The organism is Streptomyces sp. 11-1-2 (assembly GCF_003595545.1).
In the GTDB taxonomy this organism is placed as follows: Bacteria; Actinomycetota; Actinomycetes; order Streptomycetales; family Streptomycetaceae; genus Streptomyces; species Streptomyces hygroscopicus_B.
In genome coordinates this window covers 10,638,018-10,753,360 of the sequence record NZ_CP022545.1, presented here as the reverse complement: position 1 = coordinate 10,753,360, position 115,343 = coordinate 10,638,018, and the positions used below count along the sequence as shown (strand labels likewise).

The 115,343-nt window shown below is 71.5% G+C and carries 68 protein-coding genes (2 of these 68 cut by a window edge); 23 read left to right on the top strand and 45 right to left on the bottom strand.

Features of this window, described 5'->3' with window-relative positions:
• The 6 genes from CGL27_RS45905 to CGL27_RS45880 form a co-directional block, all read right to left on the bottom strand.
• Positions 1-4,684, bottom strand: the 5' end (the start) of a protein-coding gene (locus tag CGL27_RS45905) for a type I polyketide synthase (RefSeq protein WP_119993598.1). It extends 9,572 nt beyond the left edge of the window; only the first 4,684 of its 14,256 coding nucleotides appear in the window; the start codon lies at positions 4,682-4,684; the stop codon falls past the left edge of the window.
• A gap of 25 nt (positions 4,685-4,709) precedes the next feature.
• The gene (locus CGL27_RS45900) at positions 4,710-14,846 is read right to left on the bottom strand and encodes a type I polyketide synthase (protein WP_119993596.1); all 10,137 of its coding nucleotides are present in this window, start codon (positions 14,844-14,846) and stop codon (positions 4,710-4,712) included.
• Positions 14,847-14,931: 85 nt separating this feature from the next.
• Entirely contained in the window at positions 14,932-26,250 is an 11,319-nt protein-coding gene (locus CGL27_RS45895) for a type I polyketide synthase (protein ID WP_119993594.1), read from the bottom strand.
• Positions 26,251-26,341: 91 nt separating this feature from the next.
• Complete coding sequence (locus CGL27_RS45890; protein WP_119993592.1) at positions 26,342-38,206, bottom strand: type I polyketide synthase; 11,865 nt, start codon at positions 38,204-38,206, stop codon at positions 26,342-26,344.
• Between the two features lie 260 nt (positions 38,207-38,466).
• Positions 38,467-38,673, bottom strand: coding sequence for a ferredoxin (locus CGL27_RS45885; RefSeq protein WP_014057308.1), 207 nt, complete (start codon positions 38,671-38,673; stop codon positions 38,467-38,469).
• Between the two features lie 112 nt (positions 38,674-38,785).
• Positions 38,786-39,880: a cytochrome P450 gene (locus CGL27_RS45880; RefSeq protein WP_119993590.1), complete on the bottom strand. Its 1,095-nt coding sequence runs from the start codon at positions 39,878-39,880 to the stop codon at positions 38,786-38,788.
• A gap of 470 nt (positions 39,881-40,350) precedes the next feature.
• Between CGL27_RS45880 and CGL27_RS45875 the strand changes: the two genes are divergently transcribed.
• The 4 genes from CGL27_RS45875 to CGL27_RS45860 all read left to right on the top strand — a co-directional run bounded on the left by CGL27_RS45875 (position 40,351) and on the right by CGL27_RS45860 (position 47,757).
• Complete coding sequence (locus CGL27_RS45875; protein ID WP_119993589.1) at positions 40,351-41,565, top strand: cytochrome P450; 1,215 nt, start codon at positions 40,351-40,353, stop codon at positions 41,563-41,565.
• Between the two features lie 77 nt (positions 41,566-41,642).
• Positions 41,643-42,314 (top strand): TetR/AcrR family transcriptional regulator, encoded by a 672-nt coding sequence (locus CGL27_RS45870; RefSeq protein ID WP_119993587.1) that lies wholly within the window; start codon positions 41,643-41,645, stop codon positions 42,312-42,314.
• A gap of 269 nt (positions 42,315-42,583) precedes the next feature.
• A complete protein-coding gene (locus CGL27_RS45865; RefSeq protein WP_240450866.1) occupies positions 42,584-47,095 on the top strand; it encodes a hypothetical protein in 4,512 nt (1,503 codons plus the stop codon).
• Positions 47,092-47,757, top strand: a complete 666-nt coding sequence (locus CGL27_RS45860) for a hypothetical protein (protein ID WP_119993583.1) — start codon at positions 47,092-47,094, stop codon at positions 47,755-47,757. Before CGL27_RS45865 ends, CGL27_RS45860 begins: the two co-directional genes overlap by 4 nt.
• Here the strand turns inward: CGL27_RS45860 and CGL27_RS45855 are convergent.
• From CGL27_RS45855 to CGL27_RS45755, 21 genes are all read right to left on the bottom strand, one after another.
• On the bottom strand, positions 47,736-48,023 hold the full coding sequence (locus CGL27_RS45855; RefSeq protein WP_119994876.1) for a hypothetical protein: 288 nt from the start codon (positions 48,021-48,023) through the stop codon (positions 47,736-47,738). The two genes, CGL27_RS45860 and CGL27_RS45855, sit on opposite strands and share 22 nt — an antisense overlap.
• A gap of 5 nt (positions 48,024-48,028) precedes the next feature.
• Positions 48,029-50,131, bottom strand: coding sequence for an ATP-binding protein (locus tag CGL27_RS45850; protein ID WP_119993581.1), 2,103 nt, complete (start codon positions 50,129-50,131; stop codon positions 48,029-48,031).
• Positions 50,132-50,136: 5 nt separating this feature from the next.
• Positions 50,137-52,008, bottom strand: coding sequence for a hypothetical protein (locus CGL27_RS45845; RefSeq protein WP_119993580.1), 1,872 nt, complete (start codon positions 52,006-52,008; stop codon positions 50,137-50,139).
• A complete protein-coding gene (locus CGL27_RS45840) occupies positions 52,005-52,535 on the bottom strand; it encodes a hypothetical protein (RefSeq protein ID WP_119993578.1) in 531 nt (176 codons plus the stop codon). Before CGL27_RS45840 ends, CGL27_RS45845 begins: the two co-directional genes overlap by 4 nt.
• Positions 52,536-52,537: 2 nt before the next feature.
• Entirely contained in the window at positions 52,538-53,674 is a 1,137-nt protein-coding gene (locus tag CGL27_RS45835) for a hypothetical protein (RefSeq protein WP_119993577.1), read from the bottom strand.
• Positions 53,671-55,728, bottom strand: coding sequence for a hypothetical protein (locus CGL27_RS45830; protein ID WP_119993575.1), 2,058 nt, complete (start codon positions 55,726-55,728; stop codon positions 53,671-53,673). The genes CGL27_RS45835 and CGL27_RS45830 overlap by 4 nt, the downstream gene beginning before the upstream one ends.
• A gap of 2 nt (positions 55,729-55,730) precedes the next feature.
• A complete protein-coding gene (locus CGL27_RS45825; protein ID WP_119993573.1) occupies positions 55,731-56,987 on the bottom strand; it encodes a hypothetical protein in 1,257 nt (418 codons plus the stop codon).
• Positions 56,988-56,999: 12 nt separating this feature from the next.
• On the bottom strand, positions 57,000-58,964 hold the full coding sequence (locus CGL27_RS45820) for a phage tail protein I (protein WP_119993571.1): 1,965 nt from the start codon (positions 58,962-58,964) through the stop codon (positions 57,000-57,002).
• Positions 58,961-61,012: a putative baseplate assembly protein gene (locus tag CGL27_RS45815; RefSeq protein ID WP_119993569.1), complete on the bottom strand. Its 2,052-nt coding sequence runs from the start codon at positions 61,010-61,012 to the stop codon at positions 58,961-58,963. The genes CGL27_RS45820 and CGL27_RS45815 overlap by 4 nt, the downstream gene beginning before the upstream one ends.
• Complete coding sequence (locus tag CGL27_RS45810) at positions 61,009-62,958, bottom strand: baseplate J/gp47 family protein (protein WP_119993567.1); 1,950 nt, start codon at positions 62,956-62,958, stop codon at positions 61,009-61,011. The genes CGL27_RS45815 and CGL27_RS45810 overlap by 4 nt, the downstream gene beginning before the upstream one ends.
• The gene (locus tag CGL27_RS45805) at positions 62,955-63,368 is read right to left on the bottom strand and encodes a GPW/gp25 family protein (protein ID WP_119993565.1); all 414 of its coding nucleotides are present in this window, start codon (positions 63,366-63,368) and stop codon (positions 62,955-62,957) included. The genes CGL27_RS45810 and CGL27_RS45805 overlap by 4 nt, the downstream gene beginning before the upstream one ends.
• The gene (locus CGL27_RS45800; RefSeq protein WP_237299472.1) at positions 63,365-64,060 is read right to left on the bottom strand and encodes a phage baseplate assembly protein V; all 696 of its coding nucleotides are present in this window, start codon (positions 64,058-64,060) and stop codon (positions 63,365-63,367) included. The genes CGL27_RS45805 and CGL27_RS45800 overlap by 4 nt, the downstream gene beginning before the upstream one ends.
• A 2-nt stretch (positions 64,061-64,062) precedes the next feature.
• Positions 64,063-65,244, bottom strand: a complete 1,182-nt coding sequence (locus tag CGL27_RS45795; protein ID WP_119993563.1) for a phage late control D family protein — start codon at positions 65,242-65,244, stop codon at positions 64,063-64,065.
• 10 nt (positions 65,245-65,254) lie between these two features.
• Positions 65,255-65,926, bottom strand: a complete 672-nt coding sequence (locus CGL27_RS45790; RefSeq protein ID WP_078646081.1) for a LysM peptidoglycan-binding domain-containing protein — start codon at positions 65,924-65,926, stop codon at positions 65,255-65,257.
• Positions 65,927-66,014: 88 nt separating this feature from the next.
• Entirely contained in the window at positions 66,015-66,209 is a 195-nt protein-coding gene (locus tag CGL27_RS45785) for a putative phage tail protein (RefSeq protein WP_078646080.1), read from the bottom strand.
• Entirely contained in the window at positions 66,206-66,724 is a 519-nt protein-coding gene (locus CGL27_RS45780; protein WP_078646079.1) for a phage tail protein, read from the bottom strand. The genes CGL27_RS45785 and CGL27_RS45780 overlap by 4 nt, the downstream gene beginning before the upstream one ends.
• Positions 66,721-68,214, bottom strand: a complete 1,494-nt coding sequence (locus CGL27_RS45775; protein ID WP_119993561.1) for a phage tail sheath subtilisin-like domain-containing protein — start codon at positions 68,212-68,214, stop codon at positions 66,721-66,723. Before CGL27_RS45775 ends, CGL27_RS45780 begins: the two co-directional genes overlap by 4 nt.
• A 1-nt stretch (position 68,215) precedes the next feature.
• Positions 68,216-68,671: a phage tail protein gene (locus CGL27_RS45770; RefSeq protein WP_014057285.1), complete on the bottom strand. Its 456-nt coding sequence runs from the start codon at positions 68,669-68,671 to the stop codon at positions 68,216-68,218.
• A gap of 20 nt (positions 68,672-68,691) precedes the next feature.
• Entirely contained in the window at positions 68,692-70,956 is a 2,265-nt protein-coding gene (locus CGL27_RS45765) for a phage tail sheath C-terminal domain-containing protein (RefSeq protein ID WP_119993560.1), read from the bottom strand.
• A gap of 10 nt (positions 70,957-70,966) precedes the next feature.
• Positions 70,967-71,692 carry a carboxypeptidase-like regulatory domain-containing protein gene (locus CGL27_RS45760; RefSeq protein WP_078646076.1) on the bottom strand — a complete coding sequence of 242 codons (726 nt, stop codon included), beginning with the start codon at positions 71,690-71,692 and terminating at the stop codon, positions 70,967-70,969.
• Positions 71,689-72,267, bottom strand: a complete 579-nt coding sequence (locus CGL27_RS45755; RefSeq protein ID WP_078646075.1) for a DUF4255 domain-containing protein — start codon at positions 72,265-72,267, stop codon at positions 71,689-71,691. Before CGL27_RS45755 ends, CGL27_RS45760 begins: the two co-directional genes overlap by 4 nt.
• Before the next feature lie 178 nt (positions 72,268-72,445).
• Here CGL27_RS45755 and CGL27_RS45750 point away from each other — a divergent pair, with 178 nt between their 5' ends.
• Positions 72,446-72,643 (top strand): hypothetical protein, encoded by a 198-nt coding sequence (locus tag CGL27_RS45750; RefSeq protein ID WP_014057281.1) that lies wholly within the window; start codon positions 72,446-72,448, stop codon positions 72,641-72,643.
• A 175-nt stretch (positions 72,644-72,818) separates the two neighbouring features.
• Positions 72,819-73,616 (top strand): BTAD domain-containing putative transcriptional regulator, encoded by a 798-nt coding sequence (locus CGL27_RS45745; protein WP_119993558.1) that lies wholly within the window; start codon positions 72,819-72,821, stop codon positions 73,614-73,616.
• Positions 73,617-73,650: 34 nt separating this feature from the next.
• On the opposite strand, the gene CGL27_RS45740 is transcribed toward CGL27_RS45745, so the two are convergent.
• Positions 73,651-75,513 (bottom strand): ABC transporter ATP-binding protein, encoded by a 1,863-nt coding sequence (locus CGL27_RS45740; protein WP_119993556.1) that lies wholly within the window; start codon positions 75,511-75,513, stop codon positions 73,651-73,653.
• Between the two features lie 135 nt (positions 75,514-75,648).
• On the opposite strand from CGL27_RS45740, the gene CGL27_RS45735 reads away from it, so the two are divergent.
• The gene (locus tag CGL27_RS45735; RefSeq protein WP_078646072.1) at positions 75,649-76,089 is read left to right on the top strand and encodes a MarR family transcriptional regulator; all 441 of its coding nucleotides are present in this window, start codon (positions 75,649-75,651) and stop codon (positions 76,087-76,089) included.
• Between the two features lie 15 nt (positions 76,090-76,104).
• On the opposite strand, the gene CGL27_RS45730 is transcribed toward CGL27_RS45735, so the two are convergent.
• Positions 76,105-77,544 carry a cation:dicarboxylase symporter family transporter gene (locus CGL27_RS45730; protein WP_119993554.1) on the bottom strand — a complete coding sequence of 480 codons (1,440 nt, stop codon included), beginning with the start codon at positions 77,542-77,544 and terminating at the stop codon, positions 76,105-76,107.
• A 125-nt stretch (positions 77,545-77,669) separates the two neighbouring features.
• The gene (locus CGL27_RS45725; RefSeq protein WP_203348603.1) at positions 77,670-78,410 is read right to left on the bottom strand and encodes a L,D-transpeptidase family protein; all 741 of its coding nucleotides are present in this window, start codon (positions 78,408-78,410) and stop codon (positions 77,670-77,672) included.
• Positions 78,411-78,564: 154 nt separating this feature from the next.
• Here CGL27_RS45725 and CGL27_RS45720 point away from each other — a divergent pair, with 154 nt between their 5' ends.
• Together CGL27_RS45720 and CGL27_RS45715 are read left to right on the top strand one after the other, a co-directional pair.
• Positions 78,565-80,457 (top strand): ABC transporter ATP-binding protein, encoded by a 1,893-nt coding sequence (locus CGL27_RS45720; RefSeq protein WP_119993553.1) that lies wholly within the window; start codon positions 78,565-78,567, stop codon positions 80,455-80,457.
• Positions 80,454-82,235 carry an ABC transporter ATP-binding protein gene (locus CGL27_RS45715; protein WP_119993551.1) on the top strand — a complete coding sequence of 594 codons (1,782 nt, stop codon included), beginning with the start codon at positions 80,454-80,456 and terminating at the stop codon, positions 82,233-82,235. The genes CGL27_RS45720 and CGL27_RS45715 overlap by 4 nt, the downstream gene beginning before the upstream one ends.
• 44 nt (positions 82,236-82,279) lie before the next feature.
• On the opposite strand, the gene CGL27_RS45710 is transcribed toward CGL27_RS45715, so the two are convergent.
• Positions 82,280-83,071, bottom strand: a complete 792-nt coding sequence (locus tag CGL27_RS45710) for a metal-dependent hydrolase (RefSeq protein WP_078646068.1) — start codon at positions 83,069-83,071, stop codon at positions 82,280-82,282.
• Between the two features lie 136 nt (positions 83,072-83,207).
• On the opposite strand from CGL27_RS45710, the gene CGL27_RS45705 reads away from it, so the two are divergent.
• Positions 83,208-85,736 (top strand): DEAD/DEAH box helicase, encoded by a 2,529-nt coding sequence (locus CGL27_RS45705; protein WP_078646067.1) that lies wholly within the window; start codon positions 83,208-83,210, stop codon positions 85,734-85,736.
• A gap of 61 nt (positions 85,737-85,797) precedes the next feature.
• Positions 85,798-86,700, top strand: coding sequence for an acyl-CoA thioesterase II (locus CGL27_RS45700; protein WP_119993550.1), 903 nt, complete (start codon positions 85,798-85,800; stop codon positions 86,698-86,700).
• A gap of 30 nt (positions 86,701-86,730) precedes the next feature.
• Here the strand turns inward: CGL27_RS45700 and CGL27_RS45695 are convergent, their stop codons facing one another.
• On the bottom strand, positions 86,731-87,693 hold the full coding sequence (locus tag CGL27_RS45695) for a DUF6397 family protein (RefSeq protein ID WP_119993548.1): 963 nt from the start codon (positions 87,691-87,693) through the stop codon (positions 86,731-86,733).
• Positions 87,694-87,792: 99 nt separating this feature from the next.
• Positions 87,793-88,197, bottom strand: coding sequence for a roadblock/LC7 domain-containing protein (locus tag CGL27_RS45690; RefSeq protein WP_014057270.1), 405 nt, complete (start codon positions 88,195-88,197; stop codon positions 87,793-87,795).
• A gap of 119 nt (positions 88,198-88,316) precedes the next feature.
• On the opposite strand from CGL27_RS45690, the gene CGL27_RS45685 reads away from it, so the two are divergent.
• Positions 88,317-88,745, top strand: coding sequence for a PPOX class F420-dependent oxidoreductase (locus tag CGL27_RS45685; RefSeq protein WP_119993547.1), 429 nt, complete (start codon positions 88,317-88,319; stop codon positions 88,743-88,745).
• 52 nt (positions 88,746-88,797) lie between these two features.
• Here the strand turns inward: CGL27_RS45685 and CGL27_RS45680 are convergent, their stop codons facing one another.
• Both CGL27_RS45680 and CGL27_RS45675 read right to left on the bottom strand, forming a co-directional pair.
• On the bottom strand, positions 88,798-89,991 hold the full coding sequence (locus tag CGL27_RS45680) for a zinc-dependent alcohol dehydrogenase (protein WP_119994875.1): 1,194 nt from the start codon (positions 89,989-89,991) through the stop codon (positions 88,798-88,800).
• On the bottom strand, positions 89,960-90,478 hold the full coding sequence (locus CGL27_RS45675) for a roadblock/LC7 domain-containing protein (RefSeq protein ID WP_119993545.1): 519 nt from the start codon (positions 90,476-90,478) through the stop codon (positions 89,960-89,962). The genes CGL27_RS45680 and CGL27_RS45675 overlap by 32 nt, the downstream gene beginning before the upstream one ends.
• Before the next feature lie 240 nt (positions 90,479-90,718).
• Between CGL27_RS45675 and CGL27_RS45670 the strand changes: the two genes are divergently transcribed.
• The gene (locus tag CGL27_RS45670; protein ID WP_240450865.1) at positions 90,719-91,399 is read left to right on the top strand and encodes a methyltransferase domain-containing protein; all 681 of its coding nucleotides are present in this window, start codon (positions 90,719-90,721) and stop codon (positions 91,397-91,399) included.
• Here CGL27_RS45670 and CGL27_RS45665 read toward each other — a convergent pair.
• Positions 91,390-92,157 carry an alpha/beta hydrolase gene (locus CGL27_RS45665; RefSeq protein WP_119993543.1) on the bottom strand — a complete coding sequence of 256 codons (768 nt, stop codon included), beginning with the start codon at positions 92,155-92,157 and terminating at the stop codon, positions 91,390-91,392. The genes CGL27_RS45670 and CGL27_RS45665 overlap by 10 nt on opposite strands.
• A 104-nt stretch (positions 92,158-92,261) precedes the next feature.
• On the opposite strand from CGL27_RS45665, the gene CGL27_RS45660 reads away from it, so the two are divergent.
• Positions 92,262-92,798 (top strand): PadR family transcriptional regulator, encoded by a 537-nt coding sequence (locus CGL27_RS45660; protein WP_119994874.1) that lies wholly within the window; start codon positions 92,262-92,264, stop codon positions 92,796-92,798.
• Between the two features lie 102 nt (positions 92,799-92,900).
• Positions 92,901-93,698: a hypothetical protein gene (locus CGL27_RS45655; RefSeq protein WP_119993542.1), complete on the top strand. Its 798-nt coding sequence runs from the start codon at positions 92,901-92,903 to the stop codon at positions 93,696-93,698.
• 324 nt (positions 93,699-94,022) lie between these two features.
• Here the strand turns inward: CGL27_RS45655 and CGL27_RS45645 are convergent, their stop codons facing one another.
• Complete coding sequence (locus CGL27_RS45645) at positions 94,023-94,205, bottom strand: hypothetical protein (RefSeq protein ID WP_014057263.1); 183 nt, start codon at positions 94,203-94,205, stop codon at positions 94,023-94,025.
• Between the two features lie 142 nt (positions 94,206-94,347).
• On the opposite strand from CGL27_RS45645, the gene CGL27_RS45640 reads away from it, so the two are divergent.
• The 3 genes from CGL27_RS45640 to CGL27_RS45630 all read left to right on the top strand — a co-directional run bounded on the left by CGL27_RS45640 (position 94,348) and on the right by CGL27_RS45630 (position 99,963).
• Positions 94,348-97,281 carry a DEAD/DEAH box helicase gene (locus CGL27_RS45640; RefSeq protein ID WP_119993540.1) on the top strand — a complete coding sequence of 978 codons (2,934 nt, stop codon included), beginning with the start codon at positions 94,348-94,350 and terminating at the stop codon, positions 97,279-97,281.
• Positions 97,278-98,555, top strand: a complete 1,278-nt coding sequence (locus CGL27_RS45635) for an SWF or SNF family helicase (RefSeq protein WP_119993538.1) — start codon at positions 97,278-97,280, stop codon at positions 98,553-98,555. The genes CGL27_RS45640 and CGL27_RS45635 overlap by 4 nt, the downstream gene beginning before the upstream one ends.
• 304 nt (positions 98,556-98,859) lie before the next feature.
• Positions 98,860-99,963 carry a pectinesterase family protein gene (locus CGL27_RS45630; protein ID WP_119993537.1) on the top strand — a complete coding sequence of 368 codons (1,104 nt, stop codon included), beginning with the start codon at positions 98,860-98,862 and terminating at the stop codon, positions 99,961-99,963.
• A gap of 55 nt (positions 99,964-100,018) precedes the next feature.
• Here the strand turns inward: CGL27_RS45630 and xylA are convergent, their stop codons facing one another.
• On the bottom strand, positions 100,019-101,191 hold the full coding sequence (gene xylA, locus CGL27_RS45625) for a xylose isomerase (RefSeq protein ID WP_014057259.1): 1,173 nt from the start codon (positions 101,189-101,191) through the stop codon (positions 100,019-100,021).
• Between the two features lie 118 nt (positions 101,192-101,309).
• On the opposite strand from xylA, the gene xylB reads away from it, so the two are divergent.
• Together xylB and CGL27_RS45615 are read left to right on the top strand one after the other, a co-directional pair.
• On the top strand, positions 101,310-102,767 hold the full coding sequence (gene xylB, locus CGL27_RS45620; RefSeq protein WP_119993535.1) for a xylulokinase: 1,458 nt from the start codon (positions 101,310-101,312) through the stop codon (positions 102,765-102,767).
• Positions 102,768-102,922: 155 nt separating this feature from the next.
• Entirely contained in the window at positions 102,923-104,155 is a 1,233-nt protein-coding gene (locus CGL27_RS45615) for an ROK family transcriptional regulator (RefSeq protein WP_240451064.1), read from the top strand.
• On the opposite strand, the gene CGL27_RS45610 is transcribed toward CGL27_RS45615, so the two are convergent.
• A complete protein-coding gene (locus CGL27_RS45610; RefSeq protein ID WP_237299467.1) occupies positions 104,136-104,624 on the bottom strand; it encodes a GNAT family N-acetyltransferase in 489 nt (162 codons plus the stop codon). The two genes, CGL27_RS45615 and CGL27_RS45610, sit on opposite strands and share 20 nt — an antisense overlap.
• A 66-nt stretch (positions 104,625-104,690) precedes the next feature.
• Entirely contained in the window at positions 104,691-105,584 is an 894-nt protein-coding gene (locus CGL27_RS45605; RefSeq protein ID WP_078646053.1) for a phosphatidylinositol-specific phospholipase C/glycerophosphodiester phosphodiesterase family protein, read from the bottom strand.
• 405 nt (positions 105,585-105,989) lie between these two features.
• Between CGL27_RS45605 and CGL27_RS45600 the strand changes: the two genes are divergently transcribed.
• The gene (locus tag CGL27_RS45600; RefSeq protein WP_078646052.1) at positions 105,990-107,402 is read left to right on the top strand and encodes a family 2B encapsulin nanocompartment shell protein; all 1,413 of its coding nucleotides are present in this window, start codon (positions 105,990-105,992) and stop codon (positions 107,400-107,402) included.
• A gap of 71 nt (positions 107,403-107,473) precedes the next feature.
• Positions 107,474-108,862, top strand: coding sequence for a family 2B encapsulin nanocompartment shell protein (locus CGL27_RS45595; protein ID WP_119993532.1), 1,389 nt, complete (start codon positions 107,474-107,476; stop codon positions 108,860-108,862).
• A 36-nt stretch (positions 108,863-108,898) separates the two neighbouring features.
• Here the strand turns inward: CGL27_RS45595 and CGL27_RS45590 are convergent, their stop codons facing one another.
• From CGL27_RS45590 to CGL27_RS45570, 5 genes are all read right to left on the bottom strand, one after another.
• Positions 108,899-109,093: a hypothetical protein gene (locus CGL27_RS45590; RefSeq protein WP_069860708.1), complete on the bottom strand. Its 195-nt coding sequence runs from the start codon at positions 109,091-109,093 to the stop codon at positions 108,899-108,901.
• A 161-nt stretch (positions 109,094-109,254) separates the two neighbouring features.
• Positions 109,255-110,772: a GMC family oxidoreductase N-terminal domain-containing protein gene (locus CGL27_RS45585; protein WP_237299464.1), complete on the bottom strand. Its 1,518-nt coding sequence runs from the start codon at positions 110,770-110,772 to the stop codon at positions 109,255-109,257.
• A gap of 126 nt (positions 110,773-110,898) precedes the next feature.
• The gene (locus tag CGL27_RS45580; protein WP_119993530.1) at positions 110,899-112,038 is read right to left on the bottom strand and encodes an acyl-CoA dehydrogenase family protein; all 1,140 of its coding nucleotides are present in this window, start codon (positions 112,036-112,038) and stop codon (positions 110,899-110,901) included.
• A complete protein-coding gene (locus CGL27_RS45575; protein WP_078646048.1) occupies positions 112,035-113,240 on the bottom strand; it encodes an acyl-CoA dehydrogenase family protein in 1,206 nt (401 codons plus the stop codon). The genes CGL27_RS45580 and CGL27_RS45575 overlap by 4 nt, the downstream gene beginning before the upstream one ends.
• Positions 113,237-114,241 carry an NADPH:quinone oxidoreductase family protein gene (locus tag CGL27_RS45570; protein WP_119993529.1) on the bottom strand — a complete coding sequence of 335 codons (1,005 nt, stop codon included), beginning with the start codon at positions 114,239-114,241 and terminating at the stop codon, positions 113,237-113,239. Before CGL27_RS45570 ends, CGL27_RS45575 begins: the two co-directional genes overlap by 4 nt.
• Positions 114,242-114,489: 248 nt before the next feature.
• Here CGL27_RS45570 and egtA point away from each other — a divergent pair, with 248 nt between their 5' ends.
• A protein-coding gene (gene egtA, locus CGL27_RS45565; protein WP_203348602.1) for an ergothioneine biosynthesis glutamate--cysteine ligase EgtA crosses the window boundary here: on the top strand, positions 114,490-115,343 show its 5' portion. 403 nt of this gene lie beyond the right edge of the window; only the first 854 of its 1,257 coding nucleotides appear in the window; the start codon lies at positions 114,490-114,492; its stop codon lies off the right edge, out of view.

Below are 115,343 nucleotides of genomic sequence, written 5' to 3'. Positions count from 1 at the left end.
GAATCGACGCGTTCGGGTAGTCGAAGACGAGCGTCGCCGACAGGGCCAGCCCGGTCTCCGCGTTCAGCCGGTTACGGAGCTCCACCGCCGTCAGCGAGTCGAAGCCCAGCTCCTTGAACGCGCGCTCGGCGTCGACCGTCTCCCCACCGGTGAACCCGAGGACCGCGGCCACATGGCCACGCACCAGGTCGAGCAGGGCCCGGTCGGTCTCCGCCTCGGTCAGCCCCGCCAACCGCTCCCGCAGGCCCGACGAAGCATCCGCCCCGCCGGACGCGCCCGCGGCCTCGAGCACCTTCGCGACCTCGGGGAGGTCTCCGATCAACGGGCTCGGCCGCCCCAGGGTGAACGAGGGGGCGAACCGCTCCCAGTCCATATCGGCGACCGTCACCGCACCGTCGTCACCCGCGATCGCGCCCTGCAAGGCGGCGATGGCCAGCCCCGGAGCCATGACGCGCAGGCCACGACGGGCGAGTTCCCTCTCCGCCCCCTCCGCGGCCGCCATACCGCCCTCGGCCCAGGGGCCCCAGGCCACGGCGGTACCGGCGAGGCCCCGCGCACGGCGCTCCTCCACCAGCGCGTCCAGATAGGCGTTGGCGGCGCTGTACGCGGCCTGGCCACCACTGCCCCACACACCGGCGATGGACGAGAAGACCACGAACGCGTCGAGCTCTCGGTCGCCCAGCAGCTCATCCAGGTACGCGGCCCCCGCGGCCTTCCCGGACACCACCGCCGCCGCGTCCGCCAGGCTCATCCCCAAAAGCTCGGCCGCCTGCTCGACACCCGCCGCGTGGAACACCGCGCTGAGCGGGAACTCCTCCGGAATGTCATCGAGGACAGCGGCCAACGCGTCACGGTCCGTCACATCACACGCCACCACGGTCACCCGCGCGCCCAGCACCTCGAGCTCATCGCGCAGTTCGGCAGCGCCCGGCGCGTCGAGGCCGCGTCGGCTGGTCAGCACCAGATGCTCGGCACCGCTGCGCGCCAGCCAACCGGCCACCTGGCCGCCCAGCGCGCCGGTGCCACCGGTCACCAGCACCGTGCCACGCGCCCGCCACGGCCGCTCCGCTCCCACACCCGCGTCAGCCCGCACCAGACGCCTGGCGAACACCCCCGAGCCACGGATCGCGACCTGGTCCTCGCCATTCCCCGCGGACAGCACACCGGCCAGCCGCACCGCACCGCGCTCATCCAGCGACTCGGGCAGATCCACCAGACCACCCCACACCGCGGAGTGCTCCAGCGCCACCACCCGTCCCAGGCCCCAGACCTGCGACTGCACCGCGCCGGTCAGCCGGTCCCAGCGCCCCACGGACACCGCACCACGCGTACCGCACCACAACCGGGCCGGAACATCCGCCTCGACCATTGCCTGCGCCAGCACCAGGCTCCGCGCATAACCACCCGACAGTGCCGGATACTCCGAGTTCGGCTCCTCGTCCAGGGCGAGCAGCGACAGCACACCACTCAGCTCGGGCGTCTGCCCGACCACCTCACGCAGCCGCCCCGCCAGCACGCTTCCGTCCAGGTCCCGCTCGTCCAGCACGAGCGAGACCACGCCCGCACCATGCCGCTCGAGCCCGGCGACAACCCCCGGGACCAGTTCGTCCTCGGCGCGGGACGCCGGAACCACCACCAGCCACGTCCCCGACAACGACCCCTCGGCCACGTCCGGGACCGGCTTCCACGACACCCGGTAGCGCCAGCCGTCGATCGTCGACTGATCGCGGCTGCTGCGCCAGTATGCCGACAGAGCGGGCAGCACCGCGCCCAGCGACGCCTCATCCTCGAAGTCCAGCGTCCTCGCGAGCGATTCGAGGTCCTCCCGCTCCACGGCCTGCCAGAACCGCGCGTCCACCTCGTGGCGGATGCCGAGATCGGTACCGGCCGCATCGGCGGACTTCTCGGCCCAGTAGCGCCGACGCTGGAAGGCGTAGGTCGGCAGGTCGACCCTGCGGGCCCCGAGACCGTCGAAGGCCGAGGTCCAGTCGACGGCGGACCCGTGAACGTGCAGCCTGGCCAGCGCCGTGGTCAGGGCCACGACCTCCGAGCGGTCCTTGCGCAGCCCCGGCACGATCACGGGCGCCGAGGCGGGCTCGGACCGTTCCGACAGGCAGTCCTGCGCCATCGCCGAGAGCACACCGTCGGGACCCACCTCCAGGAGGGTGGTCACGCCCTGTCCCTCGAGTGCCCGCACTCCATCCAGGAAGCGCACGGCCTCCCGCACATGCCGCACCCAGTACTCCGGCGAACACACCTCGGCGTCCGAGGCCACCCCACCGGTCACATTGGAGACCAGATCGATGGAGGGCGCGGCGAACGAGAGCCCTTCGACGACCTTGCGGAAGTCGTCCAGCATCGCGTCCATGCGCGGCGAGTGGAAGGCGTGGCTGACCTTCAGCCGGCGGGTCTTGCGGCCCTGCTCCGCCCACTTCTCGGCGATCTCCAGCGCCGCTCCCTCGTCACCGGCTATGACCACGGCGGCCGGGCCGTTGACGGCCGCGATGCTCACCTCGGCCGCACGACCGGCCAGCGACGCCGCGACCTCCTCCTCCGACGCCTGCACCGCCACCATGGCGCCGCCCTCGGGCAGCGCCTGCATCAGCCGGCCACGGGCCGCGATCAGCGTGCACGCGTCCTCCAGCGAGAACACCCCGGCCACATGCGCGGCCGCGATCTCGCCCACCGAGTGGCCGATGAGGACATCCGGGGTGACGCCGAAGTGCTCCAGCAGCCGGAACAGCGCCACCTCGATGGCGAACAGCGCCGGCTGGGTGAACGCCGTCTGATCCAACAGCTCGGCATCCGCACTGCCCTCGGCCGCGAACATCACATCCCGCAGCGGACGGTCCAGCACCACATCCAGGTGCGCACACACCTCGTCCAGCGCCTGGGCGAACTCCGGGAAGGCGTCGTACAGCTCCCGCCCCATGCCCAGGCGCTGCGCGCCCTGGCCCGAGAACAGGAACGCGAGGGTGTCCTCGACACGTGTCGTGCCCTGAATGACCTGAGCCGCGTTCTCGCCGGTGGCCAGAGCCTTCAGGCCGCGGAGGAATTCGTCCCGGTCCCCGGCGACCAGGGCCGCACGGTACTCGAAAGCCGATCGCGTCGTGGCCAGGGAGAAGCCGACGTCCGTCAGCGCCGGCTCCGAGTGGGCGCTCAGATGGGCGTGGAGCCGGCCGGCCTGGGCGGCGAGCGCCTCCGCGCTCTTGCCGGACAGCAGCCATGGCAGGACAACGGACCGCTTGGCCTCGTCCCCCTCGGGGGCCGTCGTCTGGGGCTGTCCATCACGGTCGGCTTCCGGAGCCTGCTCGATGATGGTGTGCGCGTTGGTCCCGCTCACCCCGAACGAGGAGATACCCGCCCGGCGCGGTCGGTCCGTCTCCGGCCACGCGGTGGTCTCGGTCAGCAACCGCACGTCACCCGCGGACCAGTCCACCTGCCGCGACGGCTCATCCACATGCAACGTCTTCGGCAGCACACCGTGCCGCATCGCCATCACCATCTTGATGACACCCGCGACACCAGCAGCGGCCTGGGTATGGCCGATGTTCGACTTGATGGCACCCAGCCACAGCGGACTGTCCGCCGACCGCTCCTTGCCATACGTCGCCAGCAGCGCCTGCGCCTCGATCGGGTCACCCAATGTGGTACCCGTACCGTGCGCCTCCACCGCGTCCACATCCGACGCCGACAACCCCGCACTCGCCAGCGCCTGACGGATCACCCGCTGCTGCGACGGGCCGTTCGGTGCCGTCAGACCGTTCGAAGCGCCGTCCTGGTTGATGGCGCTGCCCCGCACCACCGCCAGCACCGGGTGACCATTCTTGCGCGCGTCCGACAGCCGCTCCACGAGAAGCATGCCGACGCCCTCGGACCAACCGGTGCCATCCGCCGCGTCCGCGAACGGCTTGCACCGGCCATCAGGGGCGAGCCCCCGTTGCCGGCTGAACTCCACGAAGGCACCCGGCGTCGACATCACCGACACACCACCGGCCAGCGCCAGGTCACACTCGCCCTGACGCAGCGCCTGCATGGCCATGTGCAGCGCCACCAGCGATGCCGAACACGCCGTGTCCACCGACACCGCGGGCCCCTCAAGACCCAAGGTGTAGGAAATACGCCCCGACACCACGCTGACCGCGCTACCCGTCAGATAGCCCTCGAGCCCACCTTCTGCCTCGAGAAGATGAGTCGAGTAGTCCTGACCGTTCGTGCCGACGAAAACCCCGACCGGCTTGCCACGCAGAGACAGTGGGTCAATACCGGTTCGCTCGAACGCCTCCCATGACGCTTCGAGCACCAACCGCTGCTGCGGGTCAGTCGCCACAGCCTCACGGGGAGATATTCCGAAGAACTGCGGGTCGAACTCGTCAGCCTCGTAGCAGAAACCGCCCTCTCGGGCGTAACTCGTCCCCGGATTGTCCGGGTCCGGGTGGTACAGCCCCTCGGTGTCCCAGCCGCGATTCGTCGGAAACCCGGAGATGGCGTCGACGCCATCGACGACGAGTTGCCACAGTTGCTCCGGGGTGTGCACGCCTCCAGGAAAACGACAGCTCATCCCGACAATGGCAATGGGCTCACGCGACGCCGCGACCAGGCGCTGATTCTGTAGCTTGAGGCGGTCGTTTTCCCGCAAAGAAGCGCGCAGCGCTTCGACAACTCTCTCGGAGGACGTAGCCATCAGTAGCTCCACACTTCCAAAAACATCAGAGGTCTGCGCCGCCCAGTGCCCTCTGGACGAGGTCGTCGACATCCATCGCGTCGACCGCGCTGTTCATTCCTTCTTGGGGCTCCAACTCAGGACCGCTCTCCGAGATCTGGGCAAGTTCCAGTAGGGCGTCCATCAGCCCAGCTTCACGGAACCGCGCGAGCGGAACGGAGGCCAACGCCTCACGAATCCGGTCCTCCTCCGGGTCCTTCAGCTCAGCCCCATCGGCCTGCGGAAACATATTCGTCTCCAGATGCTCGGCCAGTACGGTGAGGTTCGGGTAGTCGAATGCCAGCGTGGTCGGCAGTTCCAGGCCGGTGATCGCGCTCAATCGGTTCCGGAGCTGAACAGCCGTCAGCGAGTCGAAACCCAGCTCCCTGAACGACTGGTCGCTCTCGACGGCCTCGGGAGTCGCATGCACCAGGACCGCGGCGACGTGCTGCCGGACCAGCTTGCGCAGGGATCGCTGGCGCTTCGCCGAGGAGAGCCCCTCCAGCTCCGCACGCAGCCCCGCCGCGGCCGACTCGCCCGGTGCCGGATCCGAGGGCTCCGACGCCGCGTTCGACTGCCGCCTCTTCATCAGCCCGCTCAGCAGCGGAGTCGGCCGGGCGCCACCCAGCTCCCCCCCGAAGCGCTCCCATGCGGCATCGGCCACAAGGGCGTAGGTCTCGTCCAGGTCAAGAACACGCTGGAGCGCGGAGATCGCCAGTTCCGGGTCCATCGGAGCGACACCGCTCCGCTTCATGTACTCGTCGAGATCCCCATCGATGACCATGCCACTTCCGGCCCAGGCGCCCCAGGCGATGGAGGTTGCCCGAAGGCCGTCCGCGCGCCGCTGCGACGCCAGCGCGTCCAGGAACGCGTTACCCGCCGCGTAACTCCCCTGCCCTGGGCCGCCTATCGTGCCCGCCGCCGAGGAGAACAGCACGAACGCCGACAGATCCATCCCGGCGGTCAGCTCATGCAGATTCCGCGCCGCGTCCACCTTCGGACGCAACACCCCGGCCGCCCGCTGCACCGTCAGTGCATCGATCACACCGTCGTCCAGCACACCCGCCGTATGCACCACCGCGCTCAACGGCGACTGCGAGGGAATTCCCTCCAGCACCGCCGCCAGCGCCTCGCGGTCCGCCGCGTCACACGCCGCCACCGTCACCCGGGCGCCCATGCCCTCCAGCTCCGCCTTCAACTCGGCGGCACCCTCGGCCTCCATACCCCGCCGGCTGGTCAGCACCAGATGTTCGGCACCCGTACGCGCCAACCACCGCGCCACATGACCACCCAGCGCACCGGTGCCACCGGTCACCAGCACCGAACCGGTGGGCCGCCAGCCGTCCCCGGTCGAGCTCTCCGGCGCCGAGGCCCGCACCAGCCGCTTGGCGAACACCCCCGAACCACGTATCGCGACCTGGTTCTCGGCCTCCGCACCGGCCAGTACACCGGCCAGACGGTCCACCGCACGGCTGTCCATGGTCTCGGGCAGGTCGACCAGACCGCCCCACCGCTGGGGATACTCCATTTCCACGATCCGCCCCAACCCCCAGACCATCGCCTGGGTCGGGCTGACCAGCCGTTCGGAGCGTCCCACCGACACCGCGCCCCGCGTCCCGCACCACAGCGGGGCCACCACACCGGCGTCGCCCAGCCCCTGGACCAGTCCCACCGTCGCCGCCAGCCCGGCCGGGACCACCTCGAACGATCCGTGCGCCGACTCGTCCAGCCCCAGCAGCGAGAACACACCCGACACGCCTGCCGGGTCCGCTCCCGCCTCGTCGAGCGCCGCACGCAGCCGCTCCGTCATCGCCTCACGGCCATCGGCCGCGTCGACAACGACACGAACCACCTGCGCGCCACGCCCGGCCACACCGTCCACCACGGAGGCGAGCAACGCGTCGTCACCACAGACCTTGGGGACGACGACCAGCCAGGTACCGGTGAGCGTGGCGTCGGCGGCAGACACCACAGATGTCCAGGCGGCGCTGTAGCGCCAGCCGTCCACCGTGCTCCGCTCACGCCGCTGACGACGCCACGACGACAGAGCCGGAAGCAACGCGGTCAAGGACGACTGCTGCTCCTCGTCCGCCACCTCCAGCGTCCGGACCAGCGCCTCCAGGTCCTCGCGCTCGACGGCCTCCCAGAACCGCGCGTCCACACTGTCCGCGCCCGGCCCCGCACCGCCGGCGGGCACCTCATCAACCGACGCGTCCAGCCAGTACCGCTGGCGCTGGAAGGCGTAGGTCGGCAGGTCGACCCGACGGGCACCACGGCCCTCGAACACCTTCCGCCAGTCGACACCGACGCCACTGGTGTGCAGCTCGGCGGCCGAGGTCAGGAACTGCTCCAAGCCGCCTTCGTCACGCCGCAGCGTGCCGACGACCACCGCCCGTGCCCCGGCGGCCTCCACGGTCTGCTGCAACGGCAGCATCAGTACGGGGTGCGGGCTCGCCTCGATGAAGACACCATGCCCGCTGTCGAGCAGTGCGCGGGTGGTGGCCTCCAGCTCGACGGTCTGCCGCAGGTTCCGGTACCAGTACTCCGCGTCCAGACCAGCGGTGTCCACCAGCTCACCGGAGACCGTCGAATAGAACGGCACCTCCGACGAACGGGGCGCGATGTCCGCCAGAACCTTCAGCAGCTCCTCGCGGATCTCCTCCACATGTGCGGAGTGCGAGGCGTAGTCCACCGGAACCCGGCGAACCCGGATCTCCTCGCCCTCCAGCTGCGCGACCATCTCGTCCAGCGCGCCCGGGTCGCCGGAGACCACGACGGAACCGGGGCCGTTGACCGCAGCGACCGAGATTCCACCGTCCCACGCGGCGATACGGTCCCTGACCTGGTCGACCGGCAACCCGACCGACACCATGCCACCACGACCCGCCAGACCCACCGCGATCGCCTGCGACCGCAGCGCCACCACCTTCGCGGCGTCCTCCAGCGACAGCGCACCCGCCACACACGCCGCGGCGATCTCACCCTGGCTGTGACCCATCACGGCATCCGGTTCCACACCCACCGAACGCCACAACTTCGCCAGCGACACCATCACCGCGAACAACACCGGCTGAACGACATCCACCCGGTCGAAACCGGGAGCACCCTCGGCACCACGCAGCACATCCGTCAACGACCAATCGACATACGCCGACAGGGCCGTCTCACATTCGGCTATCGACTCCGCGAACACCGGCGAGGACTCCAGCAGCCCCACCGCCATGCCCACCCACTGCGCCCCCTGACCCGGGAACACGAACACCGAACGCCCCCGGACATCCGCCACACCACGTGTGACGCCCGGGACGGCCTCGTCCCCCGCCAACGCGCTCAGCCGAGCCAGCAGTTCCTCGCGGTCGGTTCCCGTCACCACACCACGATGCTCGAACGAGGACCTGGTCGTCGCCAGCGACAGCGCCACATCCGAAACACCCAGCTCCGGATGGGCCGTCACGAACTCCCGCAACCGCCCGGCCTGCGCCCGCAAGCCGGCCGGGCTACGGCCGGACACCACCCATGCCGCCGGACCCCCGGCCACCTCGGCCTCGGCGACCTCGGCCACCTCGGACTCCGGAGCCTGTTCCAGAATGGTGTGCGCGTTCGTCCCGCTCACGCCGAACGACGACACAGCGGCCCGACGCGGATGGCCCGTCTCCGGCCACTTCGTGGCTTCCGCCAGCAGTCGCACCTCACCCGCCGACCAATCCACCTCCTTCGACGGCTCATCAAGATGCAGCGTCTTCGGCAGTGTCCCGTGCCGCATCGCCATCACCATCTTGATCACACCCGTCACACCGGCTGCCGCCTGCGGATGGCCGATGTTCGACTTCACCGAGCCCAACAGCAGCGGCCGGCCCTCGGGACGCCCTTGCCCGTATGTCGCCAGCACTGCCTGTGCCTCGATCGGGTCACCCAGAGGCGTACCGGTCCCGTGCGCCTCCACGGCATCCACGTCGGCCGTCAACAGGCCGGCGCTCGCCAGCGCCTGGCGGATCACGCGTTGCTGCGACGGGCCATTGGGAGCCGTCAGGCCGTTGCTCGCGCCGTCCTGGTTGATCGCCGAGCCACGTACCACCGCCAGCACCGGGTGACCCTTGCGCCGGGCGTCCGACAGCCGCTCCAGGAGCAGCATCCCCACGCCCTCGGCCCAGCCCGTGCCGTCCGCCTCGTTCGAGAACGGCTTGCACCGGCCGTCGACAGAAAGTCCCCGCTGACGGCTGAACTCCACGAACACACTCGGCGACGACATCACCGTGACACCGCCGGCCAGCGCCAGGTCGCATTCGCCCTGACGCAGTGCCTGAGCCGCCATATGCAGCGCCACCAGCGACGACGAACACGCCGTGTCCACCGTCACCGCCGGCCCCTCGAGACCCAAGGTGTACGAGATACGACCGGACGCGACACTGCCCGCGCTGCCGGTACCGAGGGAGCCCTCGAAGCCTTCCGGAGCATTCCCCTGCAGACGAGTGGCGTAGTCGTTGTACATGACACCGACGAATACGCCAGATCGGCTGCCCCGGTTGGCCACCGGATCGATTCCCGCCCGCTCGAACGCCTCCCACGACGTCTCCAGCAGCAGCCGCTGCTGCGGGTCCATCGACAGCGCCTCACGCGGCGAAATCCCGAAGAACGCCGGGTCGAACTGGTCGGCGTCATGGAGGAATCCGCCGTGGCGTACGTAGTACGTGCCCTCCCGATCGGGGTCCGGGTCGTACATCCCGTCGAGGTCCCAACCGCGATTGGACGGGAACTCGGACACCGCATCGGTGCCGGCCATCATCAGGTGCCAGAGTTCCTCCGGCGTCCGCACCCCGCCCGGGAGCCGGCAGCTCATGCTCACGATCACGATGGGGTCGCTGTCCACCGGTGCGCCTGCCGCGGCCTGCACACCCGCGCCCGCCGATGTGGTGACAGCGTCGCCGCCCAGGATCTCGTCGCGCAGGTGACCGACGAGTGCCATCGGGGTCGGATAGTCGAAGATCAGCGTGGCAGACAGTCGCAGGCCGGTCTCCGCGGTGAGCCGATTCCTCAGGTCGACAGCCATCAGTGAGTCGAAGCCGAGTTCCTTGAAGGGCTGCCGCGTGTTCACCGTCGCGGGGGTGGCGTGCCCAAGGGCCGCCGCGGTCTGAACGCGGACCAGCTCCAACAGCGTCTCGTCCTGCGTTGTCCGCGGCAGACCCGCGAGGCGTCGACGCAGTTCGTCGGGAAGACCTTCGCTCTGCTCCGATCGCGCGGTGCGGCGCGTCATCACGTTGGGCACGACGTTGCGGAAAAGAGCGGGGAGTTCGGCACCCTGCGCACGCAGCGTGGGGACGTCCAACCGCAGCGGAACCGGCACGCTTTCATCCGACACCAGGCCGGCATCGAACAGTTCGAGCCCTTCCTCGGAGGAGAGCGGCACCAGACCCGAACGCGACACCCTGCGCAGATCTTCCTTGTCGAGGTGTCCGGTCATGCCGCTGGCCTCGGCCCACAGCCCCCACGCCATCGACACACCCGGCAGCCCCCGGGTCCGGCGCCAGGACGCCAGACCGTCCAGGAACACATTCGCCGCCGCGTAGTTGCTCTGCCCCGCACCACCCAGCACACCAGTAGCCGACGAGAACAACACAAACGCCGACAGGTCCATACCCGCGGTCAGCTCATGCAGATTCCACGCCGCGTCCACCTTCGCCCGCAGCACCGACTCAATCCGCTCACGGGTCAGCGACGTCAGCAGCCCGTCATCGAGCACACCCGCCGCATGCACCACACCACTCAACGCGAAGCCCGCCGGCAACCCCGACAACACCCCAGCCAAGGCCTCGCGATTCGCTGCGTCACACGCCGCGATCACCACCTCGGCGCCAGACGCTTCCAGCTCCGCCCGCAGCTCCGTCGCGCCCTCGGCCTCCGCACCACGGCGAGACAGCAGCACCAGCTTCTTGACCTCATGCCGGGTCACCAGATGCCGGGCCACCAAGCCGCCCAGCACACCCGTGCCACCGGTCACGAGCACCGCGCCAGAACCGAACACCCCCGACTCCGGAGCGTCGCCCGAAGGCAGCGACCGGCCCAGGCGCGGCACCCGCACCGCACCCGACCGCACCACCACCTGCTCCTCCCCCAGAGCCAGCACCCCGGGAAGAAGATCGGCCACCCCCGCAACATCATCGGTGTCCACCAGCACCAGACGCCCGGGATTCTCCGACTGAGCGGACCGCACCAGACCCCACACCGCGGCCCCCGCCATATCCACCACGCCATCGCCCGTATCGACAGCGCCCCGGGTCACCACCACCAGCCGCTCACCCGCACGGTCCTCATCCGCCAACCACCCCTGCGCCCGCTCCAAAACCTCAAGCACGCGCCCGTACGTCTCACCCACCACATCCACACCATCGGAGACCACCCGCATCACCTCCGTCCGCGGCGCGACCTCACCCCCCGCCACCACAGCCGCGGGCACGTCCACCCACTCCACCCGGAACAGCGCGTCCCGCGCCGCCCCAGCCACGGCATTCAGCTGATCGGCTGCAACCGGTCGCAGGACCAGCGACTCGACCGACGCCACCACACGCCCCGACTCGTCCCCCACCAGCACCGACACCGCATCCGACCCGGTGCCCGCCGATGCCAGCCGCACGCGCAGCGATGTCGCACCCACCGCCTCCAGGGCGAACCCACGCCAGGAGAACGGCAGCTGACTCCCCGAACCACCCGCCAGGTCCTCGCTCACACCCATCGCGTGCAACGCCGCGTCGAACAACGCCGGATGCAGACCGAACTGGGCCGCCCGCTCCCGCTCTCCCTCCGGCAGCTCGACCTCCGCGAACACCTCACCATCACGCCGCCACGCACTCTTCAACCCCTGGAAAACCGGCCCGTACTCCAACCCGTTCTCCGCGGCCCGCACATACTCACCCGACACATCAACCGACTCGGCCCCCACCGGCGGCCACACACCAAAGTCGAACCGGGCCTCGGAGCTGGGCGCGGCCGAACCCAGCACACCATGGGCATGCCGCACCCATGTGGCGCCCTCACCGTCCGCTTCCTCCCGCGAGAACACACTCACCACACGGAAGCCGGAAGCATCCGCCTCTCCCACCTCAACCTGGAGATGTACGCCACCCTTCGCAGGCACGATCAGCGGCGCTTCCAGGATCAGTTCCTCGACCCGGCCACAGCCGACCTGATCGCCCGCCTGGAGCGCCAACTCCATGAACGCCGTCCCCGGCAGCAACATCACTCCGTGTACGGCGTGATCCGCCAGCCACCCATGCGTGGCCAAGGACAGCCGCCCGCTCAGCAGCACCCCACCACCGCTGGCCAACGACACCACCGCACCCAGCAACGGATGCCCCAGCGAACCCATCCCCACCGAACCCACATCGCCCACCCCCGCAGGCGCATCAAGCCAGAAGCGCTCCCGCTGGAAGGCATACGTCGGCAATTCCACGCGGCGGGCACCGTGGCCGGCGAACACCTTCCGCCAATCGACGCCGACCCCGCTGACATAGAGCTCGGCGGCAGAGGTCAGGAACCGCTCAGGACTACCCTCGTCCCGCCGCAGCGTACCGACGACCACCGCCTGGGCCTCAGCGGCCTCCACGGTCTGCTGCACCGGCAGGGCCAACACCGGATGCGGGCTCACCTCGATGAACGCGGTGTGGCCGTCATCCAGCAGCGTGCGAGTCGTGGACTCCAGCTCGACCGTCTGCCGCAGGTTCCGGTACCAGTACTCCGCGTCCAGACCGGCGGTGTCCACCAGCTCACCGGACACCGTCGAGTAGAACGGCACCTCCGACGAACGCGGCGCGATACCCGCCAGAACCTTCAGCAGCTCCTCGCGGATCCCCTCCACATGTACCGAGTGCGACGCGTAGTCCACCGGAACCCGGCGAACCCGCACCTCCTCACCCTCAAGCTCCGCGACCATCTCATCCAGCGCACCCGGATCACCCGACACCACGACCGAACCCGGGCCGTTGACCGCGGCCACCGAGATCGCACCATCCCAGGCGGCGATACGGTCCTTGGCCTGGTCGACCGGCAGCCCGACCGACACCATGCCACCACGACCCGCAAGGCCCACCGCGATCGCCTGCGACCGCAGCGCCACCACCTTCGCGGCATCCTCCAGCGACAACGCACCCGCCACACACGCCGCGGCGATCTCACCCTGGCTGTGACCCATCACGGCATCCGGCTCCACACCCACCGAACGCCACAACTTCGCCAGCGACACCATCACCGCGAACAACACCGGCTGAACGACATCCACCCGGTCGAAACCGGGAGCGCCCTCGGCACCACGCAGCACATCCGTCAACGACCAGTCCACGTAAGCGGACAGGGCGGTCTCACACTCGCCGATCGCCTCGGCGAACACCGGCGAGGACTCCAGCAGCCCCACCGCCATGCCGACCCACTGCGCCCCCTGGCCAGGGAAGACGAACACCGAACGGCCCGGTGCCTCGACGGCGCTCGCGCGGACCACTCCCGGTGCCTTGGCACCCTCAGCCAACGCTCCCAGGCGCTCGAGGAGTTCCTCCCGGCCGTTCCCGGTCACCACGGCCCGGTACTGGAACGCGGACCTGGTCGTCGCAAGGGAGCGCGCCACATCGGCGGCGCCCAGCTCCGGACGCTCCGCCACGAACTCCCGCAGCCGCCCGGCCTGCGCCCGCAACGCGGCGTCACTCTTGGCCGACACCACCCACGCCACCGGACCCGCGACACCACCGTCAGCAGACTCCTCGGCAACCTCCGCCTCGACCTCCGGAGCCTGCTCCAGGATCACATGCGCGTTCGTCCCGCTCACACCGAACGACGACACACCGACCCTGCGCGGTTCCCCCGTCTCCGGCCACACCCGCGCCTCGGTCAACAGCTCGACCGCCCCCGCCGACCACTCCACATGCTCCGACGGAGCATCGACATGCAGCGTCTTCGGCAGCACGCCATGCCGCATCGCCTGCACCATCTTCATGACGCCACCCACGCCGGCGGCCGCCTGGGTGTGCCCCATGTTCGACTTCAACGACCCCAGCCACAGCGGCCGGTCCGCCCCACGGCGCTCCTTGCCGTAGGTGGCCAGCAGCGCCTGCGCCTCAATCGGGTCACCCAGCGTCGTACCCGTACCGTGTGCCTCCACCGCGTCCACATCGGCCGCCGACAGGCCCGCGTTCCGCAGTGCGTCGCGGATCACCCGCTGCTGCGAGGGACCGTTCGGCGCAGTCAACCGGCTGCTCGCCCCGTCCTGGTTCACGGCGACGCCCCGTACCACCGCAAGTACCTGGTGTCCGTTGCGCCGCGCGTCCGACAGCCGCTCCAGGAGCAGCATCCCCACCCCCTCGGCCCAGCCCGTGCCGTCCGCCTCGTTCGAGAACGGCTTGCACCGGCCGTCGGCAGAAAGTCCCCGCTGACGGCTGAACTCGATGAACGCCTGTGGCGTCGCCATCATGGACACGCCTCCGGCGAGCGCCAGCGAGCAGTCGCCCTTGCGGAGCGCCTGCACGGCCAGGTGCAGCGCCACGAGCGACGACGAGCACGCCGTGTCCACGGTCACCGCGGGGCCCTCGAAGCCGAAGGTGTAGGAGATGCGACCGGACGCGACGCTTCCGGCGCTGCCGTTGCCCAGGTGGCCTTCGAAACCTTCCGGTATCGACTGGATACGAGAACCGTAGTCGTTGTAAAGCACACCGACGAACACGCCGGTGCGGCTGGAGCGCACGGACGCCGGGTCGATGCCCGCCCGCTCCAGCGCCTCCCACGAGGTCTCCAGCAGCAGCCGCTGCTGCGGATCGGTCGCCAGCGCCTCGCGCGGGCTCATGCCGAAGAACGCGGCGTCGAAGCCGCTCGCGTCGTACAGGAACCCACCCTCACGGGTGTAGCTCTTGCCCGGCTTCTCCGGGTCCGGGTCGTACAGGTCCTCGTCCCATCCCCGGTCCACGGGGAAGGTGGAGATGGCGTCAGTGCCCGAGGCGACCAGGTCCCACAGGTCTTCCGGCGACTCCACCCCGCCGGGATACCGGCACCCCATGCCGACGATCGCGATGGGTTCCGTGTCCCTGTCCTTGAGTTCCCGCAGCTCCTGACGAGTCTCGTGCAGACTGGCCGTCGCGCGCTTGAGGTAATCGCGCAGCTTGGTGTCGCTCACAGCCTCTTGTCACTCCTTTGAGAACCCCAAGACCGGGGGTTGAAAGCCTTCAGCCGGTAACTTCCAGGGACGGGGTGCGTGTCGGTCACGACGTTCCGAGCTCCTCGTCGAGGAAGTCGAAGATCTCGTCGTCGGTCGCCGACTCGAACTTGTCGGCGGCAGCGACCCCACCGTTCGTCGTCTGTGTCTGCTGCGCTGCGGTCAGCTTCGCCAGCACCTGCTGCAGGCGTGTTGTGAGGCGTGTCCTCGCGGCTTCGTCCGCCACCACCTCGGCAAAGGAGTTCTCCAGCTTCTCCAGCTCCGACAGGACCGGCAGCACCACCAATGCTTCCGGCTCCTCCTCGACGAGTTCTTCCGCCAGATACCCGGCCAGTGCCTTGGACGTCGTGTAGTCGAACAGCAGGGTGGCGGGCAGCCGAAGACCGGTCACCGTGCCCAGCCGGTTGCGCAGTCCGACCGCGGTCAGCGAGTCGAAGCCGAGATCGAGGAATCCGCGGTCGGGGGCGATCATGCGAGCGTCGTCGCGGCCCAGCGCCATGGCCGCGTGCTCGGTCACCAGTTCCAGGAGCGCCTGCTGCCGCGCCGCGGGCTTCATCGAGCCGATACGGCGACGCAGGTCGGCGGGGTCGGCGCCGGAACCGCCCGTGGACGTCCTCGCGGGGCCGCGCCGAGCCGTGGCCCGGATGATGCCTCGCAGCAGGACCGGGATCGGCCCGTCCTGGGCTCGCCACGCCGAGGCGTCGAGCCGTGCCGGGACCAGGATGGCCGCGTCGATGCCGCAAGCGGCGTCGAACAGGGCCAGGGCCTCCTCGGAGGCCATCGGGGTCACTCCGTCCCGGGCGATGCGCCGTGTATCGGCCTCGTCCAGCTTGCCCGTCATGCCACTGCGCTGCTCCCACAGCCCCCAGGCCTGTGACTGGGCGGGAAGGCCCTCGGCCCGGCGCCGGTGCGCGAACGCGTCCAGGAAGGCGTTGGCGGCGGCGTAGTTGGCCTGGCCCGGGCCGCCGAGCATCCCGGATAGCGAGGAGAAGAGCACGAACGCGGACAGGTCGAGGCCGGCGGTCAGCTCGTGCAGGTTGAGCACCGCGTCGACCTTGGGCCGCAGCACACGGTCGACGCGCTCGGGAGTCAGTGCCTCGACGACGCCGTCGTCCAGCACACCGGCGGTGTGAATCACGGCGGTGAGCGGGTGCTCAGCCGGCAGGGAGGCCAGAAGCGCGGCGAGGGAGTCGCGGTCGGCGACATCACATGCCACGGCCTCCGCCTCGGCACCCAGCCCGGCCAGCTCCGCCACCAACTCCGCCGCACCCGGCGCCTCCACGCCACGACGACTCGTCAGCACCAGACGCTCAACCTTGTGCTCCACCACCAGATGACGGGCCAACAGCGCGCCCAGACCACCCGTACCACCCGTGATCAGCACCGTCCCCGGACCATCCAGCGTCCTCGGGATGGTCAGCGCCACCTTGCCGGTATGCCGGGCCTGGCTGATGAAGCGGAAGGCCTCGGGCGCCCTGCGCACATCCCAGGTGCGCACCGGCAGCGGCCGCAGCACCCCGCCCTCGAACAGCGAGATCAGCTCGCCCCACATCTCCTGGATGCGTTCGGGTCCCGCCTCCATGAGATCGAACGCCTGGTAGGAGACCCCGCCGTATTCGGCGGCCACCTCCTCCGGCACCCTGACGTCGGTCTTGCCCATCTCCAGGAACCGACCACCGCGCGGCAGCAGACGCAGGCCCGCGTCCACGAACTCCCGCGCCAGCGCGTCGAGCACCACGTCCACACCGCGCCCGCCGGTCACATCCAAGAACTGCCTCTCGAAGTCCAGCGTCCGCGACGACGCGATGTGCTCGTCGTCCAGACCCAGCGACCGCAGGGTGTCCCACTTGCCCTCACTCGCCGTGCCGAAGACCTCGGCGCCGAGGTGCCGTGCCAACTGGAGCGTGGCCATGCCCACACCACCGGCCGCCGAATGCACCAGCACCGACTGGCCGGCCTGGAGACCTCCCAGGTCCACCATGGCGTAATAGGCCGTCAGGAACACGATGGGCGTGGAGGCCGCCTGCTCGAACGTCCAGTCCTCCGGGATCCGGGCGACGACCCGCCGGTCGGTGATGGCGACCGGGCCGAACGACCCGCTGAAGATGCCCATCACCTTGTCGCCCGGCACCAGGTCCTTGACCGCGGAGCCGACCTCGGTCACCACACCGGCGCCCTCGCCACCGAGCGGCCCGGCCTCACCGGGGTACATCCCCAGGGCGTTGAGCACATCGCGGAAGTTCAGGCCCGCCGCGCGCATCTCGACCCTGATCTCGTGCTCGCCCAGGGCTTCGGTGGCATCGGGGCAGGGCAGCAGCGCCAGATTCTCCAAGATCCCCTTGGCATGCATGTCCAGCCGCCATTCGCGCACTCCCGCGGGCGGCAGCAGCGCGGTGCCCGAGGAGACCCGGGCCATCCGCTGGCCGAGCACCGCTCCCTCGCGGACCACGGCCTGCGGCTCGTCGGCGGCGAGCACCGCCGGGAGGATCCGGCGTGAGTCTTCCTGGCCGTCCAGGTCGACCAGGACGAACCGGTCGGGGTTCTCGGTCTGAGCCGAGCGCACCAGGCCCCAGACGGCCGCGCCGGCGGGGTCGGCCACATCGGCGTCGTCGCCCGCAGCGATGGCTCCCCGGGTGAGGAACACCAGGCGGGAGGCGCCGAAGCGGTCGTCGACCAGCCAGCTCTTGAGCAGGCCGAGGGCGTAGTGGCTGACTTCCCGTACCGCCTCCGCCAGGTGCTGCGTCCGGCGGCTAGGGGACACGGTGGAGGCCAGGACGACGTCGGGCGCGGTCGCGCCCCCGCCGATGGCCTCGGCCAGGGCCGCGAGGTCCGGGTAGGTGTCCACGGTGACACCGGCCGATCCGAGGACGCCGGTCACCTCAGCCTGGTCGGGCCCGACGAGCGCCCAGCGCCCGGCCGCCCCGCCGCTCGTCTCCGGGGCGCGGGGCATGTCCAGGGGCACCAATTCGAGCTGGTACAGCGACTCGTACGGCTGGACGGAGTTCACCTGCTCCGGGGCCACGGGCCGCAGCACGAGGGAGTCGACCGAGGCGACGAGTGCGCCGGAGGTGTCGGTGGCGTGCAGGGAGACCGCGTCCCCGCCTCCGCTCGTAAGCCGTACGCGCAGCGCGGACGCACCACCGGTGTGGAGAGTCACCCCGTTCCACGAGAACGGAAGGGCGCTGCCATCGGTGCCGGACGACTTGAACGCGACGGTGTGCAGCGAGGCGTCGAGCAGCGCCGGGTGCAGGCCGTACCGCGCGGCCTCGGTCTCCTGCGTCTCGGGCAGGTCGACCTCAGCGAAGATCTCGTCGCCACGGCGCCAGGCGGCTCGCAGCCCCTGGAAGGCCGGGCCGTAGGCGAAGCCGACATCGATGAACTGGTCGTAGAGGTCGGCCACGTCGATCGGCTTCGCCTCCGCGGGCGGCCACACGGCGAAGTCGGCGGCCACGGACTCCGGTGCCGTGGTGGACGGGTCCCTGGTGAGCAGGCCGGTCGCGTGGCGTGTCCAGGGGCCGTCCGGCTGGACGTCCTCGGGCCTGGAGTGCAGGTTGAGCGAACGGGCTCCGGACTCGTCCGGCTCGCCCACGGTGAGCTGGATCTGGACCGCGCCCCGTTCGGGCAGGATCAGCGGCATCTCGATGGTCAGCTCGTCCAGCCGCTCGTAGCCCACCTGCTCCGCCGCGCGCAGGGCCAGTTCCACGAAGGCCGTGCCGGGGAAGAGAACGGTGCCCGCGAAGGCGTGGTCGGCCAGCCACGGCTGAGTGGCGACGGACAGGCGGCCGGTGAACAGGTAGGAGTCGGTGTCGGCGAGGGCGACGGCGGCGCCGAGGAGCGGATGGTCGGGCGAGTCCAGCCCCGCCGAGGTCACATCCCCGCCGGCGGCCGGCGCCGTCTCCAGCCAGTAGCGCTGCCGCTGGAAGGCGTAGGTGGGCAGCTCCACCCGCTGGGCGCCACGCCCGGCGAACACCGCGTCCCACTGCACCGTGATGCCGTGGACGTGGAGTTCGGCCAGCGCCATGGTCAGCGACTGGATCTCGGGCCGGTCCTTGCGCAGCACGGACACGAGGGAGGGAGCGGGCCCGCCGTCGGACTCCTCAGCCGTCAAGCAGTCCTGCGCCATCGCGGTGAGCACCCCGTCCGGGCCCACCTCCACGAACGACGTCACGCCCAGCTTCTCCAGGGTCCGTACCCCGTCCGCGAACCGCACCGCCTCCCGCACATGGCGCACCCAGTACTCCGGCGAGCACACCTCATCCGTGTCCGCCGATGTGCCGGTGACGTTGGAGACCAGGGAGAGGGTCGGCGGAGCGAACGACAGGCCCTCGACGACCTTACGGAAGTCGCCGAGCACCCCATCCATGCGCGGGGAGTGGAAGGCGTGGCTGACGCGCAGGCGGCGCGTCTTACGGCCCTCTCGCTCCCAGTGCCCGGCGATCTCCAGCACCGCGGCCTCGTCGCCCGCGATGACCACGGAGGTCGGGCCGTTGATCGCGGCGATGCTCACCTCGGCCTCACGACCGGCGAGCGACGCGGCGATCTCCTCCTCGGGCGCCTGAACGGCCACCATGGCGCCGCCCTCGGGCATGGACTGCATCAGCCGGCCACGGGCCGCCACCAGCGCGCACGCGTCCTCCAGCGAGAACACCCCCGCCACATGCGCGGCGGCGATCTCACCGATGGAGTGGCCGATCAGCACATCCGGGGTGATGCCCCAGTGCTCCAGCAGCCGGAACAGCGCCACCTCGATGGCGAACAGCGCGGGCTGGGTGAACGCCGTCTGGTTCAGCAGCTCGGCATCCGCGCTGCCTTCGGCCGCGAACATCACCTCGGTGAGGGGACGGTCGAGCAGCACATCGAGATGCGCGCACACCTCGTCCAGCGCCTGGGCGAACACCGGGAAGGCGTCGTACAGCTCCCGTCCCATGCCGAGGCGCTGCGCGCCCTGACCCGAGAACAGGAACGCCGTCTTGTGCTCGGCCCGTGCCACGCCCTGGATCAGCGTGGCCGCGTTCCTGCCCTCCGCCAGCGCGTCGAGTCCGGACCGGAACTGCGCCGGTTCCTCGGCGACCACAACCGCGCGGTAGGGCAGGGCGAAACGGGTCGTCGCCAGCGAGTAGCCGATATCGGCGAGGTCGTCGGCGTGCGCGGTACGCACACCGTCGAACTCGCGCAGTCGCCCGGCCTGAGCGCTCAGCGCGTCAGGGCTGCCGCCGGAGAGCAGCCACGGAACCACCGCGAGGCCGACCGGTGAACCGGTGGCCTCGCCGCCCGTCTCCGGCGACGGCGACTCGACGGCGTCGGCCGCCTCGATGATCGTGTGCGCGTTGGTGCCACTGATCCCGAAGGACGACACGGCCGCCCGGCGCGGGCGGTCCGTCTCCGGCCATGAGGTCGGCTCGTTCAGGAGGGACACCGCGCCGTTGGTCCAGTCGATGTGTGGCGAGGGCTCGTCCACGTGGAGGGTCTTCGGCAGTACGCCCTCCCGCATGGCCATCACCATCTTGATGACCCCGGCCACGCCCGCGGCCGCCTGCGTGTGCCCGATGTTCGACTTGATGGAGCCCAGCCACAGCGGCTGGTCCTCCGGCCGCCCCTGGCCGTAGGTGGCCAGCAGCGCCTGCGCCTCGATCGGGTCACCGAGCGAGGTGCCCGTGCCGTGGGCTTCCACCGCGTCCACATCGGCGGTCGACAGACCGGCGTTCTCCAGAGCCCGGCCGATCACCCGCTGCTGCGCCGGGCCGTTCGGCGCCGTCAGACCGTTGGACGCGCCGTCCTGGTTGATCGCCGAACCCCGGACGACGGCCAGCACCTGGTGGCCCTTGCGCCGGGCGTCCGACAGCCGCTCCACCAGCAGCAGGCCCACGCCCTCGGACCAGCCCGTGCCATCGGCCTCGGCGGAGAACGCCTTGCACCGCCCATCCGACGACAGCACGCGCTGGGCGCTGAACTCGACGAACGTGCCCGGCGTGGCCATGATCGTCACACCGCCGGCCAGCGCCATGTCGCACTCGCCCTGGCGCAGCGACTGGCAGGCCAGGTGCAGGGCGACCAGCGACGACGAGCACGCGGTGTCCACCGTCATGGCCGGGCCCTCGAAGCCGAAGGTGTAAGAGAGGCGGCCGGAGGCGACGCTCGACGCGCTGCCGAGTCCGAGATAGGCCTGCACGCCGTCCGGCACGCTGATGGGCCGGCCGCTGTAGTCCTGGTAGTTCGAGCCGATGAAGACGCCCGCCTGGCTGCCACGCAACGCCGCCGGGTCGATGCCGGCGCGCTCGAACGCCTCCCAGGACGTCTCCAGCAGCAGCCGCTGCTGGGGGTCCATGGCCAGGGCCTCGCGCCGCGAGATACCGAAGAAGTCCGGGTCGAAGTCGGAGACGTTGTCGAGGAATCCGCCGGTGCTGGCGTAGGTCGTGCCCGGCTTGTCCGGGTCGGGGTCGTACAGCCCCTCGAGGTCCCAGCCACGGTCGTCGGGGAACCCGGAGATCGTGTCGACCCCGGCGTTCACCACGTCCCACAGCTGCTCCGGGGTCCGCACACCGCCCGGGAACCGGCAGCTCATCGCCACGATCGCGATGGGCTCGTCGAACGACTCCGAGCGGACCGGCGCCGTCTCGGCGGCGCCGCCTTCCTCGGTGCCGAACATCTCTCCGTTCAGGAACCGTGCCAGCACCGTGGGCGTGGGGTAGTCGAAGACCAGACTGACCGGCAGCCGCAGCCCGGTCGCCGCGCCGATCCGGTTGCGCAGTTCAACGGCGGTCAGCGAGTCGAAGCCGAGATCGCGGAAGGCTCGGTCCGACGCGACCGCGTCCGCGCTGTCGTGAGCGAGGACATCGGCGGCCTGGGCACGCACCAGATCCCGCAGCGCCCCTTCGCGCTTCTCCCGGGGCATGGCTTCCAGCCGGTCGTGAAGTTCCGCCCGCCCGGGGACGGCACTGCCCGCCGTGAGCTGCTTCCCCGGGGTCGCACTCTGCGCGCTGCGCAACTGGCGGAAGAGGGGAGCGTCGGGGGAGTCCGCCTCGAGGCGCGTCCAGTCGATGTCCGCGACCGCGAGGAACGTCTCGTCGTGGTCCAATGCCTGCTGCAGCGCCGAAATCGCCAGCTCGGGGGACATGGCCAGAAGCCCCGACCGGCTCATCTGCTCGCCGACCTCATCCGTGACGAGGCCGCCTCCGGCCCAGGCGCCCCAGGCGATGGACGTGGCCGGAAGGCCGTCCGCGCGCCGCTGCAACGCCAGCGCGTCGAGATAGGCGTTGCCCGCCGCGTAGCTCCCCTGACCCGGACCGCCCAACGTACCCGCCGCCGAGGAGAACAGCACGAACGCCGACAGATCCATCCCCGCGGTCAGCTCATGCAGATTCCGGGTCGCGTCCACCTTCGGACGCAACACCCCGGCCGCACGACGCACCGTCAGCGCGTCCACCACACCGTCGTCCAGCACACCAGCCGTATGCACCACGGCCGTCAGCGGGAACTCCCGCGGAATCGCGTCCAGCACCGCGGCCAGCGCCGCACGGTCCGCGGCGTCACACGCCGCCACCGTCACCCGGGCACCGAGCCCCTCCAGCTCCGCCTTCAACTCGGCGGCACCCTCGGCCTCCATACCACTACGGCTCGTCAGCACCAGATGCTCAGCACCGGTACGCGCCAGCCAGCGGGCCACATGGCCACCCAGCGCACCCGTACCACCGGTCACCAGCACCGAACCGCTCGGACGCCAGCCATCCGCGGCCGTGGCCTCAGGCGCGGAGGCCCGCACCAGCCGCTTGGCGAAGACGCCGGAGCCGCGCACCGCGACCTGGTCCTCGCCCTCCGTGCCCGCCAGCACTCCGGCCAGACGGGCCACCGCACGGCCGTCCATGGTCTCTGGCAGGTCCACGACGCCGCCCCAACGCTGGGGGTACTCCGCCTCCAGGATCCGGCCCAGGCCCCACACCATCGCCTGCACCGGGCTCACCAGCCGGTCGGAACGCCCCACCGACACCGCACCCCGAGTGCCGCACCACAGCGGAGCCACCACATCCACATCGCCCAGCGCCTGAACCAGGCCCACAGTCGCCGCCAGCCCGGCCGGGACCACGTCGAAGGACTCATGCGCCGACTCGTCCAACCCCAGCAGCGACAACACGCCCGCCACAGCCGACGGCTCCATCGCCGCGCCATCGAGGGCCACGCGCAGCCGCTCCGTAATCACCTCACGGTCATCCGCCGCCCCGACGGCTACGCGAACCACATGCGCACCGCGCCCGGCCATCCCGTCCAGCACGGTGGCGACCAATACATCGTCAGCACGGCCTTCCGGAAAGGCCACGAGCCAGGTACCCGAGAGCGTGGTCTCGGACGCGGATGCCAGGGGCTTCCAGACCGCCTGGTACCGCCAACTGTCCACCGTGTTCTGCTCACGCCGCTGACGGCGCCAGGACGACAGCGCCGGAAGCAACGCCGTCAACGACGACTGCTGCTCCTCGTCCGCCACCTCCAACGTCCGTGTCAGCGCCTCCAGGTCCTCGCGCTCCACCGCCTCCCAGAAGCGCCTGTCCACCGCATCCGTGCTCAAGCCGTTACCGGCAGCCGCCTCGACAACCGGGTTGGCGTCCAGCCAGTAGCGCTGGTGCTGGAAGGCGTAGGTGGGGAGGTCGACGGGGTGCGCACCGGTTCCGGCGAACACCGTCCGCCAGTCCACGGCGATACCGCCGACGTGGGCCTCGGCCAGGGAGGTCAGGAACCTTTCCGGGCCGCCTTCGTCGCGGCGCAGCGAGCCGACGGCCGCCACGGGGGTGCCGTGGTCCTCGGCCGTCTGCTCGATGCTCATGGTCAGCACCGGATGCGCGCTGGCCTCCACGAACGTCTGGAAACCCTCCTCGAGAAGCACCCGCACGGTCTCGTCGAAACGCACGGTCCCGCGCAGATTGCGGTACCAGTAGCCCGCGTCCAACCCGGCCGTGTCCAGCACCCCGCCGGTCACCGTCGAATAGAACGGCACCGCCGAGGAGCGCGGGGCGATTCCCGCGAGGATCTGCTGAAGCTCGCCCTCGATGGCCTCGACATGGGCGCAGTGCGAGGCGTAGTCCACGGGGATCCGGCGGGCCCGGATCTCCTCCGCCTCACAGGCCGCCAGCAGCTCCTCCAGCGCGTCGACGTCACCGGAGACCACGACCGCCGAGGGCCCGTTCACCGCCGCCACCGACAACCGCTCACCCCACGTCGCGAGCCGCTCCCGCAACGCCTCCACGGGCAGCGAGACCGACACCATGCCACCGCGCCCGGACAGCGCCCGGATCGCCTGGCTGCGCAGCGCCACCACCTTCGCGGAATCCTCCAGCGACAACGCACCCGCCACACACGCCGCCGCGATCTCACCCTGCGAATGACCAATGACAGCCGCCGGCTCCACACCGTACGAACGCCACAACTCAGCCAACGACACCATCACCGCCCACAACACGGGCTGCACCACATCCACCCGCTCCAACGCCTCCGCGGCACCCTCACCGCCGCGCAACACCTCCACCAGCGACCAGTCCACATGCGGCGCCAGGGCCGCCGCGCACTCCTCGATCCGCCGGGCGAACACCGGCGAGGAATCCAGCAGCCCCGCCGCCATCCCCACCCACTGCGACCCCTGACCGGGGAAGACGAACGCAACCCCGGCGCTGCGCTTGGCAACGCCTTCGACCAGCCCGGAGCCGCCCCGGCCCGCGAGGTGATCAGTCAGCGCCCGTACGGCCTCCGCACGATCGGAGGCCAGCACGACCGAACGGTGCTCGAAGGCGGTCCGCGTGGTGGCGAGGGAGAACCCGATGTCCTCGGCCGCGACCTCCGGGTGCCGCTCCACGTGCTCCAGCAGCCGCCTGGCCTGGGCGCGCAGCGCCGCCTCGGACTTGCTCGACAGCAGCCAGGGGACGAGCGGCAACGCCGTCCGGGGCGCCTCCGCCTCCTCCGCCACGCCCGCGTCAGAAGCGGTGTCGGCAGCGGCCGGCGACGGCGCCTGCTCGATGATGGCGTGGGCGTTGGTGCCGCTGATGCCGAACGAGGACACACCGGCCCGGCGCGGCTCCTCACCCTCGGGCCACGCGGTGGCCTCGGCGAGGAGTTCGACAGTGCCCGTCGCCCAGTCCACGTGCGGGGACGGCTCCTCGATGTGCAAGGTGGGCGGCAGCATGCCGTGCCGCATCGCCAGCACCATCTTCATCACACCCGCCACACCGGCTGCCGCCTGCGTATGACCGATGTTCGACTTCACCGACCCCAGCCGCAGCGGATCATCCGCCGTACGCTCACGGCCGTACGTGGCCAGCAGCGCCTGCGCCTCGATCGGATCACCCAGCGACGTCCCCGTCCCATGCGCCTCCACCGCATCGACCTGCCCGGCCGTGAGCCCGGCGTTGGCCAGCGCCTGACGGATCACCCGCTGCTGCGACGGCCCATTGGGAGCGGACAGCGCACTGCTCGCACCGTCCTGATTGATCGCCGTACCCCGCACCACCGCCAACACACGATGCCCATTGCGCTGCGCATCGGACAGCCGCTCCAGGAACAGCATGCCCACACCCTCAGCAGGCCCGAAACCGTCCGCCCCCGCCGCGAACGGCTTGCACCGCCCATCCGCCGCAAGCCCACGTTGACGGCTGAAACCAACAAACGTGCCAGGCGTGGCCATGACGGTGACACCACCGGCCAGAGCCAGGGAACACTCACCCTGACGCAGCGCCTGCACCGCCAGATGCAGAGCCACCAGCGACGAGGAACACGCGGTGTCCACCGTGACGGCCGGGCCCTCCAGGCCCAGGGTGTAGGCCACGCGCCCGGACACGACGCTGATGGCGCTGCCGGTCACCAGATGACCCTCGAAACCATCGGGGGCCTCGTGCACCCGCGGCCCGTAGTCGGGGGCCACCGCCCCGACAAAGACCCCGGACCGACTGCCCCTGAGTGAGGCCGGATCAATACCCGCCCCCTCAATCGCCTCCCACGAAGTCTCCAGCAACAACCGCTGCTGGGGATCCATCGCCAGCGCCTCACGCGGCGAGATCCCGAAGAAATCGGCGTCGAAGTCGCCGACGTCGTGCAGGAACCCACCCTCACGCGCATACGAGGTACCCGACCGATCAGGGTCCGCGTCATAGAGCGAGTCGAGGTCCCAGCCGCGGTCCTCGGGAAACGGTGTGATGGCGTCCTCGGCCCCGCTCAGCAGCCGCCAGAACTCCTCGGGGGTGCGCACCCCACCGGGGAAGCGGCAGCTCATCCCGACGATCGCGATGGGCTCCCGGGCCGCCGACTCCACATCCTGCAGACGCTGCCGCGCCTGGTGCAGATCAGCCGTCACCCGCCGGAGGTAGGCCAGCAGCTTTTCTTGTTCCGACATCAGAACCTCTCGGGGTCAGCGCTTCGGGAGCGGGTGATCGGCGGGCAGGCGTGGCTTCGTGGATGTGCCGTGGTGGCGGCCGCTGGTCGGATCACGACGTCCCGAACTCCTCGTCGATGAAGGCGAAGAGTTCGTCGGCCGCCGCCGTCTCCAGGTGGTCGGCGACACCGTCCGCGTCGCCGGAGCCGTTGGTCGCTCCGCCGGTCTGGCCGTCCGGCACCGGGCCGCCACGGCCGCCGTCCCACTGGGACAGCAGGCGCTTCAGTCGGTCGGCCACCATCGCGCGGGTGGTGTCGTCGGCCGAGGTGTCCGTGCCGAGCAACGCCGCTTCCAGCCGGTCGAGTTCGGCAGCCACATCGGGCGCGTCGTCCGCCGCCACGGGGGCGATCTCCGCACCCAGGTGTCCGGCCAACGCCGCGGGCGTCGGGTAATCGAAGATGAGCGTGGCGGGCAAGCGTAGCCCGCTGGCCGCGTTCAGCCGGTTGCGCAGCTCGACCGCGGTGAGCGAGTCAAAGCCCAACTCCAGGAAGCCACGATCGGTATCCACCGCGGACGCCGTCCCATGGCCGAGCACCGTGGCAGCGTGCTCCTGGACCAGACGCAGCAGCATCCGCCGCCGCTCCCCCTGACCAAGCCCGGCAAGACGCCGCGCCAACGACGCCTCCTGCGAGCCAGTCTCTTCCCGGGCCGAGGCACGCCGGGACAGAACAGGCCGTCGTACGAGTCCATTCAGCAACGGGGGCATGGGCGAGGTATCGGCGGTGGCCGCCAACTGGCCGAGGTCGAGCCGGGCGGGCACCACCACACCCTCGGCCAGCCGACCCGCCATGTCGAACAGCCGCAACCCCTCCTCGGAGGAGAACGGCACCAGTCCGCCCCGCGTCATCCGCGAGATGTCCGCCTGATCGAGATGTCCGGTCATCCCGGAGCGCTCGGCCCACAGACCCCAGGCAAGCGACACTCCCGGCAGGCCCATCGCCCGGCGCCGCTGAGCCAGCCCGTCCAGGAACGTATTGGCGGCAGCGTAGTTCGCCTGCCCCGCGGCCCCCAACACACCGGCGGCCGACGAGAACAGGGCGAACATGGCCACATCGAAACGGCGTGTCAACTCGTGCAGATGCCACGCCCCGTCGACCTTCGCCCGCAACACCGCGTCCAGCCGCTCCGGCGTCAGCGACGTCACCGTGCCGTCATCCAGAAGACCCGCGGCATGAACCACACCGGTCAGACCGTGTCCGTCGGGGAGGTCGGCCAGCAGATCGGCCAGCGCGTCGCGGTCGGCGACATCGCAGGCGGCGATCGTGACCGAGGCACCCAGGGCAGTCAGCTCCGCCTCGAGCTCTGTCAGGCTCTCGGCCGCGCGGCCCCGACGGCTGACCAGCAGCAGCCGGCGCATACCGTGCTCCGCCACCAGATGCCGGGCGACCAGACCACCCAGAACACCACCGGCACCGGTGATCAGTACCGTCCCCTCCGGATCCAGCGCGGCCGGAACACTCAGCACCAGCTTGCCCACATGACGCGCCTGGCTCATGAACCGGAACACCTCAGGAGCCCTGCGCACATCCCACACCCGTGCGGGCAACGGCTCCAGCCCACCGCCCTCGAACAGAGCCACGATCTCCGCGAGCATCTCCCCGATGCGCACCGGACCCGCCTCGGCCAGGTCGAACGCCCGGTACATCACCCCCGGATGCGCCGCGGCCACCTCATCGGCGGACCGCACATCCGTCTTGCCCATCTCGATGAACCGCCCGCCCTCACCCAGCAGCCGCAGCGAGGCGTCCACGAACTCACCGGCCAGGGAGTCCAGGACCACATCCACACCGCGACCGCCCGAGGCCTCCCTGAACCGCTCCTCGAACTCCAGCGTCCGCGACGACGCGATATGCGCATCGTCCAGCCCCAGCCCGCGCAGGACATCCCACTTGGCCTCACTCGCGGTCGCGAACACCTCCACGCCCCAGGCCCGCGCCAACTGCACCGCGGCCATCCCCACACCACCGGCGGCGGAATGCACCAGCAGCGACTCACCACGCCGCAGGCCCGCCAGCTCCCGCAGTCCGTACAAAGCCGTTCCGAAGACGACGGGGATGGGCGCGGCCTCGGTGTAGGACCAGCCGTCCGGGATCCGCACCAGGCTGCGGTGGTCCGCCACGGTCAACGGCCCGAATCCGCCGTTCCACAGCCCCATGACCCGGTCGCCGACGGCGAGGGAGGTCACACCGGGACCGGTGGCCACGACCACACCGGCCCCCTCGCTCCCCATCATGGCCCCCGGGTCCGGATACATGTTCAGGGAGATCAGGACATCGCGGAAGTTCATGCCCGCGGCGCGCACGGCGACCCGGACCTCGTGTTCGCCGAGCTCCCGGGTGGTGTCCGTAGCCGTGGCCAGGGTCAGCTCCAGCGTGCCCGCTCCGGATGCCTCCAGCCGCCACGCCTCCATGCCATCGGGTGGCGTCAGCACGCCCCTCGCGGCGCCGGGCGCCAGACGCGGCACCAGTACCTCGGCGCCGCGCACCGCGAGCTGCTGTTCCCCGGTGGACACCGCCTGGTGCACCACGGCGAGCGATGCCTCGGCGCCGTCCACATCCAGCAGGACGAACCGGTCCGGATGCTCCGCCTGCGCCGACCGCACCAGCCCCCACACCGGGGCCGCCGCCAAGTCACGCGGATCCACACCGTCCTCGGTCGCCATCGCACCCCGGGTGACGAACACCAGCCGCGCTCCGGCGAACCGGTCCTCCGCCAGCCATGCCCGCACCATGTCCAGGGCCCGGTGGGCCACGGCCCTGGTCGCCGGTACGACGTCCTCGCCAGGTTCGGAGGCCACCGTGACGAACACCAGGTCCGGCATGGGAGCGCCCGATCCCACATGTGCCGCCAGAACGGCAAGGTCGGCATGTTCCTCCACCGACCCATCGGCCGTCTTCAACGCCCTGCCCAGGCCGAAGACGTCCGGTCCGGCCACGGCGCACCGGTCGGCGGCGGAGGTCGGGTCGGTGGCGGGCGCCGCGACCCACTCCACCCGGTACAGCGACTCGCCGTCGTCGGCGGAGGACGCGAGCTGTGCTTCCGAGACCGGCCGGGTGACCAGCCCCTCCGCCGTGGCAACCGGCGTTCCGGCCGCGTCGGCCACCAGCACGGACATCCCTTCGGCGCCCGTGCGGGCCAGCCGCACCCGCAGGGAGGTCGCGCCGGTGGCATACAGCGACACACCGCTCCACACGAATGGCAGCTGGATCCCGCCCTTGCTCCCGTCCCCCTCCTCCCTCTCCGCGGCGATGCACACCAGCCAGGCGTGCAGCGCCGCATCGAGCAGCGCGGGGTGCAGCCCGAACCGGGCCGCCTCCGCCCGCGACTCCTCCGGCAGCGCCACCTCGGCGAAGACCTCATCGCCCTTGCGCCAGACGGCGCGCAGCCCCTGGAACACCGGACCGTACGCCAGCCCGGTGGCCGCCACATCCTCGTAGAAGCCCTCGGTCCCGACCGCCTCCGCCCCCACCGGCGGCCACGCCTCCAGGCCCACCGGGCCAGTCGTCCCGCCAACGGCGGCGGACGCCGCTGTCAGCATGCCCTTCGCATGGCATGTCCACGACGCGTCCGGGCCATCGTCACGGCGGGAATAGATGCTGAACTCACGCTGCCCGTCCTGCCCGGGCCCGCCCACGACCAACTGCACCTGGACCGCCCCCTCATCGGGCAGCACCAAAGGCGCCTGCAGCGTCAGCTCCTCCAACCGATCGCAACCGACCGCGTCACCGGCCCGCGACGCCAACTCGACAAACGCCGTACCGGGCAGGATGACCCGGCCCAGCACCGCATGGTCGGCCAGCCAGGCATGCGTACGAAGCGACAGCCGACCGGTCAGCAGGAAACCATCGGAGTCGGGCAGCGGCACGGCAGCCCCCAGCAACGGATGCCCGGCCGAGTCCAGCCCCACCGACGCCACATCACCAGCGGCGCCGATGGCGTCGGGCTCCAGCCAGAAGCGCGTGCGCTGGAAGGCATACGTCGGCAGATCCACCCGCTCCGCACCCGTCCCGGCGAACACCCCCGGCCAGTCGACGGACACACCGCCCACATACGCCTGGGCCACAGACGTCAGAAAACGCTCCAGGCCGCCTTCCTCACGGCGCAGCGAACCCACGGCGATGACGTGAGTGGCGTGGTCCTCTGCCGTCTGCTCCACACCCATGGTGAGCACCGGATGGGCACTGGCCTCGATGAACACCTGGAAACCGTCGGCCAGCAGAACACGGACGGTCTCGTCGAAACGGACCGTCTGACGCAGATTCCGGTACCAGTACGCGGCGTCCAGACCGACCGTATCCAGCACCCCGCCGGTCACCGTCGAGTAGAACGGCACCGACGAGGAGCGCGGGGCGATCCCCGCGAGGATCTGCTGAAGCTCGTCCTCGATGGCCTCGACGTGAGCGCAGTGGGAGGCGTAATCCACCGGCACACGCCGCGCCCGGATCTCCTCCGCCTCGCAGGCCGCCAGCAGCTCCTCCAACGCGTCGGCGTCACCGGAGACCACGACCGCCGAGGGCCCGTTCACCGCCGCCACCGACAACCGCTCACCCCACGTCGCGAGCCGCTCCCGCAACGCCTCCACGGGCAGCGACACCGACACCATGCCACCGCGCCCGGACAGCGCCCGGATCGCCTGGCTGCGCAGAGCCACCACCTTCGCGGCATCCTCCAGCGACAACGCACCCGCCACACACGCCGCCGCGATCTCACCCTGCGAATGACCAATGACCGCCGCCGGCTCCACACCATACGAACGCCACAACTCCGCCAACGACACCATCACCGCCCACAACACGGGCTGCACCACATCCACCCGCTCCAACGCCTCCGCGGCACCCTCACCACCCCGCAGCACATCCGCGAGCGGCCAGTCCACGAACGGCGCCAGCGCGGCCGCGCACTCACCGATCCGCTCCGCGAACACCGGCGAAGACTCCAGCAACTCCGCCGCCATCCCCACCCACTGCGACCCCTGACCAGGGAAGACAAGCACTGCCTGGTCCCGGGCCGCCGCCATCCCCCGTACCACACCAGGCGACACATTCCCCTCGGCCAACGCGCCCAGGCCGTTGATGAGGGCGTCCCCGTCGCCCGCCAGCACCACCGCGCGGTGCTCGAACACACTGCGCGTGGTCGCCAACGACAGCCCGATATCGGCGGGCGACAGCTCTCGGCGCTCGCGCACATGCGCCAGCAGCCGCTCCGCCTGCGCCTCCACCGCGGTCTCCGACCGTCCGGAGATCACCCACGGCGTGATCTCCGGCAGTTCCCCGACCGGGGCGTCGTCATCGGCGGCAAGGCTGGGAGCGTTGTCGAGCGGCGCCTGTTCCAGTACGGCGTGGGCATTGCTGCCACTCATCCCGAAGGAGGAGACCGCCGCGCGCCGCGGCCGTCCCGTCTCCGGCCAGGGCATATCGTCCGTCAGCAGGCGCACTCCACCCGCGGACCAGTCCACATGCGCCGACGGCTCATCGATGTGCAGCGTCTTCGGCAGCGCGCCATGCCGCATCGCCATCACCATCTTGATGACACCAGCCACACCGGCCGCCGCCTGCGCATGGCCGATGTTCGACTTCACCGAGCCGAGCCACACTGCCTGGTCTGCGGGCCGGTCCTGGCCATAGGTGGCCAGCAGAGCCTGCGCCTCAATGGGATCGCCCAGCTGGGTGCCGGTGCCATGTGCCTCGACCGCGTCCACCTCGGCCGCCGACAGCCCGGCGTTCGCCAGCGCCGCGCGGATCACCCGCTGTTGAGACGGGCCGTTCGGGGCGGTCAGGCCGTTGGACGCACCATCCTGGTTGGTCGCCGAACCCCGGACGAGGGCCAGCACTTCGTGCCCGTTGCGCCGCGCGTCCGACAGTCGCTCCACCAGCAGCAGCCCGACGCCCTCGGCGAATCCGAAGCCGTCGGCGCGATTGCTGAACGCCTTGCACTTGCCATCCTCTGACAGCGCGCGCTGACGGCTGAAATCCACCAGCGCGACCGGTGTGGACATCACCGTCGCACCACCGGTCAGCGCCATGTCGCACTCGCCCTGGCGCAGCGCCTGGACCGCCAGGTGCAGCGCGACCAGCGACGACGAGCACGCGGTGTCCACCGTCACCGCCGGCCCCTCAAGGCCGAAAGTGTAGGAGATCCGGCCCGAGGCCACGCTGGCCGCGCTGCCCATGCCGAGGTAGCCCTCAAAGCCTTCGGGGGCGTTCCCTTCCAGACGGCTGCCGTAGTCGTTGTACATCACGCCGACGAAGACGCCGGTCCGGCTTCCCTTCGCCGCCTCGGGAGCGATGCCGGCCCGCTCGAACGCCTCCCACGACGTCTCCAGCAGCAGCCGCTGCTGCGGGTCCATCGACAGCGCCTCACGCGGCGAGATCCCGAAGAACTCCGGGTCGAATTCATCCGCTTCGTAGAGGAAGCCACCGTTGCGGACGTAGTACGTGCCCTCACGCGAGGGGTCCGGGTCGTACGTGGACTCGAGGTCCCAGCCGCGGTTGGACGGGAGCGACGACGTGGCATCGGTGCCCGCCATCACCAGCTGCCACAACTCCTCGGGCGTCCGCACCGCACCGGGGAAGCGGCAACTCATGGCCACGATCGCGATCGGCTCGTCGTCCTTGCGCCACGCGGCCCCGAAGGACCCGCCCGCCGGTGCCGCGATGGCCCTGTCCTGGGAGCCGAGGATCTCCGAGCGCAGATGGCCCGCCAGTACCGTCGGGTTCGGGTAGTCGAAAACGAGTGTCGCCGGGAGGCGCAGACCCGTTTCCGCGCTCAGACGGGCCCGCAAGTCCACGGCGGTGAGCGAGTCGAAGCCCAGGTCCTTGAAGGGGCGTCCCACCTCGACAGTGTCCGATTTGGCGTGTCCCAGGACGGCGGCCACGTGGACACGGATCAGCTCTTCGAGCAGGAACTGTTCCTGATCCGCCTCGGACATGCTGACCAGTCGCCGCCGTAGGCGGGCGGCAACCTCATCCGCGTCCGCCTCTCCGGCGCCCGCGACACGCCGGACGGGCATCCCCGGCACGGCGTTGCGGAAGATGGCGGGAAGCTCGGCGCCCTGCGCGCGCAGCGCCGGGATGTCCAGCCGGAAGAGAACGGGCACCACCACGTCCGAGACCAGAGCGGCGTCGAACAGCTCAAGCCCCTCGTCCGTGGCCAGCGGCATCACACCCGAGCGGGATATCCGCCGGATGTCATCCTCGCTGAGGTGTCCGGTCATGCCGCTGGCCTCGGCCCACAGCCCCCACGCCATCGACACACCCGGCAGCCCCTGAGTCCGGCGCCAGGACGCCAGACCGTCCAGGAACACATTCGCCGCCGCGTAGTTGCTCTGCCCCGCACCACCCAGCACACCAGTAGCCGACGAGAACAACACAAACGCCGACAGATCCATACCCGCGGTCAGCTCATGCAGATTCCACGCCGCGTCCACCTTCGCCCGCAGCACCGACTCAACCCGCTCACGGGTCAGCGACGTCAGCAGCCCGTCATCGAGCACACCCGCCGCATGCACCACACCACTCAACGCGAAGCCCGCCGGCAACCCCGACAACACCCCAGCCAAGGCCTCGCGATTCGCTGCGTCACACGCCGCGATCACCACCTCGGCGCCAGACGCTTCCAGCTCCGCCCGCAGCTCCGTCGCGCCCTCGGCCTCCGCACCACGGCGAGACAGCAGCACCAGCTTCTTGACCTCATGCCGGGTCACCAGATGCCGGGCCACCAAGCCGCCCAGCACACCCGTGCCACCGGTCACGAGCACCGCGCCAGAACCGAACACCCCCGACTCCGGAGCGTCGCCCGAAGGCAACGACCGGCCCAGGCGCGGCACCCGCACCGCACCCGACCGCACCACCACCTGCTCCTCCCCCAGAGCCAGCACCCCGGGAAGAAGATCGGCCACCCCCGCAACATCATCGGTGTCCACCAGCACCAGACGCCCGGGATTCTCCGACTGAGCGGACCGCACCAGACCCCACACCGCGGCCCCCGCCATATCCACCACGCCATCGCCCGTATCGACAGCGCCCCGGGTCACCACCACCAGCCGCTCACCCGCACGGTCCTCATCCGCCAACCACCCCTGCGCCCGCTCCAAAACCTCAAGCACGCGCCCGTACGTCTCACCCACCACATCCACACCATCGGAGACCACCCGCATCACCTCCGTCCGCGGCGCGACCTCACCCCCCGCCACCACAGCCGCGGGCACGTCCACCCACTCCACCCGGAACAGCGCGTCCCGCGCCGCCCCAGCCACGGCATTCAGCTGATCGGCTGCAACCGGTCGCAGGACCAGCGACTCGACCGACGCCACCACACGCCCCGACTCGTCCCCCACCAGCACCGACACCGCATCCGACCCGGCACCCGCCGATGCCAGCCGCACGCGCAGCGATGTCGCACCCACCGCCTCCAGGGCGAACCCACGCCAGGAGAACGGCAGCTGACTCCCCGAACCAGCCGCGAGGCCCTCGCTCACACCCATCGCGTGCAACGCCGCGTCGAACAACGCCGGATGCAGACCGAACTGACCCGCCCGGTCGCGCTCCGCCTCGGGGAGCTCGACCTCCGCGAACACCTCACCATCACGCCGCCACGCACTCTTCAACCCCTGGAAAACCGGCCCGTACTCCAGCCCGTTCTCCGCGGCCCGCGCATACTCGCCCGACACATCAACCGACTCGGCCCCCACCGGAGGCCACACGCCAAAGTCAAACTGGGTCCCGGAGAGGGGCGTGGCCGAACCGAGCACACCATGGGCATGCCGCACCCATGCCGTGCCCTCGCCCTCCGCTTCCTCCCGCGAGAAGACACTCACCTCACGGACGCCGGAAGCATCCGCCTCTCCCACCTCAACCTGGAGATGTACGCCACCCTTCGCAGGCACGATCAGCGGCGCTTCCAGGATCAGTTCCTCGACCCGGCCACAGCCGACCTGATCGCCCGCCTGGAGCGCCAACTCCATGAACGCCGTCCCCGGCAGCAACGTCACACCGTGTACGGCGTGATCCGCCAGCCACCCATGCGTGGCCAAGGACAGCCGCCCGCTCAGCAGCACCCCACCACCGCTGGCCAACGACACCACCGCACCCAGCAACGGATGCCCCAGCGAACCCAACCCGACCGAACCCATATCGCCGGCACCCGCGGAAGCGTCCAGCCAGAAGCGCTCCCGCTGGAAGGCGTAGGTCGGCAATTCAACGTGGCGGGCACCGTGGCCGGCGAACACCTTCTGCCAGTCGACGTCGGCCCCGCTGACATAGAGCTCGGCGGCGGAGGTCAGGAACCGCTCAGGACCGCCCTCATCCCGTCGCAGCGTGCCGACGACCACCGCCTGCGCCTCGGCGGCCTCCACGGTCTGCTGCAACGGCAGCATCAGTACGGGATGCGGGCTCGCCTCGATGAACACGCTGTGACCCTCATCGAGCAACCTCCGAGTCGTGGACTCCAGCTCGACCGTCTGCCGCAGGTTCCGATACCAGTACTCCGCGTCCAGACCGGCGGTGTCCACCAGCTCACCGGACACCGTCGAGTAGAACGGCACCTCGGAGGAACGCGGCGCGATATCGGCCAGAACCTTCAGCAGCTCCTCGCGGATCTCCTCCACATGTGCGGAGTGCGAGGCGTAGTCCACCGGAACCCGGCGAACCCGCACCTCCTCACCCTCCAGCCGCGCGACCATCTCATCCAGCGCACCCGGATCACCCGAAACCACAACGGACCCCGGGCCGTTGACCGCGGCCACCGAGATCGCACCATCCCAGGCGGCGATACGGTCCTTGGCCTGGTCGACCGGCAGCGCGACCGACACCATGCCACCACGACCCGCCAGACCCACCGCGATCGCCTGCGACCGCAACGCCACCACCTTCGCGGCGTCCTCCAGCGACAACGCACCCGCCACACACGCCGCGGCGATCTCACCCTGACTGTGACCCATCACCGCATCCGGCTCCACACCCACCGAACGCCACAACTTCGCCAGCGACACCATCACCGCGAACAACACCGGCTGAACCACATCCACCCGGTCAAAACCAGGCGCACCCTCGGCACCACGCAGCACATCCGTCAACGACCAGTCCACATACGCCGACAGAGCCGACTCACACTCATCGATCGACTCCGCGAACACCGGCGAGGACTCCAGCAACCCCACCGCCATGCCCACCCACTGCGCACCCTGACCCGGGAACACAAACACCGAACGGCCAGGTGTTTCGGCGTCCTTTCCCCAGACCACACCGGGAAGCTTCGCCCCCTCGGCCATCGCCTCCAGGCGCTCGAGGAGCTCCTCACGGCTGGTCCCGGTCACCACGGCCCGCTGCTCGAACGCGAACCTGGTCGTCACCAGAGAGAGAGCCACATCGGCGGCGCCCAGCTCCGGACGGGCCGCCACGAACTCCCGCAGCCGCCCGGCCTGCGCCCGCAACGCGGTATCGCTCTGGCCCGACACCACCCACGCCACCGGACCCGCGACACCACCGTCAGCAGGCTCCTCGGCAACCTCCGCCTCGGCCTCGACCTCCGGAGCCTGCTCCAGGATCACATGCGCGTTCGTCCCGCTCACACCGAACGAGGACACACCAACCCTGCGCGGCTCGCCCGTCTCCGGCCACGCCCGCGCCTCGGTCAACAGCTCTATCTGGCCCTCGGACCAGTCCACGTGGCTCGACGGAGCATCGACATGCAGCGTCTTCGGCAGCACGCCATGCCGCATCGCCATCACCATCTTGATGACGCCGGCCACACCGGCGGCGGCCTGCGTATGACCGAGGTTCGACTTCAGCGAGCCCAACCACAACGGCCGCCCCTCCGGCCGGTCCTGCCCATACGTCGCCAGCAGCGCCTGCGCCTCGATCGGGTCGCCCAGCGTGGTACCCGTACCGTGCGCCTCGACCGCGTCGACCTGACCGGCGGTCAGCTCGCAGTTTTCGAGGGCCTGCCGGATCACACGGCGCTGTGACGGGCCGTTGGGAGCCGTCAGACCGTTGCTCGCGCCATCCTGGTTCACGGCGGAGCCGCGCACCACCGCCAGTATCTGGTGCCCGTTGCGCCGGGCGTCGGACAGCCGCTCCACCAACAGCACACCGATGCCCTCGGACCATGTAGTGCCGTCGGCCCCGTCGGCGAACGCCTTGCACCGGCCGTCGGTGGCCAGTCCGCGCTGGCGGCTGAAGGTGACGAAGCCCTCGGGGCTCACCATGACCGTCGCACCGCCGACCAGCGCCATGGAGCACTCGCCCTGACGCAGCGCCTGCGCGGCCAGGTGCAGGGCGACCAGCCCCGATGAGCAGGCGGTGTCCACGGTCAGCGCGGGGCCTTCGAAGCCGAAGGTGTAGGAGACACGGCCCGAGGCGATACTGGTGGTGGCGCTGTTGTGGAGGTACGGCTCGATCTCGTCCGGGATCTGCGCGGCGTCGGACGCGTAAGTGGTGTGCATGGCACCGGTGAAGACGCCTGTCTGGCTGCCACGCAGTGAGGCGGGGTCGATGCCCGCCCGCTCCATAACCTCCCACGACGTCTCCAGCAGCAGCCGCTGCTGGGGGTCCATGGCCAGGGCCTCGCGCGGCGAGATGCCGAAGAACGCGGAGTCGAATTGGTCCGCGTCGTGGAGGAAGCCGCCTTCGCGAACGTAACTGGTACCCGGCTGGTCCGGGTCGGGACTGTAGATCCCCTCGACGTCCCAGCCGCGGTTTGTCGGGAAGGGCGAGATCGCGTCCGTTCCGTCCGCGACCAGCCGCCACAGCGCTTCCGGGGAATTCACTCCACCCGGGAATCGGCAGGCCATACCGATGATGGCAATGGGTTCCGTGGCCGAGCTGATCAGCTGGCGGTTCTGACGCCGAAGCCTCTCGATCTCCTTGAACGACTTGCGCAGTGCTTCAACAGCTTTGTTCTGGTTGGATGCAGCGGGCATCAGAAACTCCACACTTAACGCGTCGTTCGCTGGGAGAGCGCAACGGCCCTGAAAGTAATGAAAACACGGACTGCCAGACGGACACCGGCCACACTAGCTCTGGACCCATAAGGGAAACCCTAGAAACCCACTCAGGCGTGGTTGACACCCCCGGGCGTGTTCCCGGGATTTTGTTTCAGCAGTGTTTCGCCGGTCGTGTGACACTTGCCACTATGCGTTCTCCGTCGCTATTCGCGTCCCCGGGATTGCATGCGCTGTTTTCACACGCCAGGGTCTTCTTCGACGCGGATCGCACCGGTCGGGCAGCGGGATACGACCTCGCGCAGAACGTCCAGCCGTCCGGTGTCGGGCTGCGCGTCGAGCAGAACGACGGAGCCGTCCTCGTCGCTCTGGTCGAACAGGTCAGGCGCGATCAGCGCGCACTGGCCCGCCGAACAGCACACCTCACGGTCGGCGGTGATCCTCATCGGGTCTCAGTCCTACCTTGTTGTTTGTGGTACGTCTTGTCGGCCCTCTTGCGTGACGGACGGTGCGAGAACTCCACACCGTCCGCCACGTACTCACCGCTTGACTTCTCGATCAGTCGTCCCAGGTGACGGGAAGCGACCTGGGGCCGTAGTGCACGAAGTCGTCGCGCATGGGGACCTCGCCGCTCGGCACGGCCAGTCGCAGCGTGGGGAACCTGTCGAACAGGGCCTCGTAGCCGACGCGCAGGATCGTGCGGGCGAGGTGCTGGCCGAGACACTGGTGGACGCCGTGGCCGAGTGCCAGGTGACCGTGGTCCGTACGGCCGATGTCCAGCTGATCGGGGTTGTCGTAGCGCTCGGGGTCGCGGTTGACGGCGGGGAGGGCGACGGTGACCACCTCGCCCTTCTTGATGCTCTGGCCGGCGAACTCGACGTCTTCCAGCGCCCACCGGCTGGCCCCGAGGTGGGAGATGGTGAGGAAGCGGAGGAGCTCCTCGACGGCGGCCCCCATCAGCTCCTGGTCCTCGCGGAGCTTGGCCAGTTGATCGGGGTGCTCGAGCAGGGTGAAGACGCCCATGGCGAGCATGTTGCCCGTGGTGTCGAAGGCCCCGTTGATCAACGTGGCGGCCATGCCCATGAGTTCTTGCTCATCGAGCTGCCCGCCCCGGATCAGGTCTCCGAGGAGGTCGTCCCGGGGGTCGTCCATCCTGATGGGGATGAAGCGGGCCAGGAATCCATTCATCCCGGAGACAGCGCCAAGCGCCTCGGGAACGCTACAGGAGAGCCGTCCGAGTGTTTCCACGTGCCGCTGGAGGGTCTTCCGCTCCGATTCGGGGATGCCGATCATCTCGCACATCACCCGGGAGGGAACGGATTCGGTAAAGACGTCCACCAGATCGGCGCCCGGCCCGGCCTTTTCCAGGTCGTCGAGTTGTTCGTGCACGATACGCTCGATCATGGGGGCGAGCTGACGCGTGCGCCGGACCGTGAAAAAGCCGGTGACCAGTTTGCGGTACTGACTGTGGCTCGGGTCGTCCGTCTTCGCGAAGGCGCCGGGGTCGGCCGGGCGGCCATCGTACTGCAGCTCGGTGGGGACGGGAGAAACCAACCCCTCCTGGCGCGCACTGAAGCTCTTATGAGTGAGCAGTTCCTTCGCTTCGGCATGGCGCAGGATGAGCCACCCGGGCGTGCCGTCCGGATAAGTCATGCGCGTTATCCGCTCCTGCTCGCGCAGGGGGGCGTAACCATCCGGAGGATTGAAGGGGCGGCTCCGCTTGGTAGGCATTGGCACAGGGGGGTGCGGGGCGTCGACCAAGACTCCTCCATCGATTTCATAACCCATGTAGCGAGGTCGTCGGCGGCTACACCGGCTGGCTCGATGTCGATGCTAGCTTCGCCATCGGCCCGGCAGCGCGCCGAAAGACCCCCGCAGGCAAGTTCTGCAAATTTCCTTAGACAAAGGCGAGAGCTGTTGACCCCGTACACGCGGGCGAACTCACCGCGTCGGCCGTGACGTCTGAGCGCGACGGTCTCTCCGCCTCCATACCCCTGATGTGCCGTGTCCAACCACCCCTGTTGGCTGTCGGTCGAATGTCAGCCACCCCTTCTAAGGCGATTGTCTTAGTAAGACGACCGCCTTACGGTGATCGCAGGTCCCCGACACCGGAGGAGTCCCCCGTGACGCAAGCCATCCCCGACTACCCCTTCGAGCAGCCGAACGCGCTGGAGCCCCCGCGGGAATGGGCCGAGACGCGGGCCACCTGCCCCGTCGCGCACGTACGGATGCCCAGTGGGGACGTGGTCGGCCTGCTGACCGGGTACGAGGATGTCCGTGGGCTGCTGACCGACCCGCGGTTCAGCCGCAATCTCGCCCGCGAGGGCGCCGCGCGCATGTCGACCACCGAGGACGGGGGGACGTTCAGCAGGCCCTCCCAAGGGGACGCGGACATCAAGGAGGGCCCGGGACACCGGAGGTGGCGACGGCTGCTCAGCCGAGCGTTCACGGTCAAGAAGATGGAGGCGTGGCGCCCACGTGTCCAGGAGATGGCCGACGAGTTGGTGGATGCCATGGTGGTCAAGGGGGCACCCGCGGATCTCCGCGCGGAGCTGGCCCTCCCCCTTCCCGTGCGGGTCATCTGCGCCCTGCTGGGCGCGCCGAGCGAGGACCAGGACAAGTTCGCCCGCTGGTCGGAAACGCTGCTGACGTTGACGCGCTACACCCAGGCCGAAGTGGACGACGCGCAGGCGGAGTTCCGAGCCTACGCATCGGATCTCGTCGAACGCAAGCGGGCGCGGCCGGGTGATGACCTGCTCAGTGAGCTGACCCAGATCACCGACAGCCAGGACGGCCGACTCAGCCACGACGAACTCATCGCCACCGTGGTCGGTCTCCTGCTCGCGGGGCACGAGACCACCTCGAACATGATCCTCAAGATGACGGCGATGCTGCTGTCGGAGCGGGAGCGCTACGAAACCCTGCTCGCCGATCCCGGGCTGGTACCGGGAGTGGTGGAGGAGGCCCTGCGGCTGGACCCTCTCGGTGGGGTGGGCATCCCCCGGTTCATCACCGAGGACACGGAGGTCGGCGGGGTGCCGGTCGGCGCCGGGAGCACCCTGTTCGTCAACCTGCACGCCGCCAACCGGGACGAGCGCAAGTTCCCCGACCCCGACCGGTTCGATCCGCGCCGGGAGAACAGCGCCCAGCACGTCGCCTTCGGTGCCGGACCGCATTTCTGTGTCGGTCAGACGCTGGCCCGGGTGGAACTCCAGGTGTGCCTGGCCACCCTCGTCAGGCACCTGCCCGAACTGCGGCTGCGGGACGCCCCGGAAGACCTCCGCATGCGCGAGGGGATCTCGGCGGGCGGCTTCGAGGACCTGTGGGTCACCTGGTGACGGTCCGCGGCGGCACGGTGAGAGCCGGTCGTACGTACGTCCGGGGCATGCCTGACCGGTGCCATTAGCCTGACGGGATGACTCCTCCGGGCCCGGCTGCCCCGCCCTCTCCACGCTCCGCGCTCGCGCGGGACAAACTGATGCGCACCGCCGAACGGCTCTACGCCGAGCGCGGGTTCGCGAACGTGTCGGTCAGGCAGATCAGCGAGGCGGCCGGCCAGCGCAACAACTCAGCGGTGCAGTACCACTTCGAGAGCCGGGACGGGCTCATCGAGACGATCCTGTCGAGCCACACCCGCCTCGTCGAGAAACACCGCATCGTGATGGTGGAGGCGCTGGGCGAGCGGAAGACCGTGTCCCTGGAGGAGCACTACAGCTGCCTGATCCTGCCGAACGTCGAGAACCACATCGAAGCGGGCACTCCCACGTGGTGTGCCCGCTTCCTCGCGCAGGCCCTCGTCGAGCCCGCGCTGCGCGACTACGTCCTTCAGGACCATCTGGACACACCGTCGCTCCGCCTGCTGGACGAGATAGGCGCCATCCGCCGGGACGGCATCCGCCCCGAACTCCGCGCCCGGCACGGCACCATGGTGCGCCAGCTCTCCGTGCACGCCTTCGCCGAGCTGGAGTACGACCTGGCGACCGGTCGCATCGACCCCGCCACGGCGAAGGAATCCTGGCGGGTGCTCGGCCAGGACCTGATCAAGGCACTGTGCGGACTCACCAACGGCCTGCTCGGCCCCCTGTGACCGCGGGGCTTCCCCACGCGCATGGAGACGCCGTGAAAACACGGGGGTGACGGCCTCGTCACGCCCGTGCTGCCACCCTTCGTGCGGGAGTGTCAGCGGGACGCCACGTTCCTGTCGGCACCGACATGCGTGGGAGGTTCCGTCCGATGCCACCGCCGAAGGCTCTCGCGCAGCGGCCCCGGGTGTCGAAGACGGTGCCTGTCCCCACCCAGGATCGGCCGGAAGTACACGGCCCCGCACGACCCCAGTTCCCTCCGTCCAACGCGGCGGTGACGGCCGCCTTGTCCGGCGGACGCGGCCCGGCGGCGCTGCCGCCATCCTCCGCCCGGTTGCCGCCCGCCGGGCAGGACACGGTCGGCAATGGCGCCGTCGCGGCGGCTCGGCGTACCGAGCCCGGCCCTCGGCAGCCGCCCACGGCCGAACCGGCACCGGCGGAGGCAGTCGAGGCGACCCTCGCGGCCTCCACCGCCGCGCCGGAGACGAAGGCACGTCCCGGCCCGGGCGCGGATCCGAAGTTCGCCATGCTGCAGACGGACGTACGGCGCAAGAAGCGCTCGGTCGCGAGCTCGCACCCACCCCCGAGGACGGAGGCAGGGGCCGCGCAGGACGCCGCCCGACCGCCCAAGGACGACGAAGAGGCACAGGGCAAGACCGCCAACGCCGAGAAGATGAACGAGGCCAAGCCGAAGGACTTCGACAAGGACGCGTTCATCAGGGCGGTCGAGAAGGCGATCGCCGAGAAGGCACCGAAGAACCTCGACGAGGCCGACAAGTTCGCCGACTCCGGCAAGGCAGATGAGGTACGCGCGGAGGTGCACGGCAAGGTCGGCCAGGGCAAGTCGGACTCGGCCGAGCAGATCGCCACGACGACCGCCGCCCCGCCGGACACCTCGGCGGCCGTCCCCAAGAGGGTCGTACCCCTGACCTCGGACCGGCCCCCGGGGGCCCCGGGCACGCCGAATCCCGCGAACGCCGTACCGGACAAGCTGCCGCCGTCGGCCACCGACATGTCCGCGGGCCCCGCCAAGCTCAAGCAGCGGATGGTGGGCGCGCAGGTCACCGAAGGACAGCTGCAGAAGTCCAACGAGCCCACGTTCAAGGAGGCGCTGGGCGCGAAGAAGGCCGCCGAGCGCCACTCCGAGGCGGCCCCCGGCCGGATGCGCGGGCACGAGAAGAAGGAGCTCAACGCGGCCACCGCGCAGGCGAAGCGGCTCGGCGCGGCCGCCATGGGCGTGATGGGCGCCCAGCGGGCGCGGACCGGGCAGCAGGTCGACCGGGGCAAGGGCGGCACGAAGGGCCGGGACGAGGAGAAGCGAACCCAGGTCACGACGCTTCTGCAAGGGGTCTTCGACACGATGAAGAAGGACGTCGAGGCGATCCTCGACGGCCTCGACAAGCTGGTCGACGACCAGTTCGGCAGGGGTGAGAAGGCGGCGCGGGACGCCTTCACCGCCGAGCACCAGCGGAAGATGGACGAGTACAAGGACCGCCGGTACTCGGGCGTGACGGGCAAACTGCGCTGGGTGCGGGACAAGTTGGCCGGACTGCCCGCCGAAGCCGACAAGATCTTCGAGCAGGCCCGCGACAACTACGTCCGCCGGATGCGGCAGGTGATATCGGACGTCGCCGACACCATCGGCGCCGAGCTGAACCGGGCCAAGCACCGCATCGCGCGGGGCCGGTCCGAGTTGCAGGCCGCGGTCCGCAAACTCCCGGCCGACCTGCGGTCCATCGGGCAGCAGGCGGCGGCCGAGTTCACCGACAAGTTCGACGAACTCACCCAGTCCGTGGACGACAAGGGCACTCAGCTCGTCGACACGCTGGCGACCAAGTACACCGACGCGCTCAAGTCCGTCGATGACGAGATCGCCGCGGAGAAGGAGAAGAACAAGGGCCTCGTGGCCAAGGCCGTGGACGCGGTCAAGTCCGTGATCAACACGATTCTGGAGCTGAAGCGGCTGCTGCTTTCGGTCCTCGCCAAGGCCGCGTCGGCGGTCATGCTGATCCTCAAGGACCCGATCGGCTTCCTGCGCAACCTGGTCTCGGCCGTCGGCGCCGGTCTCAAGCAGTTCCTGGCGAACATCGGCCGCCACCTGCAACAGGGCATCATGTCCTGGCTATTGGGCAAGACGGCCGAAGCCGGCCTCGAACTGCCGTCGAAGTTCGACACGCAGGGCGTCCTCAAGATGCTCGCCTCCCTGCTCGGGCTGACCTGGCAGAACATCCGCGCCCGCATCGTCCGCAAAGTCCCGAAGATGGAGCCGGCGGTCACCGCGGCCGAGACCGCGGTGCCGCTGGTCTCGGAGGTCCGCAAGCGGGGCGTCGCGGGGATGTGGGACGACCTCAAGACGCGCGTGGGCGATCTGAAGAAGGATCTGCTCGACAAGGTCATCGCGTATGTGACCCCCACGATCATCCAGGCCGGCATCATGTGGGTGCTCTCGCTGCTCAACCCCGCGTCCGCGTTCGTGCGGGCGGTGAAGCTGATCATCGACATCGTGCGGTTCATCGTCACCCAGGCGCGCCAGATCTTCGAGTTCGTGAACGCCGTGCTCGACGCGGTCATCGCGATCGCCAGAGGCGGCCAGGGCGGCGTACCGGGCCTGATCGAACGCGCCCTCGCCCGCTCCATCCCGGTCCTGCTGGGCGTCCTGGCCGCGATCCTGGGCGTCGGCGGCATCGCCTCCCGGGTCAAGCAGATCGTCCAGGCGATGTCCAAGCCGGTGAACCGGGCGGTGGACTGGGTGATCGACAAGATCGTGGGCCTGGTGAAGAAGCTCTGGTCCAAGATCAAGTCGAGGTTCGACAGGAAGAAGCCGAAACCGAAGCTCCGGCCGGACCGGAAGCGACCGGGCAGGCCGCGCCGTCGGCGTCCGGACCAGCGACGACGCCCCGACCGGCGGCGGCCCAAGCGCAGACGCGACCCGAAGAGGAAGCGGCCCGACAAGCGATCCAAGAAGGACATGCTGCGGGCCCTCGACGCCGCCGTACGCGAAGCTACGCGCCTGCTCAATGCGGAAGGCGCCACGGAGGAGTCGATCCGGGAAGGGCTCCCTGCCATCAAAAGGCGCCACCGCCTCACCCGGATCGAGCTGAAGAAGAAGGGTTCCGACACCTACACGGTGATGGTGGCCATCAATCCCTCGAAGAGCACCTCCTACAAAGAGCTCTTCCCGTACCGGATCGACCGGGCCCAGGGCAAGTTCCCCATCAAGCGCCACCCGCACGCGGTCGTGCAGCTCCAGCCGATCGACCAGCCCATCGAGGGGAACGACCGCTGGATCGGCTTCGTCGTCAACATGGCCGCCATCCCCGGCGAAATCACGAAGAACCCCACGGTCGCGACCCGCTACCTGGACAAGGCGTGGCAGGGCACGGGGGCCCTGCACGCCCAGGACATGGCGGCAGCGCGGACCGCCGTCGTCATCGGCGTCAACTCCTTCGAGCGGCTCAATCCGCAGGAGGGCGACGCCATCGGGGGCGCCATCAACAGCGTCGGCCGCAAGCCCGAGCTCCTGATGGCGGTGTTCGGCTTCGTCTGGACCCCCAGGTGGGTCAAGGGCAAGCGCAACCGCAAGGTCGGCATCGAGGAGGTACGCGCGGCCTACCAACAGCTCCAAGGCTCCAACAAGCGGCGGGCCGAGGCCAACGAGAAGGGTCTGCGCGACAAGGGCGCGCTCCCCTACGGCATCTTCCGCGACGAGGTGATCCGCTCGGAGTACACCAAGTCGGCGGTGAACATCCTCAAGGACGTGAACCAGCAGGTCCACATCGTGAGCCAGGACGCCGATACCGGCGTTGCCGCCATCAGCGGCGTGGGTGTCCTCAGAGCCTACGAAAAGGTGCTCACCGAGATGGGGGCTCATCCGCTGCTCACGATCGGCGGCTATCACTTCGACGACTTCGACTGGGGCAGGAAGGCCGACCGCCGCGCGAAGCAGCTGACGCGGCTGGCCAACGAGCTGGACCGGGCCATTCGGGTCGGCATCGCCAAGAAGTATCCGCAGATGCTCTACCCGACGGAGCCGAACCTGCTCATCAAGGCGTGGGACCATCAGGAGGGCCGCGTCAGCGGGGTCTTCCAGGACGCCCGGGGCCTCGCCCTGCTGGAGGTCCAGGGCCTGCTCTTCGGCGCACGCGGCGCCGAGGGCCGGGCGATGCGCAACGCGCTCATGAAGGCATTCGGCACCGACTTCTCCGTGGCGTACGCGCCCGACGCGAGCACCGGTACGAGCCCGCTCCCCGGCGACGAGGCCCGGGGCCTCACCGTCACTCCGCTGGCCGTCCGCCGGGCCGCCCAGGGCAAGATGCGCGTGCGCGGCGGGGAGGAGACGCTGCGCGCCGCGCACCGGATGTACGCGCTCATCATCCAGTCGCAGTCGAACGCCAGCGCCCGTACCCTGGCCAGGGAGTTCGCCCGCGCCACCCCGGGACTGGACGAGACGGCCCAGCGCCTCCTTCAGAACAAGATTTTCTCCTATGTCGAGGACACCGCCATGCTGATGGCCGACAACCCGAGCCTGACCGGCAGAAGCCCGGCCGTCAGAGCGCTCAAGAAGCGGCTCGACGCCGATGTCGAGGCGCTGAACAGGCTCCAGGCGGTGGGAGAGAACCCCGAGTTCAAGCGGGCCGTCGACAAGGCGCATGAGACGACCCAGGAGATCATTTCGGCGATGACCGCCTCCCAGCTCGCCAAGGTCTGGAAGAACATCGGCCTGGCCTTGGACGCCGTCACGAAGAAGCCGTCCGAAGGCAGAGGCCGCCGAGGAGAGCGGCGATGACCTCGGACCCCGTCGACCGGCTGCGCGCTGAAGCGGCACGCGACGACTATGCGTCGATGGCCCGGCTGGCGCGAGCGCTGTACGGGACGAGGCTCGGCCCGCGCGAGGTGCTGCGCGAGTGCTTTGGCGTCGCGTTCCCCGAAGAGGTCTTCGTCATCGCGGAAGGGGGGCTGTGGCGGCTGCGTCTGCTGGCGCTCTTCACCAACCAGCCCTGGCAACTGGCAGTACCGCCCGGCCGGGGCGGCCCGGCGGCCGAGCCCGACGGCCTGGTCGACACCGAACTGCGGCTCCTGGCCGGGGACCTCGACCTGATGCCGCTCGTCCGCATTCCCGCCGCCGATCCCGGCAGGGAGGACCGGATCGTCTGCTACCGGCTCAGCGAGCTGCGGGCGGGTCGCTCAACGGTTTTCCGACTCTTCGAGTCCTCCGCCGCCGAGTCCGCCCTGGCCTGCGGTATCTCCCTGCTGGAGGTCCTGCACGCCGAGCACACCGCGTCCGTCCGCCGGTTGGAGAAGGAACTCCGCTCCCCGTCGAACTGGGGCGCCGGTTCGGTGGACGACGACGAGGTGGACCGGGCGTACGCGTCCCTGGAACGCGTCGAGGAGTTGCAGCGGCAGGTCACCGAACGCCTCGCCGAGGGTCAGGGGGACGCGGGGGGCTGAGCGGCCTTCGGCTTCAGTACCACCACCGTGCCCACCACCGGGGGCTCGGCAGGACTCGTACGGGCCGCCGCGCCCGCCACCGCCGCGTTGCCCAGCCGGTCCTGCCCAGCGAGCAGACGTTCGACGGCGGTCGGCGGTTTCGCCGCAGGCGGGGCGGGGGCCGCGGCCGGGACCTGATGGGTGGCCACTGCCGCCTCCTGGGAGCGGGCCGGTGGGACCGGGGCCACCAGGCGGTGGAGGGAGAGCGGGGGTTCGGTGGGCAGCATCGGCTTCACCCCGGGGTTCCGTCGTCGAGCAGATGGGCGTGCGGGCCCAGTTCGGCCGGGCGGAGCAGGCGGGCCTCGCGTTGGAACTGGCGTGCCACACCACGTACGACATGGCGCATGGCAATCGTATCGCCGCTTCCGTCCGCCGCGGCCAGCGCCGCCGTGCGGGCCGCCGCGGCGATGGCGGCGCCCGTCATGTCCAGGCGGGCCAGGGCCTCCAGGTCCACGTCGGGCGCGAGCGGGGCCTCCTCGGGGAAGGCGAGGCGCCACAGTCTGCGGCGTTCGGCGGCGACCGGGCGGGGGAAGTGGACGACGAAGTGGAAGCGCCGGGTGAAGGCCGGGTCGATGTTGTCCTTGAGGTTGCTGGTCAGGATGACCAGGCCGTCGCTGGCCTCCAGGCGTTGCAGCAGATAGCCGACTTCCAGGTTGGCGTAGCGGTCGGTGCCGTGCTTCACCTCGCCGCGCTTGCCGAACAGGGCGTCGGCCTCGTCGAAGAGCAGCACGGCGTGGCTCTCCTCGGCCTGCCGGAACGCGATCTCCATGTTCTTCTCCGTCTCCCCCACCCATTTGGAGACGACCTGGGCGAGGTCCACCTTGAGCAGTTCCAGGCCGAGCATGCCGGTGACGATCTCGGCGGACATGGTCTTGCCGGTTCCGGGTTCCCCGGTGAAGAGCGCCTTGACCCCGCCGTGCCCCGAGCGGCGGGCGAACCCCCAGCTCTCGGCGATCCGGGGCCAGGCGCGGAAGGCCGACGCGATCTCCAGGATCTGGCGGAACTGGACATCGGGCAGGACCAGGTCCCCGACGGTGCGCCGGGGCGTGATCGCGTGGACGGCGCTGCCGCTGCGTCCTCGGGTGACGGTGGCGATGGCGGGCTCGACGTGATCGGCGACCGGCTCCGGGTGTCCGTTGCCGGCCAGGCGGGCCCCGGCGTCCGCGACCGAGGCGACGGCGCGCAGTTCGCCGCCGCTCATCCGGTAGCGGACGGCGAGGTCTTCGAGGAGGGTGCCGTTCAGGTCCGGGAGCGCGGCCGACCACATCGCCCGGCGCTCGGTGAACCCGGGGGCGGGCACGGTGAGTTCGGCGTAGGCGCGCGCGGCGAGCAGGCCCGCCGGGCGCCAGGGCTTCAGGCCGGTCAGGCACACCGGCACGCGCGAGCGCAGCAGCGCGGCGGACACCGCGTCGGCGGCGGGCCGCCGCGCCTCGCCGTGCAGGTCGTCGGTGGGGATCCACAGCACGGCGCCCAGCACGGCGGCCGTCCGCAGATCGGCCTCGGGGTCGGCGGTCAGGGTGCGCAGCGGCGCTCCGGCGGCCCGGGCCAGCGCCTGTACGGCGTCGAGCTGGCCGTCGGGCGGGCAGCCCCACAGCCCGGCCAGGTCGAGGTCGCCTGAGCCCAGCGCCCGGCCCAGCCGGATGAGCCGGTCCGAGGAGAGGTACGGGGACAGCACGCGCGGCTCCGGCGGCGCGACCTCGCCGGGGTCATGGCCGAGCAGTCCCACGTCGCCGCCCCAGCCCAGCAGGAAGTCCAGCACCCCGGGGCCGGGGACCAGTTCCTGGGCGAGTTCGACCGCGGCCTCGCCGTGCGCGCGCAGCAGCCCGTACCGGCGCAGTGGCCCGGCCGGGCCGAGGGCGCGGCGCAGGGCGAGGCGGGCCGCCGCGCCGTCCGCGCCCACGGCCACCAGCAACTCCACGCTCGGCAGCCGCCGGTTCAGGTTGTCCACGACGTAGGCGTAGATCCGCTCATAGCCGCGGTCCAGTTCGGGCGCGGCGGCCAGGAGCAGGGCGTCCTGCTCCGCGCGGGTCAGGCCGAACCGGGTGGCGAGCGCGTCCAGCGGCAGGGTCGTGCCCTCGGCGGACGCGCGCCGCCTCAGGTCCCGTTCGGCTTCCGGCTCCGGCTGCCGGGGGGTGTACGGCTCGGCCATGGTGTCGGCGAAGGCGTGCACCTCGCCGAGCAGTACGCCGACCTGTTCGTCGGTCACGCAGTAGGGGGTGAGGTCGGGCCTGGTGAGCCGGGCGGCGAGCGCCGCCTGGCGCTCGACGGCGGCCCGCAGCGCCCGGTGCAGGCCCGCCAGCCGGATCCGCAGATGCTCAAGCGCTGGTTCGCCCATGTGTCTCACCCGGCCGAGAAGGTCAGGGTCCGGCCTCCCAGCCAGGCCACGTCGGGCACATCGGCGAGCAGGCCGCCGCGCAGGAGGTCCGCATGGCGCCGTCCCATCGGAACGCGCACCCGGACGGCCGCGGCCTCGAACCGCACCGTGGCCTCCAGATCGGCGAAGCGGTCCAGGGCCAGGAGCGGATCCGGGGTCTCGCGCTCGCGCCAGAGCGTCCAGGCGATCGTGGACAGGCCGAGCGCGGCGGCCAGGGTGACAGTGCGCTCCAGACCGCCGTCCTGGCCGAGCGGCACCGCCCGGCGCTCGGTGACCAGGGCGGTCACCAGGTCCGCGCACCGCTGGGCGTGAGCGGGCAGCTCCGCGGCGAGGCGCATGTCCGGTGCGGTGCCCGGCGCGCTCCACAGCGGCGTGCGCCACGGCAGCCGCGCCACCGGGTCGCCGCGCAGCGGCCGTACGCCGGTGAGGAACGGCACGCCCGCCGAGGCGAGGTCGCGCAGAGTCCCCGGGGGCAGGGGCCCGTCGCAGAGCAGCACGGGCGGATGCCCGCAGGACTGCCAGTACGGCAGCAGCCCGGCGGCCTCCGCGGCCCACGCGATCGGGAACATGCCGTGGGCGTCGATGAGAAGCAGTCCGTCGTCGGCGCCCGTGAGCAGCAGCGGGTCGGCGGGGGCGTGGCCACGGCACACGGACAGCGCCAGGACGCCGTCGAGGACCGGGAGCGCGGGGCGCACCTGCCGGGCGAAGGCGGTCAGCCGCCCCTCGTCCAGGGGTGGGGAGAGACCGGCGAAGGCGGCCGCGGCCTCGCTGTCCCGTTCGGCGCGCCGCCAGCCCCGTGCGGTGGCACCCAGCACCTTGTACGCCAGGGCTGCCGCGAACAGCGGTGCGTCCTCGGCCAGTTCGACACCGGACAGGGCCGACCCGATCGCGTCGAGGTACCCGATGCGGGCCAGTGGCCCGGCGAGCAGGAAGGGCAGGGCGGACCACACCTGCACCTCGCCCATGGTGCGCCCCCCGGCGGCGGTGCTCGCCCCGACGGGTGTACGCACCGCGCCGGTGCCGCCCGCCGCGCCGGACGGCTCCTCGGCGCCCGGGTCGTACGGACCGGCCGGGGGCTGGATCAGCCGTACCGCCTCCTCGCGGTCAGCCGACGCCAGGAAGTCGGCGAGCAGCCGCGGGAGGTCCGCCGCGTCGGCGCCCGCGACCGCCGCGCGCAGCCGCTCGGGCAGCGGCTCGGCGGACCCGGGGCGGGCGGCCTCGCCGTGCGGGCCGGGGGGCGGAGGGCCTGCCGTGAGGGCGCGCCCGACGAGTTCGGCGAGCAGCCGGGCGGCCGCCGTGTCGTCGACGCCGAGCAGGGCCGGCAGATACGCCCGTAGCGACGCGTCCGGCAACAGCGCGAGCAGCGCGCCCAGTTCGCCGCGCTCCGCGAGTTCGGCGAAGAGCGCGGCGGCGCTCGGGGCGGTCCACGGATCCGGCGCCGCCGCGAAGGACTCCTCGAACGACACGGCGTCGGTGTCGGGCGCCTCGGCGGGGACCTCCACCATCGGCACCGGCGCGAAGTGGACCTCGACGGGCGGCCCACCGCCCGCCGTCCAACCGGACCAGCCGTCCCGGCCCGGCCGGACGGTGACGGTCAGCGGCTCGGTGATCTCCACATCCGGCCCGTCGGTCGCCAGCCGCTCGGCGAAGTGATCCGCCAGCAACTCCGGCAGGGCCTCGACCACCTGGCGGACCAGGCCGCGTGGCTCGGGCCCCCAGCTCCACCCACCGCGCCGGACCACCGTCACGGTGCACCGGTGCACCGTGATCTCGCCGGGCTCACCGTCGTCGCCGGTCTCGCCGGTCCCGCCAACGGTCGGCGCGGTGGGCGCGCTCACGTCACCCTCACCTTCCCCAGGCGGCCCGCCCAGCCGGCCGCGAGCACCAGCACACCGTGCACGCTGTCCGCCACGAGGGTCGCCGGCAGTCTCACCTGGGTCTGCTGGGCGGGGATCTCCCCGGCGAGCACATGGGTGTCCTGCTCGTCGGAGACCAGGGCGACCACGGGGGTGGGGCGGGCCACGGCGACCTTCACGGTGACGGTGAGCCCGTCCGTGGCCGGCGCGATGCCGCCGGTCCACGACGCGAGCCGCACCAGCGCCGGTTTGGGTTTGCCCTCGGGCGTCATCTCGACCCCGAAGGCCAACGGCTCGGCGAGGGCGGCCGGTTCGTCGTCCACGGCCGCCACGGCGAGGTCCCGGGCACCGAGCGGAAGGGCCGCGACGCGGCCTCCGTCCAGGGATACGCGTAACGGCAGCGCGCGGCCGACGAGCGCGGCCACCTCGTCCGGGGCAGCGGCGCCGGTCAGAGCCAGCGCGCCCACGACGTGGCCGGTGTCGACGGCGTACACCACGGAAAGTGCCATCGTCAGCCACCGCCGTTCGTCGGCGCGACCGTCGCCAGGACGAGGAAGTCGACCGCACCGGGCTGTTCGACGACCTCGGGGGTGGCTTTCAGGGGGTCGTACAGGCGCACCCGGCAGCGGACCCGCCGGTCTCCGTCCACAGCGACCTCCACCGGGCTGTACAGCGTCGTGCCCGCCAGGGGCGGTGTGCGCGGGGTGAGATGGACATGGATCACGACCCGCCCGTCGGCGACCTGTTCCGGGGTGATGCCGGACGGCAGCGGCAGCAGCATTCCGTCGGTGGCGGTCCCGGAGGTCACCAGCGTGCTGCCGGCCGGCATCCGGCCGCTGAAGCTGCCCTCGATCGTCAGGTTGCCGTTGGCTGCCACGGTCATCAGCGGGGCGACCGCACCGCCGCCCTGGTAAAGGCCGAAGACCAGGGTGGGCTGATCGCCGCCGGACAGGACGAGGGCGGGCTTGCCCTCCTCTGCCTCCGTGCCGGTCCGCAGGGTCAGCGCGCCCGACCGGGCCGAGACGGTGTCCGCACGCACTCCGGCGAACCGCGCCGCGACGCCGCGCGCCGTGGTCTCGGTGCCGCTGAAGTGGCCGTCCGCCCAGTGGACATAGCCCAGCAGGACGAGCCAGCGGGCGGGCGGATCGGCCGGTGGGGCGCCGATCGCGGGCGGCTGCTGCTCCGCCGCCAGCCGCTCGTCGCCGAGGCGCCCGAAGAGGATCTGGTACGACTCCTCCACCCGGGTCTTCGTGGCGCTGCCGGAGCAGGAGACCGGCCCCGGGAGCTGGGCCGGTTCCCGGTCGGCCGCGGTGAGGAAGACCGGGTAGGGCTCGTCCGTCGGCTGGTCCGCGCCGTTGACCTCTTCGAAGTCGCTCTCGCGCAGTACGACCGGCTCGGTGACGACCACTTCGCGGCCCGTCCCGTCGACGGCGATCCCCGCCGAGACGCTCACCTCGACATGGCGGACACCCGTCAGCGGGTCGGTACGGGGCTCGGTGGCGAGGCCGAGCCCTTCGACGATGCCCCACTCGTGCAGGTGCCGCGCGTGCCGGGCGGCCCCGGCGCGCGCGTACTCCACCGTGGCCGACAGGTCCGTGGCGGCCAGCACCTGGCCCTCGTGGAAGGCGGGGCGCAGGGGGCCCGTCATGGCGTCTCACCGGGCTTCCGGGTACGGGGCGAGCGGCTGCGCTTGGCCGGGGGCTTGGCGGGTTCGGCCCCCTGCTCCGGCGCCCGGTCGGGCTGATCCGGCTGATCAGGTCCCTGATCCGGTCCCTGATCCGGTCCCTGGTCCGCCGCTCGGTCCGGTGTGCCTTCGAGGTCCGCGAGGCGGGGCCCGAGCCGTTCCGGCACCTGCCCCTCCAGGTGGGTCATCTGCGTCCGGGCGCTGCCCAGTTGGGTGCGCAGCCCCTCCACGGCGGCGGTGAGGTCCGAGACCTGGGTCCTGAGCCGGGCGAGCTCCTGCATGCTGTCGGTGACTTCGCTGGGGGTCGTGTAGACCTGTTCGTGCAGCGCCTTGGGCGGCGTCTCGCCGGGTGCGGGGGTCAGCAGCAGGGAGAGCATCTCCTCCAGGTTCCCGGTGCGCGGCCAGTCGCCGAGCAGGTCGTCCGCGTACGGGCGCGCCACCGGTCCCTCGGACGGGAGCGTCGGCTTCTGGTGCCGCGCCACGGGCAGGCAGCACACCCGCTCGGCGAGTTCCCGCAGCCGGTAGAGCTTGGGCAGCCACTCGCCGTACGCCGATCCGCCCGGCAGCACCTGCTCCCGGGTGGCCGAGCAGACCCGTACGACATCGCAGCCGTCCAGCTCCAGGCGCGCGAGCAGGACGTCGGTGTCGGTGCAGTCGCCGCACGGCGGGTTGAGCGTGGCGCACGCCGCGTCGGTCAGGAACCGGCCCAGCGCGGTGCCCAGTGCCGTGGCCGCCTCCGCGATCTGCTGCACCTCGGCGACGGTGGCCTTCTCGGTGCTGTCCGGCGGCGGGGGCGGCAGCAGCGGTGGTACGTCGACGGCGGCGATGTCCGTGCGCAGCGCGCAGTCGGCGAGGTCGGCGGCCTGGTCCAGCCGGCACAGCAGCCACTCCCGGATCAGGCCGAGGTCGGCGCGGAACTCCACCCGCAGCGCGTGACCGAGCGGTGTGCCCTGGGCCAGCATGCGCACTTCCAGCGGCGCGTCCGGGTCGCCCCGCTCCGGTACGACGCGGGCCGCGGTCTCGGTGACGACGGCGTGGGCGATCGTACGGCGCAGCGGGTCCGGCCACGAGGATTCCATGTCGGCGCCCTTGAGCCGCTCGCACGCCGTGCCCAGGATGCCGCGGGCCTCCCGCACGGTGGCGAGGTCCGGGTAGTCCCTCCCGAGCTGCTCCTGTCCGGCCGGGTCGTAGGTGTCGTACCGGGCGACGGCGGCGGCCAGCGCGCGGACGTGCTCGGTCATCTCGCGGGCCGTCGGCGGGGAGGGCGCGCCCTCCCCGCCCGCGTTCTCGCGCAGCCACGCCAAGGCGGTGGCGTACCGCCCCGCGTCGGCGGCGTCGAAGCGGATGGCCCGGCCCGTGGCGAGCGACGCGACGGTCAGGGCGTCGGTGTAGTGGCCGAGCCGCCGGTCGCGGGTGCGGGCCCGGTCGGCCCGTGCGAGGTCGCCGAGGCTCATGAGGAGCCGGGTGCCGGGGTTGTGGCGGTGGTCCTCGAAGTCGTCGCATTCGACGACGAATTGGAACCCCTCCTGGATCCTGGAGGGGACGCATCCGGGTGAGGGGCAGGGCTCCTCCGTGGCGTACGGGGCCACCGGCTCGGCGGGCAGCTCCCGGTAGCGCACGTAGAGCCCATAGCGGCGCCCGCCGTCGTCGGCGTTGTCGGCGCAGTTTTCGCCACAGTCCACACCGAGGCCGCTGATGCGCCGCTCCCGCACCAGTGCCTGGACGTCGACCCGCTCGGTGCAGGGCACCACGATGTCGTTTCCGGCGCAGTCCAGCGCGTGTCCGGGGTGCACCGCCACGGTTCCGCCGCCGCACGGGTCGCAGGTGACGCCGAGGCCGCAGATGACGCCCGGCCCGTACAGGGAGCGGTTGTGCAGTCTGGCCTTCGCCGTCGTGTACTCGACCAGCAGGCTGAGATCGTCCTCGGTCAGCAGTTGCCCTGCGAAGAAGCGAGGACGTACGAAGGCGGAGGTCCGGGTGGCGTCGCCACCGCAGCCGCATCCGCAGTCTGTTCGCATGATCAGCGCTCCTTCACGAAGAACCAGCTCTCGAAGACGTCCCCGCCCGCGCCGGTGCCGGACGTCCAGGGCCCGATGCCCGAGGGCGGGAGGTCGCAGCACTCGTCGCCGTGCGCGGCCGACAAGGTCGCGCCGGTGTGGATGACCGGGACGCGTCCGCCGACGTGGGTGCCGTCGACCGGGCGGCAGCAGCGGTCGAGGAGGAACGCGGCGCGGACGGTGATCAGTACGCGGTCGCCGTCCTGCAGCGTCTCGCGGGTGGTCTGGCGGTAGCGGAACTCCCGGGTGAACTCGTCGCATTCGTCGGCTTCCGGGTCCGGTTCGGCGAAGGTGCCGCCCATGTACCAGGTCGAGGCGTTGCGACCGCTGCCGCCCTCGATGACCTGGAGCTCCACCACGCCGGGCCGCAGCGTGTCGGACCGTACGTCGGCGGAGAACCGCACCACGAGCCCGCCGTCCTCGTGCTGGGTGCCGAGGAGGTCCTTGGCCTCGTCGATGGTGTAGGTGTGTCCGTGGATCCAGTTGACGCCGGTGATCACCGTGGGCAGATGGCGGCCGAACGGGCGGCGTACGTTCATATGGATCTGGTCGCGGCGCACCGGCTCGTACCAGTCCACGCAATCGATCCTGGCCAGCCACAGCACCGTGTGCTCGCACGCGGAGCAGCAGGTGTCACAGCGCTCGTCCACCGGTGGCTCGCACCCGGTGACCCGCACCGTGTAGCACTCCTCGGTCCAGCCGAACTCGCAGTCGGAGGTGTCCGCGCAGGCGTCGTTGTAGACGGCGCGGGTGGGTTCGACGGGCCGCTCGGCGTACTCGATGCCGACCCAGACGGTGCCGGTGTCCCGTTCGTGCGGGGGCAGCGCCTTCCACAGGTCGATCTCGCAGCCGCCGCGCACCACGACCTCGTTGCCCTCACAGTCCACGGCGAGACCGGGAGTGATCCGCACCTTGGCCCTGCGCCGGGTGCGCTCCGGCTCGGTACCGCCCTCTTCCGCGCTCTCCGCGGGCCGCGTGGGCTCGTCGGCGGAGTCGTCCGGCGGGCAGTCGTCCTCGTCCCGCGGCACCGGCTCCACGTGCAGGCCGCACACCACGCCGTAGCCGAGCAGACAGCGCATGCGCAGTCTCAACTTCTCACGGTGGTACTCCTGTTCGCGCTGGAAGTCCCGCGCACCCAGCAGCTGGCCGTGGAAGTACCGCAGCCGGCGCAGTGGTGGCGCGTCGAACTCCTCGGTCCTCGGTGTTCCTGGCTCGGTCATCGCCCCGTCCTCTCACGACACTTGTGTCTGAATGCCGACGGCGGAGACGACTCCCACGCCCACCCCTCGGCGCAACCCTCTCGGTCCTGGCCTGAGCACCCCGTCGCGGTTCAGCCGCACGGGGTGCGCACCGCCCAGTACGGGCGCCGGGAGCGGAACGAACGCGGTGTCCACCCCGACCGTGGACCGCGAACCGACCACGAACCCCGCGCCGCCGGTGCGCACCGACCCCACCGTGTGCGCGGGCGCCTGCCGCTCCACCAGCCGTCGCAGCGCCGCCACGTCCGCCGATCCGGCGGGCAGGAGCAGCCGGAACCGGTGCGCGTGCGCGGTGAACGGGTCGCTGTCCGGCGTGCCGAACGCGCGCAGCGGCGCCGCGCCCAGCGCCGTGCCGCCGACCCGGAAGCGGCTCGCCGACCGGCCGAACAGCCGCACGGCGCCGAGCCCTTGGGCCGGTCCGCCTGCTTGCCGCGCCTCGCGCAGCCACGCCCAGCGGCGGTCCGTCGCCAGCTCGTCGACGACCGGAGTCACCCCGAACACGATGCGCACCGCCTCCCGCAGCGCCCACGGTGTGCCCCGGCGCCGGTACAGCTCCGGGGCCGCGGCCAGCAGCGCGCGCCGGGTGCGGGCGTCCCAGCCCGCCTCGAACGACAGGCCCAGCAGACCGGCCAGCCACGGCAGCGCCTGGTCCGGGACTCCGGCCGGGTCGAGGAGCGACGGATACCGCTCGATCACCCGGTCGAGCTGGGCGAGCGTGGCGTCGAACAGCGACAGGAAGCGCTCGGTGAAGTCGTCGGCCGCGGGGTCCTCGCGGAAGGCGGGCGGCAGCAGATCGGCGCTGGTGACCCGGGGGAAGTCCAGCCGGATCCGGCGCAGAACCGGAGTCGAGCCGCCATCGCCCGACAGCCGCAGCCGCAGCCGCAGGAAGCGGCCGGGCGGCTGGTCGACGAGGAAGTCCGTGGCGCCGGGAGCCGACGCCTGCCAGTCGCTCTCCTCGTACCGCCCGTCCTCGCTCACCACGATCTCGACGGCGGCCGCCGTCCCGGCGGGCACGTCGGCGTCCACGCGCACCCGGTGCCAGCGGCACCGCGAGATGCCGCTGTCGATCAGAGTGGTGAGGTACGACCCGCTGGTCACATACGCGCCGGTGGCCGGTGGCGCGAGGTCCCGGGGCGGGCCATGCCAGGTGAAGCAGCTGGTCTCGGGGCCCTCCGGGCCCTTCTCGCCCAGGCAGAACCCGTCCTCGCCCGCCGAGGTGAGCGTGGACGGCGGCAGGGTCGCGGCCAGTTCGTCCACGGTGACGGGGCGGAAGGGGCGGCCATGACCGCCCCGGTGGATCCCGAGCCGTCCGCCGTCGTCGGTGAGCAGCCACACGGTCCGCTCCGGTCCGGTGCGCAGGCCGATGACCTCACCGGGCGCGCCGGTGCGCAGCACACCGCGGAAGCCGCCGGTCGAGTCGAACCGCCGCAGGTCCGTGCCGCCCTGACAGGCCACCAGGACGTCGTCGCCGGGACCGAGGGCGGCCCACCGGGGCCGCTCGGCCCGGATCACACCGGCGAGTTGCTCGCCCTCGCGGCGCCACACCAGGACCCGGTCGGACTCCACCACGGCCAGCCGGTGTCCGCGCGCGGCGACGGAGACCGGCTCACGCGGCGGGCCGGGGTCGCAGCCGGGTGGCCAGACGGGGGTGAAGGCACCGCTGCACATATCGCGGCGCAGCAGCCGCCGCTCGCCGGGAACGAGCAGGTACCAGCCGCACGGTCCGCATCCGGGCGCGAGGCGGGGGTCGGGGAACCACGGCAGCAACTGGTCCCGGGTGGGGCCCTCCGGGTCGGCGCCCCGGTGGGCGAGCCGGAGGCCGGCCGGGTCGTCGAAGCCGACGATGCCGTCCACGCCCGGTTCGCCGCCTGTCGGCTCGTCCCAGCCGACGTAGGCGTCGAGGAGCCGGAAGGTCGCGGGGGGCGGGGTGCACGTCATGGCCGGTCTCCTACCGGGATCAGCAGCGGGCGCTCCGGCCAGATCAGGGTGTGGGGCGGGAGGATGTGGTCGGTGCAGGGCGTGCGGCGCACTCCGTCGACGGTGAGCGCGAGCCGGGTGACGGCCAGCACCCCCTCGACCGCCAGCAGCCGCCGGACCAGCGCCGTGTGGCGCAGCGCGCCGCCGAACGGCCAGCCCGCGCCGTCCTCCCCGCCGCGCAGCGGGTCCAGGTAGGTGCGCACCTCGTCCCCGGCCCGGGCCAGGACCGCGGCCCGGTCGAGGTCGGGGTCGAGGGAGACCCAGGACTCCACCGCGACGCGGCGGTACGGCGCGGGGGCGGCGACCACCGTGACTCCGGCGGGGGCGGCTTCACGGATGAGGAAGTCGGCGACGGCCCGCAGGGTCGCGGCGGTGGGGACCGGCGGTTCGCTCGCGTCGTCGCCCGGCGGTAGCGGCGGTACGACGAGGACTCCCACCACGCCGGGGATCGGCACCCCGGCGAAGTCGGGGTGCAGGCCGGGCACGCCCCGGGCGCGGGCCACCGACGCACCGGGCGCGCGGGTGGCGAGCTGCCCGTAGTCGGCCGGGGCCACGGCCCGGCCGCGGGCCCGCAGTTCACCGGCGCCGCGGCGCATGGCGTCGGCGTCGGGTTCGGCGTCCGTTCCGCCGGAGGCCGGGAAGGGGTTGCCCACGCCGGTGACGAACGGCAGCGCGGTCACCACCCCGTTCACCGCGCCCGCCGGTACGGCGCCGGCGCTGCCGCCGCCCACGCGGTAGCGCACGGCGCGGACGTTGCGGAAGCCGGGCGGGACGGCCGCGCCGCTGACGCCGTCCCCGAAGGTCACCTCGCCGCTCTCGTGATCCACGGTGAACACCCGGTCGTCGGCGCCGTATCCGGCCAGGCTCTCCACCTCACGCCACCGGGACGCGGTGCCGGCCGTGGTGCCGAACACGTCGCCGCCCGTGTCGTCGTCGACCTCGATGACCACCGACCCGGCGAGGATGGGCACCTGACTCAGCTTCATGCGCCGCCGCCCGGTCGCCGCGAGGTCCTGGACGGGCTGCAGCGGCTCGTCCCGGATGGTGCGGGCGGCGGTGGCGTCGACCACGTTCAGCCGCAGTCCGGACAGCACGGGCGCGGGTCCGGCGAAGGCGCCGTGCGCGATCCGCAGGCGCAGCCAGCGCAGCCGGGGCCGGGTGCCGGACGGACTGCCCGGCTCCCAGGAGCGCGGGACCCTCAGTTCGACGGTCCCGTCGGCGCCGAGCCCGGCCGTGGAGTCCCGCATCACCTCGGCCGGTACGAGCCGGGTGCCGTCCAGCACGTCCCAGCGCAGCAGCGGCGCGGGCGGCAGCGGCAGGGGCGCCGTGCCGCCGGCGGCCGCGGGGGCGGGGGGTGCGGCGACGACCACGAAGCCCAGCGACAGCCGCGGGTAGGGGGCGGCCGGCCCGGCGAGCCCGATCCACAGCGCGTTGCCGGGCTCCGGGTCGCGGCCGAAGGGCTCGAAGGGGCGGCTGGGCCCGGCCGGGCCCAGCGGCAGGGCCTGCAGCGTTCCGGCCTCCTGGACGGCGAGGTCGGCGAGGGCGGCCGGGGTGGCGTACAGGTCCTGATCCGTCTCGTAGACGACCTGCCCGGCCGGGGTCGAGGCAGCACTCTGGAACCCGGCGGGGACGAGCACGGAGGCGCCCTCCGGCGGGTTGACGGTGAACTCCAGGAGCGCCGCCGCCGCACCGGCGGGGCGCCTGCGCACGCCCGCCGTCGCCAGATGTTCGGCCAGGACCTTCTCCGGCAGCCGGTTGACGCGGCCGAGCACGGGTTCGGCCTGGGTGCCGAAGAGGCGGACGAGGGCGACACCGGCGTCCTGGCGGTCGGGGTCGGTCCAGTCCGGGGTGTAGCCCGCGATCCGGCCGCGTACGTCGGCGCGGACGGCCTCGCGGGTCGCGTCGACCAGTTCGGGCCGGCCGCCGGTCGGGCCGGGGCCGGGCACGATCCGCCCGTCCTCCCTCTCCCGTTCCCGCGCGTCCTTCTCCCACCACACGTCCCCGGTCATGCCAGCCCCTCCCCCGGTTCGGCGGCGGGCACGATCCGGGTGTGGACCGTCCGCAGGACGGGAAGCTCCCCCGCGCCGAGCGGCACCTCGTCGCACTCCTCGTCCGGTTCGGCCCCGTCCAGGCCGATCGCCACGGCGGCGACGTCCGCGAGGTCCCCCAGCGACCGCTGCGCGGCCCGCAGCAGGGCCGAGGGCCGCAGCGGCTGTCCGAACGGCCGGCCGTCCTGGTCCTCACCGCCCACGAGCGGGTCGAGGAAGCGGCGCAGCGCGGCGGTGAGCACGGTGGACACGCGGGTGTGGTCGGCCGGGTCGCCGGACAGGGTGACGCGCAGCGTCACCTCGCGGTAGCGGGGCGCGCGGACGAAGACCTCGGAGGTGAGCAGCCGCGTCTGTTCGAGGCGGGCGGCGGCGGCGCACAGCATGCCGGGGTCGGGGAGCGGCGCGGCGACGAAGTCCTCGCGGGTGAGGTCGTCGCGGGGTGCGGCCGGGACGATGTGGACGGTCACCGCGCCGGGCACCGTGGCGCACGGGAAGCCGGGGTGCTCGCCGACGGCCGGGTGCGCGCGGGCGATGGCGACGCCCGGCGTCGTACGGGCCAGGGTGACGTAGTCGTCGGCGGTGACCGCGCGGGTCACCTCCCCCAGGGACGCGGCGGCGCGTTGGCGCGCCTCGGTGATCGTCTCCGGGTCCGCGCCGCCTTCGGCCCGTACGAGATTGGCGGCCGAGACCGCTCCCGGCGGGGCCGGAAGGTCCTCGGCCGGCAGCCAGTTGCCGGTCATGCCGCCATTGCCGCCCCGGCCGCCGCCGGTGACGTAGTCGATGTGCGCGTCCGGGTCCGGGCGGGGGATGCGCCCGGTGAGTCCGTCGCCGAACACCAGCGCGCCTTCGGCCCGGTCGAGCACGAAGATCCGGTCGGCCGGTGCGCCGAAGGTGAAGTCCGGCGACGGCTGCCACTCCTGGCCCGCCAGCCGAAGGGTGGCCTCCAGAAGGCGGCCTGCGGCGTCCGGCAGGACGAGGTGCTGGCCGGGCAGTCTGAGCCAGGCGTCGATCTGCCCCCGGAGGTCGGCGCCACTCGCGGTGCGGTACGTGCGGTGGTGTGCGGCGGACACGTTGACGGCGAGCTGGAGGAGCCGGGGCGGGGCCGGGTAGGTGGCGGCCGGGGTCGAGACCAGGAGGCCGGTGTCCTGTGTGGTCCAGTCGGCCGGGGTGTGCAGCCGGACGACACCGGACCGTCTGAGCCCGGCCGTGCCGTCCTCGACCTTCTCGAATCCGCCGGAGACATCCGTGCCCGGCCGGAACCAGGACCAGGTCAGCTCCGCCGGAGGCGGTACGTCGGCGACCGCCCCGGGCAGCCAGGAGGGCGCGGACGCGGCGGGCGCGTCCAGTTCGACGAGCAGGCCGATCGGGCCGGGCGCGGGGTGCGCCCCGGTGAGCGGCAGGGTGAACCGGACCTGTGCCGGGGCGCCGTCGCTCGCCAGCAGCGCGATGCCGCGGCGGGCCCGCAGGTCCGCCGTGCGGTCGCGGTCGGTCCACACGGTGACCTCACCGCCCTCGGCGAGCGGGAGGACGGCCACGTCGTCGTCGAGGGTGAAGACCACCTGTCCGGTGGGGTCCCGGGTCAGCGCCGTCCCGGCGGGGACCACGGGTACGTCGGTGCCCTCCTGCCGGGCGGCGAGGCGCAGCACGGTGGCGGCGGGCCGGGCGGGGCGCGGCGGTTCGAGGCCGAGCAGCCGCAGTATGGCGACCACGAGCGCGTCCGGCACCTGGTCGAGCCAGTACAGCCGCTGTTCGAGGAGGTAGGCGAAGAGTTCGAGGAGGGTGACACCCGGGTCGACGGGCGCGTGCAGCGTCCAGGTGCCGTCCGACTCGGCGGGGATCCGGCGGCGGATGGCCGCCATCATGTCGGCCCAGGTGAGGTCGTCCAGCTTCGGTGCGGGCAGGGTCATGAGATGCCCCCGGTGAAGCCGGTGAGGCCGGTGTAGAACGGGAACACCAGGTTCGCCTTGGTGTTGCTGCGCCGGATGCGGTAGACGACCGAGACGGTGATCCGCGACTCATCGGCCGGGTCGGCCTCCGCGCGGACCTCCTCCAGCTCCACCCGCGGCTCATGGTCACGGACGGCGGCGGCGATCGACTGCTCCAGGTCGCGCAGGTTCTGCACACTGCCGGGGGCGAACACCAACTCATGGGCTCGGGTGCCCAGTTCGGGCCGCATGACCCGCTCGCCGGTGCCGGTGAGCAGCAGCGCCCGCAGACAGTGCTCGATGCTCTCCTCCCCGACGGCGTACCCGAGCCGCCCGGACGCGTCGGGCAGGATCGGGAACCGCCAGCCGGTCCCGAGAAACTCCTCGCTCATGCCGTCCTCGCCTTCTTGGCCAGTACGGCGGGGGTGAGCGGCGGGGTGGGCGGGCCGGTCGGCCCGGCGGCGGAGGGGTGGGTGTGGGTGTTGAACGCCTGGAGCAGCGCGTTGCCGAGCACAAGCGGTTCGGTGGCGCCGCCGCCGAGGTCGATGGAGGGGGAATCCACCGTCACCTTCGGCGCCTTGAGGGTGATCTCGCCCTGTGCCGTCACGGTGACGCTGCCGCCCTCGGCCGCGGTGATCCGGAGCGCTTTGCCCTGGTCGTCCAGTTCCACCACGTGTCCGGCGGCGGACGTGATGCGTACGGCGGCCTTGGACTCGGTGTCGTCCAGGAGCACTTCATGGCCGTGCCGGGTCCGGATCATCTTCTGGTCGCGGCCCTCGGTGCGGGCGGTCGGCGGCTTGTCCTCGCCGTTGTAGAGGCCGCCGAGCACGATCGGGTACCGCATGTCCCCGTGGACGAAGGCGACGAGCACCTCGTCGCCCTTCTCGGGGACGAACACCGAGCCGTAGCCGCCGCCCGCGTACAGCTGGCCGACCCGGACCCAGTCGGTGACCGTGGTGTCGTCGAACCAGGGGAACTTCAGCTTGACCTGGCCCTCGTCATCGCCCTCGTTCTCCACGACGAGCGCTTCGACGACGCCGTAGTAGCGCTTGTCGGTGGAGCGGGCGCGTGGCGTGCCCCTCATGGTCACTGGTCCCCCTGATGGATCCGCCGAGCGGTGAACTGGGTGAAGAAACCACCGGTGCCCAGGGTGTGCTCGACCCGTTTGACGAAGTAGGTGCCCGAGAAGCGGCGGCCGAGGCCGTAGATCTCCAGGTTGTCGCCGGGCCGCAGCTCGGGCAGGCCCGCCACCTTGCCGGTCGCGGTGATGAACTCGTACGCACGCTCGCGCAACAGGCTGATCGCCAGTTCGCGGGCCTCCTGATCGCTGCCGACGGGCGCGTCGACCACGACCTCCTGGCGGCCCTGCAGGGTGGATTCGGCGGCCTGCGGGCCGCTCTGCCCATCGGCCGTGTTCTGCCCGGCGGGAAGGTTCTCGGCGGTCGCGGTGAACGCGATCGGCTGTTTGGTACGGGGGTCCCAGCCGCGCACGGTGACCTTGCTGACCTGCTGGGAGACGGTCAGGGTGGGGGTGAACTCGATCAGGTTGGGGATCAGCCCAGCGGGCCGGCCGGTGGGGCCGGTGCTCAGCCCCGGCGCGTACGCCAGCCGGTACAGCCGGATCGGGCGGCCGTCGCGGCCGTCGGTCGGCTTGATGAAGTACAGCGTGTCCTCGCCGGTCGTCGCGTCGGGGAGGATGTAGCAGTCGAAGTCGAGCCACTTGGCCCGCTCCAGCAGGAACGTCGCGTCGTCCTGATTCTTCTGCACCACCCGGTCGTGGGTGGGCCCTTCCCTGGTGACCTCGATGCGCAGATGGTTGCGCTGGGCGATCTGCTCGGCGATCCGCCAGTCGGGCAGATTGCGGTAGATCTTGGTCTCGTTCTCGGTGGGCTTGCGGTCCTTGAGCCGCAGCAGCCCGTCCACCCCGCTGACCTGGACGGTGGGCGACGCGCCGTCGGTGAACTTCGGGCTGAGCGTGGAGATGGTGCCGGTGGCGACGGTGAGCAGCTTGTCGGCGTAGCCGAGCCGCACCGAGACCCGGCCGCCGAGCCGGAAGCGCGGCGAATCGCTGTGCTTGAAGCGCAGATTGGCGTCGTCCCAGTTGTTCAGGGTGAGGTCGAACCCGGACATCTCGTCGATGTCCCGGTTCACCTTGATGTCGATGATGTCGTTCTTGGTGGACGGGTCCATCTCCAGGCCCTCGATGCGCACATCGAACTCGGGCGCGTACCGGTCGGGCGACGCGACCTCGGGTGTGGGGGTGCTCATCGGGCGCTCCTCACGGCAGCCGGGGCACGGTCAGCACACGGCCCGGCCGCAGCTCCCGCGGGTCGCTGATGCCATTGGCGCGGGCCAGCTCCCGCCAGGCGTCGGGCCGCCGGTACAGCGCGGCGGAGATGGAGCTGAGCGTGTCGCCGCGGCGCACCACATAGCTCTTCTCCACCGTGGGGGACGAGCGCGGTGTCTCGGCCACCTGCACGGCGGCCGTGCGGAACTCCTTGAGCGAGAGGTCCAGCATGGCCCGCAGCGGCACACCGTCCGGCCGGAAAAGCTGGTAGTTGACGTCCAGCTTCTCCACGACGCCGGTGAAGACCTCTTCGTCCCAGACGAACCGGACGACCGGCGGGGCGTGTTCGCGGCTGTCGGGCCGCAGCAGATTGCGCACCGCGTTGACGTAGAGCTTCCGTACGTTCTCCAGGGTGTCGGAGGTGTCCACCAGCGCCTGCACGGTGAGGGTCTCCGTGCCGCCGCGGACGTACTGCAGGGGCGGTGTCTCCAGGCCGGGGATGGTGATCTCGGCGAAGGTGTTGCTCTTGCTCAGCTTGTAGTCGGTGGGGTTGAACCGCAGCGGGATCCGCCGCTGCCGCTCGTCGGCGATCACCGGCCGGACGATCTCCAGCCGGGCCTTGGCGGAGCCCTGCCGGGCGAAGGACACGGGCGTCACACTCACGGCGCCTCCTCGTTCGCTTCTCCGCCCGCGCGGCGCAGAGGTGCGGCTTTCGTCGCTGCCTGCGGCCCGGCGGCCGCGCGTGCGACGCTCACAGGTGCACCTCCCCGTCGCCGAAGCTGCGTTCGCCCCGGGTGTGTTGGGCGCGCGCGCACTGGTCCTCGTACAACTTCGCCCACGCCTGGATGTGCTTGTTGAACAGGCGGGTGAACACGGCGCCGTCGTCGCCGTCGACCTGGAACCGGACCTCGAGATGGTGAATGGTCACCTTCGGCACGTCGGTCACCTCCCTTGGATCAGGCGCGGCAAGGCGCTCGCCGCGGCGTCCTGCAGGACCTTCGTCAGCCCCTCGTGCGCGATCTCCAGCGACTCGATGGCGATCGCGTTCTGTTCCGCGTGCAGGTCCGGGCCGGTCCACTTGGCGGCGAGTCCACCGTGGAAGGCCCACGCCGCGCCGGGCACCCCGTCCGGGCCGAGCACGATCACCGCGCCGTCGCGGCGGGCGCCCAGCGAGTCGGCGAGCCCGGCCTGGTACCAGGACCACAGCCCCGGGTCGCGCACCACCCCGCGCTTGAGCGTGATCCGGTTCCATGAGTGGCGCAGCGGCAGTTGGTGGACCGAGTCGTTGCGTCCGCCCTCCGCGTAGCTCGTCACCTCGAGCTGTGCGCCGAGCCCGGTGACCTCCTGGAACGCGCCGGAGGCGGCCAGGGGCAGCAGCAGCGCCTGCGCGGCCGGCAGATACGCGTCGCCGGGGTCGAGGGTGACCAGGAATCGGTATTTCGGCAGCGGATCCAGGCTCACGCCTCGATCACCTCCAGACCTCGGTCCTGGCCGAGTACGAGACGCAGCCGGATGAACTCCATGGGGACGGCCGGGGCGACCTCGATCTCGCAGACCAGTTGCCCCGGGTCCTGCTCGGGCGGGTTGTTCGTGTCGTCGCACACCACCCGGAACGCCTGCTCGGGCCGGGCGCCGACGAGCGCCCCGGCTCGGTAGGCCGAGAGGAGCACGGAGGTCAGCGCGCGTACCAACGTCAGCCGCAGCTCGGCCGAGTTGACGTCGAACACCAGCGGGCTCGCCGCCCGCCGGATCGCGCGCACCAGCAGATGCACCAGTCGGCGGTGGGCGATGTAGCGGGTGCTCGGGTCGGCGGACAGGGTGCGCCCGCCCCACACCACCAGCCCTCGCCCGCGGGTGCAGCGGATCAGGTCGAGGCCCGCGTCGAACAGCCGGACCTGCTGCGGCTCGGGGTATTCGGCGGCGAGGTCGACCGCCTCCAGGATCACGGCGCCCGCGGGCGTGTGGTGCGCCCCGCGCTCGCCGTCGAGGCGGGCGATGACGCCCAGGACGTGGCCGGAGGCCGGGACGGTGCGCACGTCCTGCCCGTCGGGGGTGCGCAGCGGCGGGTGGTAGACGGCGGCGCAGCCGAGCAGCCCGCTGTCGCCGGTGGCCGCCAGGGCGCCCACCCAGTCGACCACCTGGTCCACGGAGGACAGCCCGGGCGGCACGTCCAGCACGGCGAGGCGGTCGTGCAACGGCTGTACGCTCCGCAGCAGTTCGAGTACCGCGTCGGCGTGCGCGGCGCCGGATAAGTCCGCTCCCAGGTCCGGCAGCGCCACCAGCGCCGGTTCCGGCAGTTCGGCCTGTACCGCCACGGCGTCCGTGTACGCGCCGGGGGTGGGCGCCGCGTCGGCGCCGCCCGCGAGCGTCAGGTCCCAGGACATCGAGATCGGGCCGGGCCGCCCCGGTGGCGGTGGTGGCCCGTCCGGGACCAGCCGGATGTAGCGGGATGCGATCAGCCGGTCGGCCAGGCCGGCCGGCGGCAGTCCGGGGAAGGTCTCGGGCGGCTCGCCGGGCATCATGACCCGTACGCTCACGGTGGGCGGACCGGCGACGGTGCTGGCCTGGTAACGGATGGCGACGCGCCCGCCGTTGGCCCAGGCGCCTGGGCTGGTGGCGACCACCTGGTAGCGCGTGGTGTCCCAGCCGCTCAGCGGCCCGACCGTCCACGCTGTCCGGGCCGTGGTGGCCGGCCCGGACACGCGGAGCACCCAGGCGGTGCGGCCGCCGTTCTCGAAGAAGCCGCGCAGTGCGTACGGGGTGGCGAAGGCGCCCTCCGGCGGCCCGAAGGTGCCCACGACGTCGTTCCAGCTCTCCACGCGGACCGGAGTGGCGACCGGGCCGCGGCGGAGCCGGCCCAGGAACGCCGCCACATCGGTGCGCAGCGGCTCCGTGTCGGAGTCGCGTGGCGCGAACGCGAGGGATACGCCGGGGAGCGCTTCGCCTGCCATGTCAGACTTCGATCTCCAGCTTCTCGACCGCCAGGACGAGCGTCTCCATGGCGATCTCGTTCTTGGTGGCGCTGAGCGTCGGGCCGGTGTACTTGGTGGGCCAGCCACGGTCGAAGTTCCAGCGCATCACGTCGTTGCGGTTCTCGTCGCACAGCACGATCGAGCCGTGGGTACGCTTCACCGTGCCGTTGAGCGCGTCGGCCACCCACTTCCAGAAGGCGGCGTGGCCGGTGATGCCGCGCTTGAAGGTGAGGTTGGTGAACTTCTTCAGTCCCGGGATCTTGCGGACGGTGATGTCCTCGCTCCCGTTGCGGTACTCGATCGGCGGGATCTCCAGCTCCAGCCCGCTCGCCTCGGTGAAGGACCCGCTCACCGCGAGCCCGTCGTCGCTGACGTTGAACACGAAGATCTTGAAGTTATAGGACGCGTACGGATCGTCCCTGGTCACAGGTGGCATGGTGGACTCTCCTCGGGCACTCAGGCGAGTTGGGTCTCGCGGGTCTGCTGCTGGATCCGGAAGATCACGAACTCCGCCGGGAAGACCGGGGCGACGCCGATGGCGCAGATGAGCCGGCCATTGGCCAGGTCGTCCTCGGTCATCGTGGTGCGGTCACAGGCGACGAAGAACGCCTCGTCGGCGGTGGTACCGGCGAGCGCGCCGCTGCGCCAGACCGTGGTGAGGAAGTTCGTGACCGTCTGGCGGACCAGGGACCACAGCGCCTCGTCGTTCGGCTCGAACACCACCCACTGGGTGCCCTCTTCGATCGACTCCTCCAGATAGAGGAACAGCCGCCGGACGTTGACGTACTTCCACGAGCTGTCCGAGGAGAGCGTGCGCGCGCCCCAGACCCGGTGGCCGAGCCCGGGGAAGAACCGCAGCGCGTTGATGCCCTTGGGGTTGAGCACGTCCTGATGGCGCTTGGTGATGTCCTGGGCGATGCCGTCGGTCAGCCGGATACCCCGGATGACCGTGTTGGCGGGCGCCTTGTGCACCCCCCGCTCCACGTCCACGCGCGCGTAGATCCCGGCCATATGGCCCGAGGGCGGCACCTCGACATCGCGGCCCGCCGACAGGTCGCGGGTGACCAGCCACGGGTGGTAGAGCGCGGCGTACTTGGTGTCGAACCGCTCGCGGAACGCCTGGACGCCCTCGATGTCCAGACCGTCCTGCGGATCGAGGATCGCGAACCGGTCCCTGAGCAGCTCGCAGTGGGTGACCAGGGCCGATTCGACCGTCCCTGACCACATGCCGGGCACCGCGCAGACCGCGACCTCGTCGATGTCCTCCAGCGCGGTGATCCCGGTCCGCTTGCCGCTGCCGCCGTCCTCGCCGACGAAGTCGGCCACGCTCAGGCTCCCGTAGGCGTCGTCCCCGCCTCCCAGCGTCAGCCAGGACCCGACCGCGGGCAGGGGGAACTTCGCCGGGTCGGTGGACAGTGCGCCCAGTGCCGTCGCCCGCACTAGCCGGGAGCGGACGGCCAGGGTGGTCACCAGGTTCGCCGCGGTGTCACCGGTGAGCCGGAGGTTGCGGTGCGTCTCCGTCTCCACGGCCCCGGACGGATCGGTGAACCGGGCGTCGACCTGCGCCTCGACCAGTTGCAGCCGGTCGGTTTCGAACAGCGTCCCGGGCACGTTCCCGTCCAGGGTGACGACATCCGCGGCGATCGACTCGACGGTGCGGATGGTCAGCCGGGTGCCGTCGTCGAGCTGGACGACGGCGCCCTCGTACAGCCGGCTCGCTCCGCCGATCCGCAGCGTCGGCCCCGCCGAGGTGGTGCCCCGGCGCACGCGGCGCACCAGCAGCCCGCTCCGCCACGCCTCATGTGCCGTGCCGGACGGCAGGGTCAGCGTGACCTTCCCGTCCGCCGGCCGGCTCAGCTGGACCTTGAACCGGCTGGAGCCGATCTGCACCCAGACGTCGGGCGGCAGTTCGTCGGGGTCGAGCCCGGTCACCGCGGCGACCTCGACCGTCTCGCCGTCCGCGGCGGCATCCGCGGCCAGTCGCGTGACGAACAGCGCACCCTCCTGCGGATCCGGCAGCACCGGCAGCGCGGCCGAGGCCATCGGCTGGATCCGCACCTGTACCGCGTCGCCCCATGAGCCGGGGCTGACGGCGGCGAACTCCAGTGTCTCCTCCGCGTCGCGCGTCCCGATCTGTACGTAGTCGCCGCGGCCCGCCCTGACCTCCGCGGGGAGCTGGGCGTCCAGCTCGATCCGGCGGGTGGTGGCGTCGTAGGCGGCGACACCGGCGGTGTGGATCGACTGCTGGTCGTCGCCGCGGAAGAGCTGGATCTGCTGCCCTACGCCGGAGAACCCGATCAGGTGGCCGAGCTCCAGGCGGGTCGCGCCCTTGGCGGCGTCGCCGGCGACCGGGCTCACCAGGCCGTGGCCCAGCACGCCCGCGGACGGGCTCGCCTGCCTGCTGGCGACGCGCTTGATGTACAGCCGCTGGCCGCCGTTGTCGAAGAAACCCTTGACCGCCAGCGGGAACAGCCACCAACGGCCGCCTTCCGCCGGGTCGTTCGCCCAGGTGTCCCGGATCAGCGGGTCCGGCTCACGGAGAAATCCGCCGAAGGTGTTCTGGAACTCCAGGAAGTTGGTGACCAGCTTGGGCTTGCCGGTGAACGGACCGCGCACGGTGACCCCGGCCATGCCCGCCGTACTGGTGCTCACCCCCGCGATCGGCCGTGGGCCCGCATCGATCTCCTCGATGTAGACCCCGGGGCTCAGATACTCCGCCATGGACGGCTCCTTAACTCTCGCGGATCTCTATGACGTGCCGGCGCTCGATGTCCTGGGGCAGCCGCACGACCAGCGATCCGGTCCGGCCCGGCCGCTCGGTGGCCTGCAGGCGGAATGTCTCCTCGACGGCGTGTTCGTCGGCCTTCTCGCCCTCCCACCGCAGGGCCAGCCGGAAGGCGCCCGCGGCGTCGGACAGGGTGCGCTCGTGCCATGGCGTCAGGTCCCGGCTGGTCCGTCCCCTGGCCTCGATCAGCGCGCCCGCGACCGGCGCCCGGGTGACCGCGTCGACCACGGCGCCGTGCACCGTGCGCAGACCCGGCGGGTAGGGGAAGGAGACGCTCGGCAGCAGCCGGACCAGCCGCGGCTCGGTCACCACCGGCGGCGGGTGGGCGTCGTCATACGGGTACACCAGGAACTCGACGCCCATCAGGGCGGCCGAGAACGGCTGGCCGTCGGCCGGGTACAGCGGCTGGTAGCCGGCGGCCGCGAAGCGGGCCCGGTGGCGCCGTGGCCGGGCCGCCCACGGCTCGGCGCACCGGCCAAGACCCGGATAGGCGAAGGCGGCGCTGGGGGTGCGCACCGCCATGTCGTCCAGCGGCAGCCAGCCGCCGTCCTCGTAGCGGTCCAGCCGGACCGTCACCCCGGCGCCGTGCACCCGCCGGGCGTAGTCGTCGAAGGGGATGAACCAGACCGGGCTGTGGAGCGTCGACCGCTCCAGCGGTACGAAGCGGCTCATGGCATCCCCGTCCCGCTGATGACCCGGCTGTGCACCGGGCGGACCGGGATCTCGATGGCGGAGTCCAGGTTGACCACGCGGACCTCGTAGTTCAGCGACAGCCGGTACGGCTTCTGAATCGCGTACCAGACCCAGGACTTCTGGTCCAAGGTGAGCGGGGTCAGGCTGAGGTGCAGCGAGTCGGTGCTCGCCGCCAGGCTGCCGGACAGCTGTACGCCGTCCAGGATCGCGTCGTCGTAGAAGGTCTGCAGGGCCCGTCCGAGCATCCGGTGCTGGGTCGCCTGGTCGCCGCCCCAGGGGGTGACCAGGTAGCGCAGCAGCAGGGCCATCGGCGGCTTGCGGGTGGTCGGTGGGTCGGGTGGCTGGGAGCGCACCGGCGGCCGGTTGCGCGAGGTGGGGTCCTCGGCGATCTCGTAGAGGAACACCGTGAGCTTCGGCGGGGGTGTCTGTACCGTCTCGGAGAGGTCGTTGAGTTCCGCGATCGGCGGTTCCACCTGGCTGAGCCCGCGCAGGGATTGGGTCAGGCTCTCCACGATGACCGTCGAGACGTCGGCGATGACGCCGAAGTCCCCCATGCGAATCCCCCCTCTCCGCGCTCGAAAGCGTGCTCCGAGAGAATGCCGGTCCCGGCGTGGCCGGACCGCGATGCGCTCATCACACGAGCGTCACCGGTCCGTTTTCGCTGCCGCCGATGACGAATCCGGACACACATCGACAACGCCGAGGTGACACGGGGAGGCATATCTTCTTTTCATGGAAATCCCCTCAGAACGGACCGGTGTCCTGATCCTCCGGGTCTGGGTGGAAGGCGGCAGGCCGGACGGATTCCGTGCTCGCATCGTGCGGACGGAGGACCGGCACCAGGCGCCCCCCACCGCGGTGAGCGCGGTCGACGACGCGCTCACCGCCGTGCGCGCCTGGCTCGATCAATTCATCGAGCCCGACAGGTGACGTTGTCGCGACGTCCCGGTGATGCCTGGCCATATAGCGTCCTTTAGCGGGAAGGCCGGACACACGATCATGATCTGCTCGTAACATGGCTTTAGGGCATCCCGATGGGACGCATGGGATGGGTCGCTGAAGCCAATATCGCCCCGGGGGGCCGATGAGCGCAGAAGACCATGTCATGACGTTGAGACTGCTCAAGAGTTTCGCGTTGTCGGTCGATCACAAACGCGTTCCGATATCCTCCAGCGCCCAGCGCCTTCTTGCATTCCTCGCCCTGCAGAACATGCCACGGAGCCGGACCTACGTGGCCGGCACGCTGTGGCCGGACGTCACGGCGTCCCGCGCCAACGCCAACCTCCGATCGTCGTTATGGCGCGCCACGCGAACGGGACATCAGGTCATCGACGCGTCCGCACAGGAACTGGCGATCTGCAAGCACATCACCGTGGACATCCACGCGGCGGCGACGCGCACACACCGGCTGCTCGACATGTCACACCCCTGCGACGACATCCTCACCACGCAGATGAGGGAGGACCTCTCGGCCGACCTCTTACCCGAATGGTCGGAGAACGAGTGGGTACTGGTCGAGCAGGAGCAGTACCACGAACTGCGGCTGTACGCCCTGGAGGCGATGACCGAACGGCTGACGGCGGCGGGCCGCCACGGCGAGGCCGTCGCCGCCGGACTCGCCGCCGTACGCGCGGAGCCCCTGCGGGAAAGCGCTCATCGCGTGCTCATGAACGCGCATCTCGCGGCCGGCAACAGAGGCGCGGCACTGCGGCAGTACGAGCAATGCCGCCGCGTCCTGCTCGACGAGCTGGGCCTGGAGCCCTCCCCGACACTGAGAAACCTGGTGCCACCTGGGGGTGCCGCCCCAGAACCCCCGGCGCGTCGGATCGTCTCCCGCCCGGCGAGCGACGCCCCGGCGCAGGGCACCGACACATCGGCCCCTGCGGGCACCGTGCCCGCGTAACGGGCGCGGTGCGCGGACCAGCGGACCAGACGGACTAGACGGCAGGGACCACCGGCGCCAGGTGGGTGTCGCGCCGCACCAGTGCCGCGTAGCGTCCGTCCCTGGCCAGCAGCTCCTCGTGGGTGCCCCGCTCGGCGACTCGGCCGCCGTCGAGGACGACGATCTGGTCGGCGTCGCGCACGGTGGAGAGCCGGTGGGCGATGGTGATCGTGGTGCGACCGGCCGAGAGGGCGTCGATGGCCTGCTGAACGGCCTGCTCGGTGCGGGTGTCCAGGGCGCTGGTGGCCTCGTCGAGGATGAGGACGGGCGGGTCGCGCAGAATCGTGCGGGCTATGGCCAGACGCTGCTTCTCCCCGCCGGAGAAGCGGTAGCCGCGCTCTCCCACGAGGGTGTCATAGCCGTCCGGGAGGGAGGCGATGTGGTCGTGGATCTGGGCCGCCTCGGCCGCCGCCACGATCTCCTCATCGGTCGCGTCGGGCTTGGCGAAGCGCAGGTTCTCGGCGACGGAGGCGTGGAAGAGATAGGTCTCCTGGGAGACGACGCCGATGGCCCGGGCGAGGGTGTCGAAGTCGAGGTCGCGGACGTCCACCCCGTCGAGCAGCACCCGGCCGCCGGTCACGTCGTAGAGCCGGGGCACCAGATAGCTGAGGGTCGTCTTGCCGGAACCGGTCGGTCCGACCACTGCCAGGCTGCCGCCCGCGGGAACGGTCAGATCGATGCCGCGCAGGGTGCCCTTCGACGAGCCGCCCTTCGCGCTCTTCGACGGGCCGCCCTTCGATGCGCCGGGGGCCGTGCCGTCGTACTGGAAGTCGACGCCGTCGAAGCGGACTTCGCCGCGCACCTTCTCCAGCCGCACCGGGTCGGCGGGCTCGGTGATGTCGATCGGCAGGTCGAGGTATTCGAAGATGCGGGCGAAGAGGGCGAGGGAGGTCTGCACCTGCACACCGGTGGACAGCAGGCTCACCGTGGGCCGGAGCAGCCCCTGCTGGAGCGAGACGAAGGCGACGAGCGTGCCGATGGAGACGGCCGGGCCACCGGCCTGGAGGGCGATTCCCGCGGCCCAGTAGATCAGCGCGGGCATGGCGGCCATGACGATGCCGATGGTGGACATCCGCCAGCGGCCCGCCATGTTGGAGCGCACTTCCAGGCCCACGAGGCGCTCGGATTGCTCAGCGAACTGCTGGGTGAGCGACTCGGACCGGCCCATGCTGCGGCCGAGCAGGATTCCGCTCACCGACAGCGACTCGGTGACCATCGCGGACATGGTCGCCATCTGCTTCTGGCGCTGCGAGGTGATCTTCTTGCGCTCGGCGCCGACCCGACGGCTGATCCAGACGAACACCGGCAGCAGGAGCAGCGAGACGACGGTCAGCCGCCAGTCGAGCGCGAGCATCGCGACGACGGTGGCGACCACGCTGGTGAGGTTGGAGACCAGCGAGGTCGCGGTGGAGGTGACGGTGGCCTGCATACCGCCGATGTCATTGGCGATGCGGGACTGCACCTCGCCGGTGCGGGTGCGGGTGAAGAAGGCGAGCGGCATGCGCTGCAGCCGGTCGTAGACGGCGGTGCGCAGATCGTGCATGACGCGCTGGCCGACGGTGGTGGAGATCAGGGTCTGCAGAACGCCGAAAACGCTGTTGACGACGGCCGCGGCGATCATGCCGAGGGCGAGCAGGGTGAGCAGCCCGGTGCGGCCGTCGGGGATGGCGGTGTCGAGGATCTCCCGGAGCAGGAACGGGGTGGCGACCGAGACCAGCGCGGAGGCGGCGACCAGCAGGCCGACCACGGTGAGGCGGCCGCGGTAGGGACGGAACAGCCGGAGGATGCGCCGCACTTGGGCGGGCCGCTCGGGCTCCTGGTCGGACGGGGTCCATGACGGTGGTGTGTCGGGGTGCATGGGCTCCTTCTGGAGTCAGGGAGACCGCCGCGAGTGACGGCATGGTCGAGCCGTGATCGCGGCGGCGCGGGCTTTGAGAGCATAGCTCATTGTTACCTATACTCACAATGAACCGGGTCCTGATAAACTCCGATCATGCCCACCCCCGAGACATCCGGCCTCCTCGCGGAGCAGCTGCTGCGCCTGACCCGCAGACTGCATCGCGCCCAGATGCGCCATATGGAACCACTGGGCATCACCCCCGCCCAGTCCCGCCTGCTGCGCACCGTCTCCCACAGCGACCAGCCGCCGCGGATGGCGGACCTGGCGCAGCGCCTCGAGGTGGTTCCGCGCGCCGTGACCACGCTGGTGGACGCCCTGGAGGCGCATGGCTCGGTGCGCCGCGTACCGGATCCGTCCAACCGCCGGGTGGTGCGCATCGAGCTCACCGACACCGGGCGGGCGACGCTGCGCGCGCTGCGCGAGGCCCGCCGAGCCGCCGCGGAGGACATCCTGGCACCGCTCAGTGATCAGCAGCGCGACGCGCTGGGCGATCTGCTGGACACCCTCTCCGGCACCCCGGACCACCGCTGCTGAGGTGGTCCGGACCCTTCAGCCGCGGCGGGAGACACTGCCCGCGGACTCGGTCCGGCCGGCCCCCGCCTGGGCGACGGAGTCCTTCTCCTCAGCCGTCTTCTCCTCCTCGGCCGCCGCCCCCTCGGGCGTCGCCTCCTGAGCCGCCGCCCCCTCGGCCGCCTCCTCGCCCGAGAGAACCCGCTGGGCCTTCCGCGCATCCAGTGCGCCCTCCCAGCGCGAGACGGCGAAGACCGCGACGCAGTTGCCGAGCAGATTCGTGGCCACCCGCATCGAATCCATGATCCGGTCCACCCCCAGCAGCAGGGCCACGGCGGCGGCCGGGATCACCCCGAGGGCCGAGGCGGTGGCGGACAGCGCGAGGAAGGCGGAACCCGGCACTCCGGCCATGCCCTTGCTGGTGAGCATCAGTACGAGGATGACGGTGATCTGCTGCCCCAGGCTCAGGTCCACCCCGACCGCCTGGGCGATGAACAGCGTGCCCATGGAGAGATAGATCGAGGCACCGTCGAGGTTGAAGGAGTATCCGGTGGGCAGCACCAGGCCCACCGCGTCCTCCCGGCACCCCGCGGCGCGCAGCTTCTGCATCATGCGCGGCATGACGGTCTCACTGGACGCGGTACCGAGGGCCAGCAGCATCTCCTCGCGGGTGTACTTGACGAACTTCCAGAGACTGAGCCCGGTGATCGCCTTGAGGGCGACGGCGAGCAGGACCAGGAAGAGCAGTGCGACGCCATAACACAGCGCGATCAACTCTCCGTACGTCGACAGGGCCTTCAGGCCGTACTCTCCGACGAGATGGGCCATGGCCCCGAAGACGGCCAGCGGCGCGAGCCGCATGATGAAGCCGACAACGGCGAAGACGACCCCCTGGGCCTGGTCGACGGCCGAAAGGATCGCGGGCACCTTGGTCTTGCCCAGATGCAATACCGCCGCGCCCACCAGACAGGCCAGCACCAGCACCTGGAGCAGGGAGTTCTCGGCGAAGGCGCCGACCGCGCTGTCCGGCAGGGCCTCCAGGATGAACTGATCCGTCGACGGCAGATGGCCGCCGCCGGTCTGCTCGTCCACGGCCGAGCTGTCGAGCGAGGCGGGATCGATATGCATACCGGTGCCCGGCCCGGCCAGATTGGCGGCGAGCAGACCGAGGACCAGCGCCACGGTGGTGGCCACCTCGAACCAAATCAGCGCCTTCAGCCCGATTCGCCCGAACGCCTTCAAGTCCCCGGCCTTGGCGATACCGCCGACGACCACGCAGAAGACGAGGGGCGCGATCACCGCCTTGATAAGGCGGACGAAGCCGTCGCCGAGCGGTTGAACGGCCGTGCCCACGTCCGGCCAGAGCCGGCCGACCGCGACACCGAGCACGAGGGCGCAGGCGACCTGCGCGAACAGGGAAGTACGCAGCAGTCTTGCTACGCGCCGGGGAACCGAAGGCGCTGATACGGAATGCGGCACGGAATCTCCTCCGGGGCGGGACTTCTGGGATGCGGAAGATTGATTCCGCGCGGCGCCCACTATGGCGAGCGCACGTTTCCGCCGATGAGATCCGTGTAACAGCCGGGAAAACCCTGGCGCCGCGCTCAGGCGGCCAGATGCGCCTTGTCCCCCATGACCACCACCGGGTGCAGCTTGGGGTCGAGGTTCTTCAGCAGATACTCCATACCGGACTTGGAGAGGCTGACGCAGGCCGAGGTGCCGCTGCCGTGATCCATGTGCAGCCAGATGCTGCCGCCCTTGCTCTGCCCTTCGGGCCGGGTCTGGTCGAGCGGCGAGGCGCCCTTGACCCGGTTGTAGTCAATGGCGATGACGTAGTTGAAGTCCGTCCAGTGGGACTTGGGCCAGTAGTGGGGCGCCGCGAAGGAACCGGAGGCGGTATACGGCAGCCGGGCGCCGGGGTCGGGCAGCACCCCGCCCGCGTCGCTGAGCGTGTAGACGCCGACCGGGCTGCGCTTGTCGCCCTCGTGATGGCTCGTCGTCCAGCCGCGCTTGCCGTTGTGCGCCGTCCAACTGCGCGTCCGCTCCCATGCCTTGCCCTGCTTGGTGTAGAGGACCACGGTGGCGTCCGCGGAGTTCACCCCTTTGCCGTAGACCGCCACGACCTGACGGGACTGGTCCGGGATCCGGGACTGGAGCGTGTCCCCCACATCCGGGATGCGCGTGGGATCCGGCGCGGGCGCCCCGCTGCGCAGCGCTTGTTTGCCCGAGTTTCCACCCTTGTCACCACCGCTGTCCCCGCCGCCGTCGCCGCAGGCAGTGAGAAGGACAAGGGCCGCGGCGGCCGCGGCCGCCGCGCGCATGGACATCGTGCCGGAGATTCGCATGTCCCCATGGTCCCACCTGCGTAGGACAGTGCCCTATGCGGGATTGGCGTGTTCCGGCCGCTCCCGGGAAAACCAGTTGAACTCCGCACCGTGAGAACGTCAACCTTTCACGTCTCCTACCAGCCCTCCTCAGCCCGCCCGACCTTGGGACGTCATGCACATTCGCGATCTTCCGTATCCCGACCCCGGCCGACCCGACGTACGGTCAGGTCCGCGGTTCCTCTTCTGGCTGGGCCGGAATCAGTTGGGCGGGCAGATCAAGGCGGCCCTCTGGGGTCTGGTGCATATGGGCGCGCTGGTGTCCTTCCCCATCGCCATCGGCTTCGGCGTGCAGGCGGTCGTGGACCGCTCCGGCTCCCGGCTGGCGATGGCCGGAGCGCTGATGGTGGGGCTCACCGTGCTCACCGCGCTGGGGGACGCCATGCTGCACCGCGCGGCGGTCACCAACTGGATCACGGCGGCGGCACGGGTGCAGCAGTTGCTGGCCCGCAAGGCGGTGGAGCTGGGCTCCGCCCTCACCCGGAAGGTGGCGGCCGGTGAGGTCGTCGCCGTCTCCACGGGCGATGTCGAGAAGATCGGCTGGTTTGTGGAGGCCCTCTCGCGCTTCACGGCTGCCGCGATCACCACCGTCGCGGTCTGCGTGGCCCTGGTTCTCTACCAGCCGGCGCTGGGACTGGTAGTGGCGGTCGGGGTGCCCGCGCTGGCGCTGGCCGTGCTGCCGCTGCTGCCGCGCGCGGCGCGCCGAGCCGATGAACAGCGGGAGAAGGCGGGCCGGGCGACCGAGCTGGCCTCGGACACCGTGGCCGGGCTGCGGGTGCTGCGGGGCATCGGCGGGGAGGAGCTGTTCCTGGGCCGCTACCGGCATGCCTCGCAGGAGGTGCGGATCGCGGCGGTGCGCAGCGCGCGGATGTGGGCGCTGATCGCGGCCGTGCAGGTCGCGCTGCCGGGGCTGCTGCTGATCGGTGTCGTCTGGTACGGGGCGTCGCTGGCCCGCGACGGACGGATCGAGGTGGGCGAGCTGGTCACCGTCTACAGCGCGGTGACCTTTCTGCTCTTCCCGCTGCGGCACTTCGAGGAGATCGCCATGGCGTACTCCTTCTCCCGGCCCTCGGCGCGGCGCGCGGCCCGGGTGCTGGCGCTGCGGCGCTCCTCCCCGGACAGCGAGGGCGCGGCCACCGTGGACGGCGACGAGCGCGGAAAGGTGCAGGAGGCCACCGCGCCGCTCGGCGGGGATCTGTACGACCCGGCGAGCGGGATGCTGGCGCCCAGCGGGCTGCTGACCGCGGTGGTGTGCGGCGACCCGGACGCGGCGGGGCGGCTGGCCGACCGGCTCGGCGGGCACCCCACCCACAACGGCCCGGGCGACGGGGACCCCGGCGGGGCACCGTCGGCGCTGCTGGGCGGGGTCGCCCTGGACGAGGTGCCGCTGACCGCGGCGCGCGCGGCGGTGCTGGTGCAGGACAAGGATCCGGTGCTGCTGTCGGGGGCGCTGGCCGAGCTGCTGGATGTGCCGAGGTCCGGCGAGGTCACGGCGGAGAAGGCGCTCGAGGCGGCCCAGTGCGGCGATGTCCTGAACGCGCTGGCGCAGGCGTCGGCGGCCGAGGCGGATGGCGCCGGCCCCATGCGCACCCGGATCACCGAGCGTGGCCGCTCGCTGTCGGGCGGCCAGCGGCAGCGGCTGGCGCTGGCCCGCTCGCTGGTGACCGATCCGGAGGTGCTGGTGCTGGACGAGCCGACCTCCGCGGTGGACTCGCACACCGAGGCGCGGATCGCCGACGGCGTGCGGCGGCTGCGGGCGGGCCGGACGACCATCGTGCTCACCTCCAGCCCGCTGCTGCTGGACCGGGCCGACCGGGTGGTGTTCGTGCCCGACGGCGAGGCGGCGGGGGTGGGCACCCATCGTGAGCTGCTGGGCACCGATCCCGCGTATCGCGCGGTCGTCACCCGCGAGACGGAGGACGAGGCCGCCGTGCGGGGCGCCGGGCCGGCCGGACACGGCCTGAAGGACATCGGACGGATCGAGGAACAGATCGAGGAGTCGGCATGATCGGCGTGGCACCGCCCGTCTATGACCCGGCCGCACCGGAGTCGGCGACGACGCTGCCGGTCGGCACACCCACCACCGTACGGGCCTATGTGCGTGAGCTGCTGCGGCGGCATCGGGCCGCGTTCACCGTGCTGATGGTCGTGAACGCGACCGCGGTGATCGCCTCCATGGTCGGCCCCCAGCTGCTGGGGGGCCTGGTCGAGGACCTCTCCCAGGGCGAGGAGGACCTCCACATCGGCCGCATCGTGGCGCTGTTCACGGCGGCGCTGGTGGTGCAGACCGTGTTCGTCCGGATGGTGCGGCTGCGCGGGGCGGTGCTGGGCGAGGAAATGCTGGCGGATCTGCGGGAGGACTTTCTCGTACGGTCGGTGGGTCTGCCCCCGGGGGTGCTGGAGCGGGCCGGGACCGGAGATCTGCTGTCCCGGATCACCACCGATATCGACCGGCTGGCGAACGCGATGCGCGAGGCCGTGCCGCAGCTGGCCATCGGCGTGGTGTGGACCGGGCTGCTGCTCGGCGCGCTGACCCTGACCGCTCCCCCACTGGGGCTCGCGGTGCTGGTGGCGCTTCCGGTGCTGGTGGTCGGCTGTCGGTGGTACTACCGCCGCGCGCCGAGCGCCTACCGCTCGGAGGCGGCCGGCTACGCGGCGGTGTCCGCGTCCCTCACCGAGAGCGTGGACGCCGGGCGGACCATCGAGGCCCACCGGCTGGGCGACCGGCGGATCGCCCAGTCCGAGCTGCGCATCAAGCAGTGGACGGCGTGGGAACGGTACACGCTCTGGCTGCGCTCGGTGCTCTTCCCGGTGATCAATGTGAGCTACACGCTGATCACCGGTTCGGTGCTGATGATCGGCGGCGTCTGTGTGATGCGGGGCTGGATGTCGATCGGCGATCTGACCACCGGGGCGCTGCTGTCGCAGATGCTGGTCGAGCCGATCGGGCTGATCCTGCGCTGGTACGACGAGCTGCAGGTCGCGCAGGTCTCGCTGGCCCGGCTGGTGGGGGTGCGGGAGATCGAGGAGGGCCCCGCCGACAAGGGAGTGGTTCCCGGGGGCCGTGAGGTGCGGGCGGACGAGGTGCGGTTCGGATACCACGAGGGCAGCGATGTGCTGCACGAGGTGTCCATGAAGGTGCCGCCGGGGACGCGGCTGGCGCTGGTGGGCCCGTCCGGGGCGGGGAAGTCCACCCTGGGGCGCCTGCTGGCCGGGATCTATTCGCCACGCACCGGCCGGGTGACGCTGGGCGGGGCGGAGCTGGCGCGGATGCCCGCCGAGCGGGTCCGTGAACATGTGGCCCTGGTCAACCAGGAGCACCATGTCTTCGTGGGCTCGCTGCGTGACAATCTGCTGCTGGCCCGCGCCGTCGCCAAGGACGCCGAGCTGTGGGCGGCGCTGGGCGCGGTGGACGCCGACGGCTGGGCCCGCGCGCTGGACGAGGGCCTGGACACCGAGGTCGGATCGGGCGGTCTCGCGCTCACCCCCGCACAGGCGCAGCAGATCGCGCTGGCCCGGCTGGTGCTGGCCGACCCGCATACGCTGGTGCTGGACGAGGCCACCTCGCTGCTGGACCCGCGGGCGGCGCGCCATCTGGAGCGGTCGCTGGGGCGGGTGCTGGAGGGCAGGACCGTGGTCGCGATCGCCCATCGGCTGCACACCGCGCATGACGCGGATGTGATCGCCGTGGTCGAGAGCGGCCGGATCACCGAGCTGGGCAGCCATGACGAACTCGTCGCGGCGGACGGGGCCTACGCCGCGCTGTGGCGCTCCTGGCATCAGTGAGGGTGGCCGCGCCCTGGCGCGGCCACCCCGGTACCGTCCGGGATTCAGATGATGCCGAGGGCGGCCAGTCCACCCATGCCGCCCAGCAGCATGAAGACCGGCATCAGCACCTTCAACTCGACCCAGCTGCCGGCCCGGAACCGCATCCCCTTCGGCGGGCCGAGCGCGTACCAGCGCTTGCGGCCGATCGGGATGGGCCACAGGATCGGGCAGCCGGAGACGGTGAGCGCGTCCCCGATGTCGTGGACCAGCGCGCCGAGCACGATCGGCAGGCCGAGCCAGAGGTACTCCTGGTCCGGTGCGGTGAACAGCCAGTCCGAGCCGTTGCCCGGCTGGTGCAGCACATCGGCGAGGATCCAGGCGCTGGCCGCGCCGAGCAGCCATACCAGGACATCGCTGGAGACCCGGGCCGCGCGCCACAGCAGCCCCTCGACGGCCAGCACCATGTGCACGAAGAGGATGCCCAGCACCGCCCAGCGCCCGCCGACCATGGCGAGCGCCGAGGCTCCGGCGCCGATCAGCACCGCCCATACCCAGGTGTGGGTGAGGGTGCGGTGGCCGCCCGAGCGGCGCGGGTCGCCCTGCTTCCTGGTCGCCTTGTAGACGGAGTACGAGAGCTTGTCGATCACCTCGCACAGTCCCTTTGAGATGGGCCCGAAGGCGCGCGATATGGTCGCCGCCTTGTGGTCGAGGTCGGGGGCGAGCGCCGCTCCCGCGCAGATCAGCGCGCCGGCGACCAGCACCGGCCAGGGCATCGAGTGGCCGGCCGCCGCGGCCGCCGCCCCCACCCCCAGCCAGGCCGCCGCTCCGGACAGCGAATGCGCCGGTCCCATCATGGTCGTACCCCGCCCCTGTTCTTTCCCGCTTCCGTGCGGGAGTTGACTGCTTCGGCCCGGCACAGCCTAGCGGCGGGCGATCTTCGTCCGCACAGCCGGTTCCCGTCCCGGCGGGGAAACCAGGCAGTATAGGTGCGTGACTCTTATCGATCAGCTGCCGAGCGACGCCGACCCCGACGCACTTTTCGAGGCGTTCTCCACCTGGGTCGAAGAGCGGGGCATCTCGCTGTACCCAGCCCAGGAGGAAGCGCTGATCGAGGTGGTGTCCGGGGCGAATGTCATCCTGTCCACCCCCACCGGATCGGGCAAGAGCCTGGTGGCGGCCGGCGCCCACTTCGCCGCGCTCGCCCGGGACCAGGTCACCTTCTACACCGCGCCGATCAAGGCCCTGGTATCGGAGAAGTTCTTCGAGCTGTGCAAGCTCTTCGGCACCGAGAACGTCGGGATGCTGACCGGGGACGCGTCGGTCAACGCGGACGCGCCGGTCATCTGCTGTACGGCCGAGGTGCTGGCGTCCATCGCCCTGCGGGACGGCAAGGACGCCGATATCGGCCAGGTGGTGATGGACGAGTTCCACTTCTATGCGGAGCCGGACCGGGGCTGGGCGTGGCAGATCCCTCTGCTGGAGCTGCCGCAGGCGCAGTTCATCCTGATGTCGGCGACGCTCGGTGATGTGCGCCGGTTCGAGGGGGATCTGACCCGACGCACCGGGCGGCCCACCGCGGTCGTGCGGTCCGTGACCCGGCCGGTGCCACTGAGCTACGAATACCGGACGACGCCGCTGACCGAAACGCTGACCGAGCTGCTGGAGACGCAGCAGGCGCCGGTCTACATCGTGCACTTCACACAGGCGGCGGCGGTCGAGCGGGCCCAGGCGCTGATGAGCATCAATATGTGCTCGCGCGCCGAGAAGGACGAGATCGCCTCGCTGATCGGCAATTTCCGGTTCACCACCAAGTTCGGCCGGAATCTGTCCCGTTACGTCCGGCACGGGATCGGCGTGCACCATGCGGGCATGCTGCCCAAGTACCGGCGGCTGGTCGAGAAGCTGGCCCAAGCCGGGCTGCTCAAGGTCATCTGCGGTACGGACACCCTGGGCGTAGGCGTCAATGTGCCCATCCGCACCGTCCTGTTCACCGCGCTGACCAAGTACGACGGTCAGCGGGTGCGGACGCTGCGGGCCCGGGAGTTCCATCAGATCGCGGGCCGGGCCGGCCGGGCCGGCTTCGACACCGCGGGCTTTGTGGTGGCCCAGGCGCCCGAGCACGTCGTCGAGAACGAGAAGGCGCTCGCGAAGGCCGGGGACGACCCGAAGAAGCGCCGCAAGGTGGTCCGCAAGAAGGCGCCGGAGGGCTTCGTCAACTGGGGCCAGAACACCTTCGAGAAGCTCATCGCCTCCGAACCCGAGCCGCTCACCTCCCGGTTCCGGGTCACCCACGCGATGCTGCTGTCGGTCATCGCCCGGCCCGGCAACGCCTTCGAGGGGATGCGCCGCCTGCTGGAGGACAACCACGAGCCGCGCAAGAACCAGCTGCGGCACATCCGCCGGGCCATCGCGATCTACCGCTCGCTGCTGGACGGCGGGGTGGTCGAGCAGGTGGAGCCACAGGGCGCCGACGGTGCGGACGGGGCCGCCCCGATCGTCCGGCTGACGGTGGATCTGCAGCAGGACTTCGCGCTCAACCAGCCGCTGTCCACCTTCGCGCTGGCCGCCTTCGAGCTGCTGGACCCCGAATCGCCCTCCTACGCCCTGGACATGGTCTCGGTCGTCGAGTCGACGCTGGACGATCCCCGGCAGATCCTGGCGGCGCAGCAGAACAAGGCGCGTGGTGAGGCGGTCGCCGCGATGAAGGCGGACGGCGTCGAGTACGAGGAGCGCATGGAGCGGCTCCAGGACATCACCTACCCCAAGCCGCTGGAGGAGCTGCTCTTCCATGCGTACGGGCTCTACCGCAAGAGCCATCCCTGGGTCGGCGACCACCCGCTGTCGCCCAAGTCGGTGATCCGCGACATGTACGAACGGGCGATGACCTTCACCGAGTTCACCTCGTTCTACGACTTGGCGCGGACCGAGGGCATTGTGCTGCGCTATCTGGCCAGCTCCTACAAGGCCCTTGACCACACCGTGCCGGACGACCTGAAGTCCGACGATTTCCAGGACATCGTCGCCTGGCTCGGCGAGATGGTGCGGCAGGTCGACTCCAGCCTCCTGGATGAGTGGGAGCAGCTGGCCAACCCGGAGGACGAGTCGGCGGAGGAGGCGCAGGAGCGCGCCGACCAGGTCAGGCCGGTCACCGCGAACGCCCGCGCCTTCCGCGTACTGGTGCGCAACGCGATGTTCCGCCGGGTGGAGCTGGCCGCTCTGGACAAGGTCGCCGAGCTCGGGGAGATGGACGCGGACTCCGGCTGGGGCGAGGATGCCTGGGCGGAGGCGATGGACGGGTACTGGGAGGAGTACGAGGAGCTCGGCACCGGACCGCAGGCCCGCGGGCCGAAGCTGCTGCTGATCGAGGAGGACCCCGAGCACGGCCTGTGGCGGGTGCGGCAGACTTTCGACGACCCGAACGGCGACCACGACTGGGGCATCTCGGCGGAGGTGGATCTCGCCGCCTCGGACGAGGAGGGCCGGGCGGTGGTCCGGGTCACCGACGTGGGCCAACTGTAGCCTCCTGGACGCGGTCCATGCCGAGGACCGGCACGGCCCCCTCAGTGAAGGAGCACCACCGATGACCAATCCCGCCGAGCGCCTGGTCGATCTGCTCGATCTGGAACGGATCGAGCAGGACATCTTCCGCGGCCTCAGCCCCGATGAGTCGCTGCAGCGGGTGTTCGGCGGGCAGGTGGCGGGCCAGGCGCTGGTGGCCGCCGGGCGGACCACCGACGGGCTGCGTCCGGTGCACTCGCTGCACGCGTACTTCCTGCGGCCGGGTCGGCCGGGCGTGCCCATCGTGTACCAGGTGGAGCGAATCCGGGACGGGCGCTCCTTCACCACCCGCCGGGTCGTCGCCATCCAGCAGGGTCGCACGATCTTCAATCTGACCGCCTCCTTTCATTCTCCTGAACCGGGTATCGAGCAGCAGCTGCCGATGCCCGAGGTGCCCGGGCCGGAAGGTCTGCCGAGCCTCGCCGACGAGGTCCGCTCCCATCTGGGAGCGCTCCCCGAGGCGTTCGCCCGCATGGAGCGCCGACAGCCCTTCGACGTCCGCTATGTGGAGCGGCTGCGCTGGACGGACGAGGAGCTCAAGGGCGTGGAGCCGCGCAGCGCCGTATGGATGCGCGCGGTGGGGCCGCTCGGGGACGACCCGCTGGTGCACACCTGCGCGCTCACCTATGCGAGCGACATGATGCTGCTGGACGCGGTGCGGATGCCGGTCGAGCCGCTGTGGGGCCCACGGGGCTTCGACATGGCATCGCTGGATCACGCCATGTGGTTCCACCGGCCGTTCCGCACGGATGAGTGGTTTCTCTACGACCAGGAGTCGCCCGTGGCCACGGGCGGCCGGGGACTGGCACGCGGCCGGATCTACGACCGCGCGGGCCGGCTTCTGGTGTCGGTGGTGCAAGAGGGGTTGTTCCGCCCGCTGAGGCCCGCCGAAGGTGCCGCCGGAGGAGCCGTCGACGGCGGCTGAGCGCCCCCGGGGTGTGTGCCGCGCCGTGTCTCATCGCCCGCCGACCAGCTTCTGCCACAGGCTCCGCGGGCGGCCCGGAGCCCGGGTGCGGTCCGCTGGCGGTCGCTCCGCCGCGGCGTCCGGGCGCGGCGCCGGCCGGGCCCGGCGGGCATCGCCCAGTGAGGAGGCGAGGGCGGCCCGATAGCGCCGGATCTCTCGTGGGTCGTCGGCCGTGACCACCGCGTCGATGACGTCCCGGACCGCGCCGGCTTCGGGGCGCATCCGGACGAGCGCGGGGCGCAGCTCCCGCAGATGTGCCCGCTCGTACGAATCGGCCACGGCCGAGGCCAGTTCGACGGAGCCCAGCACTGAGGCCAGGACCGCGGCCCGTTCCCAGGGGTCCTCGGTCTGGGCGAGCAGCTGGCCGGTCCTGCGGCCGCGCCATTTCGCGGCCCGCCAGTCCTCCCCGGCGGCCAATGCGGCGCTCAGCCCAGGCGGCGTGCGGCCGCTCAGCAACTCCGGCTGCCTGATGGCGAACTCGGTCAGCTCCGATGCCGGATAGAGCCATACGACGGCCCGATAGCGATTGACATAGAACCGGACGGGGGCGAAGAAACCCCCGCGCGCGAGACGGGTGAGCCGGCCCTGGCTGATGCCGAGCAGCTCCGCGCCCTCCGCCGTGCCGACCACGCGCAGGCGGACGATGAGCGCCTCCGGGAAGCCCTCGGCGGCGGTCACCCGCCTCAACTCCTCGCACGCCACCCGCCGGCCCAGGCCGGTGGTGACGGTGCGCACCTCTCCCAGCTGCACGGCCAGCTCGAACTCTCGCGGCCTGAGCCCCAGCGCCCGGGCCGCCACGCCGAACGCGACGCTCTCGCCCGGTCCGCCCGGCTCCGCCGGCCCGCCGGGGTCTCCCGGCCCGCTCGCCTGTCCCGGGACGCTCGGTTCCCCGAGCCACTCCAGGCTCCACGGCCCCTGGCTCTCCCGCAGCTCCTGATCCATCCGCACTGCCATGGCGACGTCCTCCCCCGCACTGCCTCAATCACTGACAGTGACGACGATAGCCGCGAAGCAAGAGGGTCGGTCAGGCCTGTGGATAACTTCCGCGCGGCATCAGCCGGGTGTGCCGGTCTCCTGCCTGGCCTCGACTCCCAGGTGCTCCCCCACCCGGTTGACCAGCAGCGCCATCTCGTAGGCGACCTGCCCCACATCGGAGTCCGGCCCGGTGAGCACACACAGACAGCTGCCGTCCCCGGCCGCCGTGACGAAGAGGACGCCCTCGTCGAATTCGACCATAGTCTGCCGCACCCGGCCCGTCCGGAAGTGGTGCCCGGACCCCTTGGCGAGGCTGTGCAGTCCCGAGGCCACCGCGGCGAGGTGCTCGGCGTCCTGGCGCACCAGTGTGGAACTCGCCCCCGTCACCAGCCCGTCGTTGGACAGCACCAGCGCATGCCGTATCTCCGCGATCCGCTCGGTCAGGTCGTCCAGTAACCAGTCGAGCCCCTTGTTCACTGCCATATCCGATTCCTCCCCGATTCCCCTTCAGCTGCGTGCCAGCCTTTCTCACTGCCGCCGTCTGGGCAACCCGCCCCGCCCGGCACCCCACGGTTGTGCGCTGATTGACGCAGGATGGGGACATGGCACAGAACATGACCAAGGATCAGTGGCAGAAGTTCCTCATGGAGGGCACCCGCACCGCGAAGCTGTCGACCGTGCGGGCCGACGGAAGCGCGCACATCGCCCCCGTGTGGTTCCTGCTGGACGGTGACGACCTTCTCTTCAACACAGGTCAGGAGACGGTCAAGGGACGCAACTTGGCCCGGGACGGCCGGGTCGCCATCTGCGTGGACGACGACAGGCCGCCATTCGCCTTCGTCACGCTGCGGGGCCAGGCCGAACTCATCGACGATCTGCAGCAGGTCCGCGACTGGGCGACCCGGATCGCCGCCCGTTACATGGGCGAGGACCGGGCGAAGGAGTTCGGCGACCGCAACGGCGTGCCGGGCGAGCTCCTGGTCAGGGTGCGCATCGACAAGGTACTCGCGCTCGCCGGCGTCACCGACTAGCGAGATTCGACCGAAATCCATTCCTTCATGACGCACCCCGCCCATCCGACGTTTACGGGCGCATGAGGATCTTTATCGCACCGTCCTCCTTGCGCTGGAACATCTCATAGGCGCGGGGTGCCTCCTCCAGCGGCATGCGATGGGTGGCGAACCCGTCGACGCCCAGCGGGTCGTCGTCCGTCAGCAGCGGGAAGATGTCGTCGGCCCAGCGCCGCACGTTCGCCTGGCCCATCCGCAGCTGGATCTGCTTGTCGAACATGGTCATCAGCGGCAGCGGATCGGCCATGCCTCCGTACACCCCGCTGAGGGAGATCGTTCCGCCACGCCGCACCAGCGCGATGGCCAGCCGCAGCGCCGCCAGCCGGTCGACCCCGGTCTTCTCCGTGAGCTTGGCGGCCCAGTCCCGCGGAAGGAAGCCCGCGACCCGCTGGGCGGTCCGGCCGAGCGGGCTGCCATGGGCCTCCGCCCCCACCGCGTCGATGACCGCGTCCGGTCCGCGGCCGCCGGTGGTCGAGACGATGGCCTCGACCAGGTCCTCCTGACGGGAGAAGTCATTGAGGTCATGGACCTCGACACCGTCGCCGCACGCTCGGCGCAGCCGTTCGGGGACGAGATCCACTCCGATGACCCGGTCGGCCATCCCCCGGACCTTCGCCACCCGGCAGGCCATGATTCCGATGGGGCCCAGTCCCAGGACCGCGAGCGTGCCACCGCGCGGAATCTCCGCGTACTCAACGGCCTGCCATGCCGTGGGCAGCACGTCGGAGAGATAGACGAAGCGGTCGTCCCGGACCCCTTCGGGCACCTTGATCGGGCCGTACTGGGCCTGCGGCACCCGCAGATACTCCGCCTGGCCGCCGGCCACCGCGCCGTAGAGCTTGGTGTAGCCGAAGAGTTCCGCCCCCATGCCGTGCTCGGCGACCTGGGTGGTCTCGCACTGCGTCGGCAGACCGGAGCGGCACATCCAGCAGTGTCCGCAGGCGATCTGGAACGGGACCACCACGCGGTCGCCGGGGCTGATGTGCGTCACCTCCGGACCGGTCTCCTCCACGATGCCCATCGGCTCGTGGCCGAGGATGTCGCCGGGGGTCATGAAGGGCGTGAGCACCTCGTACAGATGCAGATCGGAGCCGCACAGCCCGGTGGTGGTGATCCGGACGACCGCGTCCGTCGGCTCCTTGATGATGGGGTCCGGCACCGTCTCGACCCGCACATCATGCCGGCCCTGCCAGGTCACCGCTCGCATCGCCGCATCCCTTCGCCGTGGTCGTCGGCATGGTCTTCCGGGGGACGTTCCGGGTACCCCGGCGGATCCGGCCGAAGCGTCGGCGGGACCACGGCCCGCGCCGCCGGTCCACCAGGTCCACGAGCCGGGATGTCTCCTCGGCGACCACGCCCGGCTCGGCACCCGCGGTGCTCAGAACGGCCAGGCACGCGCCGTCCGCCAGCGCCGCGACGCAGAGGAGGCCCGCCGCCATCTCGATCATCGTCCGCCGGAGCGGGCCGCCGCGCCCCCGGCGCCCCGCGCTCGCGGCGACGCGGTGGAATCCGGAGGCGACGGCGGCCAGGTGCTCGGCCTCCTGGCGGGAGAGCCCACGGGACGCGCTGACGGTCGCCCCGTCCCGGGAGAGCACCACGGCATGGCGTGCGCCTCCGGCCTCGGCCACCAGATCGTCCAGGATCCGGTCGAGATCGGCCATGGAGCGTGCGGCGGCACTGCGGGGCTTGGTCATGGGCGGTCTCCCTCGGTCGGGATGCGCCGCGCCGGGCGGCGCTCCAGGTCCCCCCTGAGCCAGGGACGCTAGACCCGGCAGGGGTGCACCTTGGGGGCTCATTACGGAACCTGTTGAAATTTGACAGAGTCAGATGCCAGAGCGATCGGTCAGCGTCCGAATCTGCACTCGATCCGGGCGTAGGCTGCTTTCTCATCGCATCGCTTCACCGTCGTATCCAAGGTGTCCCGAGGAGTTCCCGTGCCACATGAGCCCTCCCACGGAAACAGCGCGGCCGACGTGAGGGACTTCTTCACCCCCCGGGCGGCCGACTGGGACAGCCGCTTCCCGGACGACGGCCCCGCCTACGCCGCCGCCGTCGCCGACCTCGGGCCGCGCCCCGGGGACGCGGTCCTCGACGCGGGATGCGGGACGGGGCGCGCGCTGCCGGCGCTGCGCGCCGCGGTCGGCCCCGAGGGAACCGTCCTCGGCGTGGACCTCACGCCCGCCATGCTGGACGCCGCCGTACGCCAGGGCCGGGACGGCTTCGCGGGCCTCGCCCTCGCCGATGTGGCGCGGCTGCCGCTGCGCGACGGCCGCCTCGACGCGGTGTTCGCCGCCGGGCTGATCTCCCATCTCGCCGACCCCGGGCCGGGCTTGCGGGAACTGGCCCGGGTGGTGCGCCCCGGCGGACGGCTCGCGCTGTTCCATCCGGTGGGACGAGCCGCTCTCGCCGCCCGCCACGGCCGCCCCCTCACCCCCGACGACCTGCGGGCGGAGCCCCGGTTGCGGCCGTTGCTGGCGGGCGCCGGCTGGCGCCTGGAGTCGTACACCGACGAGGACACAGGCTTTCTGGCGCTCGCCGTCCGCGAAATCGACTGGACGGGGCAGAACAGCCGGCCGGATCGGACCGGTCAGCCGGATCGGTCCGATCAGGGCTGATCCCCGATCGCCGCCGCGAAGCCCGGGGCGTTGTCGAACATCACGTTATGCCCCGCTCCGGGCACGGTGCGAACCGTCACTCCGGCCGCCGTCAGCTCCTCGCGCCCGGTGAGCTCCTCGCCGTTCCCGCCGACGAGATACATGCGGGGGATCTCCAGGCCGAGGAGCATCTCCCGCATGGTCGGCCGGGTGCCGCGGGCCAGTGCGCACGCGCTGCGGTGCAGGGCGGTCGGGTCGGCGAGCCGCATCGTCGCCCGCCACACCGGCCCGATCCGCTCCAGGGTCTCCTCGAAACCGCCACCGCGCACGAACGCGTCCTCCGTGTACGTGCTGATCCGGCTGCTGCCCGCCGTCAGCGGCGGGTCCGGGTCCAGATTGGCCTCGGTGAGCACCAGGCGCGACACCAGCTCCGGACGGCGCACCGCCAGCACGATGGCCACCGATCCGCCCATGCTGTGCCCGATGAGCTTGGCGCCCCGCACCCCGGCCGCGTCGAGGGCCGCGGCCAGCGCGTCGGCGTGGTCCTCCAGCGTGTAGCCGAAATCGGCGGGGCGGTCGCTGATCCCGTGGCCGGGCAGGTCCACGAAGAGCGACCGACGGCCCGCGAGAGCCGGGACGGCGGCTATATGGGCGTGATAGACGGCCGATGACGCGCCGAGTCCATGGACATAGACCCGCGGCGGGCCACCGTCCCCGGCCCCGGCCGTGCCGGTCCATCCGATGTGGGCCCCCTCCGGGCCGAATGAAGCGTGCTGCATGGCCTGACTCCCGCCTTACGGATCGCGTCGGACACCCGAGACAATACATCGACTTCGATGTATTGCGCCTGCGAGGTACAGCGGTCATGCGGCACAATGCGGTCATGCTCGAACTCGCCATCCTGGGCTTCCTCCACGACGTCCCCCTGCACGGTTACGAGTTGCGCAAGCGCATCGCCGCGCTGACCGGACATGTGAAACCCGTGGCCGAGAGCACCCTCTACCCGGCGATCAAGCGGCTGGAGAAGGCCGGACTGCTGGCCCGCCGGACCCAGCCGGGCGCGGGAGCCGCGCCCCGGCACGTCCTCACGCTGACCCCCGAGGGACATGCGGAGCTGCGCCACCGCCTCGCGCATCCGGCGGACATCGACATCACCGACGAGAACCGCTGGTTCACCCTGCTGGCGTTCCTGCGGCATCTCGACGACCCGTCGGCACAGGCGGAGCTGCTGGAGCGCCGGATGGCCTTTCTGCGGCAGCCGTCGAGCTTTTTCTACGAGGGCGACCGTCCGCTGCGGGCCGAAGAGGTGGAGGACCCCTTCCGGCGCGGCATCCTCACCATCGCCCGGGCCACCAGCCAGGCCGAACTGTCCTGGCTGCGGCGCACGCTCGACACGCTCCGCGCGGCGACCGACGACTGAGGACCGACCGCGACCCGATGTCTCGACTCCATGGCTACTGGGTGGTTAAGGTGCGCGACGACGGATCGCCCTTCGGATCCGCATGCGCAAGAGGAGGCTGTCGTGCCCGCCACGGAGGAGTCAGGCGACGAGGCACTGTATGTGCTGACCGCGGTGCTGCTGACACCCGCTCAATTCCCGAGCGTGCTCGGTGACGACTATCCCGAGGCATGTGCCGTGCTCGGGCTGGAGCCGTACGAGACCGGCTACGGACTGGTGCTGGGGCAGGACGGCGGCGGTGCCCGCTGGACGGTGGTCACCGACGATGTGTCACTCGTGGCGTGTGCCATCGCGACCTGGGACTGCGGTATGGAGTACGCCCTGGCCATCGACGACCGGACAGTGGCCGCCTCCCTTCCCGGCTGGCCACTCGCGGTGGCCGTGGCCGCCCCGGGCGTACCGGCTCCCCATGACCCCGCTCCCGGCGCCGAACTGGGGGCGGACGCCTCCCGGGCGCCGCTGACACCACCGGACTCCGAGCGGTGGGGCCCGGCCCAGCGGCGGCTGGGTGCCGATGAGATCGCGCTCCAGTGGGCGATCTGGCGTGAGCAGGTCGACAGCGACGTGACGTTCGTGGCCCCGGGCGAGAGGCCGCACGGGGGCGTACGGCGAGTGCTCGAGGAGGCGCGCGGCTATCTGGCCTCGCCCCCGCCGGCGGGCCGGATCCGTTCGGCGTTCGCCTCCGGTGACGCGCGGACCCTCCGGGCCGACGGGCCGGGCTGGAGCATGGTGGCCCGGACCGACGACATCGCCTTCGTGCTGCTGGACGACGCTCCGGGCGAGGTGCTGCCGGTCGGCCGTGGCCCCGAGCTGCCGGAGCTGCTGACGGCCCTGGACAAGCTGGCCATGCGACCTCACTGAGAGCACGACCTCGCCGATACCTGAGCGGTCGGCCGGGCAACCCCACTGAGAACCTGAGCGCCCTCCTCCGTCCGGGCCGGTCAAGGACGACGAGCGCATGGCCCGCCTTCCTTACGGTCGCCATGGCCCACTGCGCCCGTCCGGGCCATGGACGCCGCCCCGGGCCTCAGCGAGACATGACCGCTCCCCCCCAGCCGGCCGAGCCCCGAACGGGGTCGCGGGCGGTCCGCGATCGGTGCTGCACGGTCACTCCCGGGTGCGCGCCGCCCGTGACCCCGAGCCCGGCCGGCCGCCTTCCGCGGCCGCGCTCGGCGGCCGGCTGCTTCAGCGGCCCAGCTGCTTACGGGAGACCCTGTGCAACCTGCGGCGCTGGGAGGAGTCGAGCAGCAGATAGGCCGCCGCCGGCACTCCCACGATCACCAGCAGCGCCGCCCAGAAGGGCAACACCCAGAGCAGGATCACACCTGCCACCACACCACCGGTGGCGACCTTCGCGCGTGTGGACATTTCACCCGCCTCCTTCACGGCCCATAGCCGCACTCACTCCACACAACGGACACCGACGGCACCCGGTTCCTCCTCGCGCCGTCTTCCTGTACCCTCGGGCGGCCCGGGCTCCACTAGTCAAATTTGAGGAACGCTCAGCGCTGTGACCCCACCCTCCGCGGCAACACCCTCCGACGTCGCCGAACTCTCCCGCTGCACCGCGGTCTTCCTTCCCGGTGATCCGGCACGCACCGGCCGGATCGCGTTCTGGCGGCCAGACGGCTCCACCCCTTCCGGTCCCACCACCGGCTCCGCCGAGGAGCTGAAGGTCGCCGTCCCGGTGGACGGCGCCGACGACGGCTCCACCGGCCCCGCCCCCACCGGCCTCGAGGTCCGGACACGGACCGTACGGGCGTTCGTGCTGCCCCTCGGCGAGGCGCTGCCGGTGCTCACCCGCGCCCGGGCGCGGGCCGCACAGGCCGGTCCGGGCCAGTGCGACCCGGCCACGGCCTTCTGGGGCGCCGCGGCCGTACTCGCCCTCCAGCTCGCGGCCCGCGGAAAGCTGCTGCCCGGGCTCACCGCCACCGACCACGACGCCTGGCGCGTCGGCCCGCTCACCCCCGACGACCTGACACGGGTGCGTGAGCTGGCCGCCGCCATGCCGCCCAGCGCGCACGCGACGCCGCTGCCCGCCTCCGGCCCGGTGCTGCTGCCCGAGCCCGAGCGGCATCTGCGCGCGTTCCTGGACGCGGTGGCGGACGGGCTGCCGCGCTCGCCCGCCGCGGCGCCGGCCGCGGGCGGACCCGCTTTCGCCGCCACCGCACCACGGCGGCTGCCCGAACAGCGGGCCTGGGCCGCCGATGTGGCCGCCGGGCATGACGCGGGGGTGCGGCTCTCGGTCCGTATCGAGCTGCTGCACGGCGGCGGTGGGAACGGTAAGGCGGACAGGCCGCATTTCCGTGCCGTCCTCCAGCTGCACAGTCTGACCGACCCGGCGCTGGTCGCGGACGCCGCCGAGGTCTGGGCGGGCACCTCGCCCGTCATCCCGGCCCTCGGTCCGCGCGCCCGTATGGACGCGTTGCTGACCCTGCGGCGCGCGGCGCGCGCCTGGGCGCCGCTCGCCCCGCTGCTGTCGGCCGCCGTGCCCGACGCCCTGGACCTCGCCGACGAGGAGGTCGCCGAGCTGCTCGGCCCGGCGGCCGGGGCGCTGGACGCGGCCGGGGTCCAGGTGCACTGGCCCAGGGAGCTGGCCCGCGGGCTCACCGCACGTGCCGTCATCGGCCCGGACGACGAGGCTCAGGACGACGCCGGGCCCCGGTTCCCCGCCTTCCTCTCCGCCGACGCGCTGCTGCGCTTCAGCTGGCGGTTCGCCGTGGGCGACCAGGAGCTCACCCGCGCCGAGCTGGACCAGCTCGCCGAGGCCAGCCGGCCGGTGGTGCGGTTGCGCGACCAATGGGTCCTCCTCGACCCCGAAGCGGCCCGCCGCGTCCGCGACCGGCAGGACCGCAAGCTCACCCCCGCCGACGCCCTCGGTGCCGTCCTTACCGGTCGCGCGGAAGCCGACGGCACCGAGGTGGAAGTGCGGCCCACCGGCTGGCTGGAGGCCCTGCGGGACCAACTCGCCGACCCCGAGGGGGCCGCCGGCGCACAGCCGCCGCCCGTGTCCCAGCCGGCCGCTCTGGCCGCCACGCTGCGCGACTATCAGCTTCGCGGCCTGGACTGGCTGGTCCGTATGACCTCGATCGGCCTCGGCGGCTGTCTCGCCGACGACATGGGGCTCGGCAAGACCATCACCCTGATCGCCCTCCATCTGCACCGCCGATCCATCCCCGAAGCCTCCGGGCCCACTCTGGTGGTCTGCCCCACCTCACTGATGGGCAATTGGCGGCGCGAGATCGAGAGGTTCGCGCCGGGCACCCCGGTGCGCCGCTTCCACGGCCCCGCGCGCAGCCTGGACGGCCTCGCGGACGGCGAGTTCGTCCTCACCACCTACGGCACGATGCGGCTCGACGCGCAGCGGCTGGCCGAGGCCGGGCCGTGGGGCATGGTGGTCGCGGACGAGGCGCAGCATGTGAAGAACCCGTTCTCGGCGACGGCACGGGAGCTGCGCACCATCGGCGCGCAGGCCCGCGTGGCGCTCTCCGGAACCCCCATCGAGAACAACCTCTCCGAGCTGTGGGCGATCCTCGACTGGACCACACCGGGAGTGCTGGGCACCCATGGTGCGTTCCGCAGGCGCTACGCCCAGGCCGTGGAGAGCGGAAGCGACCCCGAGGCCGCCGCGCGGCTGGCGAAACTGGTCCGCCCCTTTCTGCTCAGGCGCCGCAAGTCGGACCCCGGTATCGCCCCCGAGCTGCCGCCGAAGACCGAGACGGACCGGGCCGTCGCGCTTACCAAGGAGCAGGCGGGGCTCTACGAGGCGGTGGTGCGCGAGATCCTCGCCGAGATCTCCGGCACCGGCGGTCTCGTCCGGCGCGGGCTCATCGTCAAGCTCCTCACCGGTCTGAAGCAGATCTGCAATCACCCGGCGCAGTATCTGAAGGAGGACCGGCCCGTGATCCCCGGGCGCTCCGGCAAGCTGGAGCTGCTCGACGAGTTGCTGGACACCATCCTGGCCGAGGGCGCGAGCGTCCTGGTCTTCACCCAGTACGTCCAGATGGCGCGCATCCTGGAGGGCCATCTGGCCGCGCGCGGGGTGCCGACCCAGCTACTGCACGGCGGTACGCCGGTGGCGCGGCGCGAGGAGATGGTGCGGAGCTTCCAGGACGGCGAGGTCCCGGTGTTCCTGCTGTCGCTGAAGGCGGCGGGCACGGGGCTCAATCTCACCCGGGCCGGGCATGTCGTGCACTACGACCGCTGGTGGAACCCGGCCGTCGAGGCCCAGGCCACCGACCGCGCGTACCGCATCGGCCAGACTCAGCCGGTGCAGGTCCACCGCATCATCGCGGAGGGCACCGTGGAGGACCGCATCGCCGCGATGCTGACGCGCAAGCAGGAGCTGGCGGACGCCGTGCTCGGCTCCGGCGAGGGCGCGCTGACCGAACTGACCGACGCCGAGCTGGCAGAGCTCGTGGAACTGCGGGGGACCGAACGATGAGCCGTGCCGAGGTCGAGCGCACCTTCGCCGCCCTGCCGCCCGCCCGCGGCCGCGGCTTCGCCGGGACCTGGTGGGGCCAGGCATGGCTGAAGGCCCTGGAGGACACGGCGCTGGACGGAGAGCAGCTGAGGCGCGGCCGCAAGCAGGCGCGCGAGGGCGCGGTGGGCGCGGTGTGCGTACGTCCGGGCCGGGTCACCGGCGTGGTGCGGGACCGCGACCGCACGCCTTACCGATCCGACGTACTGCTGCGGGAGTTCACCGAGGCGGAATGGGACCGGCTGCTGGGGGTGGTCGCGGACCGCTCCGGCCATATCGCCGCCCTGCTGGACCGCGACATGCCCCCGCAGTTGGCCGAGGACGCGGCGGCCGTGGGAGTCGAACTGCTGCCGGGGATAGGCGATCTGGAGCCGGAGTGCGGCTGCGAGGCGTGGGACCACTGCCTGCACACCGCCGCGCTGTGCTACCAACTGGCCAGGCTGCTGGACGAGGATCCGTATCTGCTGCTGCTGATGCGCGGACGCGGGGAGCGGGAGCTGCTGGACGAGCTCCAGGTGCGCAGCGCGGCGCGGGCCGCCCCGCACCTCCCGCGGACGGCGGAGGACGTCTCTCCCCCTGCCCCGGAGGGCGTACCGGCCCGGGAGGCGTTCGCCGCGGCCGGTCCGCCGCCGCTGCCCGCACCGCCGCCCGCCGTCGCGGCGCCCGGCCGTCCTCCGGCGCTGGCGGGCGGCACGGACCCGGCCGAGGGGCTGGACGTCGCCGCGCTGGAGTTCCTGGCGGCGGACGCCGCCGTACGCGCCCAGCGGCTGCTGGCCGAGGCACTCTCGCCCGGCCACGCCTCCTCCCCGGTCCCGGTGGCACTGACGGTGTGGCAGGACACGGTGCGGCTGACCGCTGCCGGTCCCCCGGCCCCGATCGCCGCCCGGCTCGCGGCCGGTTGCGGGCGTGACCGCGCCGATCTGGCGCGGGCCGTCCGTGCCTGGGAGCACGGCGGGGCCGCCGCGCTCACCGTTCTGGAGGAGGAGTGGACGCCGAACGCGGCAGCCCTCGCGCGTGCCCGTGTGCAGCTCGCCGCCGCCTGGGAGGATGACGAGCGGGCGCCCGGGCTGCGCGCCGCGGGGAACCGCTGGACGGTGGTGGGCGCCGATCTCCAGGTGCGCTACGGACGCGACGGCCGCTGGTGGCCGTACCGCAAGGAACACGGCCGCTGGTGGCCGGCGGGCCCGGCCGGACACGACCCGGCCGCGGCGCTGGCGATGCCCGGCTCCGACGGTTGACGCGGCGCGCGGCCGGTGGCGGCATCCCTCCGCCACCGGCCGCGCGCCGGGAAGCCGCCCAGCGTCGACTGCGCGCCCGTAAGGGAGAAGCGCCAGTGAGTGGCCCCCGGCCATCAACCCATCGCGGAGGCGGCCTCGGGGTTGCCCCTTCCAGGCCCGCCGTCCCTTGGCCGGTGAGGGCGGACAGGACGGCTGGAAGATCCTGCCGGGCCGAAGGCGGCGGGCGGCAACCTTTGGGTGGGCCGTGGAGACCGTAAGGGCGTCAACCCCCTCGGCACGTCTCCACGGGACGGAGTCACCGACCATGACCCTCAGCCCACGGCGCCCCCGGCGGCGCCGCCCCGCTCCGCTCATCGGCTCCCTGGCCCTTGCCACCGGCGTCGGGCTCGTCGCCGCCCCGGCCGCCGGCTGGCTCGGCGACGGCGCCCGGGCCCATGCCGCCACTCCCCCGGCCGCGGCGGCCACCATCGTGGTGGCCAAGGACGGCAGCGGTAACTACACCACCGTGCAGGCGGCTGTCGACGCGGTGCCGGCCAACAACCCGTCCGCCCTCACCATCTCCGTCAAGCCCGGTACGTACCGCGAGACGGTGAAGGTCCCCGCCAACAAGCCGCATATCCGGCTGGTGGGCACGACGAGCGGCAAGAACGATGTGACGATCGTCTACAACAACGCCTCCGGCACCCCCAAGCCCGGCGGAGGCACCTACGGCACCAGCGGCAGTGCGACCGTCGCCGTCGAGGCCGATGACTTCCAGGCCCGCAATCTGCAGTTCGTGAACGACTTCAACGAGGCCAACAGCGCCATCACCGACAAGCAGGCGGTCGCGCTGCGCACCGCGGGCGACCGGATCGTCCTGGACAACATCGGGGCGGTCGGGGACCAGGACACCCTGCTGCTGGACTCCGCGAGCAAGTCCGCCGTCGGCCGGGTGTACATCAACAACGCCTGGATCCAGGGGAACGTCGACTTCATCTTCGGCCGTGCCTCCGCCGTCATCAACAAGTCGGCGATCCGGCTCGCCAAGCGCTACGACGGCAGCTCCGGCGGCTATGTCGCGGCGCCCTCGACGGCGGCCGGAAAGAAGGGCTTCCTGTTCATCAACAGCAACATCACCGGGGATGTCAGCAGCCGGTCGTTCTACCTCGGCCGCCCCTGGCACGCGGGCGGCGACGCCAGTCTCGATCCGCAGGCGATCGTCCGCAATACGGATCTGTCAGCGGCGATCAAGACCACTCCGTGGACGGACATGAGCGGCTTCTCCTGGAAGGACGACCGCTTCGGGGAGTACAAGAACACCGGCGCCGGTTCCGGTGCGGCGAGTACCGACCGGCCGCAGCTGACCGACGCCCAGGCCGCGGACTACGAGATCGCCGACTGGCTCGGCGGCTGGCAGCCGTCGGCCTGACGATGAGCCCCGGCCGCCGGTCCCGTCGGGGGGCGGGACCGGCGGCCGGACGCGGTCAGCCGCGCGCGGCGAGCAGATGGTCCATGGCGAGCTGGTCCAGGCGCTCGAAGGCCATACCGCGCTCGGCGGCCGCCTCGACGTCGAAGTCCTCGAAGGCGGTGCGGTCCGCGAGCAGCGCCGCCGGGGTCTCGCCCTCCCCGAGGGTCGGCTCGCCCAGCTGGTCCAGACGCGAGGCGCGCAGCGCCTCCTGGACCTCGGGGTCGGCGCGGAAGGCGGCCGCCCGCTCCTTGAGGATGAGGTAGTTGCGCATGCAGCCCGCCGCCGAGGCCCAGACGCCCGAGATGTCCTCGGTGCGCGGGGGCTTGAAGTCGAAGTGGCGCGGACCCTCGTAGCCACCCGTCTCCAGCAGGTCGACCAGCCAGAAGGCGGCCCGCAGATCGCCCGCGCCGAACCGCAGGTCCTGGTCGTACTTGATGCCGTTCTGGCCGTTGAGGTCGATGTGGAAGAGCTTGCCCGCCCACAGTGCCTGCGCGATGCCGTGCGGGAAGTTCAGCCCGGCCATCTGCTCGTGGCCGACCTCCGGGTTGACTCCGTACAGCTCGGGCCGCTCCAGCCGCTCGATGAAGGCCAGCGCGTGGCCGACGGTCGGCAGCAGGATGTCGCCGCGCGGCTCGTTGGGCTTGGGTTCGATGGCGAAGCGCAGATCGTAGCCCTGCTCGGTGACGTAGGCGCCGAGCAGGTCGAACGCCTCCTTCATCCGGTCGAGCGCGGCGCGCACGTCCTTGGCACCCCCGGACTCCGCGCCCTCGCGGCCGCCCCAGGCCACATAGGTCTTGGCGCCCAGTTCGGCGGCGAGGTCGATGTTGCGCATGGTCTTGCGCAGCGCGTAGCGGCGCACATCGCGGTCGTTGGCGGTGAAGGCGCCGTCCTTGAAGACGGGATGGGTGAAGAGGTTGGTGGTGGCCATGGGCACGGTCATCCCGGTGGCGTCCAGGGCCTGCCGGAAGCGCTTGATATGCGATTCGCGCTCGGTCGCCGAGGCCCCGAAGGGGATGAGGTCGTCGTCGTGGAAGGTGACGCCGTACGCGCCGAGTTCGGCGAGCCGGGTCACGGACTCCACGGGGTCGAGCGCCGGGCGGGTGGCGTCCCCGAACGGGTCCCGGCCCTGCCAGCCGACCGTCCACAGTCCGAAGGTGAACCTGTCCTCGGGGGTGGGGTTGTAGCTCATCGCGGCTCCCTCGCCTATTTCGTCATGGCGCTTTACAAATTAGTATGCGCGAGCATTCCGGGGAAGCCCCGTTTCACCCGCACACCGCACCACCCATGGACACAAGGGAGAGCGCGAGATGGCAGCAGCAGCCGTGCCCGTGCCGCAAGGACCGCTCGTCGTCGGCGTGGACAGCTCCACGCAAGCGACCAAGGCGCTCGTCGTCGACTCCGCGACCGGCACGGTCGTCGCCCGGGGACAGGCCCCGCACACCGTCGGCGGCGGCAGCGACGGCACCGGTAAGGAGTCCGTCCCCGAGCAGTGGTGGGAGGCGCTGACCGAGGCGCTGCGCCAGTGCGGCAGCCCGGCCCGGGAGGCGGCCGCGGTCTCCGTGGGCGGCCAGCAGCACGGTCTGGTCACGCTGGACGCCTCGGGCCGCTCGGTGCGGCCCGCGCTGCTGTGGAACGATGTGCGCTCCGCGCCGCAGCGCGACCGGCTCATCGAGGAGCTGGGCGGCCCGAAGGCATGGGCGGAGCGGATCGGCAGTGTGCCCGCGCCCGCCTTCACCGTCACCAAGTGGGCCTGGCTCAGGGAGAACGAGCCGGAGGCGGCCCGCGCCACCGCGGCCGTCCGGCTCCCCCACGACTACCTCACCGAGCGGCTCACCGGCTACGGAACCACCGACCGGGGCGACGCCTCGGGCACCGGCTGGTGGTCCTCGGCCACCGAGTCCTACGACGAGGAGATCCTGGACCGGGCCGGGCTCTCCCCCGAGCTGCTGCCGCGAGTGCTGCGCCACGGCGAGGCCGCCGGGACCGTACGGGAGCTGCCCGATCTGCCGCTGCCCACCGGCGCCCTGGTGGCCACCGGCACGGGCGACAACATGGCGGCCGCTCTGGGGCTCGGCCTGCGCCCGGGGCAGCCGGTGCTCAGCCTGGGCACCTCCGGCACCGTCTACGCGGTCTCGGCCCGCCGGCCCGCCGACCCCACCGGGGTGGTCGCGGGGTTCGCCGACACGCGGGACGCCTGGCTGCCGCTGGCGTGCACGCTCAACTGCACGCTCGCGGTGGACCGGATCGCGGCACTGCTGGGCCGCGACCGGGAGGCGGTGGACGCGGGCGGCTCGGCCGTGCTGCTGCCGTTCCTCGACGGCGAGCGCACCCCTCATCTGCCACACGCCTCGGGGCTGCTGCACGGTCTGCGTCACGACACCACACCGGGGCAGGTGCTCCAGGCCGCCTACGACGGGGCCGTCTTCGCCCTGCTCACCGCGCTGGACCAGGTGCTGGACGCGGACGCGGCGCCCGACGCCCCGCTGTTGCTCATAGGGGGTGGCGCCAAGGGCACGGCGTGGCGGGAGACGGTCCGGCGGCTGAGCGGACGCCCGGTTCAGGTGCCCCGGGCCGGGGAGCTGGTCGCCCTCGGGGCCGCCGCGCAGGCCGCGGGGCTGGTTCTGGGCGAGGACCCGGCGGCGGTGGCGCGGCGCTGGGCGACTGCCGACGGGCCGTCCTACGGTCCGGTGCCCCGCGACGAGGCGGCGCTGGAGCGGCTCTCCCGAGTGCTGGCGGACGCGGACGGCCTGCTGCGCCACGCGTAGCGCCGTACGGCTCGCGTGAACGCCGTACGGCTCGCGTGAGCACCGTACGGCGGCGGCCGGGCGGACCGGTGTCGTAGTGGCCCGGCACAATGAGCGGATCGGGCGAGAGGAGACGGATTCAGGTGGCAGCGCCACTGCCCAACACCCAGCAGGCGATGCGCCGGCGCAATCTCTCCCTCGTGCTGCACTCCGTGGCCGCCCACGGCCCGCTGTCCCGTGCGTCGGTGGCGGCCCGCGTGGGGCTCACCCGGGCCGCCGTCTCCACGCTCGTCGACGAGCTGATCCGGGACGGGCTGCTGGTCGAGCTGGGCCCCTCCCGGCCCGGTACGGTCGGCCGCCCCGGCAGCGCCCTGCAGCTCAATGAGCGCGGTCCGGCCGGACTCGGCGCGGAGATCGGGGTGGACCATCTCGCGGTGTGCGCGGTGGACCTCGCCGGGCGGGTGCGGGCCCGCACCCAGATAGCGTCGGCGAACCGCGACCGTGCACCGGCCCCGGTACTCACCCAGCTCTCCTCCCTGGTCCGGCAGGTCGCGGCGGAGGCGGAGCTGGGCGGGCTGCGGCCGGTGGGGCTCGCGGTGGCGGTGCCCGGTCTGGTGGCGCGGGACTCGTCGCTGGTCGTCCGCGCCCCCAACCTGGGCTGGGAGGGGGTGGACATCGGCCCCGAGCTGCGCGCGGCGCTGCCCGGGCTGCCGGTCACCGTCGACAACGAGGCGAATCTGAGCGCGCTCGCCGAGCTGTGGCGGGGCGGCCACGACCCGGCACCCCAGGACTTCATCCATGTCTCGGCCGAGATCGGCATCGGCGCCGCGGTCGTGCTGGAGGGACAACTGCTGCGCGGCACTCACGGTTTCGCGGGCGAGCTGGGCCATGTGCCGGTGCGTCCCGAAGGGCCCGAGTGCGCCTGCGGCGGCCGCGGCTGCCTGGAGCAGTACGCGGGCGAGGAGGCGGTGCTGCGGGCGAGCGGCCTGTCCCCCGAGCAGGCCGCGGCCCAGCACCCGGGCCCCGGCGGCCGTATCACCGTGCTGGCCGTAAGGGCGGCGAGCGGCGACCAGCGAGTGCGGCGTGCGCTGCGCGGCGCGGGCTCGGCGCTCGGGATCGCCCTCGCGGGCGCGGTGAACCTCCTGGACCCGGAGAAGGTGGTGCTCGGCGGCGCGCTGACGCCGCTGGCGCCCTGGCTGCTGCCCGCCCTGGAGCGGGAGTTGGGACGGCGGCTCACCGACCCGGCCCGTCCGGGCAGCGGCGCGGTGACCGTCTCCCGGCTCGGCCCGGACGGTCCACTGCTGGGCGCGGCCAACTCGGTGGTGCAGGCGGTCCTCGACGATCCGGCGGGGTTCCGGGACCCCGCCGGAGCCGGAGAGCCGGCCGGGGTCAGAGGAAGCGATGCATGATGTGCAGCCCCACATAGCCCTTCGTGGGGTGGTCGAACGCCTTGGGGACGGTGCCGATGACCTCGAAGCCCAGTGAGCGCCACAGCGCCACCGCCCGGGTGTTGCTCTCCACCACGGCGTTGAACTGCATCGCCTTGTAGCCCTCGGCGCGCGCCCACTCCAGGACATGCTCCCCCAGGGCCCGGCCCACACCGCGCCCGCCCTGCTCGGGCGCGACCATGAAGCTGGCCCCCGCGATATGCGCGCCGGGCCCCATCTGGTTGGGGTTCATCTTGGCCGAGCCCAGGACCGTACCGTCGGGGTCGGTGGCGACGACGGTACGGCTCGGGGGCTCCGGCATCCAGATGTCGCGGGCCCGGTCCTCGTCCAGGTCGCGAGGGTAGGTGTAGGTCTCGCCCGCGGCGAGAATGCGGCGCAGGAAGGCCCAGATGGCGGGCCAGTCCTCGGCGGTGGCAGTCCTGATGAGCATGCGGGGCAGCATGGCGGTGCGGGCGACGGCGCGCGAGAGATTTTCCCGGCCGCCGCCCGCGAGGGGTCAGCGGGCGGCGCGCAGGAACGCCTCCAGCCCGGCCAGGTCGTCGGTGTTGAGGTAGTCCACATCGGCGGCCAGGAGCTCACGCCACAGGGCGTCGCGCTCCGGCCCGGCCACGTCCGGGGTGGCCCAGAAGCGCACGGTCTGCCGGGCGGCGTGTGCGGAGGCGACGAGGCGGTGCAGCGTCTCGCGCTCCGCCCGCGGCATCGGACCGGTCCCCGTCCAGGTGAAGGTCTTGGTCCAGTCGGCACTGATGAGCGGGATGAAGGAGGCGGGCACACCCGAGCCGAGATCCTCCAGACGGCCGTCGTAGAAGGCGTGGCGCACCTTCTCGGCCTCCATGGGGGCCCGCGCGCCGCGGTCGCCGGAGATGACGGCCGTCACCGCGCCGCGGCGCACCCGGCCGTCCACCCCGCCGTAGGCGGCGCTGAACAGGGGGCCGTAGTGGCGCAGCCGCTTGGCCAGCTCCAGGTAGGTGGCCTCCCCGGCGGTCTTGAGGTCGATCAGCAGCTGCAACGACAGGTCATAGCCGCGGTAGACCCGGCCGCCGTTGGCCTTCACCCGCCGGGCCAGCGGGTCGAGGTAGAGCGACTCCAGGGTGCGGGTGGGGTCGAGGTCGGTGGCGTCGTGCGCGACCAGCAACTGGCCGTCGACCAGCCAGATGTCGGCCTCGACGCTGCCGAAGCCGTGGGAGAGCGCGTCGAGGAGCGGACGCGGGTGCTCGTAGTCGTTGTGGGCGTGGGCTCTGGCCAGCGGCCGCTTGCCCTTCGGGCCGTCCTTCGAGACGGACGTGGTGCCGAGCGAGCTGGCCGTGCTCGCGAACGCGGGCGCGGCCGCGCCGCCCGCCAGGGCGGCTCCGAGGGTGACGACAAAGGCACGGCGTGTACGGCGGACCATGGGGCCTCCCGGCTCTCGTCCCGGCGCGGTGCCGGATACGCAGGATGGACGCCAGTGAGTATCGGGCGGCCGTGCGCCCAAAGGGCAGTGCTGCGCGAAGAGTTCCACGGGTGGTCCCCGGCCATTTCCTCACCGTTCCCGGGGTGCCGAGGGGATGGCCCGCGGTGCCCGCCCACGGGGAGGCGCGACAGGTGCGCGGGCGCCGGGTGAACGGGCGGGGTCGGTCGCGAAGGCCGTCGGCCCGCGGCGCGCATTCGGAGTGTTTACCCGTCCGCGACCGCCGACATAACCATCACCCAGGCACTCTTTTGAGTGAATGCACCACCCAAAGTCCGCTGATAGCTTGGCAGTTGCTCGAGCGGAATTTGTCCTCAAGGTCCGTACAGGGATGGGTGAGCATTCACGATGACGACGTCCGTTGAACCGGGTTCCGGTACCGAAAATTCGCAGCCGCAGTTGAGTCTCGGCACGGCGGCCGCACGGAATCTGGCGACGACGACCAAATCCGTTCCGCAAATGCAGGGCCTCAGCTCCCGGTGGCTGCTGCGCATGCTGCCGTGGGTGCAGGTTCCGGGCGGTTCCTATCGTGTGAACCGCCGGGCGTCCCATACGCTCGGCGACGGCCGGGTGGAGTTCACCACCACCGGGTCCGAGGTGCGGGTCATCCCGGTCGAGCTGCGCGAGCTGCCGCTGCTGCGCGGTTTCGAGGACACCTCGGTGCTCGGGGCCCTGGCGGACCGCTTCGCCCAGCGGGAATTCGCGCCGGGCGAAGTGCTGGTCGAGGCCGGGCGCCCGGCCGATGAGCTTCTCCTCATCGCCCATGGCAAGGTCGACAAATTGACCGAGGGCGCGTTCGACGAGCCCGCGGTGGTCGGCTCGGCCGCCGGCGGCGACCACATCGGGGAGCCGGAGCTGACCGCCGCCGAGGCGGGCACCTGGGGCATCACCGTGAAGGCCGTGACGTCCTGCACGGTGCTGGCCCTGCCCCGGCAGGAGTTCGAGGAGCAGCTGGACCGTTCACCGCGACTGCGGGCGCATGTGGAGGGGGTGCGCTCGGCGCCGGAGGCCGAGCAGAACGAGCACGGGGAGGCCGCCATCGCACTGGCCTCGGGACATTCGGGCGAGCCGATCCTGCCGGGCACGTTCGCGGAGTACGAGCTGGCGCCGCGCGAGTACGAGCTGAGCGTGGCCCAGACCGTGCTCCGCGTCCACACCCGCGTCGCCGACCTCTACAACGAGCCCATGAACCAGGTCGAGCAGCAACTCCGCCTCACCATCGAAGCCCTGCGCGAACGCCAGGAACACGAGCTCGTCAACAACCCCGAGATCGGCCTGCTGCACAACGCCGACCTCTCCCAGCGCATCCACACCCGCAGCGGACCACCCACCCCCGACGACCTCGACGCGCTGCTGGCCACCGTCTGGAAGGACCCGGGGCTGATCCTGGCGCATCCGCGCGCCATCGCGGCCATCGGCCGCGAGTTCAACAGCCGTGGCATCTCCCCGCAGCCCACGGAGGTGAACGGCCATGCGATGCCGGCCTGGCGGGGCGTGCCCATCTTCCCGTGCAACAAGATTCCGGTGTCCCGGAGCGGAGTGACCTCGATTCTCGTCCTGCGCACCGGGGAGGAGAACCAGGGGGTCATCGGACTGCACCGCACCGGAATTCCCGACGAATACCAGCCGAGCCTCTCGGTGCGGTTCATGGGAATCAGCGAGCAGGCCATCATCTCGTATCTCGTCAGCGCCTACTATTCCGCGGCCGTGCTCGTCCCGGACGCGCTCGGAATTCTGGAGAACGTGGAAATCGGACTCTGACGCCCGCCCGACCGGGCCCGTGGCCTTCGCATACCTTCCCGAAGATCTACCGAAATGGGTGATGAGCACTTATGACCACTTCCGTGGAGTCCGGTGAGCAGCCGCTGAGTCTGGGCACGGCCGCCGCACGGAATCTGGCGACCACCACCAAGTCCGTTCCGCAGATGCAGGCCATCTCCTCCCGGTGGCTGCTGCGCGTCCTCCCCTGGGTGCAGGTGTCGGCCGGTACGTACCGGGTGAACCGCCGACTGACGTACACGGTCGGAGACGGTCGGGTGGAGTTCATCAGCACCGGATCGCAGGTGCGGGTCATCCCACCGGAGCTGGGCGAGCTGCCGACGCTGCGCGGCTTCGGGGACACCGCCGTACTGGAATCGCTGGCCGACGGGTGCGTCCAGCGTGAGTACGCGCCCGGGGATGTGCTGGTGGAGGCGGGCCGCCCGGCCGACCAGGTGTTCCTGATCGCCCACGGCAAGGTCCGCCAGGTCGCCCCCGGCGCCTATGACGAGGGCACCACGCTGGCGGTGCTGGCCGACGGGGAGTACTTCGGCGACGCGGTGCTGACCGGTCCGGAGCACACCTGGGAGTTCAGCGTCCGGGCCGTCACCCGGACCACGGTGCTCACTCTCCCCCGCCGCGTCGTCCAGGAGGCCGCCGACCGCTCCGATGCGCTGCGCGACCATCTCCAGGGGCTTTCGGAGCGGTCCACGCCCGCTCAGAACCGGCGCGGTGAGGCCGATATCGCCGTCGCGTCCGGCCACGCGGGTGAGCCGGTCCTGCCGGGCACGTTCGTGGACTACGAGCTGGCGCCGCGCGAGTACGAGCTGAGCGTGGCCCAGACCGTGCTCCGCGTCCACACCCGCGTCGCCGACCTGTACAACGAGCCCATGAACCAGGTCGAGCAGCAACTCCGCCTCACCATCGAAGCCCTGCGCGAACGCCAGGAACACGAGCTCGTCAACAACCGCGAATTCGGCCTGCTGCACAACGCCGACCTCTCCCAGCGCATCCACACCCGCAGCGGACCACCCACCCCCGACGACCTCGATGAGCTGCTGGCACGGCGCCGCAAGACCCAGTATCTGCTGGCGCATCCGCGCACCATCGCCGCCTTCGGGCGTGAGTGCAGCGACCGTGGTCTGTATCCGCAGGGCATCGAGGTGGCCGGGGTCGCGGTGCGGGCGTGGCGCGGGGTTCCGCTGCTGCCCTGCAACAAGATCCCGATCAGCGAGTCCGGCACCAGCTCCATCCTGGCGATGCGCACCGGGGAGGAGAGCCAGGGGGTCATCGGTCTGCGTCAGACCGGTATCCCGGACGAGTACGAGCCCAGTCTGAACGTCCGGTTCATGGGCATCAGCGAGCAGGCCGTGACGTCCTATCTGGTCTCCGCCTACTACTCGGCGGCGATTCTGGTGCCCGATGCGGTCGGTGTGCTGGAGGACGTCGAGATCGGCCGCTGAGCCCGGCTGGGATTGGCCGGTCGCCGCGGGCGTGGGTCAGGGGCGGACGCTGCTGACCACGTCCGCGGTGGCGGCGAGCCCCTCGGAAATGGTGGGCGCCACGCTGCTGCTCGCCAGGTAGAAGCCCAGCGTCACACAGACCAGCGCATGCGAGATGCGCAATCCGCCGCTGCGGAGGAAGACCACCGCCAGGATCAGAAGCAGCAGGACCACGGAGATGGAAATGGCCATGGGGAGCCTCCTCGGCCACGGAGCATCGGAATCCGGCCGTCAGTGTGGCCCAGAATCGCCCCTGCACCGCCGTCGGCTGGTGCTCCATACGGGTGCCGATCTGCTGTGCGGTTACTCCCCTGCTATCGCCCCTCGGTGGTGAGCGGGCGTGGCGAGCCGTCTCAGGCGTCGTGGCGGATCAGCTCGGCGGCCATCTCGCCGATCATGACGCAGGCCGCGTTGGTGTTGGCCGAGACGATCGACGGCATGATCGATCCGTCGGCGATCCGCAGCCCCTCGACACCCCGGACGCGCAGCCGGGGGTCCACCACGGATTCCTCGTCCCCGCCCATCCGGCAGGTGCCGACGTGGTGGAAGTAGGTGCCGGCGTTCTCTCGGACGAAGTCGGCCAGCCCGTCCCGGCCGCTCACACCGGGGCCGGGCAGCAGTTCGCGCGGCTGCCACGCCCCGAACGCGTCGGTGGCGGCGAGCGACCGGGCCAGTTCGACTCCCTGGACCAGGGTGGCGAGGTCCCTTCCGTCGCTGAGATAGCCGGGGTCGATCAGCGGCCGGTCCTCGGGGTCCGCGCCGGAGAGCCGGACCGTGCCCCGGCTGTGGGGCTGCATCGCGGCGGCCGTCAGGGTGAAGGTGTTCCGCGGGAACGGCAGCAGCCTCGGGTGGAAGGGGATGTGAAAGAGGAACACTTCGAGGTCGGGGCGAGGCAGCCCGGGGTCGGTCCGGGTGAAGAGGGCCGCCTCGGCGGTGGTCAAAGGGGGCGGCGGCAGCGGGGTGTCCGCCTCGTGGACCAGCCCGACCAGGGGGTGGTCCTGCAGATTGGCCCCCACCTCCGGGGCGTCCACCAGCACCGGGACGCCCACCTCGCGCAGATGGCCGGCCGGGCCGATCCCGGAGAGCATCAGCAGCTTGGGCGAGTCGACCGAACCGGCGCACACGATGACCTCCCGCGCCGCGCGCACCCGCCGTGCCACACCGCCGGAGCCGGCGTATTCGACGCCGACGCAGCGGGTGCCCTCGAAGAGCAGCCGGTGTGCGTGGGCCTCGGTGCGGACGGTGAGGTTGGGGCGGTCCATCGCCGGATCGAGATAGGCGACCGCCGTGCTCTGGCGGCGCCCCTCGTGGATGGTCCACTCATGGCGTCCGGCGCCGTCGCTCTCCGCCGCGTTGAAGTCGTCGTTGAAGGGGTGGCCGAGTTCCTTGGCGGCGTCGAGGAAGGCGGCGGTCAGCGGGTTGGGCGTGTCGGCCCGGCTGAGCCGCAGCGGGCCGCCGGTGCCGCGGAAGCGGGGGTCACGGCCCTCGGTGTGCTCGATGGCGCGGAAGATCTCCAGCACCGACGCGGCGTCCCAGCCGGTGCAGCCGTCGGCGGCCCACGCGTCGAAGGTGCCCAGGTGGCCGCGGACGTAGGTCATCACATTGATGCTGCTGGAGCCGCCGAGCACCTTGCCGCGCGCGGCGGCCTGCGGATGTCCGGCGAGGCCCGGCTGCGGGACGGTGGTGTAGCCCCAGTCGTGCTCACCGCCGATGAGGGTGAACCACGCGGTGGGGTCGTGGATCTGCTCGGCCGCGTCGTCCTTCCCGGCCTCCAGCAGCAGCACCCGCGTGTCCGGGGCTTGCGTCAACCGGGCCGCCACCGCCGCGCCCGCCGAGCCCGCCCCCACCACGATGTAGTCGAAGTCGCTCATCATGTGCCCCTGTTCCGGCCTCGTCCGACGTGCCGCACGGCCGTTCGCCACCAGAGCGCCGAACAGCTGTGCGGCACTCTAGTGGCGTGATCGCGGAGCGGGGGCGGGTTCGCCGGATCCGGCCGGTCAGCCGGTGGGGGCCGCCAGATCCACCAGCCCGGCGAGCGCCTGCCGGTGACGGCCGGGGGTGCCAAGAGCGATCTCATCGCTCTTGGCCCGCTTGAGATACAGATGCGCCGGGTGCTCCCAGGTCATGCCGATGCCGCCGTGCAGCTGAACGCACTCCTCGGCCGCGCGCACCGCCACCTCGGCGCAGTGCGCCTGGGCCACGGCCACCGCGACCGGTGTGTCCGGGCTGTCCGTGGCCAGTGCGTCGGCCGCGTAGCGGGCGGTGGCGCGCGCCGAGACCAGCTCCAGCCACAGCGCGGCCATACGGTGCTTGAGTGCCTGGAACGAGCCGATGGGGCGCCCGAACTGATGGCGCTCCTTGGTGTGGCGGACGGTCTCGGTCAGACACCATTCGGCCACGCCCAGCTGCTCGGAGGCGAGCAGCCCGGCCCCGGTCAGCAGCGCCCGCCCGATGGCCGCCGCGGCCCGGTCGGGCCCGGCCAGCCTGCGGGCCGGGGCGCCGGTGAGGGTCACCGCGGCGAGCGGGCGGGTGAGGTCGAGCGAGGTGAGGGGCTCGACGGTGACGCTGGTCTCGGCGGTCTCCACGGCGTACAGCCCGTATCCGTCCGCGCCGGTGGCGGGGACGAGCAGCACCTCGGCGCCCGCCGCGCCCGCGACCCCGGAGACCTGGCCGCTGAGCGTTCCGTCGCCGTCGGCCCGTACGGTCGCGGCGGGCGTGCCGGGCACACCGGCCACGGTGGACAGCGGCAGCGCGAGGGCGCCGACCGTGCGGCCCTCGGCGAGCGCGCCGAGCAGCCGGGCCACCGGCTCCTGGTCGGTGTCGCAGCCGAGCAGGGCACTGGCGGCGAGGACGGCGCTGGTGAGGTAGGGCACGGGGGCGACGGCGCGGCCCAGCTCCTCCATGACGACGGCCGCCTCGCGCGCGGTGGCGCCCTGGCCGCCGAGCTTGTCGGGGACCAGCAGTCCGGCAGTGCCCATATCGGCACCGAGCGCACCCCACAGTGCGACGTCGTGGGCCCGGCCGCTCTCGGCCTGGGAGAGCACCGTGGCGGGCGGGCAGCGGTCGGTGAGCAGCGACCGTACGGCCGCGCGCAGATCGTCCTCCGCCTCGGAGTAGAGCAGGTCCGGGGTGCTCATCGGGGCAGGTCCTTCCACGGGAGGTCCTTGTCGGTCCGCGGCTCGGGCGGCAGGCCCAGGACGCGTTCGGCGATGATGTTGAGCAGCACCTCCGAGGTGCCGCCCTCGATGGAGTTGCCCTTGGCGCGCAGATAGCGGTAGCCGGCCTCGCGTCCGGTGAAGTCCACCAGTTCGGGGCGGCGCAGCGTCCAGTCGTCGTAGCGCAGCCCCTCCTCCCCCAGCAGCTCGACCTCCAGCGCGCTGATGTGCTGGTTGAGGCGGGCGAAGGCGAGTTTCATGGCCGAGCCCTCGGGGCCGGGCTGGCCGACCGCGAGCTGCTGGCGCAGCCGCTCGCCCGCGAGCCGGGCCGCCTCGGACTCCATCCACAGCCGCAGCAGCCGCTGGTGGAGGTCGTGGGTGCGCAGTTCGGGCCGTTCGCGCCAGGTGTCGGCGACCAGGCCGATCATGCCGCCCTCGCGGGGGACGCGGCCGCCGCCGATAGCGACCCGCTCGTTCATCAGGGTGGTCTGGGCGACGCGCCAGCCCTCGCCGATCTCGCCGAGCCGCCGGCTGTCGGGGATCCGCACACCGGTGAGGAAGACCTCGTTGAACTCCGCCTCGCCGGTGATCTGGCGCAGTGGCCGCACCTCGACCCCGGGGTCGGTCATATCGCAGATGAAGTAGCTGATGCCGCGGTGTTTGGGCTGGTCGGGGTCGGTGCGGGCGATGAGGATGGCCCAGCGGGCGATATGGGCACTGGAGGTCCAGACCTTCTGTCCGTCGACCACCCAGTCCTCGCCGTCGCGCACGGCCCGGGTGGCCAGGGCCGCGAGGTCGGATCCGGCGCCGGGCTCGCTGAACAGCTGGCACCACACCTCCTCACCGGTCCACAGCGGACGCAGCAGCCGCTGTCGCTGCTCGTCGGTGCCGAAGCCGAGGATGGTGGGGGCGGCCATGCCCAGGCCGATGCCGATGCGGCGGGGGTCGTTGTCGGGTGCGCCGGCGGCCGTCAGCTCGGCGTCGACGACGGCTTGCAGGGAGCGCGGGGCGTCCAGGCCGCCGAGTCCGGCCGGGTAGTGCACCCAGGCGAGTCCGGCGTCGAAGCGGGCGCGCAGGAAGTCCAGGGGTTCGGTGGTGGCGGGCGGATGGGCGTCCAGGAGGTCGCGGACGCGGCGGCGCAGCTCGTCGGCGTCCACGGCGGGGTGCTGCCCGGCGGCGCTCATCGGGCGCCTCCGGCGGACTGCCCGGGGAGGACCACCACACGGCCGGTGGTCACGCCGTCGGCGACGCGCTGCACGGCGTCGGCCGCGCCTGCCAGCGGTACGCGCTCGCTGACCAGCGGCTTGACGGTGCCCTGTGCGGCGAGCTTGGTCAGCTCCTCGTGGCAGGCGAGGATCGCGGCCGGGTCGTGGGTGTTGTACAGGCCCCAGTGGAGGCCGAGGATGGCGTAGTTCTTGACCAGGGCGTGGTTGAGGGCGGCCTGGGGGACGACGCCGCTGGCGAAGCCGACGACCACGATGCGGCCCTCGAAGGCGACGCATTTGACGGACTTGACGAAGGCGTCGCCGCCGACCGGGTCGTAGACGACGTCCGCGCCGCGTCCGCCGGTGGCCTCCTTGACGGCCGCCACGATGTCATCGGCGCGCCGGTCGAGGACGAGGTCGCAGCCGAGCTCGCGGGCGACCCGGGCCTTGTCGTCGCCGCCGACGACCCCGATCACCCTCGCCCCGGCCGCCTTGCCGAGCTGGACGGCGGCGCTGCCGACCCCGCCCGTGGCGGCGTGCACCAGAAGCGTTTCGCCGGACTGGAGGCGGGCCCTGCGGTGCAGGCCGAACCAGCCGGTCTGGTAGCCGATGTGCAGCGCCGCGGCCTCGGCGTCGTCCAGGGCGTCGGGCGCGGGCAGCACGTTCGCCGCCTCGACGGGCACCAGCTCGGCGAAGCCGCCCGCGGGGAGCGTGGGCGTGGCCAGGACGCGGGAGCCCACCTCGCCCTCGGCGCCCTCGCCGACGGCGACGACCTCGCCGCACACCTCGACACCGGGGGTGAACGGCAGGGGCGGCCGCACCTGGTACTGGCCGCGGCACAGCAGTGCGTCGGGGAAGTTGACGTCGACGGCCCGGACCCGCAGCAGCAGCTGTCCCGGTCCCGCCTGGGGATCGGGCACGTCGTCGAGGCGCATGACCTCACCCGGCTCGCCATTGTCGTGCACTCGCCATGCCTGCATCCGGTGGCCTCCACAAACGGATCGTCGGGACGCGTTACCCGCGCCGGGCGCACATACTAACCAGTCGGTACGAGCAGGGGAACCGCCACGGCCGTCAGCCATCCTGCCTGGCCCACCCGGCGACGGATGAACTCTTGTGTAACTCTGGAGGCACCCTTGAGCCCGGTGCGTCGGCAGGTAAAGGTGGACGGCGACATATCGGCTCGTTTCACAGCGAGCCGTTGCCGGAACGGGACGGGAGAGAGACAGTGCCCGACGACAAGGCGATCAGCGAGGCCGAGATGGAGGCCCGGCTGCACGGCATCTGCTTCAAGACAGGGCCGCCGCGCCGCATCGGAGTCGAGCTCGAATGGCTCCTGTACGACCCGCACGTCCCCGCACGACCCATCGAGGCGGCCCGGCTCGAAGCCGCGGTCACCGCCCTGCGCGGACTGCCGCTGCGGTCCGCCATCACCTTCGAACCCGGCGGCCAGGTGGAGCTCAGCTCCCTTCCGGCCGACTCCCTCACCGAGTGTGTGGAGTCCGCCGCCGCCGATCTGGTCCTCGTACGCTCCCTTCTCACCGGGCTCGGCCTCGGCCTGGCCGGCCATGGCCACGACCCCTGGCGCCCGCCGAGACGGTTCCTCACCACACCCCGGTACGAATGCATGGAGACCTACTTCGACCGCCGGGGGCCGGCCGGGCGCTCCATGATGTGCAGCACCGCCTCCGTGCAGGTCTGCGTGGACGCCGGACACGAGGAGCCCGGACCGCTCGGCATGGCACGGCGCTGGCGGCTCGCCCATCTGCTGGGCGCGGTGCTGACCGCCGCGTTCGCCAACTCGCCGCTGCGCCAGGGCCGCCCCACGGGCTACCGCTCCACCCGGCAGGCGGTGTGGACGGCGATGGAGCCCGGCCGCACCCACGCCCCGCCCGACGGCGGGGATCCCCGCACCGCCTGGGCGCACTATGTGCTGGACGCGCCCGTGATGGCCATCCGGGACGAGAAGGGGCCCTGGGCGGTGCCGTCCGGGGTGACCTTCCGCCAGTGGGCCCGGACGGGGCTGCCCCGGCCGCCCACCCTCGACGATCTCGACTTCCACGTCTCCACGCTCTTTCCCCC

Excerpts from the sequence above, each read along its gene's own strand:
- CGL27_RS45895 (WP_119993594.1), bottom strand. The coding sequence starts at position 26,250 with ATGTCGGAACAAGAAAAGCTGCTGGCCTACCTCCGGCGGGTGACGGCT.
- CGL27_RS45890 (WP_119993592.1), bottom strand. The coding sequence starts at position 38,206 with ATGCCCGCTGCATCCAACCAGAACAAAGCTGTTGAAGCACTGCGCAAG.
- CGL27_RS45885 (WP_014057308.1), bottom strand. The coding sequence starts at position 38,673 with ATGAGGATCACCGCCGACCGTGAGGTGTGCTGTTCGGCGGGCCAGTGC.
- CGL27_RS45880 (WP_119993590.1), bottom strand. The coding sequence starts at position 39,880 with ATGACTTATCCGGACGGCACGCCCGGGTGGCTCATCCTGCGCCATGCC.
- CGL27_RS45870 (WP_119993587.1), top strand. The coding sequence starts at position 41,643 with ATGACTCCTCCGGGCCCGGCTGCCCCGCCCTCTCCACGCTCCGCGCTC.
- CGL27_RS45860 (WP_119993583.1), top strand. The coding sequence starts at position 47,092 with ATGACCTCGGACCCCGTCGACCGGCTGCGCGCTGAAGCGGCACGCGAC.
- CGL27_RS45855 (WP_119994876.1), bottom strand. The coding sequence starts at position 48,023 with ATGCTGCCCACCGAACCCCCGCTCTCCCTCCACCGCCTGGTGGCCCCG.
- CGL27_RS45850 (WP_119993581.1), bottom strand. The coding sequence starts at position 50,131 with ATGGGCGAACCAGCGCTTGAGCATCTGCGGATCCGGCTGGCGGGCCTG.
- CGL27_RS45840 (WP_119993578.1), bottom strand. The coding sequence starts at position 52,535 with ATGGCACTTTCCGTGGTGTACGCCGTCGACACCGGCCACGTCGTGGGC.
- CGL27_RS45835 (WP_119993577.1), bottom strand. The coding sequence starts at position 53,674 with ATGACGGGCCCCCTGCGCCCCGCCTTCCACGAGGGCCAGGTGCTGGCC.
- CGL27_RS45830 (WP_119993575.1), bottom strand. The coding sequence starts at position 55,728 with ATGCGAACAGACTGCGGATGCGGCTGCGGTGGCGACGCCACCCGGACC.
- CGL27_RS45825 (WP_119993573.1), bottom strand. The coding sequence starts at position 56,987 with ATGACCGAGCCAGGAACACCGAGGACCGAGGAGTTCGACGCGCCACCA.
- CGL27_RS45820 (WP_119993571.1), bottom strand. The coding sequence starts at position 58,964 with ATGACGTGCACCCCGCCCCCCGCGACCTTCCGGCTCCTCGACGCCTAC.
- CGL27_RS45815 (WP_119993569.1), bottom strand. The coding sequence starts at position 61,012 with ATGACCGGGGACGTGTGGTGGGAGAAGGACGCGCGGGAACGGGAGAGG.
- CGL27_RS45810 (WP_119993567.1), bottom strand. The coding sequence starts at position 62,958 with ATGACCCTGCCCGCACCGAAGCTGGACGACCTCACCTGGGCCGACATG.
- CGL27_RS45805 (WP_119993565.1), bottom strand. The coding sequence starts at position 63,368 with ATGAGCGAGGAGTTTCTCGGGACCGGCTGGCGGTTCCCGATCCTGCCC.
- CGL27_RS45800 (WP_237299472.1), bottom strand. The coding sequence starts at position 64,060 with ATGAGGGGCACGCCACGCGCCCGCTCCACCGACAAGCGCTACTACGGC.
- CGL27_RS45795 (WP_119993563.1), bottom strand. The coding sequence starts at position 65,244 with ATGAGCACCCCCACACCCGAGGTCGCGTCGCCCGACCGGTACGCGCCC.
- CGL27_RS45775 (WP_119993561.1), bottom strand. The coding sequence starts at position 68,214 with ATGGCAGGCGAAGCGCTCCCCGGCGTATCCCTCGCGTTCGCGCCACGC.
- CGL27_RS45770 (WP_014057285.1), bottom strand. The coding sequence starts at position 68,671 with ATGCCACCTGTGACCAGGGACGATCCGTACGCGTCCTATAACTTCAAG.
- CGL27_RS45765 (WP_119993560.1), bottom strand. The coding sequence starts at position 70,956 with ATGGCGGAGTATCTGAGCCCCGGGGTCTACATCGAGGAGATCGATGCG.
- CGL27_RS45760 (WP_078646076.1), bottom strand. The coding sequence starts at position 71,692 with ATGAGCCGCTTCGTACCGCTGGAGCGGTCGACGCTCCACAGCCCGGTC.
- CGL27_RS45755 (WP_078646075.1), bottom strand. The coding sequence starts at position 72,267 with ATGGGGGACTTCGGCGTCATCGCCGACGTCTCGACGGTCATCGTGGAG.
- CGL27_RS45750 (WP_014057281.1), top strand. The coding sequence starts at position 72,446 with ATGGAAATCCCCTCAGAACGGACCGGTGTCCTGATCCTCCGGGTCTGG.
- CGL27_RS45745 (WP_119993558.1), top strand. The coding sequence starts at position 72,819 with ATGACGTTGAGACTGCTCAAGAGTTTCGCGTTGTCGGTCGATCACAAA.
- CGL27_RS45740 (WP_119993556.1), bottom strand. The coding sequence starts at position 75,513 with ATGCACCCCGACACACCACCGTCATGGACCCCGTCCGACCAGGAGCCC.
- CGL27_RS45735 (WP_078646072.1), top strand. The coding sequence starts at position 75,649 with ATGCCCACCCCCGAGACATCCGGCCTCCTCGCGGAGCAGCTGCTGCGC.
- CGL27_RS45725 (WP_203348603.1), bottom strand. The coding sequence starts at position 78,410 with ATGCGAATCTCCGGCACGATGTCCATGCGCGCGGCGGCCGCGGCCGCC.
- CGL27_RS45720 (WP_119993553.1), top strand. The coding sequence starts at position 78,565 with ATGCACATTCGCGATCTTCCGTATCCCGACCCCGGCCGACCCGACGTA.
- CGL27_RS45715 (WP_119993551.1), top strand. The coding sequence starts at position 80,454 with ATGATCGGCGTGGCACCGCCCGTCTATGACCCGGCCGCACCGGAGTCG.
- CGL27_RS45710 (WP_078646068.1), bottom strand. The coding sequence starts at position 83,071 with ATGATGGGACCGGCGCATTCGCTGTCCGGAGCGGCGGCCTGGCTGGGG.
- CGL27_RS45700 (WP_119993550.1), top strand. The coding sequence starts at position 85,798 with ATGACCAATCCCGCCGAGCGCCTGGTCGATCTGCTCGATCTGGAACGG.
- CGL27_RS45695 (WP_119993548.1), bottom strand. The coding sequence starts at position 87,693 with ATGGCAGTGCGGATGGATCAGGAGCTGCGGGAGAGCCAGGGGCCGTGG.
- CGL27_RS45690 (WP_014057270.1), bottom strand. The coding sequence starts at position 88,197 with ATGGCAGTGAACAAGGGGCTCGACTGGTTACTGGACGACCTGACCGAG.
- CGL27_RS45685 (WP_119993547.1), top strand. The coding sequence starts at position 88,317 with ATGGCACAGAACATGACCAAGGATCAGTGGCAGAAGTTCCTCATGGAG.
- CGL27_RS45680 (WP_119994875.1), bottom strand. The coding sequence starts at position 89,991 with ATGCGAGCGGTGACCTGGCAGGGCCGGCATGATGTGCGGGTCGAGACG.
- CGL27_RS45675 (WP_119993545.1), bottom strand. The coding sequence starts at position 90,478 with ATGACCAAGCCCCGCAGTGCCGCCGCACGCTCCATGGCCGATCTCGAC.
- CGL27_RS45665 (WP_119993543.1), bottom strand. The coding sequence starts at position 92,157 with ATGCAGCACGCTTCATTCGGCCCGGAGGGGGCCCACATCGGATGGACC.
- CGL27_RS45660 (WP_119994874.1), top strand. The coding sequence starts at position 92,262 with ATGCTCGAACTCGCCATCCTGGGCTTCCTCCACGACGTCCCCCTGCAC.
- CGL27_RS45645 (WP_014057263.1), bottom strand. The coding sequence starts at position 94,205 with ATGTCCACACGCGCGAAGGTCGCCACCGGTGGTGTGGTGGCAGGTGTG.
- CGL27_RS45635 (WP_119993538.1), top strand. The coding sequence starts at position 97,278 with ATGAGCCGTGCCGAGGTCGAGCGCACCTTCGCCGCCCTGCCGCCCGCC.
- CGL27_RS45630 (WP_119993537.1), top strand. The coding sequence starts at position 98,860 with ATGACCCTCAGCCCACGGCGCCCCCGGCGGCGCCGCCCCGCTCCGCTC.
- xylA (WP_014057259.1), bottom strand. The coding sequence starts at position 101,191 with ATGAGCTACAACCCCACCCCCGAGGACAGGTTCACCTTCGGACTGTGG.
- xylB (WP_119993535.1), top strand. The coding sequence starts at position 101,310 with ATGGCAGCAGCAGCCGTGCCCGTGCCGCAAGGACCGCTCGTCGTCGGC.
- CGL27_RS45615 (WP_240451064.1), top strand. The coding sequence starts at position 102,923 with ATGCGCCGGCGCAATCTCTCCCTCGTGCTGCACTCCGTGGCCGCCCAC.
- CGL27_RS45610 (WP_237299467.1), bottom strand. The coding sequence starts at position 104,624 with ATGCTCATCAGGACTGCCACCGCCGAGGACTGGCCCGCCATCTGGGCC.
- CGL27_RS45605 (WP_078646053.1), bottom strand. The coding sequence starts at position 105,584 with ATGGTCCGCCGTACACGCCGTGCCTTTGTCGTCACCCTCGGAGCCGCC.
- CGL27_RS45600 (WP_078646052.1), top strand. The coding sequence starts at position 105,990 with ATGACGACGTCCGTTGAACCGGGTTCCGGTACCGAAAATTCGCAGCCG.
- CGL27_RS45595 (WP_119993532.1), top strand. The coding sequence starts at position 107,474 with ATGACCACTTCCGTGGAGTCCGGTGAGCAGCCGCTGAGTCTGGGCACG.
- CGL27_RS45590 (WP_069860708.1), bottom strand. The coding sequence starts at position 109,093 with ATGGCCATTTCCATCTCCGTGGTCCTGCTGCTTCTGATCCTGGCGGTG.
- CGL27_RS45585 (WP_237299464.1), bottom strand. The coding sequence starts at position 110,772 with ATGAGCGACTTCGACTACATCGTGGTGGGGGCGGGCTCGGCGGGCGCG.
- CGL27_RS45580 (WP_119993530.1), bottom strand. The coding sequence starts at position 112,038 with ATGAGCACCCCGGACCTGCTCTACTCCGAGGCGGAGGACGATCTGCGC.
- CGL27_RS45575 (WP_078646048.1), bottom strand. The coding sequence starts at position 113,240 with ATGAGCGCCGCCGGGCAGCACCCCGCCGTGGACGCCGACGAGCTGCGC.
- CGL27_RS45570 (WP_119993529.1), bottom strand. The coding sequence starts at position 114,241 with ATGCAGGCATGGCGAGTGCACGACAATGGCGAGCCGGGTGAGGTCATG.